Raw genomic sequence first — 115,343 nt, 5'->3', positions numbered from 1 at the left:
CCTTAAAAATTAATCAGAACATAGCCTCATGTCGCGATTCCAATTTATCTAACCTCTTAACTGTTTAATCGATTAATAAAGAACTTCTCATGAAACACTATCCTGTCGGATTCATCGTAATTTACCTGATTTTTATCGGTTGTCAGGAGGTCGATGATAGAGAACCACCGGAAACTGTCTCCGTTGTACTGAATGAGTTCGTCAGTTCTGCCCCGTATCAGTATATAAATCTTGATGAAGTTGAGCTGCAGGAAATTGTTTTAAGTGAGGAAGATATTATTTATCACCTCCATCGTGAAGTAAAAGAAGAGGAACCATTACTCGGTCATCTTACAATATTCACGTATAATGATGAACAGTTCTATGTCTATGATGCTGTGACTAATGCAATTTTTAAGATTGATAAGAACGGAACCATTGAAGGCCCGTTAACCAGGGAAGGACGTGGGCCCGGGGAACTCGGTTTGGTCAGAAATATAAAAGCCAATGATCAATACATCTGGGTTTCCGATGCAATAAATGCCCGTATTAATCGCTACACGCATGATTTAGTTTCGGTTGACTTTCCTGTTGAGATTTCCAGCTTTTTGGATTTGAATGATGAGTTTGTGTTTCTGGAAAATAACAAAAGCAGCGGTATATCCCCTGTAAAGCCTGATCAGGGACGAATTGCAGTACTTTCCATGGATTCGTTGACTGATACACTCACAACGATTTTGCCCCGAATTGTTCCCTCCGGTTATCAGCCGCAGCTATATAATACCCCGCGGGTGGTGATTAATCAGAATAATAGTACTGTTGCAAATTACTACTTCCTGCCGTGGTTAATCTTGTTTGATAAAGATTTTAATCACTCATCTACCATAATTGTAGAATATTCTAAATTTGAAGAGATGGATATTCCACCGATGGACTTTTTCAAACATCTGACTAACGAAGGTTTTGGTGGAGTCAGGCCAATTACGGAATACAAGTTGATGGATAATGGGGACATTTTCATATCCGTGCGCAGGGAGTTAATACGCCTTACTCCATTACAAAATGGGGACTATCAAGTAGCCGGAAGATACAGGTTTCACCACTACATGCAGGATGAACCATTATGGATATCAGATATTTTTCAAACAGATCGTAAGGATAGGATAACTATTGGAAGCTGGGAATATCTTTTTCGGGTTGAATTGCCTGATTGATAGATGACAAAACATACGTTTCATTTTTATTTATTGTTGTTTATCTATGCCAAACCGGGCTGCAGCAGGTGGTGAGATCCCGGATCAATATGGGAGATGAGTGAACATGTTGAACGATAAAAATTTCAATCAATACCGAATCTGACTTTTCATGCATAAATTCATTTTTCTTCTCTTACCCATCGTTTTTTATGGATGTTCTCAGCAAGAAACAGAACCCCTACCGGATTATCTTCAGGAATTGGAAAATCTCACCGTCTACTCGGCGGATAGGAAACCTAACGAAATCATATCCTTTCAAAAGGATGTCGAATACGGTGATACCGGCGAGGTATTGATTGGGCGAATGGGAGAAGTGGCTGTTAATGAGAATGGCCGGGTTTACATCGCTGATTCAGATCAGTTAAAAATCAAGGTATATGCGCCAGATGGACAGTTTTTAACCCGTTTGGGGCGCCGTGGTGAAGGGCCTGGTGAGTTTATTGAATTATCTGGTATTCAAACATCTCAAAACCGCCTGTTTACTTTTGATCGTAATCAGCAGCGGGCTGTTGTTTTTGATACTGAAACTCTCTCTTACAACCAGATGATTTCACTTGCCGGAAATAGAAACGAAATACAGGAACTGCGGGGATCTTATTTGAACAAGTTCTACCCCAGGAATGACGGTTCGTTCCTGATGCTGTTTTTAGCCTCGAATACAGCAGAAGGGGTCAATGACTGGGATAAAATTGAAACCCGGACTTTGTCGTATCTATTAGATGAGAGCGGGAATGTTGATTCAGAAAAACTGTTCGAGCGTACATCATCCTACCAGGTTATCCTGCCATTAGGAGGACGAAGTGTGGGAATGCCTGTGAAGTTTTACGGAGCTTTGCTGACGGATCAGTCAGATGATGATCATATCTATCTGGCCTGGTCTGAGGATTTTCTGATCAAAAAATATAGTCCGGCCGGAGAGTATATGGACGCATTTTATTATAATGTACCCCGTGTTTCACTGGATCCGGAGAACGCATTCCCGGAAGCGGGTCCGGAGCTCATTAGGGAAGCCGCTCGATCTGCAGAGATCCCTGAAACTGCACCGGTATTGGATGAAATGCACATTGACGACGAAAACCGACTGTGGATCTCGACTATTGTGGAGGATTTTGACGTCTACGAATGGTGGGTTTTAGAAGAGACCGGAGAACTCATCACCACATTCGAATGGCCGCGGGATGAACCGATTGAGGTTGTGAGAAACGGGATGATGTACACCCGCGAAACGGATGAGGAAACCGGTTTGCAGCAGGTGGTGAGGTATCAGATAGAGATGGAAGAAATGTAGAACGTGTTCACCCTATGAAAAAACTTCCTTTTTATGAACAGTACAACCTAATGGACTACGGTCCCGCCAACCTTCGTTTGTTTCAAATCATCAGTTGCGGGGTTCTTCTCGTATTACTTCTTTTCAGCGGTTCCTGTTCGCATCAGAATCAGGCTGATAACCTTCCCGAACATGCAAGAGATCTTGAAAACCTTATTGTATACGATTCAGAACCTGAGCCGGAATTCGATATTAACTTTCAACAGACGTTGAAATTTGGAGATTCTGAAGATGTATTAATAGGACAACCCGGAAGATTTGTGGTTGACGGACAGAACAAGGTATACCTCAGTGACTTAAAACAGAATCGTATTCATGTGTTTCGAGATGATGGGCATTACTTGAAAAGTATTGGAAGAGAAGGGGAAGGGCCTGGTGAATTTCGAAATATTTCCAGCCTGAAAACCTTTTCAAACATGCTATATGCAAGTGATGCCAATTTGCAACGAATTACTGTTTTTTCACTTGATTCACTTGCTCTCAACCGGACCATTCTACTCAGGCAGGATGAGAAACCCGATATCGAGGAAATGAAAGATTCATTTCTCAGGCATTTCTTTGTAAGGCAAGACGGCACCTTTCTGATGAGTTTTGGTCAGCCGTTCAGACTGGATAAACCAACAGGTAAAAAAATTCCCTTTTTTAATATAGACAGTGAAGGACGTTTCATAACGGATAAAATTTTTGAATTAGAAGATAGCAGGTACCTAATCAGTGAAGGACCGGGTCAGCCAACCATCGGAATGGCTTCACCATTTCATGGGAAACCTTTGGTAGCCGTTTCGGGGGACGACCACATTTTTTCAGCACGTACGGATGAGTTTTTAATTCAAACACATGACTCGGAAGGAAATTATTTGCAGGCATTTTATCACCCGTTTCAGAAAACCAGGCTTACAAGTAATGAAGCATTAGACCATCCCGAAAATCGATTTGACAGAGAAACGTTTGAAAATATGATTGAAAATACCGATTTACCAGAGACCTGGCCGGCTCTTTCGGGGATGTTTATGGATGATGAGGACCAGCTTTGGGTGTCTGCCATAGTTGAGGATTTTGACATCTACGAATGGTGGGTTTTGGAAGAAACCGGAGAACTCATCACCAAATTCGAATGGCCGCGGAATGAACCTATAGAAGTGGTAAAGAACGGCAAGATGTACACCCGCCAAATTGATGAAGAGACCGGTTTGGAGCAAGTGGTGCGGTATCGGGTGGAGATAGATTGAATTGACTTTTTTGGTTAGAAAAAATAAGTGTATCTCTTTTTTTTCAACGTCTGCTTTCAATAAGCGATTAGCTACATATATTTACTATAGAACTAAAGAAATGAAGATTTACATTGCATGTTTTTTCTTACTTATTGTTTTTATATCAAGTTGTAATGAAGTAGAAAGAACTCAACTTTCTGAATTTCAGGAAATGATAAATAATGGAGAGATCCCCGAACATTTACAGGGTTTGGAAAATTTGAAAATCTGGTCACCTGATTCCAAACCTTCCTTCTCATTGCGATTTATTGAACATGGGTACTTTGGCAGCTCCACAGAGGTTCATGTAACGGTGAGTGGCAACGGAGCAATTGGGGTAGATAATGAGGGAAGAGTATTCATTGCAGATCGAGAAAGTTTTTCAGTTCACGCTTTTCAATCAGATGGCGGTTATATAACATCAATCGGAAGAAGAGGCAGAGGGCCGGGGGAATTTCTCAGTATGGGTAATTTGAAAATCGATTCAAAAAATATCTATGTATACGATTCTTTACAGCTACGAATTATCATATTCTCATTAGAATCACTTTCTCATACTCAGAGTGTTGATTTGAATCCACAAAATTGGCGTCACATTGAAGAGCTGAGAACCAAAGGGCCAACTGATTACTATCCAGTAAATGGCGGTAATTTTTTGATAAAGTTTGCCAACTCAATTTTGGAAATAGAGAGCTCAAAAGGTGAAAACAACTCATTTTCATATTACCTGGTTAATCAAAGAGGTGAGATTATTTCTGATTTGATATTAAATCAGGAAGGCAGGCCTCATGAGTTTATTTCATTTCAAAACAACCGCTTTTCGGTTACATTACCATATATGGGAGAACCTTTAATTGAACTATCACATGAAGGATCTATTTTTTCTGCTAATTCTCATCTGTTTTTCATAAAAAAATACAGCCCTGGAGGCGATTATTCAGAAGCTTTTTTTTTATCCTTACGAAAAAATCACTTTGCGCAGAGAGGATTTAATTAAAGAGCATGACATCGGCTATGAGACGCCGGACCTGCGATTTGTTCGAAATGCAGATATTCCTGATACCTGGCCTGCACTAAACGACCTGCTTGCAGACGACGAAAACCGCCTGTGGATCTCGACTATAGTTGAGGATTTTGACGTCTACGAATGGTGGGTTTTGGAAGAAACCGGAGAACTCATCACCAAATTCGAATGGCCTCGGAATGAACCGATTGAGGTTGTCCGAAACGGCTACATGTACACCCACGAAACCGATGAAGAAACAGGTTTGGAGCAGGTGGTGCGATACCGGGTGGAGATGGAAGCTAATTAAAATGAAAAATTCAGAAATTGAGTTAGGGGTAGTTATGATGGATAGATCTCATAATGTATACGCATCAATATTGTATGTAGTTATTATTATAGCTATTGCAGGGTGTAGCGGAAATGAGATGCCATTTGATCAGAACCCGGAATTCAATCTGGAATTGACCTTTGAAGAGTCGTATACGATATCAGAAAAAGCAATAGAGTATAATGATTTTTTGATTCTGCCGGATTCAAGGGTTCGGGAAGATGGTAAAGGACAAATCCGAACGGATGATCAGGGGAATATTTACCTGCCGGATCGTTCAGCAATGACGATCAGGGTATTTGATGAAAATGGAAACTATCTCTATAACATTGGCAGACAAGGCAACGGACCGGGAGAGTTTACAAATATATTGTCATTAGATCTGTTTGATGATGAACTGTCGGTATTTGACAGAGGGAATAACCGGATTGTTCAGTTTTTAACATCGGGAGAATATCTTCGCACAATTGTAACGGATGGGAGTCAAATGATTCCTGCGGTTTCAATGCATAGATTAACTAATGAGCAATATCTGTTTTTACATAAAGCTTCCAGCCGTATACCTGTAGAGAATGGAGAAAAGAGTAGACAATCCTCGTTTTTTCACATTTTCGACCGACGGTTTTCAAGTCCTCGCCATTCATTTGGCCATGTTGATACCTTAATAGATGCAAACTCTGCATTCACAGATATGTATATCAGCGGGATGAACACAGGCAGGGTATGGATGGAGGATGATACTCTATGGTTTGTACCCGGCACATACAGCGGCCGGATTTTCAAGTATGCGTTAACCGATGGTGAATGGAAAAAGGCAGATCAGATCGAAGGACACCTTCTTTCTGATGAAGCCATTCTGGAAGGAAGTAATGAAGCCGGTCAAATATCCATTGTTGTCTATGCCCCAAGAGAGGAATCTTTTTCAGGAAAAGTGTTGAGTAAGAGTTTAGGGGTTTTCAGATTAAATGACGGACGTGTGCTGCATATCAGTTCCCAATATCGTGATGACGAACGACAAACAATTGTAGAAGTTTTCAATGAAGAGGATGAATTGGAGGGACTTGGGAGGTTGGATGAGTTCACGTTTGATGGAGATGATCGGGGCCCCGGAATCGGTCCGTTTTGGAAAGATCAAAATGATCGCTTTTATTTCCTGGATCATTCAGAAGATGCCCCGGTGTTGAGGGTTGGTATGATACGAGGCATATGATTTTTGAAAAAGCTCGAGTACCACATTGGTTGAAGATTTGAAATCTATGAATGGTGAATTATAGATGACACCGGAGAACTTATTAACAGATTTAAATGCCTCCCAAAGATTTAAAGATTCGTACGACTTCCATTAAAATTGAGCGGCGTAAATCCTTTTTAAACGATTAAGACTACATGACTAACAAATCACCTGTTCTATTTTTTAAAATCTCTTTATGCTTGGTTTTTCTTATCAGCGCATGCCAGCACGCTGACGCCGATGGCTATGAGACTGTATCGGCAATAGCGTTTCAAGAAGAACTCACTGCAAATCTGGTTTCTGTTGAAGGAGGGATTGAACTTTTGAATCCATTTCATATTCTGAATATGGATGATCAATATCTTGTCATTACAGAAGTGAGGGAGGATGATTTTTTGCACGTATTCACCCTGCCTGACCTTCAGTTTCAATACTCCTGGGGGCAACACGGGCGGGGCCCCGATGAGTTTATGTTTTTCCCCCGCTTCATCAATCAAAATGAGAAAGAACTGCACTTCTACGATGCAATGCTGCAGCAAATGAGGATTTTTGGGATCGGTGATTCAACACTGGTAAATCTGAAAGAGAATTCCCTTTTCTATGATGGTCAAATGGGGAGCCCGTTGAATGGAGTTCTTAGGTTAAATGACAGTCTCTATACTGCACATTATGAATTACCTGATGAGAATGTCACGAACGAGTTTGTTGCATTACAACCCGGTAGAAGTAATCCGGTTTTTACTTTTGGTTACTACCCGGAAACAGACTTAGAAGATCCAGATCGATATTTTAGTTTCAATAAGAGCAACATGGTAAAACCGGACGGATCAAAATTTGCAGCATCGTATTTTCGTTACAATATTTTGAAAATATTCAATAGTACAGGTGAAACATTAATAGCGATCAACGTCCAGGATTCTTTCATTGATGAGGATCCTAATAATGGTGAAGGTGATATTCTTTATCGAACGAAGGGCTGGGCATCCGATTCTTACCTGTATTATTTGGGCATCTACACCACAAGCGACGTTTTTGATGAAAACCCGGATTCAACATATAAACCTTTTTTGGAAATATGGAACTGGGAGGGGCAGCCACTCTATCGTGCAAATTTTGACAGGCACATCCATTCATTTACCGTGTCTGAAGAACATGGAAAACTGTATGGGTTTTCAACACATGACATTCATCATATCTATGAATATGATGTGTCGGAAATTATAAATTCAATAAGGAATGATTGATCTTGCGAATGGGAAAGGTTCAAATGAACTTTTTGGATTCATCTCCCAGGCTTAGGATTTTATCCGCGAATTAAACAGTACAAATTCCTGATAACCTGAGTTGTTGAATTATGGATTAAAAAGTCCTCCTTAGAAAAGGTGGATTGAGGGGAATGTCCATCAGATTTGTGAATAAACCGATGAACACCCCTTTTCCCGAAGGGATTCCTACTTGGGGAAAATCTCCCCCTGCCAGTGTTTTTCTGGTCCCGAGAGCATTTTCTCGGGAAGGGGAGACTTGATACTGAATAAATGAAATAGATTATTAATAGAACTCAGGTTATTAGGTATAATGAATATAAATTTAAATCAGGTACCCAAAATAATATTAATTCTATTTGTTATAACATTAGGATGTTCAGGCGGCGAACCTCTTGAAGAGGTGCCGGAAAATTTAGATCAAATAGAAAACCTTTTGATTTATGAAGGTGACCCAAAACCTTATAAGAAATTTTCATTCGTGCGAGAGATTACATTCGGTGAAAATGATGAGGTTTTATGGGGTGGATATATCAGCCAAATTGAAGTGGATACCAGGGGAAGAGTCTATATTACAGATAGGTTTGAAAATAAAATTCATATTTATAAGTCGGACGGGCAATTCCTTCAAAGCATTGGAAGGCAGGGTGAAGGGCCGGGAGAGTTTCAAATGTTGTGGTTCATGCATGCCGGGCAGAAAAGTCTCTATGTACTGGATTACATGCAAAACAAATTTTCAACCTTTGCTTTAGATGTTTTGAATGATATAGAGGATTTTTATATATCCATTTCTGACACAGAGGAAGAAAAACCCTCCTGGATAAATTGGACCCGGCATGAAGGCCTTTTTTATGGACCCACCCATCTGTATGAGAAGCCAGACGGTAATTTGCTGGTATTTTTTGGCGATTTAAATGTAGGTGCTATTGACAATAATGAAATCCGAACATTGGAAGCTTCTTCTTTCAGCCTCGATACCGGCAATTTTTCAGAGCATGATGTACTCTCATTACGCGCAGATGGAACAGCGCTTTATTCTGATTATTTGATTTTGTCGGATGTACCCTACAAGCCCAGGGCACATATTGACTATAATGGTAAAAATTTAGTTTATGGCTGGTCGAACCATTTGTTGTTTAAAGTCTACAATGAAAATGGAAGATATGAACATGCATTCTATTATCCTTTCATGAATGCAGAGATTGATGTAGAAGATTTTTTTTCTATGTATGAATCTATGTATGAAGTAGAAGTCGAAGAGAAAAACTTAATCCGGGATGATATATCTGATGCCTGGCCGGCTTTTCAATCTTTAAAATTGGACGACGAAAATCGCATATGGGTTTCCACTATAGTGGAAGATCTTGATGTAAACGAATGGTGGGTGCTGGATGTATCAGGGGAATTAATTGCTACGTTTGAATGGCCGAGCGACATACCTATCGAAGTAGTGAGAAATGGTTACATCTACACCCGTGAAATGGATGAAGAAACCGGCGTGCAGCAGGTGGTGCAATATCGGATAGAATCCGGGGAATCGCGATGAATCCAAACAGATACAAACTTGCTGCCGTACATTATTGGATGCGAAGTGAAACACGAAAAGTCACTGAGATTTCCTTGCACCACGGTGCTTTCCTGGCAGTACTCATTTTGGTAATATCAGCAATCTCCTGCAACCGGGAGTATCAACCCGTCACAGAATCGGAGCTTCCCGAACATATTCAAAATATCGAAAATGTAACACTTATTGATCCATTTGAAGGGGCAGTCCCGGATTCTATGGAACTGATTCAGGAAACGGTTTTTGAAAGCAGTGAGGACGTTTTTATGAGCGGTAACATTTCAAATTTTGCTGTGGATGACGCTGGCAGGGTCTTTGTCGTTTCAAGTGTGCCGGGTCATCTCGGTGTGTATGTTTTCAATTCTGACGGAACCTATCTGACAACGATTGGCAGATATGGTCAGGGTCCGGGTGAATTTGAAGCCCTCGGTGCCATAGATGTTCTGGAAGATGAACTGATCCTTTTTGACCCAAGACTTCAAAAATTTGCGGTTTACTCCCTGAACGACTTTGAAAAAACTGAGGAGAAGATCATTAATCTTTCAGAAGCAACCCGTATAAATCAAATGCCAGCGATTGCAAAAGGGACAGATTTAAAATTATTAAATAATGACGGAATGGTTTTGGAGGTAGGTATGTCCTCTTTAAATGAAGAGAGTGATGGTACCCAGATTTTCTATTATAAGCTTCAACGGGATGGCACTATAAACCCGGAAAGGCTTTTGGAGGTAGACAGGCATAAACGATATTTCCTCCCTGAACGGGAAGGCTGGGCAATTCCGATTACAAAGCCATTTAACCGAAGTTCTCTGGTGTCAATTACACAGTCGGGAACATTTTTTACTGCGTGGACAGAGGACTTTTTGATTAAAGAGTATGACACGAATGGGGATTATATCCAATCACTATACTACCCAATTACAAAAAGTGATCTTTCTTTGGATCAAATCAGTATTGCAGATCATGAACGAAGAATGCTCAGAGGAGAAGAGATTCCTGACACGTGGCCCGCCTTACACACCATGGAACTGGATGATGAAGGGAGGCTTTGGATAGCCACCATTACAGATAGCAAAACGCATTTCACCTGGCAAGTTCTTAATCAAAAGGGGGAATGGATCGCCCGCTTCCAAAAAGAGGGAGAACGATCAAGACGATTTGTACCGTCTAAGCCTCTGATCATCATCAAAAACGGATATTTTTATACCCATCAAAGAGAATTCCGTCAGGGTATCGACCGGATTATTAAGTATAAAATCCAACGAATTGAAAGATAGATGAGTAAATTCCGAATATACCGTCACATGACGGTTATGATATTTTTCTTTAGCTGCTTGCTGTTTTGATGTGTGGCAGAAAATGCAAGGTTTCAACCTATGGTTCGGTGTTTTTTTGAAATGGTATCCACTCCACAACATTATTTTCCCCGAAAAATTTGCTCCTCTCGTTAATTTAAACTACTCTTTTCGTAAAGAAAGGCTCAAATAAAACCATTATTGGATCAAGGTACGATCAATAAATATCATTCAATATGAGAAATCATTTTAACGAAGAGAGGAGAGAAAGAAAATATATTTTTGTAGTACTATTCCTCGTTGCAGTGGGCTGCGGCACAAATGAGAATGATGATTACGCTGCCGTACCGGGTCATGTACTTGAAATGGAACATATTAAGATCTTTTCTGAAGAGGATCATGAAAATGCAGATACCATCAAGCTCATAAAAGAACAGGAATTCAGAGATACGGAAGATGTATACTTTGCCAGCGTCAGAGGGTTTATTACGGATGAATCAGGCAGAGTTTATATTACAGATATTGCTCCGGGAATATTAACAATCCATGTGTTTTCTCCTGATGGAGAGTATTTAACAAGTCTTGGAAGAGTGGGAAACGGGCCAGGTGAGTTTAACAGTCTGTGTTGTTTAAACATACGTTCGAATCGGTTGTATGTAGTTGATAAAGCATTAGCACGGATTACGGTATACTCAACGGACTCATTGGACTTACTGGAAACAGTCAGCATGGATCGGAATAATTTAAACAGTAGCGGACAAATTGAAGGAAAACGATTATTAGGACACTATTTTTTTGATGACGAAACACGGCTTCTCGCTTATATAACTCCACAACGAGCCTTTGAAGATACTCCCGCAACAATTCACTACTTCACCGCAGATACAGCTTATCAGGAGTTGAGTTAAGAAGTTTTTAAACAGGATGATATGTTGGAAACCTGGGGAGATTCGAATGTTGGCAGCATAATGAAAAAGTTTCCTTTTCTGAAAAAACCGTTAATTACCGTTACCCCGTCCGGACGTATATTCTTTGCAGATTCGGATCAATTTTTAATCCGTGAGCTGAATAAAGAGGGGAATGTGATTGGTGGGTTTTATTATCCTGTCTCAAAAAATCCTGTAACAAGAGAGGATGCGCGAAATTCTTCAAATGAAATGACAAAAGATATAGCTGAAAAGGTAGAATTACCGGAATCCTGGGCAGTGATGCAATTCATGTGGCCTGATGATAATGGGCGATTATGGATTTCGACTTTTACAGAAAAAGAAGATGAACTCGAATGGTGGGTTCTTGAGCCTGATGGAGAACTAATTGGCAAATTTCGCTGGCCGGGAGATCGGGAAAACCCTCCTTATGTCACCGGAAGTACATTTAAACACATTCGAGGTGATTATTTTTACACCCGTGAAGAGGACGAAGAAACCGGTCTGCAGCAGGTGGTGCGGTATAGGATTGAGATGGAAGAAGAGTAGAATTTGTAAATTATATTTTGCCCAAGGAAACATCGAGAATGAACATTTAAGGCCATTCTTGTTCACTGGAATTCATAACAAATTGGATGTAAGTAAAGCAAGAACCTCACATATAATTTCGCTGGGAGAGCCTTCAAATTCTACTAAATATTTGACTATGAATCAATTATAGGTATTGCAGTTGATTCTTTTGTGATTTTTTACATTCTTATCAAAGAGCTGTAAAGAAACCAGCCGAAAGAGAGAGTTACAGACGGGGATTTCTATTCTTCTATTCATAATAAAGTTTAAAATTCATCATCATGAAACTGAGATTTCCGCTGATTTATACTCTGCTATTATTTGTCATGTTTGGGTGTTCAGGCTCCGGCGAGTTTGAGCCTAATCTTTCCCTGCCAGATAGCTATTTTGACATTCATCCGCAATTCACCGAGATCAATATTCCTGTAGAAGAAACAATACCACTGAGTATCGATGATATTGCAGATGAAATCACTCTTATATCTTTAGATAGCGATGATGAATCACTGTTCGGTCGTGTATCAAACATATCTGTTATGGACTCTTTAATTTTGATCGACACAGACAGTAACGTCAAGTATTTTACCCTTAATGGCGACTATGTCAATACATTTGAAAGTTTAGGACATGGACCGGGTGAATATATTACGATTTTCGGCTGGGACGTGGACAAAGAGGGAAATAAAATGGCAATTGCGGACCGGGCATCCATTCAATTATTTGACTTGGATGGGGAGTATCTGGAGAGATTGGAATTGCCATCTCATTTATTTTCAAGAACAAATAGTATTGCTTTCTTAAATAGTGAGAATTTACTGATAGAACAAGACAGGGTACAAAACCACTACGAAGATGGTTTCAGTCCCCTGTGGAACTTTGATCTTGAGAATGGTGAGGTTAGCCCGTTGTTTAGTACCTATGCAGATTCCATTTACAGGTTCAGGAAGATGTATGCTTTTATGGGATACCTGACCAAACCCAAAAATCAGGAGATTCATTACTTATCCTGGGTGGACTCGGATAATGTGTATGCTATTGATCAGGATAAAAATATCACGCTGCGATACCGTTTGAATTTTGGAGATTATACCATGCCGGCAGGAGCATTATATGAATCAGATCGCTATGATATTTTGACCCGGAATTTTGCTCGTGCCCATCCGATTATTGAAACCGAAAAATACCGGTTTATTGCTTATAACCTGGAAGGTAATGACGTTAATTATGCCATTTATGATATAGAAGAAATGGAAATCATTGCTCACCAGGCCAAAACCACAGGTTTAAGTTCTGATCAATATCCGGACCTGACGTTCTGGCCTATTTATGCAGACGATGACGGACGCCTGATTTGTGTCCATGAACCTGAAAATGAAGATGAAAATTATGTTCTCTCAGTAATTTCTTTGAAGTAGAGGGAGTGTTTTTTTTAAGCTCATTTCATTTAAACGGTGCCTTGCAGGACCCGCAAATATTGTTCATGTGGCATGTTCTGACCCTTCCCATTATACCCGTCATCATTCTATTTTATGTAAGAATTTAAATTCCAATTTCAGTAAAACGATCTTGCAGTTCCCGAAAACTTAAACTATAATGGTCGTGGGACAGAACACAAACGATTTGTCAGATCTCCTTTGAATTCAACGTTACTTATAAATAAAACTGTTCATTAATGCTGCTGAATCGCCCCATTACGGCTATTATTTTGATCCTGGCAGCGTTTATTTTCGGGAGCCTCGCACTGAACGAGCTTTCTGTGGATCTGCTGCCCGATGTGGACTCGCCCAACCTGGTGGTGCGGACCGACTGGCAGGGTGCCTCACCGCGCGAGGTGGAGACGCGCATTAACGAACGGCTGGAGGCGGTACTGAGCACAATCCCCGGAATTGCTGAGGTGCACGGGTTTGCACGTCAGGGACAAAGCGTGATCTACCTGAACTTTCGCTGGGGTCATAACATGGACCTGGCATTCCTGAATGTGCGCGAAAAGCTGGACCAGGCGCAGTATGCCATGCCCGAGCAAGCCTCACGTCCGCAGCTCATCTTCAACACCACGGCCGATGAACCGATCGCCGTTCTTGCCATCACCTCCAAAGATCGTCCGAACGATGAATTTGATACACGCCTCTCCCTTAAACGATGGGCGGAGCAGGTGCTTTCCCGGCGGCTGGAGCAGGCCGAGGGCATTGCACAGGTTGTGCCGGTCGGCGCGGTGGAGCCGGAAGTGCAGATCCGTTACCTGCCGAGGGAGGTCGACCGGTTCGGGCTCACGCTCGGCGAGGTGCAGTCTCTCATTCAGCAGGCCAATCTTTTTGCCACCAGCGGTGAACTGCGGGATGGCTGGTACCGGTACTCCATGAAAATTCAGAGCCGGATAAATGAGCTGGATGACCTGGAGAATGTGCCGCTCAAACGGCTGGGTGATGGTAAAGTTCTGCTGCTGAGCGATGTTGCAGAAGTTCGCCTCGATGAAACCGACCCCACATCATTTGCGATGCTTGAAGGCGAAAGGGTGCTCAATTTACTCGTAAAAAAAGAGTATGGCAGTAACACAGTAGAAGTGTTTGATACGCTTCTGCCGCTGCTCGATCAGATGCGGGAGCTGCACCCCAACATCGGCATAGAAATTCTCCGCGAAGATGCCACGTTTATCCGTAATGCAATATCCAACCTGCTGCAGACTCTGCTGATTGGCGGAATCCTCGCCTTTTTTGTCCTCTTTCTTTTCCTGAACGACATCCGCACACCGTTTACCATCGGGGTGGCGATTCCGGTCTCGATCTTCCTTACGTTTTTTGCGATGTACGGGTCCGGCATTCAGCTCAATATCGTGTCGCTTAGCGGACTCACACTTGGCATCGGCCTGCTGCTGGATAACGCCATTGTGGTGCTGGAAAATATCAACCGTCATATGCCAGCCGCTCCATCGGTAAAACGGGCTGCCGCGGTGGGGACGAAAGAGATCGCTCTTGCGGTGACGGCATCCACATTTACAACGATTTCCGTATTCCTTCCGCTGATCTTCCTGGGTGGATTTGAAGGCGCTTTTTTCCAGGATCAGGCTTATACGCTTTCCATTAGTCTCCTCGCCTCTCTGTTTGTTGCGCTCATCATTTTGCCGGTACTGGTGGTGCAGATCCTGGAGCGGCGAAAGAAAAAAGCGGAATCGGGTGAAACGGGGCAGCTCAATACGCGTAAATTTTTTGATAACATGCTCACCCGTTACGAATCGAGCCTGCAGGCTGTACTTCGCCGCCCGGTCTGGATGCTCACATTCGCCACTTTTCTGATCACAGCTGCGGGATACGCTTTTATGATGGTGCCCAAAACGATGCTTCCCGAGGATGAACCGTCAGTTGTGAATTACAGGGTTCAGCTTCCGGGAAATACATCCCTGAATTCGACGTCACAGGCGGCGGGCGCGCTGAAAATGCGCATTCAGTCGGCCGGTTTGGGTGCAGGTAATATTCAGATGGAGGGTGGTTTCACCGATCAAACCAACCTGGCCAATCTTGCGCGCGAAGGACTCAATAAATTTTCCGTCGCAATTCCCGTAAATGGTTCAGGCGAAGCAGAAAGAGCAGCATCGGTGATGAACCGGTTTCATGATGATTTCCCTGACTGGACCGTGGAGCCGGTCTCCGATACGCAAAGCTGGAGCGCTTTGATCGGGGCGGATCAGCCTCCCGTACTGTTCCGGATGGTAGGCATGGACCGGGAGCTGAGTGACCGGCAGTCTGCAGAGTTACAGCGAAAAATTTCCGAGGCTGGAATGCCGGTGCAATTTCGAAAACAGTATGAGCAGGAGGTGGATACCTGGAACCTGAGATTCAGATCCGACCGGATGCTGCAGCTTGGCATCAGCGAACAGGAGGTGATGCGCTATCTCGAATCGGTCACTCGCGGAAGTTTTGTAACCGACTGGAACCGCCAGGATGAACGAATTGGGATTCGGCTTTTGGGCGATCAGCAGAGAATTTATAATCCCGAAGAGATTATGCTTCGATTATCAAGCCGGGAGGTGCCGCTGCGCTACATCGCCGACATTGAACGGGCAAAAGAGCCGGAACAGCTCGAACGGGTGGATCAGACCCCGGTACTCAGTTTCGTGGCTGACTGGGATCTGACCGACTGGTGGTGGAACCGCTCGAAAACCGAGGATGCGGTGAACGATTTTATGAGAAGCACGGGAACAGAAGTGCAGATCGCTGGCAACGCGCTGATGGTGCAGAAACTGATGACCGATATGGGCAAACTGCTGGCACTCAGTATTCTGCTCATCTACATCATTCTCGCCATACAGTTTGAAAACCTGAAATATCCGCTGATCATTATCGCGGCGGTTCCGTTCGCCTGGGTGGGATCCCTGCTGGCGATGTATCTCACCGGCACCGGCCTTAACGCCATGTCGTTCATGGGGATTTTAATTCTGACCGGTATTGCCGTGAACGACTCCATACTAAAAGTAGATTTTATGCGCCGCTATCTAACCGATACCGGAAATTTGAAAAAAGCGATCGAACTGGCCGGAAAACACCGGTTTCGTCCCGTTGTGATGACCAGTGTAACCACCATTCTCGGCCTGGTCCCGATGCTGATACCATTTGGCGAAGGGTACGCTTTCCGTCAGTCACTCGCATTAGCCCTGATGGGCGGCATGATCACCAGTACGATATTGACGCTGTACATCATCCCGGTGATTTTTGGAAGGGTGGAGCGGAATCATACGTTTGAGGTGAAGGGGAGTGAAAAGTGAGAAGTGAAACGTGAAAATAGTTTAGAAAAGAAGGCTGTTATGAGATTAAAATTTTTGATGATCAATTGTAAAAAGTCCCCTTCCCGAAAAAATCGGGACCAAGTGTGGCCCGAGAGGGGATTAAAGGGTGTGTTAGAAAAGATGGTTAACAGCGGAATGCGACGGTCATGGGGTATTCTTTTTTTCTGTTTGTTTTTAATCCCCGCGTGCTCACCCGATGATGATCCCGAGAGGCCCGAGGCGGATGATAGTGTTGAAATTTTGCCTGATGTGATCTTCTCTGTGGCGGATGATCGCGATCTGCATATCTACATTGAAAGTCAGGGTTTAGTGGAGGCGAGCCGGGAAATTGTGATTCGTCCGAGAATCAGCGGGTTTGTGGAGCAGACGTTATTGGAAGATGGGGCGCGGATTCAACAGGGAAGTACCTTGCTCCAGTTTGATGACGAGGAGTGGCAGTATCAGCTTCAGCAGGCCGAAAATGAATTTGAAACCGCAACGGTGGCCTATGATATTGAATCCCGGCAGCGACAGGCCCGGAGCGGTAACAGCGGGGAGCCACGGGATGACCGGATGGTTCGTATCAGTACGGGACTTGCAGATGCAGAATCGGCTCTGAACCGTGCCAAACTGGATCTATCCTACACAACCGTGAAAGCCCCGTTCTCGGGACATATTTCGGTTCCTGAGCGAATTACTGAAGGAGCCTATCTACAGGCCGGTACGGAACTGGGTCGGCTGATTGATGATTCCACCGTTCTGGTCCGCCTCGATGTGCTGGAATCGGAACTGAACCGCCTGAGTGAAGGGATGGAAGCAGAACTTGTTTCACCTGCCGGTATTCGGAAAGAGGGGGTAGTCCGCGCGATATCACCTGTAGTGGATGCAGAAAGTAAAACCGGAAAAGTAGTGGTGGAAGTGGAGAATAACGACCGATCGCTGCGTCCCGGTATGACGGTCGAGGGGCGTATTCAGATTGAAGCTCATTCCGGAATTGCCCGGGTTCCGCGTTCTGCCATACTGGAGCGCGATGGCGGAAGAACCTTGCTTTTCAAGCTAAACGGTGAAACCGTGGAATGGGTGTATGTGGAGCCGGTCATCGCAACATCCGACTGGGCGATTTTGAATCATGAAGACGTAGCGCCCGGAGATACCCTGGCCGTAGACCGGCACTTTGCGCTGAGCCATCAGCAAAAAGTTCGTCCCCGCATGGCCGGGCAGATTGTGAGGGAGGATGTTGAGGAGTGAGGGAAAAGTGAAAAGTGAGAAGTGAAAAAAAATCAGTTTTGGATGGAGTTGGTAGTCATTTGCCTGATTAAAACCGACGATTTAAGTATGGTGAAATAGATTAAATTTTAAATTACAATCCGTCATCAGACAGGTAGGCTGACATCAAATAAATTGGGTATTTTGCCTCAGTATTTTTTGAATTGAGTACTGAATATAATCTGAATGAAATATGAACAATCACTATAACAACACTGATACATTTTTATCATGGTGGAGGCGAAAGGGGGGATTTTATTGCTGTCTGATGGTAATTTCGATCGGAATTTTTTCCGGTTGCGGAAGTTCCGGCTCGTTCAATTCTGAGGATGGATTTGTCCCTGAAAGTGAACTGACAGTAGAAGAATTGGAGGCTCTGCGCAGCCAGGTAGTTGACCGTGACTCTGTGGACACTTTACCTGTTGTTGCAGGCGGAAGGATGGGTTTGCTTGGAGGAATTGATTACCCTGAAAAAGCCAGAAATGCAGGAGCAGAAGGGACGGTGATCATCGATTTTATAGTGGATCTCGAAGGAAATGCCAGGGACCTGGTCGTACGTGAAAGTGTAGGGCACGGGCTGGATGAAGAGTCAATCCGTATGATTAAAGCCACAAGATTCAACCCGGCACGAAAAAACGGCGAACCGGTTGTGGTTCGTCATTCGATGCCTATTCAGTTTAGTTTGCCTTAGTGTGGAAAGGGGAAAAGTGAGAAGTGAGAAGTGAGAAGTGAGAAGTGAGAAGTGAGAAGTGAGAAGTGAAAAGTGAGAAGTGAAAAATTTGAAAAGTTTTGTAAGGGGTTGGTTGTAATAGGCTCATATGTATAACCAACAACAAAATAAACGATCTTATGCTAAAATTGAATCATAAAAAACTATCGGTTTGGAAGAAGAGTCTTGAACTCGTTAAAGAGATTTATCTGTTAACAAGAAAGTTTCCCATAGAAGAGAAATATGTACTTATGAGTCAGCTTCGGAGAGCGGCTATTTCAGTTCCATCGAATATTTCTGAAGGATCAGCACGTAAATCTAAAGTTGAGCGGGAGAGATTTTTTGAAATCGCAAGATCTTCTCTGGTTGAAATCGATACACAAATTGAAATCAGTCTCGATCTGGACTATCTGAATGAAAAGGATATAGAAAAGCTGGGCCTTCAGGCAAACGAAATATTTGCCATGTTATCCGCTATGCTATCGCCCAGATAAATTTTCACTTTTTACTTTTCCCCTTTCACTCCTATGCAAGAAATCTTCCGCCGAAAATATCTCATTTCACTCAGCTACATGGCGATTGCCATTGTGGGAGTGGTGGCGTGGATGAATATTCCGCTGGAGATGGCCCCTGATCTTCGTCTTCCTTCGGTGACGGTGAACTATAACTGGGGTACCACAAGTCCGGAAGTGGTGGAGCAGGAGATCACCCGGCGAGTGGAATCGGTGGCTACCCGGCTGAGAAATGTGGATCAGATACGTTCAGTCTCGAATGAAGGCCGTTCACAGGTTACCATCACATTTGAGAAAGATACGCCTGTAGAATTCAGAATTCTTGAGCTTCAGGAATACCTGTTTGGATTATCTAATGAACTGCCGCCGCAGGTTCGTCAGCCCCGCATCAACCGGTCGATCCCCCAGGAACTGCAGGAGCAGGAGACTTTTATGGCCTACTCCATCAGCGGGGATCGCAGTAAAAGGGAACTTTACAGGCTGGCTGAAGAACAAATCCGCCTCCGGCTGCTGGGATATCCCGGCCTGGCGGATGTAGAAATCCGGGGAGCAGAAGATCCGGCACTGACACTCCGCTTTAACTCACCGATGCTTGAGCGACACGGGTTGCGGTCGGAACAGATCATGCAGGAAGTGAGCGAACGGCTAAACTGGCGTTCCAGCGGTTTCATTGAGCAGAGCGGGTCGAGAATGAGCATGCTCATTCCGCCTGAATTCAACTCCGTTGAGGATATACGGGCGATGAAAATCCGGATTCCAAACAGTCACCGGCAGGTCAGCCTGGACGCACTGGCATATGTAAATATCGAAGATTACCCGGTGAAAAGCCTCAAACGGCTGAACGGAAACCCGGCGCTTAGCATGACCTTCGTACGCGAAAGCGGCTCCGATGCAATCCGTCTTGCCGAACGAATCCGGTCGGAAGTAGAACAGATTCAGGCGCTTCTTCCGGCGGACGTAACCCTGCAGCTCGAACGGGATTCCACCGAAGATCTGCGCCGTCAGTTTGGTGACCTGCAGTTTCAGTCCATGTTCAGCCTGCTTTCGGTTTTTTTGATCCTGCTGCTATTCATTCGACGGTTCCGCGCCCCGTTTGTAATTCTCGGCAGCATCATCTTTTCCCTGATGATGAGCCTCGGGTTTCTCTTTTTCATGAACTACACGCTGAACGTGCTCACCCTGGCAGGTCTCACCGTTGCCCTGGGAATGATCATCGATAATGCGGTCGTTGTTTTTGAGCAGCTCAATCCAAAACTGCCGCGCACGCTATCGGACCGGCTGCGGCATGTAAGAGAGGAACTTCCCTACACGCTCGTTCCGGTATTTGGCAGTACGTTAACTACGGTGGGAATATTCATCCCGCTCTTTTTCGCAATGGAGGAGCTGCAGCTTTTCCTGGTCCCGCTGGCCATCGCGCTTACCTCCACGCTGATCTCATCCGTAATCGTTGCCCTTACCTGGATTCCCTATTCACTCATCTGGCTGGTGCCATCATCAGCGGAAAAACAGGAGCGATCACTTAAGAGAAAGATGAGCCGTGCGCTCAACCGGCTCCTGGTTCGGCTGTTCTACTATCGCCACAAAGCGCGATGGATTTTCTACATATTGCTGATTGCGGTCTTTGGAATCCCGATTTTCACGATTGATGAACCTGACTGGGAGGATACATCCTGGCCGGAATTTACCCGCGCCTATTTCGATAACCGGAGTGATATCGACCCGAAAGTCGGCGGCCTGACCTATAAATTCTTCAACGAAACCTATTTTGGAACACCCTGGGGCCGTAGCCAGGGCGAGAGTATCTTCATCAACATCCGCACCCCGCAGGGGACTCCGATGGAGGAGATCGACAAGATGGCTCGAAATTTTGAGACGCTCGCCCGACCGTATGCGCACGCGTTTGAGTATTTTGAGACCAATATCTCAGAATTCTCTGGTGCGCAGATGCGATTCTATATCAAAGATGAGTACCTGTTTCAGGGTGAACCGTACGAATTCTACGGAGCTGCCCAGTTTCTCGCAGCGCGGACCGGAAATTCCGGTATTTCAGTGAGCGGACTTGGCGATGGGTATAGTTCCGGTTTTGGTGGAGGATCCATGGGCAGACGCGTAAGCCTGAGAGGTTTTTCGTATGATGAACTTCTGCTTCTGGCGGAAGATATCGCCGCGCGCATGAAGCGAAATCCCCGGGTTCAGGAGGTGGATATCCACGCTACAGGGGGATGGCAAAGGAGTGAGATGTTCCAGTATGTGCTCGATTTTGATGATGAAAAACTCACTCTTAGAGAGCTTGACCGCCGTGCCGTTATGGATGCCATTCAGCTTGATGCCAACCCGGAAAACATTCGCGGCCGCGTGGATATGAATGGTGAGAGGCTCTACCTGATGGGGCTCAGCCAGGCGCAAAGTAACTACGAGGAGGATTTTCTGAACCGTGCCCGTCGGAGCGATCAGATCTTTTTCACAGTAGATGATATCGCATCTCTTACCCGCGAAAGAACGATGTCGCAGATTATCAGGGAAGATCAATCGTATCAGCGCACGCTTTCTATCGATTTCCTCGGACCGCCCCGCCTGGCTACAAATTACATTGAATCAGTACTGGATGAAGTGCCGGTTCCCGTAGGCGCATCGATCCAGTTTGGAGGTGGTTTTTTCTCGTGGGGACAAAGTGATCAGCTTCACAACTATTTGCTTCTTCTGTTTTTAACCATCCTGAGCGTATGGATGATTGTATCGGCACTGCTTGAGAGCTGGCGTGATCCGCTGGTGGTGATCCTGGCCATTCCGCTCAGTTTTATTGGTGTGATGATGGGGGCGCTCTACCACGATATCAACTTTGACCAGGGAGCGATCGCCGGAACGTTGCTTGCGGTGGGTGTTGTGGTGAATAACTCCATTCTGCTGATACACGAAAAACAACGCTGCCGGTCGCTGAACATCCACGGCCTGAGAAGCTGGGTGCGGGTCTACCGAAACAAAATGCGCACGGTGATGATCACCTCACTTACCACGATCGGCGGACTCATCCCGCTGGTGGTCATCGGCACCAACGAATTCTGGAACGACCTGGCCACGGTAGTCATCTGGGGGCTTGGTGTGAGTTTGACGCTGATTATTCTGCTGATGGGGGTGTGGGAGAAGGTGGAGGAGAAAAGGTCAGAGATTTTAGGTGAGAGAGCGGAGGCAATCGATTCCTGACTATTACGCGGTGGTCAAATGAACGGTATGTTATTCTTTCTTGAACAACGGCAGTGTTTTCAAAATACCTTCTTCGGACGAGTTCATATGCCTCTTATCTCCTATTCAAAGGGATTAAGAAAGCCGATCAGATCTTGCATGAACGACTACCTTCATCTGCTCCCAATTTAAAACGAACGATACCACTCCGAAGGAGTGCAACGTGAATAACCCTCAGCGAAGCTGGGGGAATAGAACGCTGACTCCTAAACCTCAACCCCGACAGCGGGTTGAATTCCCCCGGTAGATTGAGGCAAACATCAATCACCACCAGGCGAGATCTTGTGAAAGAATTGAACTAAAATCCGATGGTTACCCAGAGAATTGAAATCAACGATTCACCGCTTCAATTAGCCGATCTCCACGGCTTTGCAATCAATGTAAGTTTAAAGAGCTGAATCGTTTAGGTCGAGCGCGAAATGTAAAAGAGTGTCAACGTTTTGCGATGTGTTCAACTTTTAACGAATCCGAATCGTTTTGCATTTACAGTTTACAATTGGCATCTCATTGGGAGTAAACGAAGGGAATGCAAAGCTGTCCATTGTAAAACGTTATTAAAATGGGGGGTGTTTTTGAAAGATGAAATTAAATGATGTAACAATGACGTTCACGATTCGATAGAAGTTCCTACTTTCATCCGAAGTGTAATTAACTTAAAACAGAATAAGACTTTGAAACTCTACAGATTTTACGGTGTACTGCTACTCATCACAGGACTTCTGCTTGCCGGCTGCGGTTCAGATTCATCAAACGGTGGCGGACCGCCGGATTTTTCACAGATGGGAGGCGGGGGACAGGCGACCAGCGTTGAGGTTATTCCCGTTGAAACATCATCCATCAGTGATCAGATACGATCGTTTGGAACCATTCGCGCCCAGGATGTTGTAAATATCAACCCACAGGTGAGTAACCGGGTACTTCGCATCCACGCTGATCTCGGGGATACGGTTTCACAGGGCGATCTTCTCGCAAAAATTTATGATGTTCCCTTCCGCGATGCATACGAGCAGGCCCAGGCGCAGTACAGGCAGAGCAGAATTGCTTTTGAAAGGGACAGTACACAATTTTCACGTCAGGAGCGTCTGTTCGAAACGGGGGCTATCAGCTCATCAGAATTTGAAGAAGCCCGGGCTACATTAAGTACCAGCCGCTCTCAGCTTGAAGCCGCTGAAGCATCACTCACCAATTCTCGTGAAGACCTCGCTAATACGGAAGTTCGCAGCCCGGTGAACGGTGTAGTGCTGAGCCGGTCAATTGCCGAAGGGGATATTGCATCCACCGGGGAAACAGCATTCGAAATTGCCAATTTAATTGGATATGAAACACGATTGCATCTCCCGATGCAGGATTGGGAAGATATTTCGGTAGGCCTTCCCGTTGAGCTTCGCATGAGCAACCGGCAGCAGACCATCGCTGAGGGAGTTATTTCAAGAATCAGTCCGCAGCTTAACCCCGAAACAGGTCTCGGCGAGGTGGTTGTCAGCCTTATAGATGCTTCATCATCTGTCCGCCAGGGAGTTTTAGCGGAATCCAGAATTACACTCGAGACCCGGGAAAATACCATCATCATTCCGCGATCAGCTATGATCGAAAATGTTGAAACCTACATCGAACCGGAAACCAACACAGTAGAACTGCGCAGAAATTACTCGGTATTTGTTGCCCAGGGCGATACGGTTGCAACCCGGAAAGAGCTGATATTAGGTCTGGAACAAGGAGAGCGTGTTGAGGTGCTTTCAGGACTTGAAGAGGGTGAAAGCCTGATCATTACCGGCCAGTCTGCATTGCGCGAGGGCGGAAGGGTTCGAATTGCGGGTCAGCAGCAATCCGGGCCAGACCGTAGTGGAGAAATCGAAATGATGGAGCAGGCTGAAGGCGGTGAACGCGGTCAGGGTCAGCGACAGACAAACAGCGATTCAAACAGCAACTAAAGCAAATGAAGAATTTATCCAAACTTGCTGTTGCCCGACCGATCACATTTTTGATGACCAGTCTGATTTTGATCGGTTTCGGAATTTTCGGCCTGTCCAATTTACGGCTGAATCTCTATCCTGATGTTTCTTTTCCCACGATCACGGTCTATACCACCTATGAAGGTGTTGCGCCTGAAGATATGGAGACACTGATCACCCGAACGATTGAGGAGTCGGTCGGTAGTGTGTCCGGTATTGAACGCGTTCGGTCAACCTCAAGCCAGGGTGCCTCTGTTGTGCGGCTGAATTTCAGCTGGGGAACCGATCTGTTTTTTGCGGAGACCGAAGTTCGTAAACAGCTCGATCAGGTCAGGCGTGGCTTACCCCAGGATGCCGATCAGCCGATTGTATTCTCCTACGATCCGAATGATGAGCCGATTGTGGTTCTTACGCTCACATCAGACACCCGAAGTTCTCGTGAACTCCGAACATTTTCAACTCAGCAGCTTGAACAGCGCCTGGAACGGATCTCCGGAGTTGCTTCAGCTGCTACGGCGGGCGGGCTCGATCGGCAGATCAACGTTCAGCTCAGCAATGCCCAGATGAGGGCGTATGATATTGACGTTGGGGAAGTTGCCAACCGGCTCCGGCAGGAAAATGTACAGGTTCCGGCCGGTGAGCTTTCTGAGGGCGAAACATCCTACTCACTCCGTACCATCGGTGAATTTCGGAATGTGGAGGAGATACGGAACAGCATTGTTGCAGTGCGTGACGGCAATCCGGTTTACTTGCAGGATATTGCATCGGTTGATGACGGAATATCCCAACCGATTGGAAATGTACGCGTTCAGGGTAATGACGGCGTGATTTTGAATATCTATAAATCGAGCGACAGCAATATTGTTACCGCAGCCGGCGGCGTGATGGAGGCCCTCGAGGAAATTCGGGGAATTTTACCCACCGGTGTTGAATTGAATGTGTTGACCAACCGGGCAGATTTTATTGAGCTCTCCATCCGAAACCTGGTACTAACCGCTTTCCAGGCCATTTTCCTGGTGATGATTATGCTGCTTCTGTTTTTGAGAAGCGGCCGCTCTTCCCTGATTGTAGCCGTATCGATCCCGGTTTCCATTATCACTACATTCAGCATCATGCACTGGGCAGATGTAAGCCTGAATATTATTTCACTTTCGGGTCTTACACTGGCTGTGGGACTTGTGGTGGATAATGCGGTTGTGGTGCTCGAAAATATATTCAGATTCAAAGAAGAGGGTAAAGACGGGGCATCAGCATCTGTTGCCGGGGCGCAGGAAGTGGCCGGACCGGTTGTGATGAGTACTCTTACTACACTTGTAGTGTTTTTACCCATTCTATTTGTGCCGGGAATTGCGGGGCTGCTCTTCAGGGATCTTGCTCTCACTATTTCATTTGCGCTGATCGTTTCTGTGCTGGTTGCGCTCACACTAATTCCTGTGATGAGTTCCCGGCTCTTTCAAAAAGAGCTGGAGGGTAAACGGGAGAATAAAACGGTTTTGCGTCGCCTGATAGAATGGAGTCGGCAGTCGGTTACGAACAGGATTTTATCACTGCCGCTGTTTTTGATTTTGATTCCACTCTACCCATTCATATTCCTCTTTCGAAAATCGAAAGAAGGAACCGGTAATCTATTTTCAAACCGTGTTGCTCCTGTACTTACGTCCGGTTTAGACCGGGTCGAACGAAGATATAACCGAATGGTAAATGGCGCCCTGAAGAAAAGCGGACTCGTTGTACTGGGCGCATTTATTCTTTTGATCGCATCACTCCCGATATTTTACCAGCTTGGCGGGGAATTTTTCCCTGAAGTGGACGAGAACAATATCGTCCTTGAAATTCAGCGTGAGCCGGGCGTGAACTTGTTTGAACTGGAGAGATCCATTGTTCGGGTGGAAGATATGATCCGGAATGAAGTACCTGAAGCTCGCCTGGTTGTCTCCGATTACGGGGATAAAACCGGAATTGAAGGTGCCGATAATCCCGGCGGGAACCAGGGTATGGTACGGATTGAGCTGGTACCGGTGGATGAAAGACAGCGCAGCCAGTTTGAAATTACTGCCAGTCTGCTTGAACGCCTGAGAGATGTTCCGGGTACCAATATTCGCGAAGTAAGGGAAGATCCGCTGAGTCCCGATGGTGAAACAGGCCTGATCGTACAGATTTACGGGTTTGATCCGGAAGTGCGAAACGAGCTTACCGCCATTGCCATGAGCGGACTGCGTGAAACAGAAGGCATCGCAAGTGTATTCAGCAGTGCCGACCAGGGACGTCCCGAATTACGCATTGAAATGGACCGCGAGAGAATTTCCCGGGTTGGGCTCAATACATCCCAGGTAGCAACGGCTGTAAGTAATGCCGTTCGTGGTGATGTTGCCACAACTTTTGTGGATCAGGGCGTTGAGTTTGAGGTTCTTGTTCAGCTTAGTGCGATCGATCGGGCACAATCCACAGCGCTTGAGGAAATTCAGATACAAACCGCAGGAGGCACATGGATGCCTCTTAAAAATCTGGCCCGTATTGAAAGATACACCGGACCTTCGAGCATTTTACGCGTGAACCAGGAGCGGATGGCGGAAATCGAAGCCGATCTGGCCGGTATTGATCTTAGGACGGCAACCGACCGGGCCAGAACCGTGCTCAACGAGATGAGCTGGCCGGAAGGGTACCGGTATGAAGTCGCCGGTTCCGCGGAAGACCAGCAGCGATCGTTCAGGTATTTGATCATCGCATTTCTCATTGCCGGTGTGCTCACCTACATGGTGATGGCATCACAATTTGAAAGCCTGGTTGAACCATTCATCATTATTGTAACCATTCCGCTTGCGCTTACCGGGGTTCTGCTTATGCTGTGGATAACATCCACGCCGGTTAGTGTTACGGCGATGGTTGGGCTGGTGCTGCTTACCGGTATTGTGGTGAACAACGGTATTGTAATGATTGATTATATTAAAATTCTGCAGGCCCGCGGGCAGGATCGAATCGAAGCGATTGCGAATGGTGCCACACGAAGACTGCGGCCGATATTGATGACGGCACTGACTACTATTCTGGCGATGGTTCCGTTAGCATTGCAGCTGGGTGCCGGATCCGAAACGTGGAGCCCGATGGCACGAACCGTGATCGGAGGGCTGGCGATGTCAACCCTGCTGATGCTTTTTGCCGTGCCTTGTATGTACAACATTGTGAATAGCTGGGTAGAAAAAGCTGGATTTAATGCTGTTCACAAAGAAGACCCGCTGGTGGATGAGAATGACTAAAAGCAGCGGAATATCAACAACTTCAATAGGTATATCAGGAAATGCGCACCTGCGAAACCCGGCAGGTGTGGATTTCTCAAGTAGTTCTGATAGACATAACCGGTACAGGATATGAAAAAAATTACGATTACAGAACGAATTCTGAAGCGCCCGGTAACGGTGTTTATGATGTCTCTTATCGTTGTTGGGTTTGGGCTGTTTTCACTGGCTAACCTGAAAGTTACCCTGATGCCGGCTTTCAATATTCCGGTGCTTGCCGTATCGGTAAATTACCAGAATGTGGCACCAGATGATATGTCGCGCCTGGTTGTGGAACCCATTGAGGGCGCCATCATGGGGGTTGAGGGAATCAATAGCCTGGAATCGAATGTGCGCCAGGGCGGGGCGTTTATCATTCTGAGGATGGATCCGCGCACCAATATTCAGCAGGCGGAAATGAAAATCCGTGAGGCAATCGACCGGATTCGTCCCCAGCTTCCCTCAGAAGCGAATGATCCCGTGATTTTTCAGTTTGATCCGGATAGTTCCCCCATCATGGAGCTTAGTGTGGAATCCAGCGCCATGGGTCTGGACGAACTGCGCCAGCTTTCTATCGACTTTATTGAACCACGCCTGGAGCGAATTCCGGGGGTTGCTGCGGCCGATACGAGAGGAGGATTGGAACGAAATTTCTATGTAACACTTGATCCCGACGCTATGGCCCGGCACAGGATCATTCCGTCACAGGTTGTCAGTGCTATTCAAAGCAATAATGTCAATCAGCCAATTGGAAACCTTGTGGCCGACAGGGTCAGCTATAGCATTCGTGCTGAGGCTATCTACTCATCGATAGAGGAGATTGCAGCCACCATCGTTACGATCTCTGAAAACGGGATCCCCGTTCGGGTATCCGATGTGGCCCGGGTTGAAAATACCTATGCCGATATCAATTCGCTCGAAGAGGTTAACGGCAGAAACAGCGTGAAGGTGGAGATTCAGAAACAGTCGGATGCCAACACTCTTGATGTAGCCGAGGAAGTGCTCTATCAAATCAGTGCGTTTCAGGATAACCTGCCTGGCAGCGTAACGCTGCAGGTACTGAGCAATGAGGGGCAATTCATCCAGGATTCAGTATCCAATCTGGCTCAGTCAGCACTGATTGCTCTCATCGTTGTGATTTTAATTTTATTGATTTTTATGGGGGGATGGCGCATCGCGTTTGTTGTAGCTATGAGTATCCCCGTTTCGCTGACGGCCACTTTTGCCGCGATGTATTTTCTCGATATCAGTCTGAATATCATCTCCATTACAGGATTGGCGCTTGCCATCGGTCTCCTGGTGGATAACTCCATTGTGGTATCAGAAAGTATCGCCAACAAACTGGAGAGCGGTCAGAAACGAATGCAGGCCGCCCTGGAAGGAACCAATGAAGTGGCGGGCGCACTGCTGGGCTCCACGCTCACCACCCTGGCAGTTTTTGTGCCAATTCTTGCCGTTAGCGGTGTTACGGGCACCATCACCCGTGATTTGGCTTTAACCATCTCCATTGCCATTACAAGCTCCTACCTGGCATCCATCATCCTTATCCCGGTATTGGCATCTCTGATGCTTAAGCGGGAAGAATTTAACCGCAAGAGTTTTATGTTTCGCGGAATTCATGCAGTGGAGCAAAATTATGGCCGAATTCTGTTCTGGATTTTGAACCGGAAGTATATGGTCGCACTATTTGTGGTGGGCATTATCATAGGGTCTGTATTTCTGTTCAGAACCATTCCGGGTGAATTTTTTCCTGAAAGCGACAGCGGGGAGTATACCGTTCGGGTAACATTTCCTGCCGGAAATCAACTCTATAACACGGCTACATCACTCCGGGATTACACGGATCAGCTGCTGGAGCTTGATGAGGTCCGAACTGTAATTACAAGTATCGGGCGGCAGCGCTGGAGCAGTGAGTCGAACCTCGGCGAAATGAAGGTGCTCCTGGTTGACCACAGGCAGCGAACACGCACTACTCAGGATATCATTGAGCAGACTCAGGAGATGCTGGAAACACCTGATGTAGACCTGGAGGTGCAGGAAAGTGGCGGCGGTGGTATCCCAACCGGACGAGGATGGGGTGGCCGGGGAGTCCGGTTGACGCTGATCGGGCCTGATGTAGATGTGCTTCAGGAATTTTCAGTTCGCATTGAAGAGCGACTGAAAGAGAATCCCAATGTGGTATCTGTTTCAACCAACCGAAATCGTCCAACTCCCGAACTTCACTATGCCCTGAACAGGGAACGGATCAACCGGATTGGCGGGGTTAGTGCGAACGAAATAGCGAATGCTTTCGGGACGCAGGCCAGGGGAACCCGTGCCGGATTTTTCAGGGAGGAAGGGAGAGAAATCCCGATACAGGTTAGAAATGACCGCGACCGATTTCAAAACAGGGAAGATCTTTTCGCGCTTGATGTGCTTCAGACCGACGATGTTCGTGTGCCAATTCTCGGTGTCGGTGATTTTCAGCTTACTCAAGGCTTGAGTCGAATATCGCGAAGAGACCGGGAAGTTTATATCGATCTTACTATCAATGTGAGGGGTGATTTTATGGAGCACCGGGCAGAAATTCAGGAAATTCTGCAGAATGATATTGTTATGCCGGATGGCTACCGGTACGATTTCACGGGATCTACGCAAAGTGCTGATGAAAGCTCTCGTGAAATGTTAATTGCATTTATGTTTTCCCTGCTGTTAACCTACATGGTGATGGCATCGCTTTTTGAGAATCTGCGAGATCCGTTTATCATTATGTTTACCGTTCCGCTGGCCTTTTTTGGATCGCTGTTGTTCCTGTTTATTACGAACACATCACTCAGTGTCCCGGCTTATATCGGAATTGTCATCCTGGTTGGTATTGTGGTGAATAATGGGATTGTACTTGTGGATTACATTCATCAATATACAGGTAAAATTGCCCGCGCAGATAAAGGGTACCTGGTTGCATTTCTGCAGGCGTGTAAGCGCAGGATGCGTCCTATTATACTCACCGCACTAACCACCATCTTTTCGATGATTCCCCTGGCTCTTGAAATCGGTGCCGGCGCGGAAACGTGGAGTCCGCTCGCCCGTTCGGTTATTGGCGGATTGACATTTGCGACTATACTTACCCTGTTCGTTGTTCCCGCCATTGTTGTCGGGATATCCAAACAGCGCCGCGAATGGGTGGAAAAAAGCCTTAATGAGATGAGTAAGTAACCCGCAGACCGAACAACCTGCAAGAGTACGAAGCGAAGCGGAGTACCTGGCAGAGTTGTGGATTTGGGGAATGAAACCCAATAAAGCCCTAGCAACCAGTCGCGACTCTGCCAGCAGCTCACTGTCGTTCGCGGTCTTGCAGGTCGCTGGTTTACTCTAAATAAAACTCATCACCCAACTTGTGTTTAAACTCACTGTGGGCTTCAATGAAATTGTTTATTCCACCAAAACGCTGTGTTAAATTCTTACTTTCAACAAAAGGATGGTCACCTGAAAGTATACGTTGGTATGATGAATGGGAATAATCTGAAAAGTTAGCTGAGATACCATGATGAATTGGATTTCGGTGGATATAGCAAGCAATGTGAAGAAAATGATCTTCGTCCTTAATTTTCTTTCTCTTGAATGTTCCCTCTATTAATGTTCCACTTCTATTTGTTTTCAAATTAATGGTTTTGGTGTAGCTATTGAACAAGTGGCTGAGCTGCTGAGAGACTAAGTAAGGTTTCGGTGAACTGAATTTATCTCCGTAAAATGATTTCTCAGGAAAGTGGGGTTTTAGTGTTTTAAATGTCTGAAATTGCTCCTCTGTTGTTCTAACACGAATGAGTAAATGAAAATGGTTTTTTAGTAAGCACCACGCAAATGTCTCTGCTGGCACATACAGGTAATAGAAATATTTTTCAATAAACAGATTGTAATCTTGGTCAGTAAAAAAGATTGAAGCTTTACCAGCGCCCCGATTGTAGATATGATAAAAGTGCCCCTCTTCAAGTGGTTCCACATTTCTCTCCATTTTATTTTCTCTTGTTGATGTGAAAATAAAATGATGGTGAAGTTAATTCAAATCAAAAATGAGTTAGGGAGGATTTTAGATATTTTAAGACTGCTTGAGACTCTGCCAGGAGGCTCTCTGCCGTTCGCCACTCTGCAGGTCGTATGGAATAAACAACCTGCAAGAGCACGAAGCATCGCGGAGTACCTGGCAGAGTTGTGAAATGGTGGATCTCCGGTGGAGGCGTTCATAATCTGATCGCGACTCTGCCAGCAGCTCACTACCGTTCGCGGTCTTGCAGGTCGCTAAGTGCTCACCCAATCACTTTATTCGCCGTAACCAGCTCAGGTTTCACATTCAGTGTCTGAAAAACCACGCAGTATCGTTCGGTAAGCTTAATCAGAGAGTCGATCTGATCCTGTTCCGCGTCGGTATCGAGATGAAAAGTTAGCCGGATCTCTTTAAACCCAACCGGTGCTTCTTTTGAGACACCAAGCGTTCCCCGGAAATCGAGATCGCCTTCAGCCGTAACGTGTGTTTTTTCGCCAAGCGAAACCCCAATTGCTGTTGCAACTGCATTAAGCGTCACACCCGCGCACGCAACAAGTGCGTCGAGAAGCATGTCCCCGGAGCAGGCAGCAAGGCCATCACCGCCGGTTGCCGGGTGAAGTCCCGCTTCTACCATCGCTTTTCCTGTGTCGACCTTGCAGGTTATCCCATCTCCGATTTTCCCCTCTGAAGAAAGGGTAATGATGGCAGATTCAGGAGAATCTTTATATTGTGATTTTAGCGGAGCCTGAAGTTCGCGAAGTTTATTGGAATCCATGGGTTATGATAAGTTTGTATGATTTCAATCTGTTTCGCTAAAGGTAGGGAGGATGAACCGAAAATCGGAATGCACAAGGTTGTTTATTGAATGATTTTTTTTGGTCATAAATGATCAGCTGCTTTTATTACTACATCTCTTCATCATCCATCCAAACATTTCGTTATCATTAAACGGAAAAAGCTTCATCAGTAATGAAAATAATCCAAAACAGAACATGGAAACGATAACAGCAGCAGCCATTCAGCTTAATAGTCAGCCCGATATTGCGGCCAGTATGCAGGCGGCCGAATCTTTGGTTAAGGAAGCCGCAGATGCGGGGGCAACTTTCATCTGCCTGCCTGAGAATTTTGCCTTTTTCGGTGATGAAAAAATGAAACTGAAACGTTCCGCAGAGATTGCCGAATCCGTTGAAACCTTGCTTCCGGAATGGTCATCATCCCTGAATGTAGCCATCCTTGGCGGAGGATATCCCGCTTCTGCAGGAGGAGGTAAAATTTACAACCGCAGTGCCCTTTTTCTGCCGGATGGATCTATAGCCGCCAGGTACGATAAGGTCCACCTTTTTGATGTCGAAGTTTCAAAAGATGAGATCTACCGGGAGTCGGATACGGTGCGCCCCGGGAAGAGTGAACCGGTGGTGTTCAAGAGTCAAAATCTGCCGGCAATCGGCTTTTCGATCTGTTATGACATCCGTTTTCCTGAACTTTACAGAAAACTGACAGAAAATGGTGCCGAAATCCTTACAGTCCCCGCTGCATTTACCCGGCCCACCGGCGATGCACACTGGGAGGTGCTTTTGAGAGCCCGTGCAATTGAAAATACCTGTTACGTGATCGCCCCGGCACAGGCCGGACTTCATGGAGAATCGAGGTGCACCTGGGGGCACTCTATAATCATCGACCCGTGGGGGAGAGTAATGGCTGAAGCGAACGAAAAACCGGGTTTCATCACTGCAGAAATACGAATGGACGATCTGCGGGAAGTACGGCGTAAACTCCCGTCATTGCAGCATCGAAGGGTTTGATCTTTGATCGATAAATTAATCGTGTGTTAACATAGAATCATCTATTTTCGGGTTGACTCCAAATCCAAAAGACTCAAAACATGCGAGCATTCCTAACCTTATTCGCTTTACTGATTTTTTCTGCCTGCACCATGGAAGAGATAACATACGATTACGATTTACAGGGGCACCGCGGGGCTCGCGGACTTCTTCCGGAAAACACCATCCCCAGTTTTCTGAAAGCGATCGATTATAGAGTGGACACCATCGAGTTCGATCTCGTCGTCACAGGAGATAACCGGATTCTAATCTCCCATGAGCCCTGGTTCGATCACAACATCAGTACTAAACCAGATGGAACATCGGTAACCGAAGAAGAACAGATGGAGTTAAATATTTATGAAATGACGTATGAAGAAACGCGTGAATATGATGTTGGTAAACGCGGACATGCCGGATTCCCAGAGCAGGAACCGATGGAAGCAACAAAACCGCTGATGAGGGACGCTATAATTGCCATTGAACAGTACGTGGAGGAAAATGGACTTGAACCGGTTTATTACAATATCGAGACAAAAAGCCGTCCCGAATGGTATGGCGTTTACGGGCCTCAGCCTCAAGATTTTTCCCGTCTTCTTTATGACGAACTTGCGGAACTTGAAATCCTTGACCGGGTGATTATCCAGTCATTCGATCCGGCAACACTCATCGCTATGCGGGAGATCGATCCGGATGTAGTACAGGCGATGCTGGTGTATGAGGAAGATCAGACCATAGATCGGTATGTGGAGATCCTGGGGTATCAGCCCGAAATCTGGAGTCCGCATTATGAACTGGTAACCCCTGATCTGGTGGCCGAAGTTCATGAGAAGGGCATGACCATCATTCCGTGGACCATCAACGAAACCGAGGAGATGATTCGTCTGCTTGAACTGGGAGTGGATGGTATCATCACCGATTATCCGAATAGGGCGCCGTGAAACCGGGTATATACCTTACTTACAATTACACATCATTTTGTGAATAATTTGATGTAAATCAAATCAACAACCAAGAGACTTTCTATTTCTGATATTCTTTTAGTATTCTGGAAAAGCGTTTCCATCGATTATTCTACCCTGAATTTTAAGCTTTAAAACGTATCCATCATGAATCATCACAGCAAAAACAGTGCAGAGAAAGAGATTGTAATTGTTGCCGCTAAACGTACAGCGTGCGGTAAAGCGAATAAAGGGTCATTACGGTTTACGCGTCCCGACAGCCTGATGGGGGAGGTGATTAAAGATCTTCTGAACCACTCATCCGGGGTGGAGCCGCACATGATTGATGATGTGATTGTGGGATGTGCCTTCCCCGAAGGTTCGCAGGGGATGAATATGGCCCGGCAAAGTGCGCTTCTGGGCGGGCTGCCGGATTCTGTTCCCGGCATGACCGTCAACCGATTCTGCTCATCCGGACTCCAGACGATCGCGATGGCGGCTGAACGAATACTTGCCGGAGGGGCGGAGATTATTATCGCGGGAGGTGCAGAAAGTATGAGCCTGGTTCCAATGGGAGGACTCTCATTTCAACCGAATCCAAAACTTGCCGAAGATCGCCCAGAGGTGTACATCACCATGGGACTGACGGCTGAAAATGTTGCGGAAAAATATGATGTGAGCCGCAATGATCAGGATCAGTTTGCTTTGAAGAGTCACGAGAAAGCGGTAAATGCTTGGGAAAACGGATATTTTGATGAGCAGATCACACCGGTTGAGGTGGAGCATAAATATGTCACCGCTTCCGGTGAAATGGAGAATGACAGATTTACATTTAACAAAGACGAAGGCCCGCGAAAGGATTCCAGTTTTGAAGCGCTGAGCGGACTTCGGGCAGTGTTTAAGCAGGGCGGCACGGTTACGGCCGGTAACGCATCACAAATGAACGATGCGGCAGCTGGGGTGATGGTGATGACCCGCTCGAAAGCAAATGACCTTGGATTGAAGCCGATTGCAAAATACCATGGATTTTCCGTCGCAGGAGTGGCTCCCGAACTGATGGGAATCGGGCCGGTAGAAGCGATCCCGAAAGTGTTAAAACAGACCGGGTTGGATCTGGAAAATATCGACCTGATTGAACTGAATGAGGCATTTTCCGCCCAGGCTCTTGCGGTGATTCGTCAGGCCGATCTGAATCCCGATAAAGTAAATATCAACGGCGGTGCGATCGCGATGGGACATCCGCTCGGCTGCACAGGTGCGAAACTCACAACGCAGATCCTGCACGACCTCAAGCGTCTGGATAAACAATACGGTATGGTGACGATGTGCGTGGGCGGAGGCATGGGGGCAGCCGGAATTTTTGAGAGGATGTAGTATTGAATCGTTAAAAATCCCCCTCTTATGAGGCTGTGAGCAAAAACTTAATCAAAGATATCGGCCATTTATTTTTACCACGAAGACGCAAAGCCACGAGGGTACACGAAGTTTAAAAATCATTGAATCCACTTCGTGAATCTTCGAGCCCTCGTGGCTTCGTGGTGAATTTCACTAATTCTTATCAAGTGTTGATACATTATTTTTTTACAGCCACTCAAAAGGGGATTTTTCCACGCCCATTTAACAATTTTAAATCGCTTAAGCCACAAACTATGTTTAAAGAAGACACCCTGAAAAACGAAACCATACTTGTAACCGGCGGCGGAAGCGGACTCGGCCTGGCGATGGCGCATAAATTTGCTGAACTGGGAGCATCGGTTGCCATCTGCGGTCGAACAGAGGATAAACTTGAGAAGGCAGTTGAAGAGCTTCGTAAACATGGAACAGAAATCAGGTATTCCGTTGCGGATGTAAGAAATTATGAAAAGGTCGGTGATATGTTCGATGAACTCACCTCGGAATTGGGACAGATTACTGGCCTTGTGAACAATGCGGCCGGTAATTTTTTGAGTGCTTCTGAGGATTTGTCACCCGGCGGATTTAAAGCCGTGGTGGATATTGTTCTGCACGGAACGTTTAACTGTACGCACCATTTTGCAAACCGGCTGATTGAAGAAAAGAAGAAAGGAAATATTCTGAATATTGTAACAACCTATGCGGAAGATGCCGGGTCCGCATTTGTGCTTCCATCTGCATGTGCCAAAGCGGGCGTTCTTGCCATGACCCGGTCGCTCGCATTCGAATGGGCGGAATACGGGATTCGCGTCAACGCAATTGCACCGGGACCGTTTCCCACGGAGGGAGCCTGGACACGCCTGTTCCCGGATAAATCATTCGAAGAGAAATATCTCAGTAAAATTCCGGCGGGACGGTATGGGGATCAGGAAGAGCTGGCCCACCTGGCTGCTTTTTTGATGAGTAGTTTGGCTCCATACATCACCGGGGAATCGGTGACAATTGATGGAGGTGAAAAACTTTCAGCTGGTCAGTTTAACTTTATTGACTCGATGATGGACCGCCAGCAGTTAAAATCGATTTTCAAGAAGATGAAAGGTTGAGTTCAAATCAGGGGAAACCACAATGACACTAAGGTACACGAAGTGTATTAAGTAGATTTTTACCGCAGAGGCGCGAAGGCGCTAAGATATAACGGCTCCAAAGCACAACAGATGAACTGAATACTCTTCGTGTTTTCTTGTCCTTCGTAGTTATAATTCTATATTTTTTAAGGAAGCTCCGTACTGCCCATCAGCCATCGGTCGCATTCGCGTGCTGCCCCGCGTCTTTCGTGGTAAATCATTGTACGGCTGATACACATGATTAAAAGCTTAATCAAATAAATCAGCCTTATATTTTACCGCAGTGGCGCGAAAGCGCTAAGATATGACAGTTCCAAAGCACAACAGAGGAACTGAATACTCTTCGTGTTTTCTTGTCCTTCGTAGTTATAATGCGATATTTTTTAAGGAAGCTCCGTACTGCCCATCAGCCATCGGTCGCATTCGCGTGCTGCCCCGCGGCCTTCGTTGATGGCCCAGACAATCAGGCTTTGGCCCCGGCGCATATCACCGGCAGCAAAGACGCCTTCCACGTTCGTGTCGTAAGCACCGTGCTCAGCTTTAGCGTTGCTTCGATCATCCCGTTCAACCTTAAGTTGTTCAAGAACCGGGTTCTCAGGACCTAAAAATCCCATCGCCAGTAGCACAAGGTCGGCTTTCCAGACTTTATGGCTGCCTTCAACTTCAACAGGTTTCATTCTGCCGTTGTTGCCTGTTTCCCATTTTACCTGTACGGTATGCAGTTCTTTTACATTTCCGTTTCCATCTTCTACGAATTTTTTGGTCATCACTTCATATTCACGGGGATCATCACCGTACTTTTTGCGCGCCTCTTCCTGCCCGTAATCCAGTTTATATACATTGGGCCATTCGGGCCACGGATTCCCCTCGGATCGCTCATTTGGCGGCTTTGGTAAGATTTCGAATTGCGTAAGTGATTTGCACTCATGACGGAGTGAGGTGCTCACACAGTCGGTTCCCGTATCTCCGCCTCCGATGACAATAACGTGCTTATCTTTTGCAGAGATGAAGTTTTCATCTTCGTGATTGGAATCGAGCAGGCTTTTGGTATCAGCGTGCAGAAATTCCATGGCAAAATGAATGCCGTTTAGTTCCCGGCCTTCAATAGGTAGATCCCGTGGATTTGTTGCACCGCCGGCCAGAACCAGGGCGTCATGTTTCATTTGAAGTTCTGTAGCCGGTATATCTTTTCCAATCTCGGTATTCACGACAAACTCAATTCCTTCCTCTTTAAGAATATCTACTCTGCGCTGAACGACAGATTTGTCGAGTTTCATATTCGGGATTCCATACGTCAACAATCCCCCGATTCTGTCGGCACGCTCATAGACCGTTACTTTATGACCCGCTTTATTGAGCTGAGCAGCTGCAGCGAGTCCGGCCGGCCCGGAGCCTACAATTCCTACGGTTTTACCCGTCCTCTGATCCGGCGGATTAGGCACAACCCATCCCTCTTCAAAACCGCGATCGATGATGGCCTGTTCAATACTTTTTATGGCTACGGGTGGATCGGTAATCCCTAAAACACATGAGCTTTCGCACGGAGCAGGGCAGGCACGTCCAGTAAATTCAGGGAAGTTGTTGGTTTTATGTAATCTCTGAAGGGCTTCTTTCCATTTACCGCGATAGACAAGGTCGTTCCACTCGGGAATTAGATTGTAGATGGGGCATCCGAGTGATTTTCCTCCCCAATCGCCGCCGGTCTGACAAAACGGAATACCACAATCCATGCACCGCGCGCCCTGTTCACGGAGATCTTCCTCGGGCATTTTCAGGTTTAATTCTTCCCAGTCATTTATCCGTTCCGTAGGTTCTCGGTAAGGAGTTGTTTTTCGGTCGAACTCCATGAATCCGGTGGGTTTACCCATAATGTTAGTTGCTTAAAAGGTTACTGTAAAATAATGTTGTTAAATACTCCAAGTATGAGTGTCTGAAAATCAGGCTAAAAATCCCTCTTTTCTCATAGGAATCCCTGTTGGGAATGGGGGACACTCTTTAAAAAACTCATTACATGTTGCTTATACGGCTTTATTTTCGAGAAATGCATCCATAGCTGCTTTTTCGTCATCAGCCCCGTTTTTCTTTGCTTTGGCGATCGAGATCTGCATCTGTTCAAAATCTTTCGGCATCACTTTCACAAATTTATCTTGCAACATTTCCCACTTGGCTAATACTTTCCAGGCCAGGTGGCTGTCAGTATATTCACCGTGATTAAGAATCATCTTTTTCACGTTTTGAATTTCATCTTCGTCACTGAGCCGCTGCAGGCTGACCATCTCCTTATTGCAGTTTTTCTCAAACCGATCGTGCAGATCCAGGACATAGGCAATACCGCCGGACATCCCGGCTGCAAAATTACGTCCTGTTGAGCCGAGAACAACCACACGTCCGCCTGTCATATATTCGCATGCGTGATCACCCACGGCTTCAACCACGGCGTTCACACCGCTGTTTCTCACACAAAAACGTTCACCGGCCATTCCACGAATGTAGGCTTCACCGCTGGTAGCTCCGTAAAACGAGACATTCCCAAGAATGATGTTCTCTTCCGGTTTGAACCGTATACCCTCATCGGGGTATAGAATGAGTTTACCGCCTGAAAGTCCTTTTCCGAAATAGTCGTTTGCATCGCCCTGCAGTTCCAGCGTCATCCCTTTAGGAACAAACGCACCGAAACTCTGTCCGGCAGATCCATTGAAATTCAGGTGGATGGTATCTTCCGGAAGTCCGGCGGGGCCGTACCGTTTTGTCACTTCACAACCGATGATGGTTCCTGCCACACGGTTAATGTTTTGAATCGGAAGCCGGGCACGCACCGGTTTCTTTTTAGAGAGTGCCGGTTCGCAGATGTCCATCAGTGTCTGGATATCCATTGCGTTGTCCAGCCCGTGATCCTGCTCAATCAAACGCCGGATACCCACACCCTCGGGAGCATCAGGTTTGAACAGAACCGGCGAGAGATCAAGGTGTTTTCCTTTCCAGTGCGTGATTTCCCGCTGTTTTAGCTTATCAGACTGGCCGATCATCTCATCGATCGTGCGAAACCCAAGTTTAGCCATATATTCCCGAACATCCTGCGCGATGAATTTCATGAAATTCACTACATACTGAGGATCTCCTTTAAATTTGTGGCGCAAGTCAGGATTTTGCGTCGCAATACCAACCGGGCATGTATTTAAATGACAAACACGCATCATAATACAGCCCAGGGTAATCAGTGCGCTGGTACCAAATCCATACTCTTCAGCACCCAGGAGGGCGGCAACTACGATGTCACGTCCGGTTTTGATCTGGCCATCCGCCTCGAGGGTAACCCGGCTGCGGAGGTCATTTAAGACGAGGGTTTGGTGCGTTTCCGCCAGGCCAAGTTCCCACGGCAAACCGGCATGTTTGATACTGGTTTGGGGTGATGCGCCTGTACCGCCATCGTGACCGCTGATCAGAATTACATCCGCATGGCCTTTGGAAACCCCGGCTGCGATCGTCCCGACCCCGACCAAGGAGACCAGTTTCACGTTGATTCGCGCCCTGCGATTAGAGTTTTTCAGATCGTGAATCAGCTGAGCCAAATCTTCAATGGAGTAGATATCATGATGGGGCGGAGGGGAAATCAAACCAACCCCCGGAGTTGAATATCGGACCTTCGCTATCCACGGGTAGACTTTTCGGCCCGGCAGTTCCCCGCCTTCGCCCGGCTTGGCTCCCTGTGCCATTTTAATCTGGATTTCGGTGCCGCTGTTCAGGTACTCGCTCGTTACACCAAATCGTCCCGATGCCACCTGTTTGATGGAACTGTTTCGCGAATCGCCATTGGTATCAGGTACATAGCGTTCTGACTCTTCGCCACCCTCACCACTATTGCTTTTTCCACCGAGACGGTTCATCGCAATCGCAAGGGCTTCATGCGTTTCCCGGCTGATGGAGCCGTACGACATCGCCCCGGTTTTAAATCGCTTACAGATTGATTCAACAGATTCAACCTCATCGATCGAAATCGGCTCTTGTTCAAAATTGAAATCGATCAGGTGGCGAAGTGTAGGTGGGGGATCAAACTGATCATCAAGCCGTTTTGCATACTCTTTGTAGAGTTGATAATCATTTGTTTTGCTGGCAAACTGCAAAAGATGAACCGTTTCGGGGTTATACATGTGATATTCCCCCTTTTTCCGCCACTTGTACTGGCCGCCTTCATCGAGAACCTGACCATTCACCTGGGTTTCCGGATAGGCGTGATCGTGACGCATTTGAGCTTCTTTTGCGATAATGTCCAGGTCGATTCCTTCAATTCTGGAATCGGTCCAGGTGAAATATTTGTCGATCACTTTCTGGCTGATTCCAAGCGCCTCAAAAATTTGCGCAGCGCGGTACGATTTGATGGTTGAGATTCCCATCTTGGACATCACCTTCACAATACCTTTCACAACCGCTTTGTTGTACCCCTTCACGGCTTTCTCAAACGAAATATCTTCAAGCAGTTCTTCCCGGATCAGGTCGTGAATACTTTCGTATGCCATATAGGGGTTCACCGCATCCACACCATATCCGAGCAGGGTACAGAAGTGGTGGGTTTCCCTTGGCTCGCCCGATTCGAGTACAATGCTGATTTCGGTGCGCTGGCCGGTACGTATCAGGTGATGGTGAAGCCCGGAAACGGCAAGAAGAGCGGGAATTGGAACCTGTTTGTCATCAAAATCCCGGTCACTCAATATCAGAATATTGGCGCCCTGTTCGATGGCTGCATCGGCTGCGGAAAACAGGTTATCCATCGCCTTTTCAAGACCGTTACCACCGCTGCCAGCTTTAAAGAGAATTGGCAGTACAGTTGTTTGAAACCCTGACAGATCAATATTTTTGAGTGTGTCGATCTCCTCATTTGTCAGCACCGGAGTTTCCAGCTCAATCTGGCGGCAGCTTTGTGGAGTTGGGTTTAAGATATTCCCCTGCGATCCTAAAAGAGTTTCAGTAGATGTAATCAACTCCTCCCGTATCGGGTCGATCGGAGGGTTCGTGACCTGCGCAAAAAGTTGTTTAAAGTAGTTATAGAGCAACTGAGGCTGGTTTGACAGTACGGCGATCGGGGCGTCATTCCCCATCGAACCGACCGGCTGCAGCATATTTTCTGCCATCGGACCCACATTGATCTTGAGATCTTCGTACGTATAGCCGAAAACTTTTTGCCGGTGCAGAACTTGCTCATGATTCACTTCCGGCGCTTTTGGATCCGGATCTTTAACAATGGTATCGAACTTCACCAGGTTTTCATCAAGCCACTTTCTGTAAGGTTGTTCAGTGGCGATCTTCTGTTTAATCTCCTCGTCACTAATGATTCGTCCCTGTTCCGTATCGATGAGGAGCATTCGTCCGGGCTGAAGCCGCTCTTTTTGCACAATGTCTTCGGGGGGGAAACTAAGGACTCCAACCTCTGATGCAAGAACAACGGTATCATCCTGGGTGACATAATATCGTGATGGCCTCAGTCCGTTTCGATCGAGTGTAGCACCCACAACCTTTCCGTCCGTAAATGCGATGGATGCGGGTCCGTCCCACGGCTCCATCAGGCAGCTGTGATATTCGTAGAAAGCGCTCAGATCGTCATCCATATCCTCGTGCTTCTCCCACGGTTCGGGGATCATCATCATCATGGCGTGGGGGAGGGACCGGCCGCTTAAGTACAAGAATTCAAGGCAGTTATCAAACCGCTCCGAATCACTCCCGCCTTCCTGCACGATGGGGAAGAGTTTCTCGAGCTCATCTCCGAAAAGTTCGGTTTCGAGGCGGGCCTGACGTGCGTGCATCCAGTTTTGGTTACCGCGCATCGTATTAATTTCGCCATTGTGAATCACATACCGATAGGGGTGTGCAAGTTCCCAGCTTGGAAACGTGTTGGTACTAAACCGGGAGTGGACCAGCGCGAGCGCGGTTTCCATGGTAGGTTCCCGCAGATCAGGGTAATATCCCTCGAGCTGCTTGGTCGTAAGCATCCCTTTATAAATAATCGTTCGGGAGGAGAGGCTTGCGATATAAAAAATCTCTTTTTCATTGATGAAATATTCAGTTTCGTCAATCTCTTTGGTAATTCTTCGACGAAGAATATACAGGCTGCGTTCAAAATCGAGATCCGTTGTATATTGTTCACCTCTTTTGATGAAAACCTGACGCACGCCGGGTTCATTGGCCCGGGCAGATTTCCCCAATTTGGAGTTATCGGTGGCAACTTTTCGCCAGCCGAGAATTTCATGACCTTCCTCTTTGATGATCTTTTCCATCAATCGTTCGCATTTGAGACGATCATCCCGTTCACCCGGCAGAAATACCATTCCTACACCATAATCCCCGGATTCAGGGAGTTCAATACCTAAACCCTGGCAGGATTGTTTGAGGAACTTGTGCGGGATTTGCAGTAAAATTCCTGCCCCGTCACCGCTGTTCGGCTCACTGCCGGTAGCACCACGGTGATCAAGATTGCTGAGAACCGTGATGGCTTGTCTGACAATCTTGTTAGACTTTTCGCCTTTCATGTTAACGACAAATCCCATACCACACGCATCGTGTTCGTGTACGGGATTGTAGAGACCTTGTTTTCCTGGAGCTTTACGTAAAGTCATCGATAGAAGAATATGTGCTTAAAAAAAATTAAATATAGCTTGGTATGGTAGATATCGGAGAAGCGTCACTGGTAAAAAAAACCTAAGTAAACAGTTTCCGCAAGCCATTAAAAAAGAGCTGTTTTTGTTAACAGATCTTCAAACGGAAATTATTTTTAGCATGAAGAATCGATCGAAACCGATTTTCATCCCGATCAGAAACAATACGTTACAATAAAATTTATATAAACTAAAATTTGTGTAGCTACTCCTTAAACGTCCAAAAGATGTCATTTGATTGCGATAGAGTTTTTATAAAAAAATTACTGCCTGATTATAGAAAAGCGCTTTTGAACGAACTAAAGATTGTGCCTTTAAGACACGGTTTTAGCGATTTTCTGCAGGGATTAAAAAAGTATCTTTAAAAAATGTAACAGAGAATTGAGAGATTTTGTGAGCGAGAGATCAATCCGGGCATCAAGGATTATAGTGATTAAAAGTGACAAGATGAGGCCCTCGTTATAATAAACCTATTCGTGTTACAGTCAGTTTTATGGTGGGATGGGTTTTGTAATGAGATGTTGGGAAGTGATCCGTAATTCAAAGATCCGGGACACACCCCTGATTCTCGAAAGACCACGGAGTCGGCGTGGCTTTCTCAAATCTGTCCCCTCTCGAGAGGGGATTAATTTAACCTCATCTATTTTCTAATTTAGGAAAAACTGTAAGGCAACACTGATTATTGGCTCATACTCATAGACAATGAATTAAATGAGCAAAACATGAAACGACCTATCATTCCTTATAACCCAAGATTGAAACAACGAGCCAGGGAGTTGCGAAATAACAGCACATTGAGTGAGGTTATACTCTGGAATCACCTGAAAGGAAAACAGATGTTGGGCTTTGATTTCCATCGTCAGCGGCCGGTCGGTAACTATTTAGTCGATTTCATCTGCAGTGAACTCTACCTGGTGATTGAGCTGGATGGGTATACGCATTTGCTTGATGAACAAGGTGAGAGAGACGAGCTCCGTGAGAAACAGCTTAAAGCGTTTGGACTCCATACCATCCGGTTCTGGGATGAGGAGGTGTATAATGAGATTGACAATGTACTCAGGGTTATAGAAGCCACGGTTATCAAGCAGAAAAAACAATTAGGACTCTAAAATCCCCTCTTTGAGAGGGGAAATGCACATCAAAAAGCGCGAAGTGCGATTTTGATGGCGAGGGGTGTGTGGATGGGGTAGGTGCTGGGAAAGTGTTTTGAGATTCTTTCAAAGCTCCGGGGACACACCCCTGATTTTCGAAAGGTTCGCTTCGCTCACTTTCTAAAATCTGTCCCCTCTCAAGAGGGGATTTGTAGATGCCTCAAGAAGATTTTTTTGCCCCTATAAAAACTAAGGTCACTAATAATCCCCTCTTTGAGAGGGTTCCTTTTTTTACCCGCGTAAGCGAAAATGGATCTGAAAACTGCGGCACGCAGATTTTCAGGCCGAGGGGTGTGTTGAGTGGGGCAGTTAGTTGAAAAACGATCCGTAATTCCTTCAAAGCTCCGGATCATACCCCTGATTTTCGATTTCCAATTTTCGATCTTGTTTCCTGCACCCTGCACCCTGCACCCTGCACCCTGCACCCTGCACCCTGCACCCTGCACCCTGCACCCTGCACCCTGCTAAAAAACTTTCCCCGGGGTGACAGATATTGTCACCGCTCACCATTATCTTGGCGGGTGTGTGTAACCGTTCATCTTATCAGAAACCGGATATGAAAATTCTTGCAAGCGCAGATCTTCACCTTGGAAAGCAGTCGTCAAATGTGTCAAAATCGCTGAGTGAAAGTTCCGTGAAGTTTACGTGGGAGCGGATTGTGGCATATGCCGTCGAGGAGCAGGTGGATGCATTGCTGCTGGCTGGTGATGTGGTGGATCGCGATAACCGGTTTTTTGAGGCGATCGGGCCGCTCCAGCAGGGGTTTGATACGCTGGATAATGCAGGAATTTCCGTGGTGATGGTATCGGGTAATCACGATTTTGATGTCCTGCCGGATATCATTCGGAACCGGGAGTATAATCACGTTCATCTGCTGGGTGAAAAAGGAGAGTGGGAAGCCAAAATGATCGAAACCCGGTCGGGTAAACTGCAGGTTCTGGGATGGTCATTTCCGAAGCAACATATCATGGAGGATCCGCTGCTGCAGCTCTCGATTCAAAATCTGGACCTTGACCCAAATCTTCCCACCGTTGGACTGCTGCATGGAGATCTGTACGACCGGAAAAGTCATTATGCACCCACAGATTTTACCGGGTTCCCGGCCGGAGTTCCGCATGCGTGGGTGATCGGCCACATCCATAAGCCGGATATTGTCCGGGCCCACGATCCGCTGGTTCTCTATCCCGGATCACCCCAGGCATTGAGTGCCAAAGAGCCGGGAATTCACGGTGCCAGCCTGCTTTCTTTCGATGGCAGAACGGTGAGGTCTGAACAGGTTCCGCTTTCCCCGGTGCGTTACGAGCCGCTTTCGGTGGATGTGACCGGCATTGAACATCAAACCGATTTCCGTAACCTTGTACTGGAGCAGATGAGAAATTATGTTCTGGCAAATGTGATGAAGCTTGAGAATGTATCACACATGATTTGTGATATTATGCTGACCGGCCGGCATCCAAGTGTGACCGATCTGGATAAATGGTCTCAGTTTGCTGATGAGCTGGAGCAGCAGGTGGAAGCGGAGACAGTGGTGAGTGTCCGCAAAATGATAAACCTGGCTGAACCGGTTGTTGATAACCTGGAAGAGCTGGCAAAACAACCCACGCCGCCCGGCATGATCGCAAAACTGATTTTAGACCTTGAATCGGGAGACTCAACTGAGTTTTCAGAGGAACTGATGATGGATCTGAAGGATCAGATCAGCAGTGCAAACCGTTCCGGCACCTACCAGCCGCTTTCCCGATTCGATGAACAGATCCCCGATTCTGATGAATCTGCCCGTGATATTTTACTCAAAGAGAGTCGTCAGCTCCTGGGAGAACTTCTTTCACAAAAGGAAAATGCATAACCCATGAATAACTCATCCAAAAAGCCGCTGCGAATCAAAGACCTTACGATTGGGACAATGCCCGGTTTCCCTTCAGGGATGAAACCTTTTGAAGATTTTTCGGACGGGATCAACATTATTGCCGGTCCGAATGCATCGGGGAAGAGCACGACTGCGAACGCAATCCAAAAGCTGATCTGGCAGAACGATACCAGCCGGATTAAACTAAGTGGCCACGCCGAGATGAATGGCGATCCCTGGACGCTTCGCGTTGATTCTGGTCACAAGCTGGTTCAGCGGAACGGGGTAGATGATGAGATTACCGGGGTGCCTGCGGCTGAGGAGCAGAACCGATATATGCTGGCACTTCATAAGCTACTGACGGCGGACGGAAAAGAGCTGGCGAAACAGATTATCCGGGAATCGGTGGGGGGATACGATCCGGAAAAAGCTGCGGAGAATTTGGAGTACAGTTCAAATATAAGTCCAAAGAATACTCGTGTTTTCAAAAGTTTTGATGATGCTGAGAAAGCAGTGCGAAAGAGCCAGCAGGCACAAAAAGAGATCAAAGAGGAAGAAGAAAAACTTACTGACCTGTACCTGAAGCGGGAGAAGGCGGAACAATCTCTTCGAAGGGCTGAATTTTATGAGCTGACCGTTGAGAAGATGAAGGCGGAGCAATCTTTTGAAGAACTTCGGGATCAAAAAGAGAGACTCCCGTCCGTGCTGGAAAATGCACACGGCGAAGAGCTGTCGAGAGTTGAAGGCATTGAATCGGAAATTTCGGATGCAGAGGAAAAAATCCGGTCAGCTAATCGTGTGATCAGTGATTGCCGGGACCGGCTCGGTAAACTGACCATCCCGGAATCAGGCGTGTCTGAAAAAGATCTGGATGAACTGGAGAATCGTGTCAAGCGAATCGGGGAGCTTGAAAAGGAGATTGCCAGTCTGGAAAAGGATCAGAAATCCCTTGAGAAAAAGCGGTCGGAAGCACTGAAACGAATTGGGGAAGATGCAGATCCTGAAAAGCTGCGGAAACTGGACTTGCAGGATGTTGGTGATCTGGATCGATTTCTTGAGGAAGCTCACCGGGTTGCAAGTGATAAGCGGGTGCTGGAACAGGAGAATAGCGAGTTTGAGAAGGAGAAGAGCGGTGAATTGGACGATCCTGAAGCGATCCGGGATGGAATCGGGGCGCTGGGCAATTGGCTGAAGGAAGTTCCGACCGGCCGATCGTTTCCATCGTGGGTGATTTTGTCGATCGTGGTTCTGGCGGTTCTGTCCGCTGTGGCCGGGTTCTTTATCCCGGAAGTTGGATTGGTCGGGCTGATTGCGATTTTACTGTTTTCAGTTTACGGATGGATGCAGCTTCGAAACAAGGGCGATAATCAAACCGAACGAGTGCGGGTCGGAGATTTTCAAAATACGGGACTGAATCCGCCTGCGGCATGGAATCCGGAGGAGGTCCGAACGCGGCTGGATGAACTGATATCGGAACTGCGGGATGCCCGGTGGCAGGAGCGAATCGCCGGGAAGCTGGAGAACAGCCGGTCAAGGCTGAATGAGCTGCAAAGCCGGATGGAAACTGTGGAAAAAAGAGGAGGTGAACTGAAAGAGCGTCTCTCAGTTATTCCCGAACTGCCATTTGAGGAGCCAGCTGGGTATAGTCAGCTTGCGTGGTATGTCACAGCTGTACAGAACTGGCAGACGGCGGATGCAGATCTAAAGGCGCTTGTTGAGGCGGGGACTGAGAAGAGAGATCAATACGGTGAGGAGATAGAGAAGGCGACGACCCTGATTAAACCGTATTCAGACCCTTCGATTGAAGATTCGGCGGAAGCGGATGCGGTTTTCAAAAATCTGAAAAAACAGGAAGAGAAGCGGAGCAGGGCAGTCGAAGAGATCGGGCGGCAGAAAACGGCCATTGAAACAGAGCAAGAACTGATCGACCGGAAGAAGCAGGATTTGAAAGCGATCTATAACAAGTTTGAGATTCCGGCCGGTGAGAAAGATCAGCTTCGGAAGCTGGTGGATCAGGTCGGTGAATACGATGAGATTGTGAATGATTACCAGGTTGCGGAGAGGGAGTATCAAAAAAAGCTGCGTTCACTCGTGGAGCACTCGCTATACGAAGAGGAACAGGATCGGCTGGCGAAGGTCACGGCTGATCAGGCCGAAGCCTATCGAAAAGAATTGCTGGAAGAAGGGGACAAAGTGGAGAATCTGCGGGAGGAGATCGCCCGAATTGAAGCACGGGTGGAGAACGTGAAATCGGGAAATTCGCTCGAAAGAGCACTTGCGGAACGGGATGAGGCAGTGGAGGGATTGAAGAACCTCTACGAGCAGAATCTGTCCAAACTGACCGGCCGGCTGCTGGTGGACAAGGTGAAAGAGCGAATGCGGGAGCAGAATCGTCCAAAGGTGTTTAAGGAGGCGAACCGGCTGTTCAACCGCATCACCAAAGGGCGGTATGAGTTGCGGATTGAGGAGAATGATGAGTCGGTGTTCCGCGCTTATGATACTGTAGACAAGGAGGGGCGCAGCCTGGATGAACTCTCCTCCGGTACGCGGATTCAGCTCCTGATGGCGGTCAGGCTGGCGTTTGTGGAGACGCAGGAGACTTCTATCAAGCTGCCGATCCTGGCGGATGAACTGCTGGCCAATAGTGATGACATCCGTGCAGAGGCGATCATCGAGGCGCTGACCGAAATCAGCCGTGACGGGCGACAGGTGTTCTATTTTACTGCCCAGGGTGATGAGGTGGCTAAGTGGGAGAATTATTTGAATCAAAACGGGATGAATGACCACAAGGTGTTTTACCTGACCGGGGAGAGGTCCGGTGCCACGTATAAAACCACTCAACCCGACTGGCAGCCAATCAGCCTTCTGCAGGATATACCCGGGCCAGGTTCATTGAGTTACAATGCGTACGGAGAAAAACTAAATGTACCGCCCTTCAATCCGCTGACGGACGAACCGGAACAGCTCCATCTCTGGTATTTGATGGACGATCCGGATTTACTTTATAACACGCTTTCATCCGGAATTAACTATTGGGGAGCCCTTAAAAACTACCTGAAAGAGGGCGGTATAATTGAAGGGTTAGATGAGCAAGAGATCAGGAAAATGGAGGAGAAAGCAGAACTTCTGGATCGTTATCTGAAACTCTATCGACAGGGACGGCCGCGGCCGATTGACCGGGGGGTGCTGGAAGAATCGGGAGCGGTATCGGACAGCTTTATCGATGCGGTATCAGAGAAGCTGGAAGAGCTGAACAGTGACCCGGCAAAATTGCTCGAAGCCCTGAGAAATGGTGAGATTTCGGGGTTCAGGACAAATAAAATGGATGAACTGGAGAACTATTTGTTGGAGCAGGGATATCTTGATACAAGAGAACCGCTACAAAGAGAGATGATCGAAAATGCGTTGAACGCGTTGATTTCGAATCTGTCGATATCCCGTAAGGAAGCCGATATATTTTTGAGGCGGTTCATCGGATAAGAAAGGTGAAGTTTATTCAACTCTTTAACCGGTAAGGCAAGAAGCCCGGAAGATTATCCTGAAGAATTTGACGTGAATAAATCAATAGCGAATCGATTGGCATAAATGGTCGAAGCCGTGGTTTTCCTTTCGTCCCGAATTACCGGGCATCAAGTTCAAAGGGTATAATCTCAGTTTCGTTTTTGATCACGAAACACCCCTAACCACGGTTTCGATTTATCACCTCTCCCAATTCGTCGTAAATCTTTACCGGTATAAATAAAATAGAACCGGAGCACAGTCCATAGGGTGTTCAGTTATGAAGCCTAAGGAATGCCGGCGGACGTTTTTCCCGGCAAATATATATCAGTACCGTAGTATCGATATCTACATGTGCTCTAAATTCTTTTATTCAGATTGTCAATAAACTCTCTGGGGTAAATATATTTTATTTATAAAATTAAACTGTAGGTATTTATTTAAAGCAACTGTAAGAAAATCTCGAATCAGTAAGTGAGGGTTAAAGTCGATATTAACCACTGGGCTGAAATGGAATATGATCTTATGAATAATATTGGTATTACATGCTCTGAATAGTGTTCAGGATCCTTTTAACCTGGTCCCAGTTGGTATAAACGAAATCTTTTGAAGTATCCATATCGCCACCGGCTCGTTTTGTGATCATCCTCATTAGAAAGCGTTTCAGAAAATTGTACTGAGTGTAAAGCAGTGCTCCGGCGACCTGTTCAATATGTGCGGGTTGCCAGCCGGTTACAGTTAGAAATTCCTTTGTCTGTTGTCGTAGCTCTTTCCATGATTCAGGTTCATCAGCGGCAGCGGTTAGACTCACGGATAGAAAAAGGCTCTTTTTTTCGTTTAGCAGCTTGTGGTGTTTCTGAACGTAATGCTGCAGTGCGTTTTGATACTTTCCTAAATGAACCGATCCTGCAATAATCACGGTGTCGAAATCATCTGAGGATGGTTGATTTATAGTCAAATCGTCTAGCTTTACGGTATACCCTATTTTTTCAGCTTCATGACGTAGGAATTCACAAATCGTGCGGGTGTGTCCTTCTGTAGTAGCATATAGAATCAACAGTTTCATAATCTGCACTTTAATCTATATTCCGCTTTATCCAGTTTTTATATGTTATCAAATAGATTATGCAGCTTAACCATTTGGATCTCAGGCTAATATCAAGTCCGTATTTACAGAAACTCAACGTAAAATGATGGAAATTGGCGAATCAGAGTGATAAAAATCGATTCAACTTTGCAGGAACAGTTTTAGGTTAGTGTTGCACAAGATCGGAAGTTAATTCCGTTACCCGTTCAATGTCTGCGAGTAGAAATAGCTCGTCATTTATCACATCTGTTTGACAAGTTAATACTTTAAAATACTCTCCCGGCCGGAATGGGATTTGATCAGCCGGAATCCACTCATCCCTAGAATTACAACCTATTGCCCCACCTTCATTCTCCCATTGTTCCCGCAAATAGTGGTATGCTATCGTATTTTTAGGAACATCCAATTTAACTTTAATATGTATATTTTTTGAGTCCATAGCAGTTCCATTTACTTAATCTGTATGTAAGATAAACGGTTTATACAGATTCATAGTGGGATCTGTTTGAGACTTTACATAAAGGAATCACTACTGTTGATTCAAGAACTTCAATACGAAAATAATTTGTGAGACTCCCAAATCATGAAAATCCGTATAAGTATTGAATGCGATTGATTACGTCTAATGTCGAACAGCGTTACAGCATGCAGTGAGGGTTCTAATGAACGTGAAATATAAAATATCCTATAAAAATATGATTTTGGAGTGTCAATGAGTGATTGAGTAGATAATTCTATCGTTTTTCATTCCAGGAGGGAAATTGAGATTGGGTGCGAGCGGGCGAACCATTTGCAGTGAGGTAAAAACTCAGATTCAGAAAATTAACATGGTAAGAGGAGTATATGTTATATTAGTATTTGATACTCCTGCTAAATGATTACAGTCGGTGGACTCAGTATGTTATTCCGGATTATAAAATGATCGGCAATAAAATATGATTGAATTTTCAATTTTACCAGCAGCATTTGTACCGGTCTTTATATTCTTTGCAAGGATAATTGATGTCAGTATTGGCACCATCCGAATAATGTTTGTAGCTAAGGGGTACAAACTTGAATCTGCACTTCTGGGCTTTATTGAGATATTGATCTGGATTATTGTGATCGCACAGATCTTTCAGAATCTGGATAACTGGCTGAATTACGTCGCCTATGCGGGAGGTTTTGCTTCGGGTGTTTATATCGGAATGTTCATTGAAGAGCGGATGAAAAAGGGTGTCCAGCTGTTCAGAATTATTCCTTTAAAGGATTCAGAAGTTCTTTTCGAAAAACTGAAAGAGTCAGGTTTCAGAGTGGTGGCTGTTGATGGTGTTGGGAGATCGGGACCGGTTAAAATAATTTTTACAATAGCTAAACGAAGTCGCTGGCAGGAACTGGCCGGTTTGATCGCATTACATGCCCCTGATTCATTCTATTCGGCAGAGGATGTACGATTTACATCCGAACTGGAAGAGAACCCTGTTATTAAGCAGGATATGGTGACCAGAATGCTCAAGCTTAAAAAGGGTATTTAACAAAGAGCGAAACTATGATCACATATGGAATGATAAGATAGTAATCATGGTCCGGTACAAAGGATGATTCTTTAGTTATTGGTGAGTACACTTGCTACTGTAAAAATATGTTTCCTGTAGAACCAAAAATATTTGATTCAATCAGCCTGTATTTCAACAATTCCTGTCATACAGAATAGTGATTTCATTACACATTCATTGTACACAGAGAGATAAATTGCAGTAACTATTTACATTCAATAATAAACGGGGGGAATATCATGAAGAAGTTAAATATTATCGTACTGTTCGCGGCTGTTATGTTAACGGGATGTTCTAATTCAGGAGCTTTTTTATCCGCCAATCAAACCATTGTGAACCTCAACGAAGGCAACTATTCAATAGCCGCAACGAATGTTACCGGTGAATCGGAGTCAGCCTATGTGTTCGGATTGAGTTATTCGACAGGGTTTACGGCTACATCATTTGCCTTAGCACGGGTGGCGGGCAGCGGCCAGATGTATGCGGATGCGCTGGAAAATCTCTGGTTGAATTATGAATCAGAAAATGGATCAGCTGCAAACCAAAGACTGGCACTGGCCAATGTTAGGTATGACACAGATATCCTGAACTTGATCGTATATTCAAAAGTACGGTTAACTGTAAGAGCGGATATAATCGAATTTGAATAATAATCCAATTTAATATATCTGAAATTGGAGTAGACAGAAAAATGCTGACTGATTTTACAGTATTGTAATAATTTTCTTTGAATGGCTAGATGAACACTTTGAAATATTATTACAGTTAAGTTTTAGAATCGAGCTTCTTTGACTCACAAGGGGTACTGAGCATTCGCTGCCGTTTCAAAACTAAACTTGTAGGGGTTTAATGAATAATCAATTTATTCACTTTTTTATTCTTTTTCCTGTTGTTCTCATAGTAGAAATTGAACAAATTTCGGCACAGGTTTCTGAACAGGAGTTGATTCGAATTGAAGCAAAACTTGACTCCATTTCAACCGCTTACAATATTCCGTCCATTGGTTATAGCGTTGTAACTTCCGATGGTATTCTGAAATCGGGTGCAGTTGGATTTGCAAACGTTGAAATGGAATTGCCTGCCGGCCCACAAACCGTCTACAGAGTTGGGTCAGTGACTAAATCTTTTATTGCACTTGGTATTTTGAGCCTGGTGGAAGAGGCATTGCTTTCACTGGATGATCCGTTGAGTGAACTGGTTCCTGAACTCGATATCAAAAACAGGTGGGAATCCCAATCACCTGTTCTGCTTAAGCACCTTCTCGAACATACCGCCGGATTCAGGGATATCTATCTGAAAGAATATGCAGTGGATGTTGATACCTATATCCCGCCGCTGGACGAAATTGTGCAACGGCACCCTGAATACTGGATATCCCGCTGGGAACCGGGAACGCGTCACGCTTATTCAAACTGCGGATACACCCTGCTCGGACTTATTATTGAGAAAACAACCGGAATGCCGTATGAAGATTATCTTAACCAGATCATTCTGGATCCGGTGGGAATGGTGAACAGCGACTTCCGGGGCCGTGACCATGCACATCTGGCCTACTCTTATGATGGAAACGGGAATCTTCAGACTCCGTTCCCGCTTATGGAACATCCTGCAGGATATCTGCACACCACACCGGAGGATATGGGAAAATTTGTGCAGTGGATGCTCAATAAAACGGTCATAAATGGTGAACCTCTCATCAGTGAAGAGCTGTTCAGGAAAATGGAACGACCATTAAGCATAATCGGTGCCGACGAGCGAATGGTGGGGTACGGCCTCGGTAAAATTACGATTTTTGCCAACGGGAACCGTGGGCTGGGACACACGGGAGGGCTTGATCATTACTTTTCCAACTACAATTATTTTGAAGAAGCAGGTGTCGGATTCTATTACACACTGACGCACATGTCGATGGACGCCTACAGGGAGATCAACACCCTTTTTTATGACTACTTATTACCTGATAAGGAATCATTGCCTCCCTATCAACTCTATGAATTTCCTGAAGAGCTTACCGGCTGGTACACAAAAGGAAGTTATCGAATTGAGTTGTTGAAGATCGTTGATGAACTATTCAATCCGATGAAGATTTACCTGGATGGTGATACTCTCAGGCTTTCAACTCTGACCGGGATTAGTAAAACGATTTCTCACGAAGGCGATAATTATTTCCGGTTAGTTGATGAACCGTTGCCGTCGATGTGGCTGGGAAAATATGGTGATAAAACCGTACTCTCATCAAGTCATCGCGGGCTGGATTGGTATTATGAACGCGGTGGCTTTTTGCAGGTCATGTGGAAAACGATACTTTTTGCAGTCAGTTTACTGTGGATTTTTGTCGCTTTAATCGGTTCAATCGGCATATATTCTTATAAACTGATACGCAGAAAAGAGAGAGGGTTTTTGCATACCGGGGCATTTATCTATCAGGTTCTCGCAGGATTTGTACTGTTGATAACAATGTACCTATCCATGCAGCTTCAGGATCTTCATGTTATTGCGTCTATGAATGCTACTACGGGACTTATAGCCATAAGCAGTGGCCTATTGCCCATTATGATTCTTCTGGGATTGATCAGCACGTTTAGGAATTCTACTCTCTTCTCACTGAAGGGACGTTGGATAATATATGGGACTTATGGTGCCTGGATAATTTTATTGATCATACTATTCAGCTACGGGTTAATTCCTCTTGTAACGTGGATTAATTGAGGTAATGGTATGAATCATGAACTATAATCCTCTCGGATGATCAGAATCTAAATATGGCGCAAAGATCATAAAATGAAAAAAATGATAGCACGCATTTCGACACATTTCACGTGTAGTGAAGCTGAATTATGGAAAAAAATTGAAAAGCCGAAGTCCTTGGAGTTTGTATCATCTCCGGTGTTAAAATTCATTCCCACTGAGAGTGATGCGTTTAACGAATCCTGGAAAATAAACCGGGACTATCATCTGAAGCTCTTTCTGTTCGGACTCATTCCACTGGGCAGGCATTGTATCCGGTTAGTAAAAGTTGACAAGCGAAGTAACAGAATAGAGAGTAGGGAAAAGGGCAGGCTAGCACGCGTATGGAACCATACGATAACATTTCATCAGTCCGGTGATAGAAAAGTTCAATACACGGATGAAATTGAGATTAAAGCCGGAATTCTGACTCCGGTCATTTTCGTTTTTGCACATCTGTTTTATCGCCATCGTCAGAGGCGATGGAAAACACTTCTTAAGAAGTCTGAATAATGGATTCGCCATAATGTTTATTGAGCTTTCGGGAGAGTTGAATGCTCAAATTTTGATTGATAGAACCATAACTGATCATTCATAAATAGAACATGGATGAATAATAAAAACAGTGAAATATCCGTAGTACGGCCCCCACTTGTGAGCGTCATCGTTATTGTAAATTCGATTGGATGGATTACAACATTAGGGATCTGGATATACTTTCATCTGACAGGTAAGATTCCTTCTGTCGATAGTATGAACTCCTATTGGGAAAGAGCCTATATAGGGATAGTACATGGATTTACTGTTGCCGATGCTATTTGGTCGAATATTTTACTTTTGGCAAGTGTAATTGGTTTATGGAAGATGAAATCATGGGGTTGGACAGCTGCGCTTATGGCCAATTCCATTTGGTTTTATTCAATGACCGTTACTTTTGTCAGGGACTTCCACACGATGTTTACAACAGGCACTTTCTTTTTCCTGTTTTTTGCATTTTTTGCCCTCTTCTCAACCGCCTATTTGTGGATAAAACGGGACCTTTTCTGGATGGAGTAGGAATTAAAAATACATTGAACCGAACATCAGATATGTAAAAGGAATCAACTGAATTCAGTTTCATGATAACCTGAGTTCTATTATTAATGTCTTATTTATAAAGATAAAAATCGATGTGTTGTATTGATAGTTGAAGTATTCTCAATCGGCCATAATTCGGAAATAATATAGTTATAGATGTCCAAATGGGAATAAGAAATGAAAAGATAGCGGCTTACCAAATAATTGAATAAAACTTCTACCGATTACAATCGCATAACGTCACTGGTGTAGTATAAAATCTTACTAAAAATTTGGGTTTTACCCTATTTCTCCAAACTTTTTTCCCAAATATTATTCAGTAATAATAAACTGTTATTTCACTGGAGAACGTGATGGGGATAATAAGAATATTCACTTTAGCTACTCTGATGGTTTTTACATCGTGTTATGTTCACTCTCAAAGTCCATTAACACAAACGGTAAGGGGTACAATCGTAGATGCCAATTCGAAATCACCTCTTATTGGTGCAGCCATTACGGTAGAAGGCAGTGAACCTTTGATGGGAACAGCTACAAACGCTGATGGAATTTTTCGTTTGGAAAGGGTACCTGTTGGCAGGCATAATTTTAAGGTTAGTTATTTTGGTTATGAACCATTTATAGTTTCTGAAATACTGGTTGGATCAGGAAAAGAGGTTGTATTGTCAATCGAACTGCAGGGAACTACTCTGGAACTGGAAGGAGTAGTAGTCACTGCCAATACAAACAAAGACCGGCCTTTAAATACGATGGCAACATTGAGTGCCCGTACGTTTAGTGTTGAAGAAACCAACCGTTATGCTGGTGGATTAGATGATCCCGCACGTTTGGCATCAGCTTTTGCCGGTGTAACCACAACTCAAACAACAAACAATGCCATTATCATAAGAGGGAACTCTCCCAGGGGTGTATTGTGGCGATTTGAAGGGGTTGATATTCCGGCAGCCTTTCATTTTCCCAATGTCGATTTTATTGGAGGTGGAGGTTTCACGGTTTTAAGTAACCAGATGTTACAAAATTCTGATTTTTATACAGGTGCATTTCCCGCCGAATACGGCAATGCCAGCTCAGGTGTGTTTGATATAAAAATGCGGACAGGAAATGCTGAAAGGCGTGAATATACAGCCGGAATTAGTTTGATCGGGATGGATTTGTCGGCTGAAGGGCCTATAGTGGCAGAGAAATCATCAACCTATCTGTTCAACTACCGTTATTCGACCCTCGGGCTTATCGGTACTTTGACGAACTTTCCAAACATACCAAAATTTCAGGATGTAAGTTATATGCTGAACTTCCCAACAGAAAATGCGGGAACTTTCTCTTTCTGGGGACTGGGTGCTCATGACATAAATACAAAAACAGCTGAATCGGATACACTGAAATGGGAAACCGATTATGATCGAACGGGTCAGGATTATTACAATCGTTTTGGAGCGATAGGACTTTCACACCGAATCACAATAGGTACCAATACATTCATCCACTCAACACTAAGCGCAGATGGAATGAGATATGGAATGGACAAAGAAGAATATACTTTTGACAGAAGGTTGCTTCCTACTGATAATATCAGAAGTACAGAAGGGAAATTTTCAGCCAGATCCACAATATTTCACAGGCATAGCAGCAGGGTTAGTTCACTAACCGGAATAACCCTGAACAGGTTATTTTTTGACAATCACATGCAATTGGCGTTTAGAGATAACCCTGAGGAGATGACAACATTTGTATATAACAGTGGTACTGGATTCTCTACGCAATCTTTTACTCAGGTTAGATTTAGCCTGTTGCCAAACCTGTCAACAAACGTTGGATTTCATTCCATGTATCTCGACGTGAATGACAAAATGACATTTGAACCTCGTGCGGGTATACGATGGAACGTCTCACCAAATGACGAATTAAGTTTCGCCTACGGATTGCATGCCCAAATGGAAGAATTGCGCACTTATTATTCACAAACTACCCGTAACGGCACTATTGAAACACCAAATAAACATCTGGATTTTATGAAATCGCATCATTTCGTTCTGGGATATAACCGAAAAGTGAGCGATGTAATGCGAGTTATTATAGAACCATATTATCAGATTTTGCAGGATATCCCGGTTTATCCAAACCATTCTTTTTCTATAATAAATCTTACTTCCAACTGGGCAATCAACCAACCATTAGAAAGCAGAGGTACCGGTACTAATTACGGAATTGATGTAACCGCAGAACGATTTCTCAAAGATGGATATTTTTACTTGGTTACAGCATCAATTTTTGATTCAAAGTATGTAGGCGGTGATGGAATTGAATACAATACCCGTTTCAACAGAGGTCATGTTGCAAATCTGCTTGTGGGAAAAGAATGGATGGTAAGAGGCCAAAATATTCTAAGTTTCAGTACAAAATTGACCTATATGGGTGGTTTGCGCTACACACCAGCTCTTTATGACGAATCGATAGAAGCGCAAATGTATATCCCCGACAACTCGAAAGCATTTGCCAGTCAGTTTCCCGCATCAACAGGAGTTGATTTTACAATCAACTATCGGATTAATAAAACTAACAGGAGTGGTGTATGGTCATTAATGGTAAAAAATGCCTTACTGCAACCTGATTATTCAGATCCATTCTATGATTTTATGACAAAGGAGGTAATCGTTGACAAGATGAGGCTACCTATTCCATCACTGGGATATAAAATTGAGTTCTAATTGACCCCTTAAAATCGCTAAATTATTACCTCTCTCATGTAGGGTAAAAACCTACTAATGATTCAGGTTTTCCCTTATTTCTTAAAGCTTCTTTTCCAAATATTTTTCAGTAATTAGATCACTGTAATATAACTGTAGATTGCCATGGGAAGGTCTACTTTGCTTCTACTATTTGATGCATTACTACTTGTTGGTTGTTCAATTTTAGGTGCCTTTCCATCGGCTAACCAAACCATAGTAATTCTGAATGAGTTCTTAAACTTTTGAAACCTGAGTAATCAGGGTTTAGCACAACTCTATTTCAGATACTCTGAATAATCAGAAAAGACATGAATCGATTGGAGAGTTTATACAAACCATTTTACTGCTCTCTTATGTGCACACTTTTTTTAATAGCAAATAATATCGACACACATGCTTTCCCGAATCAGTCAGCAATTAATGATTCTCTCAGAATTGGGTTGGTTCTCTCAGGTGGGGGAGCGAAAGGAATCGCACATATCGGCGTAATTGAAGCCATTGAAGAAGCCGGGATCCGTATTGACTACATTTCGGGTACAAGCATGGGGGCACTTGTTGGAGGGCTTTATGCTATGGGATACACTACAGAGCAATTGAGGGAAATCGTGGAGTCAAACAATTTCAATGAACTGTTTCTCGACAGAAGAAGGCGGGTCTATATTTCGAACTACGAAAAATTATCGGACGAAAGGGCACTTTTGTCAATTCCAATCAGTGGCAGGGGAATCAGTTTGCCATCGGGAGTGATTTCAGGTCAGAACATTTACACACTACTATCACGTCTTTCATGGAATATGGGGCATATCAGAGATTTTGATGATCTGCCGGTTCCGTTTACTGCCGTGGCAACGGATCTTGAAACCGGTAATGACGCAGTCCTCAGAAGCGGTTATTTACCGGACGCTTTGAGGGCAAGTATCTCTATTCCATCCATATTTACACCCATTGAAATCGAAGACAGAATTTATGTTGATGGAGGTTTAATAAGAAATTTACCGGTACAGGATGCTCTTGATATGGGCGCAAATTATACAATTGCAGTATATGTCGGTTCAAAGCTGGAGGACCGGTCAAGGCTCAATTCCCTCACATCAATTCTCAATCAAACCGTCTCGTTCAGAATAAATGAAAATGTGGAGCGTCAGCAAGATCTGGCTGACTATTTTGTAGAGGTTACAGGTCTGGAGGATTTTACAGCTGCTGATTTCGGGAGAGCGGATACACTGCTTAAAATTGGGCGTCATATCGGTCAGCAACATCTTGAAGCGTTCAGGGAAATAGCCGAAATGCAGAATACCAGTCCGGCTTACAGACCCGGGGCAGGCCCACCGGAACCTCTGCTGATCAGTCAGATCGTAATTGAGGGAAACACAATCTATGAAGATGCTGTGTTAATAAATCTTTTGGGCTTCGTTCCGGGATCAAAACTTGACCCTGATATCATTGAAGAGAGCATCAGCCAGTTATACAGTTCTACGTTCATCAAAAATGTTCACTACAGAGTTGAAGATATTGGGGGCGAATTTGTATTACATATTAGGGTCATTGAAGACCTGGAAAACAAGTTCAGATTAGGTGCACGATATGAAAATAAAACCAAAGCTTCGATTTTATTGAATGCAAGCTTTCAGAATTTAATTCATAGCGGATCACTCACGCAATTTGAAGCAAGGTTAGGTGAACAACTTAACTTCAGAGTGGAACACACATATTTCAGTATAATGGGTTCCAGAAGTGCATTTTTAAGCGCGTTTGAATTTGAGAATGAAGTGGTTGAGTGGTATGCAGGCAATGATATTGTGTCGAGACACGATAACACGATTCTGAGGGGAGAACTCTCCTGGGGAAACTATTTCAGCACAAATAATTTAATCGCTTTTGGTGTACGTAAAGGTTTCACCCAGCAGAGTAACCAGATCAATCAGGATCAGATACGCTCAACAGATCGTGATTATCATGCGCTTTTTGTCAGGTACATGAGAGATAAGCTGAATCGTAAATCATTTCCGGTAGGAGGAAGAAAGTTAAAATTCCAAAGCTTTGTAAGTGATCAGGTAATTTTCAGCCCCATTGATTTTTCTTCAACAAGTTTCAACTACCAGATCAATACATCAATAAGCAGCGGGCTGACTTTTCGAAATTCGATCTGGCTGGGTTATTCTACCGGCAGTGAACTGCCCTGGGGGTACTGGATTTCACCAAACCGTCATGATCCCTTTCTGGATGTTCTTCGTTTCGGTGGTGCAGACAGGTACCAGCTTTCTTCAAGAAATGCACAGGTGGTTTCAACCGGCATCCAGATTGAGCCGTTTTATCACTGGTTTATAGGTCTGGATGCGTTTGGGGGGAGGTTTTTAAATAACTGGGACACCGATCTGAATCAAAACGACATTGATTTCTCTTTTTCATTAAGTCTCGGGACACTTACGTTGCTGGGCCCTATTGAATTAATTCTCTCACGCTCAAGATTCTACAACTTCCACACCGAACTTCATGTGGGATTCAGATTTTAGGATGGTCCAAAGGTTAATGTTTATGGAAAACACGATTAAATAAGCTCAATCATAAGTGGTTTAATCCCCCGACCCTCAGGGTCGGAAAGGATGAAAGTCCCCCTTTGAAGGGGGAAGCGAACGGAGTGAGCAGGGGGATGACTTCCTGAGTTTGGAAGTGTCCATTTCTTGTTGTGAAGCTCAGTAGGTCATCCCCCATTGCCCCCTTCAAAGGGGGACACTCCAGAATAAACTCCATATCGACCAAAAAGGTATGGGACCCAATTTGATACCTCGCGGGCTCTGCCCCGAGGTAGTTCATTGATTACATATAGTTAATCAAATTATTCAACAACAAAATTGCTGAATCCGGTTATGAAAGTCATGAATCATTTCCTGTTCATAATTGCAGTGTCTTTTATGATAACAGGCTGTTTTGCAAGAACTTCGGACATCAATGAGCCGAACGCCATTTCAGATCTAATTGCAATTGAAATCGGAGGGATGGATCAATGGATCATGATTCGCGGAGAAGACAGATCAAACCCAATTCTGCTCTGGCTGCATGGCGGGCCGGGCGCAGCACAGATGCCGGTTCATCGGGCGTTCAATCGTGATCTGGAAAAAGAGTTTGTGGTGGTGCACTGGGATCAGCGCGGAGCGGGCAAGTCGAACCACAGAGGATTCGATGAAAACTCGATGTCTCTGAACCGCTTCATCGAAGATACTCATGAATTGACGGCCTATCTGAAAGAGCGCTTTGATCAGGAGAAAATCTTCCTGCTTGGTCACTCATGGGGTACCCAGCTGGGAATACTTACCGTTCAGCGTTACCCGGACGACTACCTTGGGTTTATTTCGGTTGCCCAGGTTGTGCATCCACAACGGGCCGAAGAAATTTCTTATGAGTGGCTGAGTAAGCAGGTGGAAGAACGTGGATCAAGCCGGCAAATGAGAAAGTTTGACGACCTTGGGCCGCCTCTATACGATGAACATGATCGCTATGTGACATTCGCAAAAATGAAGGATGCTTTTGGTGGCAGCATGGATGTCGGAATGGGACGGCTGGCCTGGATATCATTCGGAGCTATTGAATATACGATCGGTGATTATGTAAAATGGCTTCGCGGGGCAAATCGCGGCAGCGGGCCGATGTGGCAAGAGTTACGCGATTTTGACCTTTTCAGGGATGTTCCCTCCATCGGTGTGCCGGTATGGTTTATTGTGGGCGAAAACGACTACAACACTCCCGCCAAATTGGTCGAAGAGTTTTATCAATTTGTGGATGCCCCAGAAGGGAAAACGTTATTTGTGTTTGAAGGAGCGGCACATGCCCCGTTTATGGGAGATCCGGAGCGGTTTAACAGGGAAGTGATCAGGATTAAACAGTCGGTATTTAATGGGGAGGAGAAATAAAATGGCAAAAGTCATTCTATGGTGGATAACAGGCATATGTGTGATTTTGATACTCTGGATCTTTGTTGCATACCTGATGAGTATGAACCGGGCATATGAACGGATCAGCGGAAAGAGCTCCGTAATCTCCTCGCCCTTTGGCAATATCGAATACATGGAAGGTGGAAACGTCTCCGGTGATCCCGTTCTGGTCGTTCACGGAGCCGGCGGCGGATTCGATCAGGGTGAACTAATTGCAGAGACGGTACTGGATGATCAGTTTCGCTGGATCATCCCATCCCGTTTTGGATACCTGGGATCTTCACTTCCGGAAAATGCCACGTGGGATGACCAGGCCGATGCGTATGCCTATCTGCTCGATCATTTGGAGGTTGAAAAAGCTGCCGTTGTAGCCATGTCTCAGGGCGGTCCTTCGGCGCTGCTTTTTGCTGTAAACTATCCTGAACGGGTATCATCCCTGACCTGCATCTCGTGTGGGGTGGCAGCTTCAGAATCTGAGTTTCAGGCCGGGGCAAACAAAAAGGGCAATGCTCTGAAGGTGATTTTCACCTACAATTTTCCTTACTGGGCAATATCAAAACTGTTCAAAAAACAGTTTATGGGGATACTTGGAGTAGATGAAGAAGTCGTTGCCGGGCTCACTCCCGGGCAGTTTGAGATGGTGGAATACTTTATCGACTCTATGAATCCTGCTGCGCCGCGATCAACAGGGGCTGCCTTTGATAACGAAGCCACGCTGCCGGGCGGCCGGATTGCTTCCATCAAGGCACCGACCCTTATTATCCATGCAAAAGATGATCTGCTGCAGCTCTATCACAATGCCGAATTTACGGCTTCTGCCATTGCGGGATCTATGTTGATGAGTTATGAGTCTGGCGGTCATATTCTTATGGCTGTTGAGCAGGAGGCGATCAGACCGGCCGTATATAACCATATTATTGCTCCCGAAGAAAGCATGAATATTTCAATAGAATAAATGGAAAGGTTTATGGGAAATCCGGAACGGTTTAGCCGCTTGATAAATAAAAATAAAGTACGAAACGATTGGAGATTAACCATGAGAGTGATGATCTGTTCAATCAGTTTACTGAGTCTTGCTAATGTATTTTTCCCGATCAGCAGCTCCGCACAGGATCGCTTCTCAGAACCCGATTCTCTCTACAAGAATAAAATTCTGTTTCTGCCGGCACTTGGCTCAACACCGGAAACCGGGTTCATGTTTGGTGCCGTTGTGGTTCCGCAATTCAAATTATCAGGTTCCGGTACGGATACTCGCTCTTCGAGTCTACTTTTTTCGGGAATCTACACAACAAAAAAGCAGATTTTGCTGGGGTTGTTATCGGATATCAACTTTCCGGGAGATAGATGGGTGTTGAACGGAAACTATTTTGCAAACTACTTCCCGGACAGCTATTGGGGGATCGGCCCAAATACCAGGAATAGTGATGAGAGTACAATACTTTTCACTGAGATTAATCTTGAACAAACCGTTTTGAAAAAAGTTAGCCCGGGCCTGTTTACGGGGCCATTTGTTCGATGGAGCAAAGTTTATAACCTAACGTTCGAAGATCAGGAAGGTAATGAAATACCGGCTCCGGATGTTCAGGGTGCGGATGGACACACATCATCAGGAGTTGGCTGGATGGGTCGCTGGGATCTGCGGAACAGCAATATGACACCCACCGAAAATCACTATGTTCAGTTTTCATTTTTGGTTAACTCTTCGTTTCTCGGCAGTACTGCCCCCCATACATCCTATCTGTTAGATGCCAGGAAATATGTTGACTTAAACCAAAATGGCAGATCCGTTTTGGCGTTTCAGGGACTCTACAGAACAGTTTCCGGAAACCCGCCGGTTCTTGGTATGTCGGAACTGGGCGGTGACAGAATCGGAAGAGGTTACCACAGGGGAAGATACCGTGATTATAATGCGGCACAATTTCAATCCGAATTGCGTCAGGCAGTTAAAGGCAGATTTGGGTTTACGGTTTTTGGGGCGCTGGGAGAGGTTTGGCACCGATATGAAGATTTCAATTTGTCAACACCAAAGTGGAGTGCTGGAGCCGGTCTGCGATTCAATATCAACAAGCATGACCCTACAAATATTCGGATTGACTATGGGATTGGCAGAGGTACCAGCGGATTCTACATCCAGTTTGGGGAGGCATTTTGATTACTTTGAGACATTAAAAGCACAGATATGAAAAAACTTAAAGACATTCATTTAGCTGCTTTCTTTTTACTTTTAGTAATGATAATAAGCTGTGATTTTAATAATCATGAGACGTCTCTTTCAGAAGATGATTTCAGGGAACAGCTGGATCAAAGTATTCCCATCTGGATGGATAGGTATGAAGTTCCCGGTGTATCCATCGCCCTGATAAATAATGGAGAGATAAGCTGGTCTGATGCATATGGTTTTGCAGATCTTGGAAAACAAATTCGTATGACTGCAGAAACGGTATGCCGAGTGGAATCGATCTCTAAATCAGTGACTGCCCGGGGTGTGATGAAGCTTGTGGAAATGGAAAAAATCGGATTGGATGACCCGGTTTATATACACCTTAAAAGCTGGGAGTTTCCTGAATCCGAATATGACATTGAAAGAGTTACAATCCGGCACCTGCTCTGCCACAGTTCAGGACTTTCTTTGGGAACAATCGGACTGGAATATGCACCGGATGAAGAAAAACCATCATTAAGAGAAAGCCTCTCCAGAGAAGTTCGTTTTGAACGTGAGCCCGGCAGCAAATTCAACTATTCAAATGTTGGCTTTCATCTTCTGGAACTGCTTATTGAAGATGTTACGGGAAAGGATTTCTCAGAATTTATGGAGGAAGAAATTTTGATTCCTCTGGAGATGGTACATGCAAGTTTCGAATGGAGCGAGGATTTCATCACACCTGTACCCAATGGTCACAACCTTAAAGGTGAACCGATTCAGGTCTACGTCTATTCGGAAAAAGGAGCCGGCGGACTTTTTGCCAGTGCAGTAGATATCGCCCGCTTTGTGGAAACAGGTATGGTAAATGAATTTTATTCAGGTGAGAACATACTGTCGGAAGATAGCATCAGAGAACTCAATTCTACGGTGATTGAAGTTTCAGATATCTACGCGCTTGTTTCGGAACATTATGGGCTTGGACATTTTATCGAAACACTGCCCAATGGTCAGAGAGCCGTTTTCAGCGGCGGGCAGGGAAATGGATGGATGACTCATTTCCATCTCGTTCCGGAAACCGGAGACGGCATCGTAATCCTGACAAACAGTTCAAGAAGCTGGCCGCTGATATCACACATCCTGAGTGACTGGGCGGAATGGAATGGTTTTGGTTCTGTGGGGATGGGGATTATTACAAAAGCGATTACAGGTCTTTGGATGCTGATTGGGTTGATTCTGGCTGTTTCACTTTGGCAGATGATCAGGATTATTGGGGATTCAATGCAAGGAAAGCGAAAGTTTGATGTACAGATTAAGAATTATTCTGGAGTTCAATTCGTACAACTTGGTCTATTTTTAATTTTAATTTCTGTTTTAATCTGGAGTCTTACTCGTGAGTACCTGATAATTACATCAGTCTTTCCGGGAGCATCAGGATGGTTTTTGTCAGCTATATTAATTTTTGCTGTGGTGATGTTGATATCAGCTTTGATCACCAGGGTCGACAATACCCTGCCAAAGACTTAAAAAAATGAATGATACTAAATGAGTATTACAACCTGATACTTTCAGGGTTATGGTAAATTTTTCACAATGATATTTCCTAAAACAGTAAAACTATTTAACAATATTTTAGTATTCAGCGATCAATATGAAGTTTCTGGCTGAATATGGGAAAATATTTTTCGTATACATTCTAATATTAGAAAATCAATCTGACTCCTAAAAAAGATGAAAAATAAACTTGGTTCATGGATCTGTTGGGGAGCTGTATTTACAGTCATCCCCCTTTGGTTGATCTCTTTTCCTGAAACAACCATACGACATAATCTGAAACCTTTCTATGTTTACGGAAGTCAGGTTGCGGCATTAGCCGGATTTGCACTCTTCGCTCTGACTTTCGTGTTGTCAGCACGATTTAAATGGCTGGAGGATTACTTTGGTGGGCTCGATAAGATGTATCATGTACATCACACGATGGGTAAAGCCGCCTTGTTGCTCCTCTTAATACATCCCATAATGCTGGCTTTACGTTGGATACCCGAGGATACCGGGCGGTTATTATGGTACCTTTTTCCCGTTCACAGGCAGTTTGAAATCAACATTGGCAGCTGGGCATTGTGGGGTCTTATTCTATTGATGATTTTCACACTCGTGATTCGTCTCCCATACGATAAATGGAAAATATCACACAAGTTGATGGGGATCTTTTTTATTCTTGGGGTGGCACATATCTATTACCTTGACCTTTCATTTAGTAGCAATCCCGCATTGATGATCTACCTTTCGGCTTTTTCTATAGCAGGCATAGCAGCATGGGTCTATAAGTCGATACTTTTTGATTTCGTTGTGACAAAATATCGTTTCCAGGTGGTTAAAGTCGACCGCCTGAACGACAAAGTAATTGAGATCGTGTTAAAACCGATGGATGAAGTACTTAGCTTTATACCGGGTCAGTTCTATTTTTTTAGTTTTCGTTTATCAGGTATTTCTCGTGAATCACATCCTTATACGGTCTGCGATATGACAAAAGATGGTGAAATAACCATAATGGTGAAATCACTGGGCGATTACACAAAACAGCTTTACAGTGAATTGAAAACCGGCGCAACAGCTCTGCTGGAAGGCCCTTACGGACGATTTGATTATCGCCGTGGAATACGGAACCAGGTTTGGATTGGCGGTGGTGTGGGTATTGCTCCTTTTATAAGCTGGGCCAATGATCTGAAACGAAAGAATAGAACTGATTTAAATATCAATCTTTATTACTGTGTTAATACCGAAAAAGAAGCGACTCATCTTCATATTTTCAAGGAATTGGAAATTCAGATGGAATCTTTCAGAGTGAATCTGATCAGAGCTGATGTTGAAGGATTTTTTGTTCCCGGGGATATCCACGGCATCAGTGATAAGGATGTTTATATTTGCGGCCCTAAGGAGATGCGAAAATCTTTGTTGCCGGAATTAACAAAACTGGGTGTACCAAAAAAATCCATTCATTTTGAGGATTTCGATTTTTCCTGATTAAAAGTATGCCACCGAAAAAATGCCGGAAAAAGACAATGGATAGAGAAATAAATCAAATTTCGGAGAAACATAGCCACCTATGAAAAGTCAAAATCATCAAAATTTTACAGTTTATACTTTCTGATGGGATTGATGCTTTTCCAGGGAATAAGCGGCCTGTATGGCGGGATTACTCTGGTTATAGATCCGTCCGGTGATCTGCTTCAAATACCGATATCCATTCTTGAAAATTCTACATTTGAAAACTTCATGGTACCCGGGCTTATCCTGCTGACAATCCTGGGCTTCTTTCCCATAATCGTATTGTACGGCCTTTGGAAGCGCAGGCTTTGGTCATGGAAAGGGGCACTCGCAGTGAGCTTTGCACTCATTATCTGGATCGGCGTGCAAATATGGATGGTCGGTTATTACCCGGACCCGCCGCTGCAGCTTACATTCGGATTGCTCGGTCTTGTTCTGCTGGGTCTGGTCATGTCGCCATCTGTTCGCAGGTCTCTTGAACCTTCATGCAATCAGGAACCGGAAGAATGAACAAGATGACACAACTAACCAAACTTCGAATAATCAAACTCACGCACACCATTACTGGGCCCTCTTCGCCGGTTCAATCGTAGCCATTCCCATACTTGCCTGGCTCGAAATGTGGACCATTGCAGGAATTTTGATTCTGATTGTTCTATTGGAGTGTCTGGTTTTGCTGTTCAACGGAATGCGATGTCCGCTCACCGATATCGCTGCCCGCTACACCGACGATCGCGCCGATAACTTTGATATATTTCTGCCCCTATGACTGGCTCGTCACAACAAAACAATTTTTGGGTTACTTTTTATAGCAGGTTTAATCTTTACCAAACTTCGATGGGCGGATTTATAGAATTTAAACCGAAAGATTTGCAACAGCCAGAATCAGCCACCCGACAGTGATCGTGGCCATCATCTGTTCGGTGTTTAAGGGCTTGCCAAACAACCGGTATACAATCCATGGAACCAGTGCAATCCCGACCGCGAAAGCAAGATGTCCCGCCATGCTTGTGAGCATTCCTGCCGGGGTAATTTGATAGGAAGTCACTGCCGAAACGACTGCCGTAGCCACAATCAGCAGAATCCACCACAGGATGTGATCGGTTATTATTTTCATCGGGTGTTGGTTTATATGTTTTTCAAAACTCAGGTAATCAGTTATTACAAATTGTACCAATATTGATTTATTACTTCCCGTGCATCAATTCCGGTATCCCGATTCGATCATCGTTTAATGCTGAGTTAGAATATTTATTCTGGCATTGAGTGAAGGAATATTCTCGTTCTTTATATCCCGGATGATGATCTCAAATTTCCTTTTCAATACTTTGTTTAAGCTTGAGAGTGCGTACAGTGCCTGTAACGAATTCACTCTGACGATTTTACTTTCCGATTTGTCTCTTACCCAAGCTTCAAGTTTATTCCACACACGTTCCAATTCATTTTCAGAAAGATCAATCCTTGAAACCATTAAAGCCAGATGCCACTTAAGTTCCTTGTCTTTGGCATGATAGAGTAATTCAATGATCTCTGATTTGTGAGAATCGAGATAAGAGGGATCTGTTTTTGTGATTTTTTCAGCGGCATCGGCAGCCCGCATAACAACCAGCCTGTCTTTCGATGACAAAAACCGAAATAGTTCATCGAAATTCTTTTGGTTTTTAATCAAAGGGATTAATTGCTCAACGTCCGCAATGGATCTTAAATCTCCGCCTTGCAGGTATTTTATAAATTCTTCCATTGATTCAGATCTATTTCATCAATCTTGTTTCTTTCTCTCCCAGTAGAAAAACATGGCTGAAAATACCATCATCTGGCTGAAAATTTCTGGAATGCCTATGAGGAATCCCTCGAAGAATTCAGCCAATGAACCTTCAAAAACCAGGAATTCAGGAATAAAAATAGGAGATCCGAGTGCTGTTAAACCGAACAACAGCAGAAATAAATATAACCAGCCGTGCTTTTTTCTCATATATGTTTGATAAAACGGATACAAGAGCAGGGCAAGGAGAGTGCCCCGGAAAAGTTGTCCGAATAGAACCAGTAATACGGTTGATACGGTTTCAAGTGGCCTCCATAACTCAAATATTTCCATCGATTCTAATGCCTCCTCGTAACCGGCAAACTGGTAAAACAGGACCCCGATGGCCCAGTATGTAATAAGATGGACTAAAGTAAATCGATACGTATATCCACGGATGTTAACATGCTGAATATAACTTCTGTATTCTGGCACATCTGAAACTCTATTCTCTCCGGATCTCAATATCCATTTGAAGAATAGCCAAATAAAAACAGTCATTTGAATGGCTACCGCAAGCATCACTATACTGTGCTCGATGAATGTAATTTCCGTATAAATGATTCCTTCGATCGATCCAGGCTGGGGTTCCACGGACCCGAAAAGGGCAACTCCCCATAAAGCACCAAATAAAATCAACCTGCCTCCTGAGTAATTTAAAATCGTATTCTTGAATGGATGAATGACCAGAGCGATGAGAATTCCCCGAAGGAACTGGGTTAAGATCGTCATCAGATTTAGAGGCCGGAATGGCTCATATAAATCCAGGGCTACTCGTTGTGACTCGGGGAGCAAATCCTGAATGTAAAGAAACGGTACGGCGATAACAGAATATGTAACGACAAAAAGGAGGGAGAACTTTGCAATAAATATCTGGAAGTTTCGATTTTGCATGGTCAGATAATCAGTTTTGAGTGCTCCTGTGTAAGCTCATTGCAAACATTCCAAACTTTCTCCGATGCTTCCTCATTCATTGCATAGGCAGGATACACATCTGCTCCCGCTCCCTGCTTAATATCCGTAATAATTCCTGCATCTGTTTTTGCCGGCTGCATCACGTCCAGTTTATGATTGAAGTGAACACCGGACATTTCCCTGAACTTCTCAGAGATGCAAATTTCATAATAGAGGTTAGCAGTAAACTCCGGCGGACGAAAGAAGAGATTCTGAATTCTTGCAATGATGCGCCAGTGTGGCTTCACTTTCATCAGGGCTTCTTTCGACATGGTGGCACCGTTTATCTGAAGGGAATACGTCTTGATCCCATCACCGGCAAACTCCTTTGCCATCCTGAACGACAGCATCAGCAGTGCCATCTTCGAATTGCGGTAGTTGATGTATACGCTGTGATTGCGCGGGTTCTCCGGTTCTTTCTGAAGATGATCAAAATCTATCTCTTTCTTCGGATTCAGAAAGTGCTTGATAATGTTGCTGCCTGCGTGAAGGATCCTGGCATCATCCGATGCAGCCAGCAGATCCCGCAGCAGCATGGTCATCAGAAAAGGTCCGGCTACATTGGTGGCAAAGGTGATTTCTATGCCGTCGGGACTCTGTTTGTATGGCGAACCGTGATTGAAGTAGGCAGCGTTGTGGATCAGGATGTCGAGTTTCTGATGTTTTTCCTGGTAGGTACTGCAAAAATCCCGGATCGATTCGAAAGAGCTCATATCAACCTGCTCCAGGAGGACTCGACCATTACCGGTTTTCGTGGCTATTTGATCCCGAACAGGACGGCTCTTTTCCAGGTTGCGGCAGGCCATGATTACCGTATGTCCTTCCCCGGCAAATTTCCTGGCGGCGGCTTTTCCGATTCCCGAATTGGCTCCTGTGATGATGACGGTTTTTTGATTCATGATGACTTTGTATAAAGTTTACCTGAATTAGCAGATTTAATTATGCTGATCATCGCCTTATAAGCAGCACTATGCCCAAATCCGCTTAACTGGTTGACTGTCCCTGTAAAGTATAAATCCGTATCGGGGTGATGAAACGCAAACGCACCTGATTGACCCCAGCAGCCGATGATCTCCCGGATCGGTTTGAGAGGTGAAATAAACCGGGGGGTCCAGAGTTTTTCCAGGCCGATTCCGAAATAAAACTGACCCGGAAACCAGATCAGGTTCCATTCTTTTAACTCCTCCAGATCTTCTTTTGGGAAAAATCGCCCGTTGAAGAAAGCCTTTAGAAATACCATCAGCTCCGAAGCGGTCGAGACCACTCCGCCTTCAGCGGTAACAGAGGCGATGAAGTTGGGCAGATGGAGCTTTCTGTTCTTGTAGTACATTTGAGCCGGGGAGTCGTCGTTTACATCCCGGTAGGCGTAGGTGTTGGTCAGATCGAGCTCGTCAAAAATTCTCTTTTTGAATACATCTGCCAGATCATTGCCTGTGACTTTTTCGATAATCCGGCCCAGAAGCTGAAAGTTTGTATCGGAATAGCGCGCTTTGCCTTTTTGTCCCGGCCTGAAATTTGGGGTCATATTTTTCACATGCTCCAGGGTTTTTTCCAGCGGCCACGGCTCATCCTTTCCGCCGAAGAGATCATCAGCCGCTTTTTTTCCCGAACCTTGTTTGCCTGAAAAGTAATCCGGAATGCCGGAGGTGTTTGACAACAGGTGCGTGATGGTAATCTGATCTGTATAGTCTGTACCTTTCAATACGTGCAGCCCGTCCAGATAGCCTTCCGGGAAGTATTGAGTGATTTTATCATCCAGTTTCAGTTGCCCCTCATTCCTGAGCATCAATATCATGGTAGTGATGCAGAGCTTCGTAACACTGGCGATGAAATACCGATTTTCTCTGTTCAGATCACCTGCAGCCCCGCTCCACGAAATGGAACCGTCACCGTTTTCAACACAGAGGATGGCGCCATAAACGTTTCTGTTTTTTGTCATATTCTGAACAATGCTCTCCAATAGTGATATGTCTATGGTTTCATTCATGATTGTGTTTTTTTAGAAAGTTATACTGATTGGATCCAGGCTCTCTCTTCTTTATCTATCGGTAATTTTGTAACTCTGCTCAGCTTCCTCGGCCCGAACACAGCAGTAATGATGATGGCTGCAATCACAAAAACTGTGGCAAGAATCGAAAATGCTTCGTTCTCAATCATGTTTACCGAAACGTTCAGAAAGAGATGAAAAAGGGTGGCTATGAGCAGGCTTCCGCCGGAACTGTTGCAGGCGGCCGTTACCAAAATAGAAAACGAAACCCCGATTAGCATATAGGCCCAAAAGGGTATGGTTTCAAAACCCAAACCGGCAAACCAAAGCGGCAGATGCCAGAGTGCCCAGATTATGCCCAGCAGGATACTTGCACTTAGAGCATTCATCCGAAGCTGAAGCCCGGGCAGAGCAAATCCCCTCCAGCCGAGCTCTTCACCCATCGCCCCGGTAATAGTAATCAGCACCAGCAGGCCAATGAAGGCGACGGGGTCTGCAAAAAGTTCTGTGGAAGGAGAGTATCCGTAGATCCATTGAAAAATAAATATGGTAACAAACCCAAAAAGGACCGGTGATAATGCCAGCAGGTACCATCCGGGATGCATTTTCCACTTCATCCAGCCTTTCAGAAGGGCTTTAATCCCGCCTTTTCGTTTGATGATAAAACCGATCACAATAAAAGCCGCAATATTGGGCATCCATGATCCCAAAATGAGAAGGATTTCAAACGGCAGCTGATCCGGAAGGAGTCCAAAATTTTGGGCAATCGGCAGGGCCATTACCGTCCATGCAAGTGCAAACGCGATGAGGAAGAAATAGATCAGAGGTTTATCAGGTTTGTTCATCTCTGCCTCACAATTTTAAACCAATTAACAGTTGTGGTACAAAAATGGGACTTTTGATGCCTTCATTGAAGTCTGGCGGCTCGTTGGTTCTGAGTATTCCGAAACCAATACCCGGAGAGGGCTGAATAAACAGATTCCGGTAGAAACTTATTTTGTAACCAATCTTGATTTCACCCCAGATCTCCACACCGCGATAGGTTGATTCCGTTAGATCCGAATACATCGGGTTATATGCTGGCCAAAGCTCCGCTTCCAGATGCAGATCCCTCCACACATAATACCGGTACCCAAGAATCAGAGTCATAGCATGTGATGTAATGCTGCCGCTTTTAAAGTTCTGATAGGCGGGCCCGAAGAAATACTCATGATTTCCTCCCGGATTATAACTGATTTGAACCTGGTAAATCCGAACAATGGGATAGGTCAGGCTGGTCGCAACGCTCCACTCGGAGCTGTTATCGGTATCCTGTGCCAGAGGAGAATCGTGAACAATCAACATCAGTCCAAATACAAGAAGCACAGAAAAATGAAAACCCGGTTTTAAGATCTTTTTTTCCATATGTGTGTTATTCTTTTTCATTGGTCTGAATTCTCTCCCAGTTTGATCTCATTCTGAACCCGGATTCATGATCCCTCTCCAATTCAGCTTTCCACTGGTACGTTTTTGGCCACTCCTTAAACATCGGCTGTACCCGGTAGAGAAACCGAAGGGAGAGTTTGTCTGCGATGGGGATCCATCCGCCTGATGGAATCATCTCAATCGTCAGCAGATCGCCGGAGCGAACCACACTGTATTCCCCACGGATAAGTCCGGTGGACGGATTTCCGGAGATTTCAAACTGCCCTTTTGTTGAGTCTCCCATAAACGCACTGAGGTTTGGGAAAGCCGGGTCAAAAACCAGCGACAGGGTATGCTCTTTGTGGCTCCGTGAAATGCTTCGGATTTCCGGCAAGTCCCGGTTATAATCCAGCTCAATGGTGTGATTATCATTTAGTATTGAGAGATCATCTTCGAATGAAATGGCCGAAAGTGCACCATCAAATGCCGGGTTCAGTTTTGCAATGAGCGGATCGGGACAGTACCGGGCGAAGGTCATCCGGGAAAAGTCGATCGGCAGCGGCAGGTTGTCGGGCTGATGATGTCGTCCGCCTATCTTCACACTCAGTTCAGTACCCGCCCTACGCACAAAGTAGAAGTCGTGCAGCAGAATGAGCGGCATGGCTGACGGATTCTCGGCCGCAACACCCATCGGTGCCAAAAGCCCAAACGGTTTGCGGGTCCGCGTACTCTGCTCCGAAAGATTCAGCTCGATCAGCCTGCCTTCGATATCCTCAAACGAAACCGATGCCTGTGCGCCACGCTCGTTCACTTCAAAAAAGGCATCGTGTAACTCACGGGAAACCATATTTTCCAGCCCCTTCCCGGCGATATCGTATCCGGCGGGATCAAGCGAGAGGGAAGGCTGATGGTACACATCCACTTTCCCGTCAACCCGCCAGGCGATCACCAGCATACCGGTGCCGGTTTTCTCATCATCAAACACCTGCGGCTCAAAGCCGGTATAAAGGCTGTCTGGATCGTTTTCGATGTTGATAAGCAGGAGCCTATCCATCGATTCGATTGCAATGTTGAATGGGTTGATGATTTCCCGGAAATCACCCGGTCCGGCGGCACTGTATCTCTCTTCAAAAGGTGCGGTAGTCAATCCATCCGCCATCATTGAAACCGGGGGAGTGTATCGTACAAAACCTGAAACAATAAATATCAGAATGATCAAATTCGGGATGCTTCCAAAGCGCGCATCCTGCCAGAATGTAAACACAAGGATCTGGGAGAGAATAATGCCGATTATTGCGGGAATCCACCAGGTACTCACATTCAGCATCCATAATCCGCCGGAAAGGATCAGGGTGAGGGCTGTTAAAAACCAGAGGAGCCCCCAGCCGCGACTGATGGGGAGTGTCAGTTCGCTGATTTCAGCGAGTTCGAATGCTTTTACAAAGCCCATCAGGTGGATGAGTCCGTGAAGCAGAATGATGAAGATGAGTGCTGTTTTCATTTGATTTGATAGAAGTATTGAAAACGTTTCTGTGCATTTTATCAGGAGATTTCTCGACTCACACCCGATGGATAAACACCATCGGGGATTCGCTCGAAATGACAAAGACAACTGGGAGTAGGGAAGGCCGGGGCAGCCAGCGGCTGCCCCGGCCTTCCCTAAAAGTATTACGGATATTTGTCATTTCGAGCGGAGTTTCGGTGTTTTTCCGGAACGGAGTCGAGAAATCTCCACATAAAAGGCAACTAAAAAAATGTACTTGTAATCTGATAGAAGTAATACAAAGAATGTATTCAAAGAGTAGAATCAAAAGAGTGTCACTCCTTGAAATATTCATAATCAAACTCATAGCTTTACATTTCTTCTCAACCCCGTAATTTTTCCATCCCAGTATATAAAATCCCCATCTTCAAGATGCCAGGTTGCATATACCCGTCCGGCAATTTTCAGGCCATCAGCCTCATGATATTCTTCCAGATCGATACTGAACGGTTTTGGTTCATACACGCCGCTGCTTATTTCATAAGGACGATCACTGCTTTCGAACCGGATAAATTCTCCCGCCTCGTTAAAGCGGAAGATGCCGCTTACGGTGATGTCACCATGATGCAGCGTAGCCCCGGCAGTATGTTCATCAATGGGTTCCCATGTGATGTACTCCTGAAGGGCAATGGACGGCTCCAGGAGTGCCTCTGCAAGCAGAATCACTGCCCCGCCGAGGGTTACTTCCCGGCTGTGATTATCGAATACTTTTATCAGCCGACCCAGCGTACCGAGCATATGTCCCTGCCCGTTGTGATATTTGTCCCGTCCCTCAAAAGGGATCACCCCGGCCATCCGCGCATTCATGTATGCCAGCCTTGATCCGCTCTCCGTGAAGTTATACTGACGGGTCTCAAGATCTCTCCACGCCTGATCCGGCCCGAGTTTTATTTTGGTGTCGGCCCAGAGAATTTCTGTGATGCCGGATAATGGCTGATTGAGAAATCCTGAGTAGTAGAAATAATGCTGCACCGGTTCGGGCAGCTCAGCAAGTTTGTCCTCTGATATAAACTCATTTTCCAAAGCCTCAGCGGACATGAACTGGGCAACCTCATTTTCAAAAATCTCTGCGGGTGAGGTGCAGGCAGCAAGAAAACCAATTGCGAAAATGGTGTAGAAAATGACTTTCTTCATCATAGAAATGATAAAAGGTGTCTGGTATGAAGCTTAATAAAACTACGGAATCTGCTGCGTTTGGGTGGTAGTAGAATGGATAAATTTGATGTAGGGAAATACCTGATATTGAGACCTTCGTGGTTTAACCACTACGGACACAAAGGGTAGCACAACGGGTCACGATGTAGGATGAATGAATTTTTCCATACTCAACTCCTTGTGGCCTTAGTGAATCCCTTCGATTCCTTCGTGGTTTAACCACTATGGACACAAAGGGTAGCACAACGGGTCACGATGTAGGATGAATGAATTTTTCCATACTCAACTCCTTGTGACCTTAGTGAATCCCTTCGATTCCTTCGTGGTTTAACCACTATGGACACAAAGGGTAGCACAACGGGTCACGATGAAGAATAAATGAAATTTTCCATACTCAACTCCTTATGACCTTAGTGAAAACCTTCGTGACCTTTGCGGTTACCCGTCATCGTTACCCGCTAAAATCGAAATGATCACATAATAAACCGGGTAGTAAAACGAAGTCAGCGTGAGCCAAAGAGGGGTTTCTCTCAGGTAGTAGAGCATGAGGAATATCATAATGGCAAACGGGATGGAGAGTACGATGGTCGTTTTCCGCCATTCCCGGGTCCGGCTCGGATAGATAAATTCTACCGGAACCAGGACCAGAACAGCGAAAAAAAGCATGACGGTCAGAGAGATCCAGGCATTAGCACCGAGGATGTAGAGGTAGAGGATTACTAAATTCCAGTAGGAGGGGAATCCCCTGAAAAAGTTGTCGTCGGTTTTGGCCTGTTTGTGACTGAAGCCAAAAAGGCTTGATATCAAAACTATTGCACCCGCCAGGAAATGGAGATCAAGAAACGAATAGGCCCAGAAAACGGGTAAGAACACCCAGTTCAGGTAATCGGTGATATTATCCATCAGTGCACCGTCGATATCTGGTGTATGAGTGGTTACACCAGCTTGCCTGGCGAGAGTACCATCGAGCGAATCCACGATAACGGCAAGTGCCATTACAAAAAGGGAGTACCGGAGCTCACCCCGGACGATCAATAGAAGTGCCCAGAATGCCAGCACGGCACCAATGGCTGTGAAAAGATGAACGGATAGCGCGATGATTTTCTTTTTCATAGTAATTCTAAAATAAGGATCAAAATGCTATCAGAAACCACGCAGATAACAAGTTTTACTCTTTTGATTTCATGTTGACAGAGAGCATAACTCCAATGGATCGCAGTAAGAGTTACAGATCTTAAAGTATCTTCCAAAAATTTTAAACATATGCTTTCCGATGATATCTCATCTCTACAAAAAATTGTAAGGTTTTCCCTGCACCTGTTGTCAAGAAAACTTTAACAGATAAGTCATTCTTGTTTGAGATATTAAAGTAGATTATCCCATAACTTTTATAATTGAAATCAGATGAGAGAAAATCCCGGGGTTTCATTTAATATCGGTTTTTTAAAGAAGAGTGCCGATAAACTGGCTGAAAATCATCTTTCCCTGGAAAATGGGAACCAACACAGGCCGATAAAGCCGGTTTTGGAAGAATCCAGGCAGGTACTTGAAGAATCGTACAGGGAACTGTCAAAACTGGCAAAATCAAATAAAGAGATCTCACCTGCTGCCGAATGGTTGATTGACAATTTCTATATCATACAGGAGCAGATTGTTCAAATCGGAATCGATTTTCCCAAAGAGTATCAAAAGAGCATTCCGCTGTTTAAGGATGGGGAGTTTAAAGGTCTGCCGAAGGTGTATGAGCTGGTTTTGAACCTGATGAATCATACCGACAATATTGTCGATATGGATGTGCTGACTCACTATGTGCAAAAGTACCAGGAAGGCCGGACACTTATGCAGGGAGAATTATGGGCGATTCCGATTATGATTCGTTTTATCCTGATTGAAAAACTGGCCCAAAAAGCTTCCCGGATTCTCTATCGTAAAAGTGTCAGAACGGAAGTAAATGATCTTCTCTCTAACCTTGATGAAGAGCGGCAGGAAGAACCGGGTGTTTTCTCAAATGTAGTATCGGAGTGGCTTTCCGCAAACTCAGGTAACGGCGAACCGTTGCAGCTGGTCGAGATCTATAATCAGCTTCAAAACAGAGGCCGTTTGTGGGATGAGCAGAAGCGATGGTTAACTTTCAGATTTCGTCAGTACGATATGACCCTCGAGGAGGCGATGCGAATTGAGGCTCAAAAGCAATCGAGGCTGCAGGTCAGTATCCAGAATGCGGTCAATTCACTGAGACAATCTTCAGAAACGGACTGGTCGGATTTTGTTGAAGAGTGCTCCGTAGTAGACAAAATCCTGCGTCTTGATCCGGCAGCGATCTATTCAGAGATGGATTTTCAGACACGCGACAGTTATCGGCGGGTGGTTGAGGGGCTCAGCCGAAGGACGGATTACGGTGAGCGGGAGATTGCCGAGCAGGTACTGCTGATGGTGGAGGAAGCGGATGATGAGCAAAAAGATGATGATCCGCTTGGTAACACCTCGTTTGCCCGCCAGCATGTAGGCTTTTACCTGAAAGGTGAAGGTTACCCGGAACTGGCTAAAAAACTTGGATACCGCATGTCGTTCCGTGAGAAAGTACGCGGACTGCTGGAGAGAAATACAGCGTGGTACGTTATGATGGTTTTTCTCTCAACAATTATTTTGATGATGATTCTGTGGGTGGCCACCGGCTCGATGAGTAATTCAACACTGATCGCAGCGCTCGTGCTTGCAGTTGCCCTTTTTCCCGCCTTGGATTTGTCTGTATCGGGTGTAAACCGGTTTCTTGCATTCCTTCTGCCTCCAAGAATTTTACCAAAAATGGATTACAAAGAGGGAATTCCGGAAGAATCCAGAACACTTGTAGTGGTTCCAACACTGTTTACATCTCCGCAGGATGTACACCGGCAGATTGAAAACCTTGAAATACGATCGCTGGCCAATCCCGATCCGGCCTTTCAGTTTATCCTTTTATCTGATTTTATCGACTCTCCGAAAAAAGAAATGGAATCCGACAAAGCGATTCTGAATGCTGCATATGAAGCAATAGAGGCGCTAAATAAAAAATACCGCTCGAATTATGGAGATAAGTTCTTTTTTCTGCACAGAGAAAGGCTTTGGAATGAACAGGAGGGCGCGTGGATGGGCTGGGAGCGAAAACGCGGCAAACTTGAGGAGTTTAATCGCCTGCTCTTCGATCCTGCTGCAGAAACCACGTATACACATATAGGCGGGGATTTTAAAGAGTCGATTGGCATGCTTCCGGTAAAGTTTGTCATCACCCTCGATTCGGATACCAAGCTTCCGCCTGACAGCGCCCGGAACCTGGTCCGCACCATTGCACACCCGCTAAACCGTGCACGGTACGATTCAGAAGAAAAGCGGATCACGAATGGGTACGGAATCATTCAGCCCCGAATATCGATCCCGCCGGAGTCGTCAAGGAAAACATGGTTTTCAAGGATTTTTTCCGGCAACGTTGGGCTGGACCCTTATTCCACTGCCGTTTCTGATATCTACCAGGATCTGGCCGGAGAGGCGATTTTTACCGGAAAAGGAATTTACGATGTGGAAGCTTTTCATGCGGTTCTGGATGGCCGGTTTCCCGAGAACCGGATACTTTCCCACGATCTGATTGAGAGCACATACCTTAGAACCGGCCTTGCCACAGATATTGAGCTGTTTGACGAATATCCATCCACGTATGTAAGCTTCAGTAAACGAAATCACAGGTGGATCCGGGGCGACTGGCAGATTGCCGCATGGCTTTTTCCGCAAGTTCCGCTTAAGGGAGGAAAAGAGAACAATACGATCAACCTGCTTTCAAAATGGAAGATTTTCGACAATCTTCGCCGATCCCTGAATCCTTTTTTTTTAACAATCTTTTTTATTGCCGGATGGTTCTTGCTACCGGGTGCCGCCTGGATCTGGACAGCCGCAGCATTTGGTATCCTCGCTTTTCCGATCTACATCAGCCTCTATAGTGATATTTTGAACCGGCCCGCCCGGGTGAAATGGAAACTCTATGTTGATAAAGTCAGAGCCAATTTAAAAATCAACTCCCTGCAGGCACTATGTGTTTTGATGATTCTTCCGCACCAGGCGGTTGTTCAACTCGATGCGGTTATTCGAACGCTCTATCGCCTGAAATTCAGCAGGAAATCTCTGCTTGAGTGGACAACTGCATCACATGCCGAATCAACAACTCCGAACTCTTTTATTGCCTACATCCGCGGGCAGTTCTTTTCGGTTATTGTTGGATTCTCCGTTCTTTTAGCATCGATATTTACGGCACCTCAATATCTTTGGATTGTGTTTCCGTTTTTTGTGATTTGGGCAGGCGCTCCTTTCTGGCTCTGGTTCATCAGCAAACCGGTCCAAAAAAAGGAATATACACTATCAGAAAAAGAGAAAATGGAGCTGCGGAAATATGCCCGGCGAACATGGTTCTATTTTGAGCGTTTTGTGAATGAAGAGCATTTCTGGCTACCTCCCGATAACTACCAGGAAAAGCCGAACACACCCATTGCCGAACGAACATCGCCCACAAATATCGGACTTGCCCTGGTTTCAACTCAGGTGGCCTACAACAGGGGATATATTACTCTGAGCGAACTTCTCGAAAGAGTTTGGTTTACTCTGAATTCCATGGAACAGCTGGAGCGGTATGAAGGACATTTCTACAACTGGTACGAAACTCGCCTGGGAGAGGTACTTCATCCGAAATATATCTCAACTGTGGATTCCGGAAACCTTGCTGCGGGACTGATATCCATTCGGGAGTCAATAAGCAAAACGATGAGAAGCAGAGGTGTTAATCAGAATATATGGGATGGGTTGACAGACACTGTCATCACGGTTCAGGATGTTTTGAATGGATCCTGGGATGAAGATTTGCTGCCAGTCCATTTTAAAGAACAAGTGAACCTGAAATGCGATTTAATGCTGAAGGAGCTGAAAAATCGTAAAAATGAGAACCCCGCTCAATCTCTTGAATGTCTGAAAACGTTGAAAAGCCTGGCAGCTGATCTGTCGGCAATAGACCTGCTGCCGCTTGGCAGTAAACTGGATGACGCGATGATGCAGGATCTTCTGTTTTGGCAGGATCGGCCCTTGCGACTTATTGAACAAGCGATTTATGAACAGAAAGCATTAATCGAATTTGGGGAAATTGATACGGAGAAATATTCACCGGATGAGCTTATTGAACTTGAGAAAAATGGCTCATTGAAGCCACAGGTTTCTGCACTTGTCAATAAGTGGAAATACCTTTCCTGGGATATTGTAGAAAAATCCGGCAGGTTTGTTGATGAGATGGATTTTTCATTTTTATATCTGAAAAAGCGGGGGCTCTTCACAATTGGATACAATGTTGAAAAAGCTCAGCTCGATCTGGGTACGTATGACCTTCTTGCCAGCGAGGCCCGGATTGCATCCTATATTGCTATTGCCAAGGGAGATATTACCGTGGAACATTGGTTCAGGCTTAGCCGCAGGCTCACAAGCCTTAGCAGCAATGAAATTCTTCTCTCCTGGGGCGGAACGATGTTTGAATACCTGATGCCGTTGCTATTTATGAAAACCTATCCGGATACGCTGCTCAACCATACAGGCGAGAATGTAATTCGCTGGCAGAAAGAGTATGGGGTAAAGAGAAACCGGCCGTGGGGACAATCTGAGAGCGCATACTATTTTTTGAATATGGATATGCACTACCAGTACCGCGCTTTCGGCGCCCCTGGGCTGGGGCTGCGGCGCGGTCTTGCCGAGGAGTATGTTGTGGCGCCCTATGCCTCGATGCTTTCTCTGATGGTAGATCCGGCTTCATCTCTTGAGAATCTCAAAAGACTTGAAAAACTTGGGGGATTTGGTTTACATGGTTTTTATGATGCGGTGGATTATACTCCCAGCCGGATGGGTGAAAAGGATACGTTCAAGTGGGTGAAAACGTATATGGTTCATCATCATGGAATGAGTCTTCTTGCCATTGAAAATGTTTTAAATGACTGGGAAGTCCAGAACTGGTTTCATGAAGATCCCCGTATCCAAGGTTGTGAGCTGATCCTACAAGAAAAAATTCCGAGAGGCGTGCCGATCAAAGAACCGCATCCGATTGATGTGGAGTTAGAACCGGGAGAACAGCAGGTGGTGGAGCATGTTGTGGAACATGCGGGTTTAAACGAACTGGATATTTCCCCGCCAAGGGTTCACCTGTTGTCGAATGGTGAATATTCTTCGTGCCTGACTCATGCGGGCACCGGAACATCAAAAGCTCACGGAATTTCGCTTACCGGATGGGATGCCGATCCTACAATGGACCCACTTGGCTTCTTTTTCTATATCAGGGATCCCCAGAGCGGAAAGTTCTGGTCGTCCATGCATCAACCCGTAAAGAGAAAACCCGACCGGTACGATACCTGGTTTCACAATGGCAAAATTGTTACATCAAGGGTGGATGACTGGATTGAGACAACCACTACAGTGGCTGTTTCGCCAGATGATCCCATGGAACTGAGGAAACTGACCCTCACCAACTATAGCCGGGAAGAACGGACTCTCGAACTGACCAGCTATGCAGAGGTGGTGCTGAATAGAGCTGAAGATCACAACTCCCATCCGGCTTTTTCAAAACTCTTTGTGCAGACCGATTATCTTGCCGAGCATCATTCCATTCTGGTAAAACGTAGGCCAAGAAGTGAGGAGGAAAAATCACTCTGGATGATCCATACATTCGCGGGAGATGAACAGGACAATCTCACAGAACCGCTTCAGTTCGAAACAGACCGGTCCGTTTTTATCGGTCGGGGAAGGTCGCTCAGTAATCCGGCGGCAATGGATCCCGGAAGTAGTTTATCCGGGTCACTTGGAAATATATCCGACCCGATTGTGAGTCTTCACAAAACCGTGAAACTGGGTCCCGGTGAAAAGAAAGAGCTGATTTTTGGTCTTGGTTACGCAGATACGAGAGAGGAAGCTGAGCGGCTGGCTGATACCTATGACAACCTGCATGCGGCTGATCGTGCTTTCGACCTGGCACTGGTATACAGCTCCGTGGAACTGAATCACCTGGGGCTTACATCAAAAGAGGCACACAACTATCAAAAACTCGCTTCTTATGTTCTCTACTCAGATAAAGGCTTCAGGTCTGGTGAGCACAAACTAAGGGAAAACCGTGGGAAGCAGCACGAGCTTTGGGCTTACGGAATCTCCGGTGATTTTCCGCTGATTGTGTTCAGAATTCAGGAGATGGATCAGATTAAAAGTGTGAAAACTCTGCTGAAAGCACACAATTTCTGGCGGCTGAAAGGCGTGGAAACAGAACTTCTGGTTATTAACGATCATGCTCCGGGCTATATCGATGAGATTCAGGAGGCAATTATGCAGGCGATTCAAAATTCACCTGAACGGGATATGATCCACAAGAGGGCAGGAGTTTTCCTTCATCGGTCTGATAAAATGCCGTCTGAGGATCTTACCCTGATCCTGACTGTAGCTCACGCCGTATTCGAAAACACACTTCCGGATCTCTCCAGGTTAAGGCGAGAAAAAGAGACCGAATCGTGGCTGTTAAACGGCGAATCAGATCGGTACAGGTTGCCTGAAACGATAAAAAATCAATCAGAAAAAGAGGGCTGGGATAAACCGGAGAACCTGCAATTTTTTAACGGTTACGGAGGGTTTTCGGAGTCTGGTGATGAGTATCACATATTGATAAATCCAAACCCTGAAACGGGCAATCTGATGTTCCCGCCGGCGCCATGGATCAACGTAATATCCAATCCCAGCGTAGGATTCATCGCCACGGAGAAAGGAGCGGGGTACACGTGGAGTGAAAACAGCAGGGAAAATAAACTTACGGGTTGGTCAAACGATCCTGTTTCCGACTCTCATTCAGAAGCGTTCTATATCCGGGATGAAGAAAACAAACTGTTCTGGTCTCCCACGCCCGGCCCGGCTCCCGGAAGCACGCCATACAAGATCGTGCATGGATTTGGGTTTACTCAATATGATCACGCATTTGACGGGCTGGACCATGAATTGATTCAGTTCGTGGATGAAAACGATCCGGTTAAAATTTCTATCATCAGAATTCATAATAGCGGTGGTACTGAGAGGAACCTGTCGGTATTCAGGTATACGGAACGGGTACTTGGCGTGAGCAGAAACCGGGCATCCCGCACCGTGATACAGGATGTACTGGATGGCGGGTCGACAATTTTAGCCCGGAATCATTACAATAATGAATTTGCAGGACGAGTTTCCTTTTCAGCAGTGGCTGGGATTGAAGAATCGGATGAGCTTAATTTTACAACAAACAGGAAGGAATTCATCGGACGTAATCGGTCCCTGACTGAACCCGGCGCAGTTGCCATGAGTACAAAACTGGCTGTTGAAACCGATCCGGGTACTGATCCATGTGCGGCTTTCCAGGTCACACTGACTCTTGAGCCGGGTGAAAGCAGGGAACTTATTTTTATTGAAGGGGAAACGGAAACGGATAATGAAGCTCAGGCCCTGATCCGGAAATACGGAGATCAAAAATCTGCGCGGAACAGCCTGGACAATATTCAGCAGTTCTGGAAGTCAAAACTGGGCAAAATCACCATCACCACACCCGACAAATCGCTTGACCTGCTGATGAACGGCTGGCTGATGTATCAGAATTTATCCTGCAGAATGTGGGCCAGAACAGCATACTACCAGGCCGGCGGGGCATACGGCTACAGAGATCAGTTACAGGATTCTGCTGCAGCACTTTACGTGGATCCTGAGATCACAAAAAAACAGATTTTGCTGCATGCCGAAAAACAGTTCAAAGAGGGCGACGTGCTGCATTGGTGGCATCCTCCAACCGGACGCGGAATTCGTTCCAAAATATCTGACGACCGGCTCTGGCTGGCGTATGTGACCGATTTTTATATTCGGTCTACCGGTGATAAATCTATTTTTGATGAAAAAGCCCCCTGGATTACAGCCCGTAAACTGGAGGATTATGAACATGAAGTATACCTGAACCCGGAAAAGCTTAATGAGTTTGATACAGTGTATGAGCATTGCTGCCGGGCAATCGACATTTCGTTGAAATTCGGGAAAAACGGTCTGCCACTGATCGGCGCGGGTGACTGGAATGACGGTATGAATCGGGTGGGCGAGCAAGGGAAAGGGGAAAGTGTCTGGCTTGGATTCTTTATTTATGGAATTCTGAACCGGTTTACGGAGTATGCCCGGAAGCGTAACGATTCTGAAAGAGCCGATCGATACAAGCAAACAGCAGAAAAACTCAGGACGCAGTTAAACACCAAAGGGTGGGATGGCGAATGGTATCTGCGTGCATTTTATGATGACGGTACTACGCTGGGATCGTTTGAAAATGAAGAGTGCCGGATTGATGCGATCTCCCAGGCCTGGGCGGTCATTACCGGGGCGGCTGAATCATCCAAAGCAGAAACGGCACTTTTGTCAGCAGAAAAATATCTTGTATCGGAACAGGATCGCATTATCCGTCTGCTCACACCTCCGTTTGATGCAACTGAGAAAAATCCAGGGTATATCAAAGGGTACATTCCCGGTGTGAGGGAAAATGGCGGGCAGTATACACACGCGGCGCTCTGGCTGATAAAAGCGATGGCGGAAAAGGGAATGGGCGAAAAAGCCGTGCGGTATCTGAACATGATCAATCCTGTAAATCATACCTCAAACCCGGAAGGGGTTCAGAGATTCAAGGTTGAGCCGTACGTAATTTCCGCTGATGTATACGGTGAACCGCCGCTGACCGGAATGGGAGGCTGGAGCTGGTATACCGGGTCAGGTGCCTGGTTCTACCGGATTGGCCTGGAATCAATTCTGGGTTTTAGCTATGAAGATGATTCGATCATTCTGAAGCCCTCTGTCTCCTCTGAATGGAAAGAGTTTGAAATTCATCTGAAGGTTGATGATGGCAAGACGGAATACCGAATTCGTGTCAAAAATCCGGATGGACTCGAAACCGGTTTGTTGGTTGGGGAAGTTGATGGGAAGAAGCTGGTTTCAGGTGATAATAAAGGGACGATTCCAATCAAAGAAGATGGGTTAAATCATTTTGCAGATCTTCAAATAAAGAAAATGAATGATTCGAATTCCTGAATAAATAAGTGATTTATGTAACGTTTTTCAAAATTTATGTAATGTTTTTCATTACATATGAAATCATGAATAGATTACTTCATGTAAGGAACAAAGTATACTAGTAATGGCTGCGAATTTAAATATATTATATAACAGTTCTCCATTCTCATATACCGGACAAAAAAAGTGGAAAAGAGATCACAAAATATCACAGCACTCATTATAGATTCCAACGTGTTGATGCGACGCATTTTGTCGAGCATGCTGCAAAAGGAAAAGGGAGTTATGGTATCAGACTCAACCGGTAATTCCAGTTTTGAATGGGTGGAATCGAAAATTAAAGATAACCAACCCGACCTTTTATTTCTTGGAGTGGATCGCACAGATTCTGATAAAATGAAACTCTTTTATCAACTCCGAAATGCATTTCCTGATCTTCATATCGTTCTGTTGACATTACTCAATGAAGATGGAGCCAAAGTTGCGCTGCAGGGATTGAAAAACGGGGCGATTGATTACATCACGAAACCAGAAAAGAACAGGGGATTAATTCTGGCAGACAGGCACTTTCATAAACGTGTAATTTCCCTGCTGAAATCCATTCCGAAATTTAATGGAAAAAACGGCAGTGTTTTAACAAATATCTCTGATCGAAAGGTTTCGAAAGAGTTTTTCAAAGACGTGGGACACATGAATCCGGTTAGTATCGAATTGGTTGTGATCGGAAGTTGTATGGGCGGTGTTTCGTCGATTTACCAAATCCTTGCGGCATTACCGGAGAACCTTTCCGTACCTGTCATCATTGTTCAGCATATGCCAAAGATTTATACACAGTGCTTTTCAAATGATCTGAATGGAATTACCAGGCTCACAGTAGAAGAGGCAAAAAATGACGTTGTATTGGAACCCGGTACTGTTTATGTAGCCCCGGGTGGTTTTCACACCGTGATTAAAAATGAAGGTGGTCGAAAACGTATCATGTTACACAAAGGCCCAAGGGAACATAAATGCAGGCCGTCAATTGATGTTCTGCTTCGTTCCGCAGTTCAGGAATATGGAGACAGGGTACTGGGTATATTTTTGTCAGGTGGCGGCAATGATGGTGTGTTAGGTGCATTAAAAATTTTGGAACATGGGGGAGTCGTATTACTGGAGAGCCGGGAAAGCGCGTTGATATCCGACCTGGCGATGAAGGTGAAATATCTGAATAGCGAAATCCGGGAAGTATCTGCAGATAAGATGTCTAAGGAGATCATGAAATGTATCAAATCGGCTGATCAGAAGAATACCCACCGTTTCACAATGCAGGATCTTAACACTTCAAACAGGTATTACGAACAGTTCAAACAGATTTTCGGGAACCATTGAATTCTGAATGTCTGAACAATATAGATTAACTGGTTTTAAAAAAAAGGGAGTAATACAATGATTAAGCGAATTTTGGTTGCACTTGACCCTGATGGGGATACACCGGTTGCCACACGATTTGCAATCCGTCTTGCAAAAAAATTTGATGCAAGCGTTACCGGTCTGGCTGTAGTGGATACATCAAACCTTCAATCCGCTATGGGAGTGGGAGGATACGGCACACAAATATCCGGGCAAACAATTTGGGCTGAAATGGCTGAAGAAACGCGCAAAGTTGCAGAAGAGCTGCTGAACGATTTCAAAAATGCTGTTGAAAAAGCAGGTGTTCGTCATCGTGACGTGCAAATGCATGGTGCTTCTACGGAACTGATTATTGAAGAGATGAAGTATCACGATCTTTTGATTGTGGGTAAGGACTCTCGCTTTTTCTACAATCAACCTGAAAAGGACACTGGGACACTGGCGAAAGTCGTGAAAAAAGGCCATGCTCCGACATTAATTGTAACAGATGAATACCGTGATGTGGAACGGATTATGATCGCGTTCGACGGAAGTGGACCGGCTGCAAGAACACTAAAAGGATTTGTCCATCTATTGCCTTATGGCAAGGATATAGAGATAGAGTTGATTATTGTCTCAGAAGGAGACTCTATTGAAGAGATGGACCGGGCATCAAGGATACTGAGCCAGGCAGAAGCCTATTTGAAAGAGCATGGTTTCTATTACATCTCCAAAAAAGTTATGGAAAAAGGAAAGCCCGGTGAACGATTTCTTAACCTTCAGATGGGACGGAATCCGGACTTGCTGCTACTAGGCGCACATTCCGTTTCTGCTATTCGTCGGGCAGCCTTTGGTTCTACAACCCAATATATGGTTGAAAATAGCCAGGGGCCTCTCTTTTTGAGTCCGTAATTACATTTTCACGAATGAATTAAAGGGCATAAAAATCCCCTCTTTGAGAGGGGGAATGCACATCAAAACGAGCCAAGCTCGATTTTGATGGCGAGGGGTGTGTAGAATAGGGCAATGAACTGAGTTGAAGTCCCGTATCTAAATAAAGACTCACGGACGCACCTCTGAACTTCGAAAGGCCACGTCCTCAGCGTGGCTTTCCTCATTCTGTTCTCTCTTTCGAGTCGAACTTTGTCCCCCATCAATGTCTCCCGCAATACCCATCTGAGATCAGGATTTTGTATATTCTATTATAGAGGGGGGATATCATGTCAATTTTTTTTACGGATCAAACGATACATATTCTGGAGAATATTCTTCATGGCGTTATTGTGACCGATTTGAGAGGGCATATTCTGTTCTGGAACAGTGCAAATGAAGAGATTTTTGGTTTTACAAAGGAAGAGGTTTTAAACCGGCCGATCAATGTTTTGTTTGACAATAAAAGTGAACTTCCGCTGCGTGAACTCTTTCGTAAATGCTCCCAATCTGAACCGGTATATGGTCACTGGCACGGTGTTCACAAAAGCGGGTCAAGGGTATGGCTTGAAATTCGGGCTAAACTTCTAAAAGACCAGGAAAAGACACCACTCAACTGCATCATCACATTGGGTGAGATCGATAAGCTGAAAGAGGCTGAGAGCCGTTTGAACCAGAGCCAGGCCATTGCTGAAGCAATTTTATCCACAAGCTCCGATGCAATCATCACAGCGAATTCGAAGGGGACAATACTGTCGGTAAATAAATCAGTTTCGAGAATGTTTGGGTATAAAAATGACGAATTGATCGGAGAAAATTTGAAAATATTGATGCCTTTCCCATATAACGATAATCATGATAAATACATGAATAATTACCTGGAGACCGGGGAAAAAAAGGTTATTGGGATAGGCAGAGAAACCCAGGGATTAAGAAAAGATGGCAGTGTGTTTCCGATTGAACTTGCTGTGAGTGAAATCATGTGCGAAAAGAGCAGAATCTTTGCAGGAATCATACGGGATCTGAGCTCACGGCGGGAGCTGGAGCGACAGCTTATTGAGATTGGCAATGAGGAGCGGAGGCGTATTGGCAGAGATCTTCACGACGGGTTAGGGCAGATGCTTACCGGCATTCGAATGCTATCGGAAAGCCTGGCAAGAAAACTGAATGCCAATGCACTGCCTGGGGCGGATGAAGTGGATGAAATAGCCGGAATGATCAAAGAAGCAGATGAGATGGCCCGGTCAATAGCAAGGGATATGGTTCAGGTTGAAATTGAGAAAAAAGGACTCATACTGGCGATTAAAGACCTGTGCAAGAAAACGAAGAGAATGACGGGAATAACCTGCAATCTGGTAGCTGATGATAACATTGAGATCGAAAATCACACCATGGCCCTTCATTTGTACAGGATTGTACAGGAAGCCGTTAACAACGGGGTAAAACATGGAAGGGCTAAACACATTGAAATCAGACTTTCAAAAAATAAACACCATCTGGCGCTGTTGGTTGATGATGATGGGGTAGGATTTGGCGATAAAATAAAGAAGCATGAAGGGAAAGGAATTCAGATCATGAAGCACAGGGCTGGAATTATGGGCGGAATACTGGAGCTTAAACGGACAGAGGATGATTTAACCAGGCTCCGGTGCCTGATTCCAAACAATGTGGAATATTTTGTATAATCAGTATCAATGCCATTTGGGAGAACTTTAAATCACAAATAATTATGGCAAATTCATTTAAAAAAAGGGTTGTAATTGTCGACGATCATCCCATCATGAGAAAAGGACTGGTCAGTACTATTGAAGCCGAACCGGGATATGAAGTGGTGGCACAATTTGAAAGAGCAGAAGACGCATTGGAAAGGTTTGAAGGGTTAGATGCCAATCTGGCTATTGTGGATGTGTCACTGCCGGGGATGAGTGGCATTGAACTTGTAAAAAACCTCCTTTTTCAATATCCAGACCTTTTGAGCCTTGTCGTATCCCGACATGATGTTTCACTTTACGCTGAACGGGCGCTTCGGGCAGGAGCCAAAGGGTATGTGATGAAATTTGAACCGAGTGATGTTCTGCTTAAAGCTGTCAGAAAAGTGCTGAACGGAGGAATGTTTCTCAGTGAAGAGATTGGTGAAAAACTTCTGTTAAATGCTTTAAGTGGGAAATCAGGGACGTTAGAGTCCCCGGTTGATGTGCTGAGTGATCGCGAGCTGGAAGTCTTTGAGTTGACCGGCCGGGGGAAGAGCAGCGCAGAAATTGCTGAACAGCTTCATCTGGCAGTAAAAACAATCGAAACCTATCGGTTCAGAATTAAGGAAAAGCTAAATTTCAAAAACTCAACAGAGTTTATTTTTTACGCCGTAAAGTGGGTGGACAGTGAAAAATTTGTTTGATCCTGAGTTCAATGCATAAATCTGATTAAATAAAGTTCCTGTTTGTCAATGTTGTTTAATCTGCTGCACTGTTGTCGATGACAATTTGATGGGAAAATCTAATCTTTTGTCTGGTAAATCATTGGTTCAAAATTTCACTTTATAGATACACAAATCTTCGAATCTGTGAGACAGGGTTGAACAGAGTATTAAACTGGGATAATTTCAGTTTCTTTTAAGAAAAAAGGTTACTACCCATCTAAGCAAGTTAAGAGTTTTACCTACCTCAAAGAAAGTAATTCACCTACGAAGGGTCTCATCATTGTTTTATATGTTGAAGTAATTAGCCAAAAACCCAGGGAAAATGGAAGCTCATCTGTATCTCGAAGCACGACTCCAGATGGTGGGTTCGGCAACGGACTTTACCTACAAATGGTGTGTGAATATGGGATTTGATCCGCCCGACGCGGCCTGTATGGCACTGGCGGTGGATGAAATTCTGACAGATATCGTACTTTATGCATTTAAAGAAGAAACCGGTTATATAGAAGTTTGGTTTCAATATACTTTTTCAGAGATTGAAATCATCATACAGGAAAAGGGAGAACCGTTTGATCCTGAACGATATACATACGATGCAGAAAAGGCAGTCGGGGAAAATAATTTTAAGGGCGCAAGCCTGGTAACGGTGCGCAGTATGACTGATCACTTTATTTTTCTGAACCGTGGTAAAGACGGAAAAGAGTTCAGATTGGTCAAGCGGTTTAATTCTACAGATATTCGCGACCGTCTTCCGAAACACTACCCGGAAAAGCCGGAAGAGGATGAGTTTACACCTAATGGTGATTACCTTTTAACTCCGGTGACCAGCGAAGATGCCGAGGATATTGCCAAGCTGGTCTATAGATCTTACGGTTACAGTTATTCGAAGGAGGATCTCTATTTTCCCAGGCGAATTGAGATGGCAATTCTGCATGAATATAAATTTGGCACAATTGTCAGAACCCCCTCCGGCGGACCGATCGGCTATTTCGCTGTCATCAAAAGCACCGATTCCATGATCGGTGAAGTGGGTGAAGCCGTGGTTTCTCCCCAATACAGAAAAAGAGGACTGATGAAGAGTATGCTGAATACCCTTATAAAAATGAGCCGTCAAAGGGGTTTAAAAGGATTATTTGGCGAGGCCCTGACGATTCATACGTACAGCCAAAAAGTCAATCAAAAGTTCAACTTCAAAACTACAGCCCTGGTTGTAGCCAAATCACCCAAGCGGATATTCAAAGGGATGAATTTTCAGTCAACAGACAATGTGGGTGTAGTAATCGATTTCTTACCCCTCACCCGCCGATGGATGAAGCCGTTTCACTTACCGGAGCAGTATGCTGATTTATTGAATACAATTTATGACCAGTTTCAGGCACATCTGTATATCCCTTCACGGAAAAGCAGAATTGCGGATGTACATGGCAAAACAAAAATGGAACTCATAATCCATCACGAAAAAAACTCAGCGCTGATTATTGTCAGGGAGATCGGCTCAACATTTGAACTAAGCTGTAAAAGAATGTTCAGAAGTATTGAAGAGTTAACCCTGACAATGATTTATATCGATCTGCCATTAGGCAGTGACAAAATCAATTCTTCAGTAGACTTTTTAAAAAAAAGCGGTTTTGTGCTGGCCGGACTGATGCCGCTTTTTCATGAGGAATCAGACTATCTGAGAATGCAAAAGATTATGGTGATTATTGATTTTGATCTTATGCAAACCCACTCCGAAATAGCCGGTTTGATCAAAGAAAGAGTAAAAAAGGAGTATGATGAAAGTAGAAAAGAGCAGGCAAAAGCTTGACGTGGTTTTACAGAGTGATTTTAATCTGAATGCGGTTCGTCGAATTAGTGAATTACTGAACGGCAGAAAAGAGCTATCGATCGATCTTTCAAACTCCAGGTTTGTGAATAGTAAAGCAATAATTTACCTGCACCATTTAATGTATGCCGAATCACCGGTAGATGTACAGCTCAGGAATCCTCCCAAAATTTTTTTTGAACTGTTGAAAACACTGGGCCTGCATAAGGTGTGGAAACTTGAAGAAATTGTTCAACCCTGAATACAAAGTCATGAATACTCAAGAACCCGTACTTACCTCACTGAACTTGAAATTCCCCGTCTGGGAACAGATTTTCACCGTCCATCCTCTGGTGGTCATTGGGACGGTAAACTCGGATTCATCACCCAATTTTGCTCCCAAGCACATGGTCTTTCCGCTTGGATGGGAAAACTATTTTGGATTTGTCTGCACGCCAAGGCACACAACCTATCAAAATATAAAAAATAGGGAGGAGTTTACGGTAACATACCCCAAACCTGACCAGATTGTTGTTACAAGCATGACAGCATCCCCGCGCAACGATGAAAATAAGAAAACGAACCTGGACACATTGCAAACATTTGAAGCATCCGACATTGATGGATTATTTCTGCAAAACGGGTATGCATTTCTGGAGTGCAAGCTGATGAAGATTGTTGATGGGTTTGGTGAAAACAGCCTTATACTGGCAAAAATCGTAGCTGCACAGGCCTGGAGTGACGTCATTAAAAATCCGTCACACACCGATGATGAATCCATATATAATCATCCCCGGATTGCGTATATCTCACCGGGTCGTTATGCAATTATTGATGAAACATATGCTTTTCCTTTCCCGGCAAATTTCAAAAAATGAGTCATGATCGAAGCCTCAGATATTGTGGATGTTCTGGATGAGTGTGTTTCAATGGAGAGGGAGTTTCTATCTCTGTTAAAAAAACTGGTTCGGACCGAAACTCCACCCGGAGATAAAAAGTCGCATAAAAAACTATTTTCCATTCTTGAACCCGAGCTTGCCGCGCTCGATTTCGATACCCAAATTTTTCCGGGTAAAGAAAGTGGTGGCCAGTTTTATGCACGTCCGGTTAAAATGAACAAAAATGGCTATCAACTGTTATTGGGCCATGCCGATACCGTTTGGCCGAGAGGGACCCTGAACAAAATGCCGTTTGAAAAAAATGAAAACATTATAACGGGCCCGGGTATATACGACATGAAAGCGGGGCTTGCGATGATCGTGTTTGCGCTTCAACTCATCGATAAGCAAGGACTTAAGCCTGAACTTGCGCCTGTTTTATTTATCAACTCGGATGAAGAAACAGGAAGTACCGATTCCGTTTCAAAAATAAAAAAACTTGCCAAAGCGATGGACAGAGTATACGTATTGGAACCTTCGCTCGACCCTGATGGTAAGTTAAAAACACGCAGAAAGGGGGTTGGGCATTTTAAGGTAAAAATTGAGGGAACATCATCGCATGCAGGCATTGAACCGGAAAAGGGAAGGAGTGCAATCGTTGAACTCTCCTACATCATCCAAAAACTTTATGCGCTGAATGATCCGGTAAATGGGATCTCGATTAATGTTGGGAAAATTGAAGGAGGTATCAGTACAAATGTTGTCGCTCCTCAAAGTAGTGCTTCTGTGGACGTGAGAGTACTCACAAAAAAAGATGCAGAACAAATTGACCGTGAAATAAAAAAGATTGAACCTACGATACCGGATGTTAAGATTAAAATTACCGGCGGCTTCAACCGGCCTCCCATGGTTCAAAACAATAGAAACCGTGCACTTTGGAATGCCGCTACCCATATTGGCAGCGAACTTGGTATAGAACTGTCTGAAGGGATTTCCGGGGGCGGGTCTGACGGCAGCTATACAAGCCTGTACACAGCTACACTTGATGGCCTTGGGGCGGTTGGGGACGGAGCTCACAGTCCAACGGAAAGAATATTTTTGGAGCAAACTCTTCAGCGTATTGCTGTTCTTGTAAATCTACTTCTGCTTCCACCGATTTCAGAATAGTTCTTTTTCAGAAATTTGATGGTACGGTTCTATGTACATAAGTCTTTTTAAATGTACAGGCTTATGTTAATCACGTTATAAACCTTCGGATCCAGTTTTAGGGATCACACAATACACATTTCAAAATTTATGCGGGAATTTCACTGCCTGTAAGGATTTCTTGATATAAAGCCACTCCCCTGTATTACAAATAGTTTCAGACAGTGATTTCAAACAGAGAGCCAAATTCTGCCTTAATTATTATCAGTAACCTGAACAAATAACCGGTTGCTGTTTTTCCAACAAAAATGAAATCAAAAAGGGGTTATGATATGAAGCTTACAAAGAAAAGAAACGGACCAAATACGATTGATACTCTGCGACGTGAGATGGATCATTTTTTTGATGATTTAGTGCCATTCTCCTGGAGTCGGGAGCAAAACGAAAAAGCGCTGGGCACCTGGGCACCAAGTGCAGATATCACAGAGAATGAGAAACGGTATGAAATAATGATGGATATACCGGGAATGGATAAAAATGACATTAAGGTCAATATCCAGGATGACAGAGTAACCATCACAGGAGAACGAAAAACGGAAGAGAAAGAGGAGAATGATGATTTTATTCGCCAGGAGAGGTATTACGGCAGCTTTTTCCGGTCTTTCAAACTCCCCGAAAAAGTCAAGGATGATGATATCAAGGCCACGTTCAAAGATGGAGTTCTGAAAGTAGTGATTCCCAAGGCAGAGGTAATAAAACCGAAATCAATTAAGGTTAGTTAGAGACTGAATTATCCCATGTACCGAATATTGAAACATTCGGTACTTATTTATCTGAGGCAAATCAATTCAGAAGATTATGAAATCAAATCAGACATCATATATTATTCCATTTTCGGATTTGACCATTAAGGATGTTCCAAAGGTTGGCGGAAAAAATGCCTCTCTGGGCGAAATGGTCAAGCACCTTCAACCACTCGGCGTAAACATACCGGATGGGTTTGCAACGACTTCGGATGCCTATCGTTATTTTCTGAAATCAAACAGGCTTGAAGATGACATCAAAAAAATCCTCGATGAGTACAACTCGGGGAAAATTGAACTGGATGAAGCCGGCCGAACAATTCGACAGCTTTTTCAAAAAAGCACCTTTCCAATCGCGCTTGCAGAGAGTATCCAGCAGGCGTACCGTGAACTGAGTTTAAAGTTTTTTCCCGATTCGCATGAGAATCCCGAAACGTTCTGCGTGGACGTAGCGGTTCGGAGCAGCGCTACGGCAGAAGATCTTCCCCATGCAAGTTTCGCCGGGCAGCAGGAAACCTACCTGAATGTTCATGGAAGGGAAGCTCTGATGAAGGCGTGTAAAAGTTGTTTCGCATCCCTGTTCACTAATCGCGCGATGGTCTATCGTGAAAAGATGGGGTTCGATCACATGAAAGTGGCACTGTCTATTGGCGTACAAAAAATGGTGCGCGCCGACAAGAGCTCCTCCGGAGTGATGTTTACCGTGGATACGGAAACTGGTTTTCCCAATGCGCTGATCATTAATGGTTCCTGGGGGCTGGGTGAAAATGTGGTGAAAGGAACCGTTAACCCGGACCAGTTTTATGTATTTAAACCGAAACTTGGAGATTCGGAGAAAACCCCTCTGTTGGATCGAATGCTTGGTTCAAAAGAGATGAAGATGATCTACGCATCGGATGACGGCGGCACTACAGAAAATATTCCGACAACGATTGCAGAACGTCAATCTTTTGTGCTGAACAATGATGAAGTGCTGAAACTGGCGAGATGGGGCGTAACCATTGAGAACCATTATGGGCGGGCAATGGACATCGAATGGGTAAAAGACGATCTGACCGGAGACCTTTTTATCGTCCAGGCACGGCCTGAAACCATTCACTCCATGCACGCAAACGGAACATTTAAAAACTACTCACTCAAAGAGGAATCCCCTGAGCTTTTAATGACAGGACTGAGTGTTGGGAATACGATTGTAAGCGGTAAAGTGAAGATTGTACACGATACAACGGATCTGTCGGGCATCGATTCGGATACGATACTTGTAACAGAAATGACGGAACCCGATTGGGTGCCTGCCCTGCGTAACTCAGCGGGTATCGTAACAGATTTCGGAGGCAGAACCTGTCATGCGGCGATCGTGAGCCGTGAACTGGGAATTCCGGCTGTGGTGGGAACAGAGAAAGCTACCAAAACTCTGAAGGAGGGAGATCATATTACCATATCAAGTGCGGAGGGAGATGAGGGCAAGATTTACAAAGGCAGGCTACGGTTTGATGTTGAAGAGACCGACCTTGGAATATTGCCTGAACCCGCAACATCGGTGATGCTAAATCTGGCCACACCGGAATCAGCGTTTAAATGGTGGGAACTGCCGGTCAAAGGTGTAGGGCTTGCCCGGATGGAGTTCATCATCAGCAACCATATTCGAATTCACCCGATGGCCCTTGTCCACCCCGACAGAATTAACGACGAAGATGAATTTCGGAAAATCAGGAAACTGACGACCGGTTATAGTGATCTGAAAGAGTATTTTGTTGATCGTCTGGCAAGTGGAATTTCCAAAATTGCGGCATCACAGTATCCCCACCCGGTGATTGTTCGAAGCAGTGACTTTAAAACCAATGAATATGCCGGGCTGATCGGGGGAAGATATTTTGAACCGCGTGAAGAAAACCCAATGCTTGGGTGGCGGGGTGCATCGCGATACTACAGTGAAAATTACCGGGAAGGTTTCGAGCTTGAATGCCGGGCACTGAAAAAAGTGAGGGAGGTGATCGGCCTTGATAATGTGATCGTGATGATTCCTTTCTGCCGTACACTTACTGAAGCAGATAAAGTGTTGGCGGTGATGGCTGAATATGGATTAAAAAAAGGGGAAAACGGACTGCAAATTTACATGATGTGTGAAATTCCGTCTAACTATATTCTGGCTGAACAGTTTGCCAAAAAATTTAATGGCTTTTCAATCGGTTCGAACGACCTGACACAGCTTATTCTCGGTGTAGACAGAGATTCAGGCTCTATGGCGCATCTGTTTGACGAAAGTGACCCTGCGGTAAAAACGGCAATCCGAGAAGTGATTGAAAGAACACACAAAGCCGGTATAAAGGTGGGATTTTGCGGGCAGGCACCAAGCAATGACACCGAATATGCAAAATTCCTGGTTGATTGTGGAATTGACTCTATATCCGTTGTTCCGGATAGTGTTGTAGGCGTTATTCAAAAAGTTGCTGAAGCGGAGGCAAAGAAAGGTGAGCTGGTCGTTTGATGGGCCAGGTAAGCATGCGATCTAACGTGGAAGATTACTGCATCCACATCCCGTTTGAGAGACTGATTCTCAAATAAATTCGAAATCACGCAAAAAAAGAATTTAGGAAATCGGATCATTTCGAATTATTGAATAAGATTTAATAACACTATAGTAGTATAATGATAAATGTTAATTATACATTGCTTACACATTATAAATAAGATTTGTTCTGAATAAGAAATTCGTCGTACATTTATGACAGTTGAAAAAAATTAGCCCTTCTAATTCAACTGACCCAATAATATTTTCTTTGCAGTGTTGTCACTCCGCAACTTCAGAATCACTATACCATCGCAATGTTCAATACGTAGTTGTGGTACTTCTAATTCAGAGAAAAAGTGAATTATTTGTAACAATGCCCTTCCAATGTTCAACGAAAATTAGAAAAAAGAAGGTTTTATACTGCCCTGATTTTCTGTGAATTGTAAATAATCCTCTATTTATCTCTGATTGATCAGAGATTGAATAAAGATAACAGACACCAACATGTTACATACTGACGGTTGTCGTGTTTAAAATTCGGACAATCCCGTCCAGTCCATGAGCAGCCTAAAATTCAGTTTGTGTTTTGAGCGTAAACCTTCGTTTATTTGAATCGAAAAAGACGCACTTAGCCTTAGGAATAGGTTCTTTATGCTTGCACAATTACTAAAACCTGAAATAGATGAATTGATCCAGAATAAAGACTGGATCACGATAAAGGAAATATTGATTGATGTGCCGGCGGTGGATGTTGCTGAGCTGCTTGAAGATCTGGAACCGGAAGTAGCTGTAGTGGTATTCAGGCTTCTGAAGAAGAGCAAGGCAGCTGATGTATTTTCCTATTTGAGTTCAGGAAAGGGTGTTGAGCTTCTGGAAGTCTTCTCCAAACGGCAGTTGAGTGATGTAATGAATAATCTTGAGCCTGATGAGCGCGTTTCACTCATGGAGGAGCTTCCCGGTCACCTTACTCAAAGAGTGCTCAGCTCAATGGATCCCGAGAACATTGTCCAGGTTAGGAGACTTCTGGGTTACCCTCCTGAAAGTGTGGGTCGTTTAATGACCACCAACTATGTTAAAGTAAAAGAACACTGGACCATTGATGAGAGTTTTAATCACATCCGCAGGTATGCCCGGAGTGCTGAAACGGTGAACGTTATTTATGTTGTAAATGAACAGGAAAAGCTGATTGACGATTTAAAGCTTAACCAGTTGATTGTTGCAAATCCCGATTCTCATATTGAAGATATCATGGATAAATCATTTGAAGCGCTCAGTGCTTTTGATGATCAGGAAGAAGCTGTTCGAATGCTCAGTAAATATGACCGGGTTGCCCTGCCGGTTGTAGACAGCGACGGTATTCTGGTTGGTATTGTAACGGTTGATGATGTTCTGGATGTAGCTGAAGAGGAGACAACGGAGGATATGCATCTGATGGCCGGTATGAGTGCATTGGATAACTACTATTCCCAAACCAATATTCCGGAAATGGTTCGGAAAAGAGCAGGCTGGCTCATTTTACTGTTCCTGGGACAAATGTTTACGGTTACGGCAATGGCAGGTTTTGAGGATACACTGGCCGCCGCTGCGGTTTTGGCACTTTTTATTCCAATGATAATATCAAGCGGCGGAAACTCCGGGGCACAAGCCGCAACATTGATCATCAGGGCTATTTCCACAGATGATATAAAACTAAGTGATTGGCTGAGTGTTTTAAAAAGGGAGTTGCTCTCCGGCCTGCTTCTGGGTTCAATACTGGGAATTATGGGAACCATAGTGATTGCTTCCTGGATGGTATTGAGAGGGGAGCCCTTTACGTATGCGGTGTTCTTACAAGCCTTAACGGTTGGATCAAGCCTGGTTGGCGTTGTTCTGTTCGGTAATTTTAGCGGATCGATGCTGCCTTTTATCATGTCAAAGGTTGGACTTGATCCGGCAGTTACTTCTGCTCCATTCGTAGCAACTCTTGTTGATGTAACAGGGATTATAATCTATTTCTCCATTGCGGTGTTTTTGTTAACCGGTGTTGTGCTTTAAAGCCTTTCAATACGTATGGAGACAACGTCCTGATATGTTTTAAAGCTTTTTGCTAAAGGTGTGAGCAAAGAAAACAGAACCGCTGCAGAGCCTATCTCCAATTACGCAGGATTTTATCAGGTTGACCTTCCTGCATTCATAATAAGTCCGAAATAAAGCAGAAAAAATTTCAAACACTCGAATTTCTAAGAGATATTAATTGATGTTTAATTGAGTGATGATATCATAAAGACATAACTTAATCTAACATTACTTATACATTATAAATTAGATTTGTCCTGAATAGGGTATTCGCCGTATCATAATAACAGTTGATTAAAAAACCAGCCCATCTTAATAAATCAACTGCTTCAAATCACTTCCTGCCTAAAGTTTTTTTCTGTAATCATCGCATCGGCAAACTATACACACGATTTTCTATACAGGAACGGTTTTTATGAATTCAGGAAGGAAAGGGGGCCATTTTATAAAACCCTCCCTGTTGTTCAACGAGAATGTGTACCCGGAAGGGCTTGTTCTGTCTTGCTCTAAACCAGCGACTCAATTCCCCTGTTCATCAGAAATGTACCGGCCGGCTCTGTGTATATATGCCCAATACGGCCACCGAATGGATCATGCCGAGGAAATTATTTTATGCCCCGTTTACTTTTCTGGCGTATATCAATCCATAAAACATGATGGAGACGGCAACAGTGAGTATTCCGAGTATGGCCAATCGTTCGCCCGTGATGGGAATAATCCAGATTGTACTGATGACTTCAATTGCGATTAGAAACAGCAGAAACCAGATCAGCTGATCGCGACCGATTTTACTACAGACCCACGCTCCCAGCGGGGCACCGAATATGACGATCGGGATGCAGCTCATTAAATAACGCCAGATATCGGGATTCACACTGCCTGAAATTCCTGCGTGCCAGATAAATCCGGCAACGGACAGCAGCCCCATCAAAACTACTGTTGTGGGTGTGCTGATTTTTTCGTTGATCCCGTAAAGAAGAGTCAGTACAATAAAAATAAGCATATCAATACCTACACCGATAATTGAGGCAACAAGACCGCCGAGAAATCCGGTGGTGAGAATCACAAACAGATCGCTCTTATTTTCAAACCTGAAATGGCTGACGGGATTATCCGGGATTCCCCATCGGTTGTATATCAGGAAAAAGGCGAAAATTCCGGCGATAAACGTGAAGATGAGCTTCGGGTAAGGATCTGGGATCACAAGGAGTAATTCGCCCGAAATCAACCCGGCAACTCCGGCTGCAAGTGCTGTGAAAATGACGTTCCAGAGAACCGGAATTTTCTTCAAATAGATGAAAAGTCCAGCCATGGTCATGCCGAACGACTGTATAAAAAAAGCGAAAATTTTGGCGTCCTGCGGGGCAATATCGAATAGTTTGGTGAAGACAGGAAATGCAACAGCACCGCCTCCTTCCGATGTGGCCCCGGCGATGAAAGAACCCAGGACCATGGTCAGTGATATAGGCCAGGTCTCAGAAAGCATATCCCACCACTCAAGATGATTCATCACAATCACCCATCCGGCAAGGATGACGAGCGCAGTTCCCCAATAAATAAGCAGCGAATATCTTCTGTTAGCCGTCACTTATTGATAGTCGTTGTTTTCACCGGTCAGAAATTCTCTTAACCGCGTTTGGTAGATTGAAAAAGAAGGGAGATCATTATGAGTACCGCCCGCGATTTTCACGAGATCTTTCTGATCGGATGCAGATGCCTCATAAATCTCATCAGCCATCCATGATTGAGTGATCATATCATTCGAGCCGGTAAATATCAGTAGGGGTGAATCTGTAGACGCTGCCCGCTCAAGATTGCTTTGCGAATCGATAGACCGTTCAATATCAAACCGGACAAACGGCCTCAGAATCCACGGCAGCATTCTGCGGGTCCAGTTGTTCACTTCGGTTATTGGATTTTCAAGGATGTAGCCATCTACCGTCTCATGGTCAGCCATAAATGCAGCAATGAAGGTACCCATAGACTGGCCATGAACAAAAATAGGGTGATTGGCATCATTGCTTCTGAAATGTGCGGCAGTTTCATTAAAAACGGCAATCGCATCAGTTTGTACACCCTGAACCGATGGAGAACCGGAACTTTTTCCATATCCCCTGTAATCAAATAGTACAAGATTGACCGGGATCTCGGAATAGACGTCAAGCAGTGGCGGCGATTTCACCATCAGGTAGGCATTTCCTCCAAAATAGATGACGGTAGCTTGTGCGTTTTCATGTTCAATAAACCAGCTGCTTATGGTTTCACCATCATCGGTTTCAATATCTTTTTCATGCAGTGTATATGATTGGAAATCGAATGTTTCGGGCGTAACCGTGCGGTGGTTTTCAAAGGCATCCTGCTCTGTGATTTCAATGGTAGTACAGGCTGTGAACAGCAGGATAAACAGAATGGATGTGATGGGTCTCATTCAAAGATGATTTGATTTATCATTGGAGTTGGAACTATTAATCAATGTAATGAATACGTCGTTCGATTTATGTGGAATTATAAATAATTGTGTCTCTGTAGTGAAGCAGGTTTTTGTGAGGAATTTGAAAAACACTTCAGAATTTAAAAAATAATAATTATTGGAGGGTACACATTCTAACTGATTTTTAGTACAATAGGGAATGCTTAATCCAAACCAATATTGAAAAACTTTGCTGGCTGAAAGAAGAGTACTCAGAGATATTTCGAGTAAAAGTTACACGATAAAAATTGCTAAAACCAAAGAGGAGGAAGAAGCTGCTTTCAGACTCAGGTATAACGTGTTTATTGAGGAGCTGAACAGAGATTTTAATTATGAAGAAGAGAAAGACAAAGATACGTACGATGAACAATCACACCATTTGATTGTTATTGAAAATAAAACCGGCTCAGTGGTGGGTACATATCGTTTGCAGCATTATGAACAGGCAATTCAGGGCAATGGATTTGTAACGGACAATAGATTTCATCTGGATCAGTTTCCAGATGAGATTTTGAAAAAAGGTGTGGAAGTCGGGCGGGCATGCATCAGCAAAGAACATAGAAATGGCAGGGTGTTATACCTGCTATGGAAAGGATTTGCAGGTTATCTCACCCATTTCGGAAAACGGTACTTGTTTGGGTACTCTGCCTTTGATACATCTGATCCGGCAGTTTTGCGGAATACGTTTAATCACTTTAAAGAAAAAGGTCTCATTCATCCGAAATATTATTTAGATGTTCGTGAAGCGTATCGTTTGCCGCAAAATATTGAAATAAACGGCACTACTGAGATCGATATTCCAACTTTGATGCAAAATTATTTTGATGTTGGATGTCTTGTTAGCGGAGGACCATCCTATGACGAAAAAAAATTAGCACACTGTGTGATACTGCTGGATATAGAGACAATTTCTGACCGTACACGCAAATTGTTTTTTGGCTGAGAGATCGTCTGATATCACAAAAGGAGCTATCGGATGAGTTTTTCGAAATTCGAGTCGGGCCGCATCAAACTAAGATTGATGAATGACTCATCCGATGACTGACTTTAGTAGCTCACCATTACCATGATACTACAGCGTAAATAATTATCGGCTCAGGATTGATTTTCGGATCGCAATAAATAAAAATATAAATATTGTATATACAATTAAGAGGGGAATAATCCAGTTGATTAAGCCGAATGCAAGCATCACGGAAATAATCAGAAGCTGAAAGCCAAGTCCATAAATGGATAACAACGTCATAAACCATTTTGGAAATGGATCTGATTGGGGTGCATGGGGTTCGATCCTGTAAATCAGCCTGTCAAATAACGAATAGAACAAAGAGTAGATTCGAAAGAGTAAGGCAACGGTTTTCTGATTTTCTCCCGGATACGCAGTTGGAACCTCGGTTTCAAATATTTTACTGGTCGTATCCCCGTTGCTGGTCTGGTGCCGCTGGATTACATAATAATAGTTGTAGAGTGTGCCCTGCAGCTGTAAACAGAAGAATGCGAGAAATGCCGTCGTAAAAGCGTGCTCTGTAACGATCCAGATGGCAGTTATGACCAGGAAATTCAGAATAAAATCGAAAATCGAATCGAGATATCTGCCTGTATACGATGGTGATTTTTTAACCCTTGCGAGTTCACCGTCTGCAGCGTCAATAATGGATTTCAGGATCAGAAAGATTGCTGCAGTTACAAAAAACTCTATCAGAATAGCATAAACAGCAATTAGGCCGCAAACACCAAAAACAAGCGTGATGTGAACAGGAGTTGCTGAAGTATGTTTCAGAAGGGCTGCCAGCCGGGTTGCAAACGGACGTCCGTAATCTGATATATCGATAAATTTGTCTTGTAAAGAGAGTTTAGACATCCAATAAAAGTTGCTTCTTTATTTTTTAGCCAATCGTTGAGTTGATCTATCGCAGGGTAGATCTGCAGATGAAATTTCTGAGGGTACAACTATTGTGAAATACAAAACGTTTGGTTTTTTTCAGTTATTCCCACTTTCATGTCTGAAAATCAACTGGCATAAAATCGCTACTTTCTTTGTATTTTGTGAATTCATTGCAGATCTAATTTAATAGTAAGTCCATTGAGTGATAAAAAGATAATTTTTTCGATGGTTGGGGTCAGTAAAGTTTATAAACCCAACAAACGTGTACTGAATGATATTTACCTCTCTTTTTTTTACGGAGCAAAAATTGGTGTTCTTGGCCTGAATGGGTCCGGAAAAAGTACGCTCCTCAGAATTATCGCCGGAGAGGATGAGAATTACATCGGTGATATCAGCCGCCAGAAGGGAACAACGTTTGGATACCTGGAGCAGGAACCGGAACTCGATCCCTCCAAAACGGTGCGGGATATTGTTGAAGAGGGTGTTCAGGAGACGATGGACCTTTTAAAAGCGTATGAAGAGATCAATGAAAAATTCAGTGATCCGGATGCCGATTTTGATGCTCTGATTGCCAAACAATCTAAACTTCAGGAAAAAATTGACCAGATTGGTGCGTGGGATATTGATAGCAAGCTGAAGCAGGCGATGGAGGCACTGCGTTGTCCGCCCGAAGATGCGTCGGTAGAACATCTGTCGGGAGGTGAACGGCGCCGAGTGGCACTTTGCCGGCTTCTGTTGAAGAAACCCGATGTACTTCTGCTTGATGAACCTACCAACCACCTGGATGCCGAATCAGTGGGTTGGCTGGAGCAGCACCTTGCGCGATATGAGGGAACGGTAATTGCCGTTACGCATGATCGTTATTTTCTGGATAATGTTGCCGGATGGATCCTGGAACTCGATCGCGGAGAAGGGATTCCGTTTGAGGGGAATTATACATCATGGCTGGAGCAGAAAAAAGACCGGCTCTCGCAGGAGGAAAAAGAGGAATCCAAACGTCAAAAAACGCTGCAACAGGAGCTGGAATGGATACGGGAGAATCCGAAAGGACGCCGCAAGAAGAGCAAAGCGCGGATCAATCAATACGAGGAACTGCTTTCCGAAGATCGCAAAAAGCGCCGCGAGGAGATGGAGATTTTCATACCGGCCGGGCCCCGATTGGGTGACAAAGTGATTGAAGCGAAAGGCGTGAAAAAGGGATATGACGACAAACTGCTTGTTGAAGATATGGAGTTCAGTTTGCCGCCGGGCGGAATTGTGGGTGTGATCGGCCCGAACGGAGCCGGAAAAACCACGCTATTCAAGATGATAAACGGTGAAGAGAAACCGGATGAAGGGACCCTTGAGATCGGGGATACGGTGGAGCTTGGGTATGTAGACCAAAAGCGTCCGCTGGACCCGTCAAAATCAATCTGGGAAGAGATTTCGGGCGGACAGGATTTTGTAAAGCTGGGTGATCGCGAAGTGAACTCACGCGCCTACGTTGCGCGTTTCAATTTCAGCGGGAGCGATCAGCAGAAGAAAGTATCTGAGATATCCGGCGGCGAGCGTAATCGCGTGCACCTGGCCAAGATGCTGAAGGAGGGAAGCAACGTACTCCTTCTTGATGAGCCGACGAACGATCTGGACGTTAACACACTGCGTGCCCTCGAAGAGGCAATACTCGATTTTGCCGGCTGTGTAGTTGTAATATCCCACGACAGGTGGTTTTTAGATCGTGTGGCTACCCATATCCTGGCTTTCGAAGGCAACAGCCAGGTGAAGTGGTTCGAAGGCAATTACCAGGAATATGAAGAGAACCGCCGTGAACGGCTGGGTATTTCTGAGGATCAGCCTGAGAGGATTCAGTATAAGAAACTGATGCGGGAGTAATGCATTCCACCATTTCCTCTACAGCATGTTGGCAGATATTAGAAGGTGATGCGTTTTGATGATTGATGGGTGATTAACCAAAATCAGGGGCTTCACGGCTCCACCCCTGAATCCCGAAAGTCCAGCTTTGCGTGGTTTCGTTATTCTGTCCCCTCGGCGGGAGGGGAGGTCTCAAATCTCAAATTGCGACAGATGACAGGCTGAGGAAAAGGTTAACAGTCCAGACTAAATGGTTTCGTCGATATATCTCTCCTTCCCGGAGGAGACAGCCTTCCAAGGGTCTGCCGCAGGCAGGATAGCGACAAGGCAGAGGTGGGATGATTGAGGCGGATGTTTACCCAAGGTCAATATGCCCCAGGATCCACCACTGAACGCCGAAAGTTCCGCTTTGTGTGAGTTTCGTTATTTTTGAGGATGTATAAAAAGTAAATCCTATTAACTAGAGCCTAATTAATTTAAGTCTATCAGTTAAATTTGAGCTGGAATTTCTACACTTGACACCCTCTCCACTTGCCACTTCTGCTGAAAGTTGTACAATCTACTATGTCGCAAACAGACTCCATATGGAGGGGGCATAATAAAACAATCATAGCCTGCATAAGCCCTTTAGGTTCTATGAATTTAGTATATGCTTTTTGGACAACCCAGGGAGTTTCGTGTTTTACTCTGGAGTATTAAAAAAAATATTATATGTCACAGTATCCCTCATCTCGTGTGTATTAGCTTTTAGGAACACTAAAAAACTGTATAAAGTTGAATTCGAATAACGAAATGATTTGGGGAAAACTATTTCAATATTTTTTCCGGAAAGTTGAACAGGGAGGGGATTTGTATCAAAAACCTTCCTGTAAGAGATGAAGTCAGAGTAGTGTCATGTAAATCCTAAACCTGACAGGTTTTACCCTACATTTTATTGATGACACGACAGCAGGTTATAGCTTAAATATTCTCCGTTTTGTTGAAGGAATATCATTACAACAAAATCCAATTTTAGCAAATGAATAAGTAATTGCTATGCTATGCAGAAATAGCATGAATTGTATTATGTTAGCAAATACTTTAAAATACAAACAATCCAAAAAAACATTACATATCTGTTGAGATGCCATGGTGAAAATTTTATTTGTAGGGCTGATTTTATTGATTACTGGAATTCATTCTACCCTCACAGGTCAGTCTAATGGATTATCTTATGAGGTGATAGATCTGAGCAATCTGGAGGACTTTCAGGAAACAACCGAAAACTGGAAAATCGGTGGAACTGTCTTTATGGATCTGTATGAACGCCATGCCGTAGAACTTTCATCAGGTGAGGGCGTTTTGATCAATGATAGTGCGGGTGACAATCCTCAGGATATTTTCACATCCTGGGAACATGGTGATCTGGATCTGGAACTGCAATTTATGATGGCTAAAGAGTCCAATTCCGGTATTTATTTCCAGGGTAGGTATGAACTTCAGATGTTAGACAGCTGGGGTGAAAAAAATCCAATATTCAGTGATATGGGTGGAGTCTACCAGTGGTCGGAGAATGGCAGAGGTGTAGGCGGAATTGCTCCCCTAACAAATGCAAGCAGAGCTCCGGGGCTTTGGCAGCATCTTGAAGTCAGGTTCAGAGCACCGCGATTTGATGAAAACGGTGAAAAAATTTCACATGCAAAATTGGAAGAGGTAAAACTAAATGGTGTGCTGATTCACAGGAATGTGAACCTCGTTCATCCCACTGGTGGAGCAATTAGTAATGAGGAAACAGCAAAAGGACCCCTGCGATTCCAGGGGGATCACGGCCCGGTTGCATTTCGAAATATTCGGTACAAAATGTATGATTATTCACCATTAAAACTGGACAATCTCACCTATAAGCTCTACGAGGGCAACTTTGAAACTGCAGATGATGTTGGAGATTCCCGGTCAACGGAAGAAGGATCGCTGGAAAAAATCGATCTTGAGATGCTGAGTGCTTCCGGTGAGTTTGCGGTGGTTTACCATGGTGAAATCCATGTTGATCAACCTGGAGAATATTTCTTTGATGTGCGTTCTGATGGTGGTCATAGAGTAACGATTGGCAACGAGCTTCTTTCGGAACGGGGAGACGATGCACGCCGGGGGGATTCAAATACAGAAACGATTACCCTTACTGAAGGCACCCATTCTTTCGAACTGATCTATTTTCGCGGGGCAAGGGGCGGGCAGCCGGCCGTTGGATTAATGGCTGAAGGGCCGGGAATTCGAATGCATTCACTACATAGGGAAAATGCGTTACCAATCAATCAACAGCGTCCGCCGAGTTTGCTGAAGCCTGAGGATAATAAACCGATCGTGTTTCACGGTTTTATGAGGATGGAAGATAAGGTTCACACACATACAGCGGCTGTTGGATTTCCATCAGGCGCACATTTTGCACTCGATCAGAACAATGGAAGCCTGATGAGATTCTGGAAGGGTGATTTTTTAGATATCTCCACGATGTGGATTGGACGAGGTGGCGGGAATCTCTCACTCAACGAGCAGGCAGCACTAACACTCTCTGGTGCTCCGTCAATGGCGTACTTGAGCAGCGAATCAGAAGCATGGCCCGACTCACTACAGAATGGGATCGAGTATCGTCTTAAAGGCTATCAGTTTGATGCAAACAATGCCCCCATATTTCATTACACGTTTGATCACGCAGAAATTAAAGATTCCATCATCCCGCATAATGATGGAAAGGAGTTGAAGCGAACAATCTATTTTGATATGAATGGTGCGGACAGGAACCTGTTGTATCGAATCGTTAATGGCGAGTCAATTTCTCAGCTGCCAAATGGTCTTTATCAGGTAAATAATAAAAGCTTCTTCCTGCAGCTCAATAACGATTCTGATAATAATGCCTGGATCCGTGATACAAGCCATGGCCAGGAATTGCTTATCAGGGTAGACGATCTGAATGATCATTCTCTCTCTTATACACTCATCTGGTAGATCAATGGAAAAAGCTATTACAAATGAGAATAATATGAAAGAAAATTACTTTAAAAGCACACTCAGAATGTCCAGCCATTTATTAAATAGATTAGGTAAGCTAAAGATCCTGTTTTTAACGTTTTTATTGTCTTGTTTTTCTGCGCTTACCTTTGTTCCTGCAAGTCAGGCATTTTATCAGCAGGTCATATCTGACGATCCCCCTATTACAGAGCCAAATGAAGAGGACTACTATCAGATCCGGGATGTGGTAGTTCCAGACGACATTGTATTGGAAGTTGGAGGCATCGCCTTGCTGCCAAGTGGCCAGCTGGCCGTGGCAACCCGCCGCGGTGAGATATGGACGATCAGCAATCCGGCAATGGAAAATGGCAGCGCACCACACTTTACGAAATTTGCTGAAGGTATGTATGAAACACTTGGACTTGTTTATCAGGACGGTTCACTTTACACCTCTCAGCGGGGAGAATTGACCCGACTGACAGATACAAACGGTGATGGGAGAGCCGATCTGTATGAAAGGGTTTATGCCTGGCCGATATCAGGACACTATCACGAGTACTCTTTTGGGCCGGCATTTTTGCCAAATGGCAATATGGTGGTGACTGGAAATGTCGCGTTCGGTAACCCCAGGTGGTGGGAAGCTGAAAGCAGGGTCCCCTGGAGAGGATGGTCTATGATTATCACTCCTGAGGGAGATATGAAACCGTTTTCGTCAGGTATGCGGTCACCTGCTGGAATTGCTGTTAATAGCCGGGGTGAAATTCTCTACACCGAAAACGAAGGAGACTGGATTGGGTCAGGTTTTCTGGCTCATGTGGAAGAGGGCGATTTTCATGGAAATCCTGCCGGTTTACGATGGGCTGACAGGCCAGAATCACCAGTTGATGTGCGAAGAGAGGATATCGTTGATAGTGAACGTCCGATGTATGAATCAGCGGAACGCGTGCCAGGTATTAAACTGCCGGCGGTTTGGATCCCTCATACCCTGATGGGGATTTCTACATCAGATATACTTGAAGCTACGGATAATTCATTTGGCCCTTATGAAGGTCATTACTTTATAGGTGATCAGGGACATGCTTTAATTAATCGTATTGTGATGGAAAAAGTAAACGGCCAGTACCAGGGTGTTGTATTTCCATTTAGAAGAGGATTTGCATCCGGAGTTCTCAGGATGGAGTGGGGTGAAGATGGGGCCATGTATGTTGGTATGACAGACCGGGGATGGTCTTCAACCGGTGAAAGAGGGTACGGCCTGCAGCGCCTGGAATGGAATGGTGAGGTGCCTTTTGAAATGAGAAATATTGAAGCGAGGCCGGACGGTTTTGAAATCGAATTCACGAAACCTGTTGACCAGGAGCGGGCAGCTAATTTAGCTCACTACAATGTGACCAACTTCACGTATATGTATAGGTACGATTACGGCAGTCCGATCATTCGTCAGGAAGAGGCTCCAGTGCGGGGTTTGAAGATATCAGACGATGGGCTGAGAGTACGAATTGTTGTAGATAATTTGCGTGAGAAGTACGTTCATGAAGTTCGGCTTGGAGAAATTCATTCAGAAGATGGAATACCCCTTTTGCACAATACAGGGTATTATACATTGAATTACATTCCGGCGGGTGATGCATTGATGGATGATGAACTGACTGCCATAATTGATCCTGCTCAACCTCGTGATGTGGTGAGTCCGGCAACCGATTTAGTACAGGAAGAGAGTAATGCTGAGGAAATCCGGGAAGAATCGGATGATTTACCCGTTGCTAAGCGGGTCACTGAGCTGCCAGAATCCTGGGTCGACGGTCCTGACAGAACAATCAGATTAGGCACAAAACCCGGCCTGCAATTCGATATGGAAACTATTGAAGTAAACTCAGGCAGCAAAATCAGATTGGAATTCATCAATGACGATGATATGCAGCACAATGTAGTCATTGTTCAACCGGGAACAGCTGATGAGGTCGGAGAAGAAGCCATGTTGCTTGGTTTGCAGGGTCCTGAGATGCAGTATGTGCCAGATAATGATAATGTACTATTTTATACCGCAATACTTCGTCCCGGTATGTCAGAATCAATATACTTTACAGCTCCCGATATACCGGGCGAGTATACGTATGTTTGCACATTCCCCGGTCACCATATTGTGATGAGGGGAAGATTGATTGTAAATTAAAATTATCATCAGTCTGAAATAATCAATTTGAAACAGGTCTTTTCATCATTTATGATAAATTAAAAAATTGCAGAAGTAATGTTAAAGTCGAATGGTGGTTAATCTATCAAAAAGTCGGGATGAATTTGAAGAATCTGATGAACATTGCTATGGCCGATTGTTACATTTATACTATTTAAGTGGTATCTACTCAGGAACGTAAATGCAATTCAAAAAATCAATGGAATCAAGCCTGTTTTCATTATCTGGTAAAACGGCAGTAGTTACCGGCGCTTCCAAAGGAATCGGACGAAGTATAGCCGAAATCTTTTCCCAACAAGGTGCTGAAGTACATATACTGGATTTAGATGACGAAGCCGGAGAAGAGGTTATGAATGGTATCAATAACAATAATGGAAGAGCTTCATATCATCATCTGGATGTAAGCAAACAGTCTGTGGTCAGGGAAGTGATCGGTCAGATCTATCAGCAAAGCGGTCGACTGGATATCCTTGTAAACAATGCTGGCATCGCTCAAATCGGGAATCTTGAAAATACAAGTGAAGAAGCCTTCGACAATGTGTATAAAGTCAACGTAAAAGGGGTATACAACTGTGCTTATGCTGTAATTGACAAAATGAAAAAAAACGGAACCGGAGTGATTCTCAATATGGCATCTGTTGTGGCTTCGGTTGGGATCGAGGACCGTTTCGCTTATACGATGAGTAAAGGTGCCGTACTGACGATGACCTATTCAATTGCCAGGGATTACATCAAAGATAATATACGGTGTAATGCCATCTCTCCCGCCAGGGTGCACACTCCATTTGTGGATGGGTATCTGAAGCAGAATTACCCCGGCCGTGAAAAAGAGATGTTTGATAAACTTTCCGCTACCCAACCCATTGGGCGGATGGCAAAACCAGATGAAATTGCCTATCTGGCACTTTATTTGTGTTCCGATGAAGCATCATTTATCACCGGGTCCAATTTTCCCATCGACGGCGGTTTTACTACATTAAACTCATGAGTGCTGCCGGATGGGATTACTTTAGCTTTAAACCTGAGGTCGATTCTTAAATAATGAATATAAAAGTCCGAGTCTGCCCAAAAAGGGAGTCATCCCGTACTTTTCCGCGGAGATCCCTTCGGGGAATGCGGGATCTCTTATCCTTGATGTAGACAGGAGATGCCGTATCGGGGTCCGGCATGACGGTACAGATATGAGGTACGCATGATTCACATTACATAGATATCAGATTGTTTTTCAGAACACTAACTCAAAACTTCAACATTAAAATTCTGTTTAACTCATGAAACTAATCAGATTCGGCAACCCGGGAAACGAGAAACCTGGCATTATAGACGAGAATGGAAATTGGCTTCATACAAGTTCAGTTACAAATGACTATACGCCTGCATTTTTTGCTGATGGTGGATTGAATAAGTTAGAAGCCTGGCTGAAAGACACAACAACTTCAAAATCCGCGGTGGATTCTTCGCAGCGGCTGGGACCTCCGGTAACAGGATCAGGTAAAATAGTATGTGTGGGCTTAAATTATGCTGATCACGCCAGGGAAGGCGGAATGGATATACCTGAGGAGCCTATTCTGTTTTTTAAAGCTACGTCGGCTATCGTTGGACCGAATGACGATATGATCATTCCGAAAAACAGCAAAAAAACGGACTGGGAAGTTGAACTGGCGGTTGTAATCGGAAAGAAAGCTACCTATGTACCGGAAGAGGAAGCTCTCGATTATATCGCCGGATATTGTGTACACAACGACTATAGCGAGAGGGAGTTTCAGCTCGAAAGGGGAGGTCAGTGGGTGAAGGGTAAAAGCTGTGATACATTTGCCCCCATCGGTCCTTACCTGGCAACACAGGATGAGGTGAATGATGTACATAATCTGAAACTTTGGCTGAAGGTAAACGGAGAGATGAAACAGGACGGTTCTACCCGTGATTTTATCTTTGGTATACCCTACCTGGTCAGTTATATCTCGAAATTCATGACCCTGCATCCGGGCGATATTATATCAACGGGAACACCTGCAGGGGTTGGGCTGGGTTTTAAACCTCCTCAATTTCTGAAACCGGGTGATATTGTGGAACTCGGTATCGATGGGCTGGGGACGTCAAAACAACAAGTTAAGAGTTGGGATTTATAGCACAGACATCATTAAATAAATCACTGCAGAATATGTCATTCACAGATAAAGCCATCATCATAACCGGAGGTGCAAAAGGCATAGGGGAAGGTTGTGCCCGTATTTTTCATCGTGATAACGGTAATGTTGCAATTTTTGATGTAGACGAAAAAGCAGGTACCGGGCTTGCCCGGGATCTGGGTGATCGATGCCGGTTTTACCGGTGTGATGTATCCAGTGAGAAACAGGTACAACAAGCAGTTAGCGATGTAATAAAGGACTATGGCAGAGTGGATGTGCTTGTCAACAATGCCGGAATTCTGAAATATTCAGGCGTGACGGATACCAGCGAGGAGGAATGGGAACATGTGATGGAAGTGAATGTGAAAGGTGCTTTTTTGTGTGCCAAACACACCATCCCTTACATGCAGAAGCAAGGTAAAGGAGTTGTGGTGAACATGTCGAGCGTTCAGGCTTTTGTAGCCCAGAAAAATGTAGCCGCGTATATTGCCTCAAAATCGGCGTTAATCGGCCTAACCAGAAGTATTGCCGTAGACTATGCTCCGGAAATCCGGTCTGTGGCAATATGTCCTGGAGG

Annotated in this window: 80 protein-coding genes, 1 pseudogene and 1 riboswitch (1 of these 82 running past the window's edge); of the genes and pseudogenes, 61 read left to right on the top strand and 20 right to left on the bottom strand. The window is 44.8% G+C overall.

Annotated elements, in window-relative coordinates; translation table 11 throughout:
* The first annotated feature begins 89 nt into the window (after window positions 1-89).
* From DYD21_RS08375 to DYD21_RS08285, 20 genes are all read left to right on the top strand, one after another.
* On the top strand, window positions 90-1,193 hold the full coding sequence (locus DYD21_RS08375; RefSeq protein ID WP_116035191.1) for a 6-bladed beta-propeller: 1,104 nt from the start codon (window positions 90-92) through the stop codon (window positions 1,191-1,193).
* A gap of 151 nt (window positions 1,194-1,344) precedes the next feature.
* Window positions 1,345-2,523 carry a 6-bladed beta-propeller gene (locus DYD21_RS08370; RefSeq protein WP_116035188.1) on the top strand — a complete coding sequence of 393 codons (1,179 nt, stop codon included), beginning with the start codon at window positions 1,345-1,347 and terminating at the stop codon, window positions 2,521-2,523.
* 14 nt (window positions 2,524-2,537) lie between these two features.
* Entirely contained in the window at window positions 2,538-3,791 is a 1,254-nt protein-coding gene (locus DYD21_RS08365) for a 6-bladed beta-propeller (RefSeq protein WP_116035186.1), read from the top strand.
* 100 nt (window positions 3,792-3,891) lie between these two features.
* Window positions 3,892-4,809, top strand: a complete 918-nt coding sequence (locus tag DYD21_RS08360) for a BF3164 family lipoprotein (protein ID WP_116035184.1) — start codon at window positions 3,892-3,894, stop codon at window positions 4,807-4,809.
* Complete coding sequence (locus DYD21_RS20880) at window positions 4,787-5,125, top strand: hypothetical protein (RefSeq protein WP_147303534.1); 339 nt, start codon at window positions 4,787-4,789, stop codon at window positions 5,123-5,125. Before DYD21_RS08360 ends, DYD21_RS20880 begins: the two co-directional genes overlap by 23 nt.
* 34 nt (window positions 5,126-5,159) lie before the next feature.
* Window positions 5,160-6,356: a 6-bladed beta-propeller gene (locus tag DYD21_RS08355; protein WP_158551463.1), complete on the top strand. Its 1,197-nt coding sequence runs from the start codon at window positions 5,160-5,162 to the stop codon at window positions 6,354-6,356.
* A 176-nt stretch (window positions 6,357-6,532) separates the two neighbouring features.
* Window positions 6,533-7,621, top strand: coding sequence for a BF3164 family lipoprotein (locus DYD21_RS08350; protein WP_116035179.1), 1,089 nt, complete (start codon window positions 6,533-6,535; stop codon window positions 7,619-7,621).
* 331 nt (window positions 7,622-7,952) lie between these two features.
* Entirely contained in the window at window positions 7,953-9,185 is a 1,233-nt protein-coding gene (locus DYD21_RS08345) for a 6-bladed beta-propeller (RefSeq protein ID WP_116035177.1), read from the top strand.
* A complete protein-coding gene (locus tag DYD21_RS08340) occupies window positions 9,182-10,480 on the top strand; it encodes a 6-bladed beta-propeller (protein ID WP_116035174.1) in 1,299 nt (432 codons plus the stop codon). Before DYD21_RS08345 ends, DYD21_RS08340 begins: the two co-directional genes overlap by 4 nt.
* Window positions 10,481-10,734: 254 nt before the next feature.
* Window positions 10,735-11,406 (top strand): 6-bladed beta-propeller, encoded by a 672-nt coding sequence (locus DYD21_RS08335; RefSeq protein ID WP_116035172.1) that lies wholly within the window; start codon window positions 10,735-10,737, stop codon window positions 11,404-11,406.
* A gap of 21 nt (window positions 11,407-11,427) precedes the next feature.
* Window positions 11,428-11,973 carry a hypothetical protein gene (locus tag DYD21_RS08330; protein ID WP_116035169.1) on the top strand — a complete coding sequence of 182 codons (546 nt, stop codon included), beginning with the start codon at window positions 11,428-11,430 and terminating at the stop codon, window positions 11,971-11,973.
* Between the two features lie 302 nt (window positions 11,974-12,275).
* On the top strand, window positions 12,276-13,409 hold the full coding sequence (locus DYD21_RS08325) for a 6-bladed beta-propeller (RefSeq protein WP_116035166.1): 1,134 nt from the start codon (window positions 12,276-12,278) through the stop codon (window positions 13,407-13,409).
* A gap of 257 nt (window positions 13,410-13,666) precedes the next feature.
* Entirely contained in the window at window positions 13,667-16,750 is a 3,084-nt protein-coding gene (locus DYD21_RS08320) for an efflux RND transporter permease subunit (RefSeq protein ID WP_116035164.1), read from the top strand.
* 189 nt (window positions 16,751-16,939) lie between these two features.
* Window positions 16,940-17,998, top strand: a complete 1,059-nt coding sequence (locus tag DYD21_RS08315) for an efflux RND transporter periplasmic adaptor subunit (RefSeq protein ID WP_158551462.1) — start codon at window positions 16,940-16,942, stop codon at window positions 17,996-17,998.
* Between the two features lie 286 nt (window positions 17,999-18,284).
* Window positions 18,285-18,707 carry an energy transducer TonB gene (locus DYD21_RS08310; protein WP_158551461.1) on the top strand — a complete coding sequence of 141 codons (423 nt, stop codon included), beginning with the start codon at window positions 18,285-18,287 and terminating at the stop codon, window positions 18,705-18,707.
* A 158-nt stretch (window positions 18,708-18,865) separates the two neighbouring features.
* Entirely contained in the window at window positions 18,866-19,219 is a 354-nt protein-coding gene (locus DYD21_RS08305; RefSeq protein WP_116035157.1) for a four helix bundle protein, read from the top strand.
* Window positions 19,220-19,252: 33 nt separating this feature from the next.
* A complete protein-coding gene (locus DYD21_RS08300; RefSeq protein ID WP_116035156.1) occupies window positions 19,253-22,438 on the top strand; it encodes an efflux RND transporter permease subunit in 3,186 nt (1,061 codons plus the stop codon).
* A gap of 710 nt (window positions 22,439-23,148) precedes the next feature.
* Complete coding sequence (locus DYD21_RS08295; RefSeq protein ID WP_116035155.1) at window positions 23,149-24,408, top strand: efflux RND transporter periplasmic adaptor subunit; 1,260 nt, start codon at window positions 23,149-23,151, stop codon at window positions 24,406-24,408.
* 5 nt (window positions 24,409-24,413) lie between these two features.
* A complete protein-coding gene (locus DYD21_RS21300) occupies window positions 24,414-27,683 on the top strand; it encodes an efflux RND transporter permease subunit (protein WP_233505501.1) in 3,270 nt (1,089 codons plus the stop codon).
* A 111-nt stretch (window positions 27,684-27,794) separates the two neighbouring features.
* Window positions 27,795-30,896: an efflux RND transporter permease subunit gene (locus DYD21_RS08285; RefSeq protein WP_116035153.1), complete on the top strand. Its 3,102-nt coding sequence runs from the start codon at window positions 27,795-27,797 to the stop codon at window positions 30,894-30,896.
* A 151-nt stretch (window positions 30,897-31,047) separates the two neighbouring features.
* Here the strand turns inward: DYD21_RS08285 and DYD21_RS08280 are convergent, their stop codons facing one another.
* A complete protein-coding gene (locus tag DYD21_RS08280) occupies window positions 31,048-31,680 on the bottom strand; it encodes a hypothetical protein (protein ID WP_147303533.1) in 633 nt (210 codons plus the stop codon).
* A gap of 42 nt (window positions 31,681-31,722) precedes the next feature.
* On the opposite strand from DYD21_RS08280, the gene DYD21_RS21005 reads away from it, so the two are divergent.
* Window positions 31,723-31,893: a hypothetical protein gene (locus DYD21_RS21005; RefSeq protein ID WP_158551460.1), complete on the top strand. Its 171-nt coding sequence runs from the start codon at window positions 31,723-31,725 to the stop codon at window positions 31,891-31,893.
* A 91-nt stretch (window positions 31,894-31,984) separates the two neighbouring features.
* On the opposite strand, the gene DYD21_RS08275 is transcribed toward DYD21_RS21005, so the two are convergent.
* Window positions 31,985-32,497 (bottom strand): OsmC family protein, encoded by a 513-nt coding sequence (locus tag DYD21_RS08275; protein WP_116035150.1) that lies wholly within the window; start codon window positions 32,495-32,497, stop codon window positions 31,985-31,987.
* 217 nt (window positions 32,498-32,714) lie between these two features.
* Here DYD21_RS08275 and DYD21_RS08270 point away from each other — a divergent pair, with 217 nt between their 5' ends.
* The 4 genes from DYD21_RS08270 (at window position 32,715) to DYD21_RS08255 (ending at window position 36,978) form a co-directional block, all read left to right on the top strand.
* Window positions 32,715-33,524 carry a carbon-nitrogen hydrolase family protein gene (locus DYD21_RS08270; protein ID WP_116035149.1) on the top strand — a complete coding sequence of 270 codons (810 nt, stop codon included), beginning with the start codon at window positions 32,715-32,717 and terminating at the stop codon, window positions 33,522-33,524.
* 80 nt (window positions 33,525-33,604) lie between these two features.
* On the top strand, window positions 33,605-34,483 hold the full coding sequence (locus tag DYD21_RS08265) for a glycerophosphodiester phosphodiesterase family protein (RefSeq protein ID WP_116035147.1): 879 nt from the start codon (window positions 33,605-33,607) through the stop codon (window positions 34,481-34,483).
* A gap of 168 nt (window positions 34,484-34,651) precedes the next feature.
* Window positions 34,652-35,857 carry an acetyl-CoA C-acyltransferase gene (locus DYD21_RS08260; RefSeq protein ID WP_116035146.1) on the top strand — a complete coding sequence of 402 codons (1,206 nt, stop codon included), beginning with the start codon at window positions 34,652-34,654 and terminating at the stop codon, window positions 35,855-35,857.
* 275 nt (window positions 35,858-36,132) lie between these two features.
* Window positions 36,133-36,978: an SDR family oxidoreductase gene (locus DYD21_RS08255; protein WP_116035144.1), complete on the top strand. Its 846-nt coding sequence runs from the start codon at window positions 36,133-36,135 to the stop codon at window positions 36,976-36,978.
* 404 nt (window positions 36,979-37,382) lie between these two features.
* Here the strand turns inward: DYD21_RS08255 and DYD21_RS08250 are convergent, their stop codons facing one another.
* Complete coding sequence (locus DYD21_RS08250) at window positions 37,383-38,867, bottom strand: glutamate synthase subunit beta (RefSeq protein ID WP_116035142.1); 1,485 nt, start codon at window positions 38,865-38,867, stop codon at window positions 37,383-37,385.
* Between the two features lie 150 nt (window positions 38,868-39,017).
* Window positions 39,018-43,604, bottom strand: coding sequence for a glutamate synthase large subunit (gene gltB / locus DYD21_RS08245; protein ID WP_116035139.1), 4,587 nt, complete (start codon window positions 43,602-43,604; stop codon window positions 39,018-39,020).
* 761 nt (window positions 43,605-44,365) lie between these two features.
* Between gltB and DYD21_RS08240 the strand changes: the two genes are divergently transcribed.
* A complete protein-coding gene (locus DYD21_RS08240) occupies window positions 44,366-44,752 on the top strand; it encodes an endonuclease domain-containing protein (protein WP_116035137.1) in 387 nt (128 codons plus the stop codon).
* Between the two features lie 378 nt (window positions 44,753-45,130).
* Here DYD21_RS08240 and DYD21_RS21000 read toward each other — a convergent pair whose 3' ends face one another.
* Window positions 45,131-45,304 carry a hypothetical protein gene (locus DYD21_RS21000; RefSeq protein WP_158551459.1) on the bottom strand — a complete coding sequence of 58 codons (174 nt, stop codon included), beginning with the start codon at window positions 45,302-45,304 and terminating at the stop codon, window positions 45,131-45,133.
* A 46-nt stretch (window positions 45,305-45,350) separates the two neighbouring features.
* Here DYD21_RS21000 and DYD21_RS08235 point away from each other — a divergent pair, with 46 nt between their 5' ends.
* Together DYD21_RS08235 and DYD21_RS08230 are read left to right on the top strand one after the other, a co-directional pair.
* Window positions 45,351-46,640, top strand: a complete 1,290-nt coding sequence (locus DYD21_RS08235; RefSeq protein ID WP_116035134.1) for a DNA repair exonuclease — start codon at window positions 45,351-45,353, stop codon at window positions 46,638-46,640.
* Window positions 46,641-46,643: 3 nt separating this feature from the next.
* Window positions 46,644-50,120, top strand: coding sequence for an ATP-binding protein (locus DYD21_RS08230; protein WP_116035131.1), 3,477 nt, complete (start codon window positions 46,644-46,646; stop codon window positions 50,118-50,120).
* Window positions 50,121-50,226: 106 nt separating this feature from the next.
* Window positions 50,227-50,331: riboswitch (TPP riboswitch) on the bottom strand.
* Window positions 50,332-50,679: 348 nt separating this feature from the next.
* On the opposite strand, the gene hemG is transcribed toward DYD21_RS08230, so the two are convergent.
* Window positions 50,680-51,204 carry a menaquinone-dependent protoporphyrinogen IX dehydrogenase gene (hemG, locus tag DYD21_RS08225; protein ID WP_116035128.1) on the bottom strand — a complete coding sequence of 175 codons (525 nt, stop codon included), beginning with the start codon at window positions 51,202-51,204 and terminating at the stop codon, window positions 50,680-50,682.
* 187 nt (window positions 51,205-51,391) lie between these two features.
* A complete protein-coding gene (locus DYD21_RS08220) occupies window positions 51,392-51,664 on the bottom strand; it encodes a hypothetical protein (protein ID WP_116035126.1) in 273 nt (90 codons plus the stop codon).
* 496 nt (window positions 51,665-52,160) lie between these two features.
* Here DYD21_RS08220 and DYD21_RS08215 point away from each other — a divergent pair, with 496 nt between their 5' ends.
* From DYD21_RS08215 to DYD21_RS08145, 14 genes and pseudogenes are all read left to right on the top strand, one after another.
* The gene (locus tag DYD21_RS08215) at window positions 52,161-52,739 is read left to right on the top strand and encodes a DUF2179 domain-containing protein (RefSeq protein ID WP_116035123.1); all 579 of its coding nucleotides are present in this window, start codon (window positions 52,161-52,163) and stop codon (window positions 52,737-52,739) included.
* Between the two features lie 260 nt (window positions 52,740-52,999).
* Window positions 53,000-53,410: a DUF6567 family protein gene (locus DYD21_RS08210; RefSeq protein ID WP_116035121.1), complete on the top strand. Its 411-nt coding sequence runs from the start codon at window positions 53,000-53,002 to the stop codon at window positions 53,408-53,410.
* A 199-nt stretch (window positions 53,411-53,609) separates the two neighbouring features.
* The gene (locus DYD21_RS08205; protein ID WP_116035118.1) at window positions 53,610-55,469 is read left to right on the top strand and encodes a serine hydrolase; all 1,860 of its coding nucleotides are present in this window, start codon (window positions 53,610-53,612) and stop codon (window positions 55,467-55,469) included.
* A gap of 72 nt (window positions 55,470-55,541) precedes the next feature.
* On the top strand, window positions 55,542-56,000 hold the full coding sequence (locus DYD21_RS08200; protein ID WP_116035116.1) for a hypothetical protein: 459 nt from the start codon (window positions 55,542-55,544) through the stop codon (window positions 55,998-56,000).
* 96 nt (window positions 56,001-56,096) lie between these two features.
* Window positions 56,097-56,543, top strand: a complete 447-nt coding sequence (locus DYD21_RS08195; protein ID WP_116035113.1) for a hypothetical protein — start codon at window positions 56,097-56,099, stop codon at window positions 56,541-56,543.
* Between the two features lie 374 nt (window positions 56,544-56,917).
* Window positions 56,918-57,265: pseudogene (locus DYD21_RS21480) on the top strand (carboxypeptidase-like regulatory domain-containing protein); the annotation flags it as partial.
* 2,378 nt (window positions 57,266-59,643) lie between these two features.
* On the top strand, window positions 59,644-61,803 hold the full coding sequence (locus DYD21_RS08185; protein WP_158551457.1) for a patatin-like phospholipase family protein: 2,160 nt from the start codon (window positions 59,644-59,646) through the stop codon (window positions 61,801-61,803).
* A 363-nt stretch (window positions 61,804-62,166) separates the two neighbouring features.
* The gene (locus tag DYD21_RS08175; RefSeq protein ID WP_158551456.1) at window positions 62,167-63,198 is read left to right on the top strand and encodes an alpha/beta fold hydrolase; all 1,032 of its coding nucleotides are present in this window, start codon (window positions 62,167-62,169) and stop codon (window positions 63,196-63,198) included.
* A gap of 1 nt (window position 63,199) precedes the next feature.
* Complete coding sequence (locus DYD21_RS08170) at window positions 63,200-64,174, top strand: alpha/beta fold hydrolase (RefSeq protein WP_158551455.1); 975 nt, start codon at window positions 63,200-63,202, stop codon at window positions 64,172-64,174.
* Between the two features lie 12 nt (window positions 64,175-64,186).
* Window positions 64,187-65,371 (top strand): BamA/TamA family outer membrane protein, encoded by a 1,185-nt coding sequence (locus tag DYD21_RS08165; protein ID WP_158551454.1) that lies wholly within the window; start codon window positions 64,187-64,189, stop codon window positions 65,369-65,371.
* A 27-nt stretch (window positions 65,372-65,398) separates the two neighbouring features.
* Window positions 65,399-66,886, top strand: a complete 1,488-nt coding sequence (locus tag DYD21_RS08160) for a serine hydrolase (protein WP_116035096.1) — start codon at window positions 65,399-65,401, stop codon at window positions 66,884-66,886.
* A gap of 204 nt (window positions 66,887-67,090) precedes the next feature.
* Window positions 67,091-68,383, top strand: a complete 1,293-nt coding sequence (locus DYD21_RS08155; RefSeq protein WP_116035094.1) for a ferric reductase-like transmembrane domain-containing protein — start codon at window positions 67,091-67,093, stop codon at window positions 68,381-68,383.
* Window positions 68,384-68,509: 126 nt separating this feature from the next.
* A complete protein-coding gene (locus DYD21_RS08150; RefSeq protein WP_116035091.1) occupies window positions 68,510-68,917 on the top strand; it encodes a hypothetical protein in 408 nt (135 codons plus the stop codon).
* Window positions 68,883-69,176, top strand: a complete 294-nt coding sequence (locus DYD21_RS08145; RefSeq protein ID WP_199535491.1) for a hypothetical protein — start codon at window positions 68,883-68,885, stop codon at window positions 69,174-69,176. Before DYD21_RS08150 ends, DYD21_RS08145 begins: the two co-directional genes overlap by 35 nt.
* An 87-nt stretch (window positions 69,177-69,263) precedes the next feature.
* Here DYD21_RS08145 and DYD21_RS08140 read toward each other — a convergent pair whose 3' ends face one another.
* The 10 genes from DYD21_RS08140 to DYD21_RS08095 all read right to left on the bottom strand — a co-directional run bounded on the left by DYD21_RS08140 (window position 69,264) and on the right by DYD21_RS08095 (window position 78,364).
* Window positions 69,264-69,524 (bottom strand): hypothetical protein, encoded by a 261-nt coding sequence (locus DYD21_RS08140; RefSeq protein WP_147303531.1) that lies wholly within the window; start codon window positions 69,522-69,524, stop codon window positions 69,264-69,266.
* Window positions 69,525-69,638: 114 nt separating this feature from the next.
* Entirely contained in the window at window positions 69,639-70,148 is a 510-nt protein-coding gene (locus DYD21_RS08135; protein WP_116035086.1) for a hypothetical protein, read from the bottom strand.
* 18 nt (window positions 70,149-70,166) lie between these two features.
* Window positions 70,167-71,102 (bottom strand): hypothetical protein, encoded by a 936-nt coding sequence (locus DYD21_RS08130; protein ID WP_116035083.1) that lies wholly within the window; start codon window positions 71,100-71,102, stop codon window positions 70,167-70,169.
* Between the two features lie 2 nt (window positions 71,103-71,104).
* Window positions 71,105-72,061, bottom strand: a complete 957-nt coding sequence (locus DYD21_RS08125; RefSeq protein WP_116035081.1) for an SDR family NAD(P)-dependent oxidoreductase — start codon at window positions 72,059-72,061, stop codon at window positions 71,105-71,107.
* On the bottom strand, window positions 72,058-73,149 hold the full coding sequence (locus DYD21_RS08120; RefSeq protein WP_116035078.1) for a serine hydrolase: 1,092 nt from the start codon (window positions 73,147-73,149) through the stop codon (window positions 72,058-72,060). The genes DYD21_RS08125 and DYD21_RS08120 overlap by 4 nt, the downstream gene beginning before the upstream one ends.
* Window positions 73,150-73,169: 20 nt before the next feature.
* The gene (locus tag DYD21_RS08115; protein ID WP_116035076.1) at window positions 73,170-73,994 is read right to left on the bottom strand and encodes a type II CAAX endopeptidase family protein; all 825 of its coding nucleotides are present in this window, start codon (window positions 73,992-73,994) and stop codon (window positions 73,170-73,172) included.
* A 7-nt stretch (window positions 73,995-74,001) separates the two neighbouring features.
* The gene (locus DYD21_RS08110) at window positions 74,002-74,553 is read right to left on the bottom strand and encodes a hypothetical protein (RefSeq protein WP_147303530.1); all 552 of its coding nucleotides are present in this window, start codon (window positions 74,551-74,553) and stop codon (window positions 74,002-74,004) included.
* 7 nt (window positions 74,554-74,560) lie between these two features.
* A complete protein-coding gene (locus DYD21_RS08105) occupies window positions 74,561-76,054 on the bottom strand; it encodes a hypothetical protein (RefSeq protein ID WP_116035071.1) in 1,494 nt (497 codons plus the stop codon).
* 345 nt (window positions 76,055-76,399) lie between these two features.
* Entirely contained in the window at window positions 76,400-77,233 is an 834-nt protein-coding gene (locus DYD21_RS08100; RefSeq protein WP_116035068.1) for a DUF6544 family protein, read from the bottom strand.
* 456 nt (window positions 77,234-77,689) lie between these two features.
* The gene (locus tag DYD21_RS08095) at window positions 77,690-78,364 is read right to left on the bottom strand and encodes a phosphatidylcholine/phosphatidylserine synthase (protein WP_116035066.1); all 675 of its coding nucleotides are present in this window, start codon (window positions 78,362-78,364) and stop codon (window positions 77,690-77,692) included.
* A gap of 291 nt (window positions 78,365-78,655) precedes the next feature.
* Here DYD21_RS08095 and DYD21_RS08090 point away from each other — a divergent pair, with 291 nt between their 5' ends.
* From DYD21_RS08090 to mgtE, 12 genes are all read left to right on the top strand, one after another.
* Entirely contained in the window at window positions 78,656-87,358 is an 8,703-nt protein-coding gene (locus DYD21_RS08090) for a GH36-type glycosyl hydrolase domain-containing protein (RefSeq protein WP_116035063.1), read from the top strand.
* Window positions 87,359-87,526: 168 nt separating this feature from the next.
* Window positions 87,527-88,708, top strand: a complete 1,182-nt coding sequence (locus DYD21_RS08085; RefSeq protein ID WP_147303529.1) for a chemotaxis protein CheB — start codon at window positions 87,527-87,529, stop codon at window positions 88,706-88,708.
* Between the two features lie 57 nt (window positions 88,709-88,765).
* Window positions 88,766-89,620, top strand: coding sequence for a universal stress protein (locus DYD21_RS08080; protein WP_116035058.1), 855 nt, complete (start codon window positions 88,766-88,768; stop codon window positions 89,618-89,620).
* 308 nt (window positions 89,621-89,928) lie between these two features.
* Window positions 89,929-91,323, top strand: coding sequence for a PAS domain S-box protein (locus DYD21_RS08075; protein WP_116035052.1), 1,395 nt, complete (start codon window positions 89,929-89,931; stop codon window positions 91,321-91,323).
* Window positions 91,324-91,367: 44 nt separating this feature from the next.
* The gene (locus tag DYD21_RS08070) at window positions 91,368-92,033 is read left to right on the top strand and encodes a response regulator transcription factor (RefSeq protein ID WP_116035050.1); all 666 of its coding nucleotides are present in this window, start codon (window positions 91,368-91,370) and stop codon (window positions 92,031-92,033) included.
* Window positions 92,034-92,376: 343 nt separating this feature from the next.
* A complete protein-coding gene (locus DYD21_RS08065) occupies window positions 92,377-93,861 on the top strand; it encodes a GNAT family N-acetyltransferase (protein WP_116035048.1) in 1,485 nt (494 codons plus the stop codon).
* A complete protein-coding gene (locus DYD21_RS08060) occupies window positions 93,830-94,120 on the top strand; it encodes a hypothetical protein (protein WP_116035045.1) in 291 nt (96 codons plus the stop codon). Before DYD21_RS08065 ends, DYD21_RS08060 begins: the two co-directional genes overlap by 32 nt.
* A 10-nt stretch (window positions 94,121-94,130) precedes the next feature.
* On the top strand, window positions 94,131-94,736 hold the full coding sequence (locus DYD21_RS08055) for a flavin reductase (protein WP_116035043.1): 606 nt from the start codon (window positions 94,131-94,133) through the stop codon (window positions 94,734-94,736).
* Between the two features lie 3 nt (window positions 94,737-94,739).
* Entirely contained in the window at window positions 94,740-95,903 is a 1,164-nt protein-coding gene (locus DYD21_RS08050) for a M20 family metallopeptidase (RefSeq protein WP_116035040.1), read from the top strand.
* A 311-nt stretch (window positions 95,904-96,214) separates the two neighbouring features.
* Complete coding sequence (locus DYD21_RS08045; RefSeq protein WP_158551453.1) at window positions 96,215-96,664, top strand: Hsp20/alpha crystallin family protein; 450 nt, start codon at window positions 96,215-96,217, stop codon at window positions 96,662-96,664.
* Between the two features lie 76 nt (window positions 96,665-96,740).
* Complete coding sequence (gene ppsA, locus DYD21_RS08040; RefSeq protein ID WP_116035036.1) at window positions 96,741-99,173, top strand: phosphoenolpyruvate synthase; 2,433 nt, start codon at window positions 96,741-96,743, stop codon at window positions 99,171-99,173.
* Window positions 99,174-99,848: 675 nt separating this feature from the next.
* On the top strand, window positions 99,849-101,231 hold the full coding sequence (gene mgtE, locus DYD21_RS08035; RefSeq protein ID WP_116035034.1) for a magnesium transporter: 1,383 nt from the start codon (window positions 99,849-99,851) through the stop codon (window positions 101,229-101,231).
* Between the two features lie 631 nt (window positions 101,232-101,862).
* Here the strand turns inward: mgtE and DYD21_RS08030 are convergent.
* Entirely contained in the window at window positions 101,863-102,840 is a 978-nt protein-coding gene (locus tag DYD21_RS08030; RefSeq protein ID WP_116035031.1) for a sulfite exporter TauE/SafE family protein, read from the bottom strand.
* On the bottom strand, window positions 102,841-103,680 hold the full coding sequence (locus DYD21_RS08025; protein WP_116035029.1) for an alpha/beta hydrolase: 840 nt from the start codon (window positions 103,678-103,680) through the stop codon (window positions 102,841-102,843).
* 232 nt (window positions 103,681-103,912) lie between these two features.
* Between DYD21_RS08025 and DYD21_RS08020 the strand changes: the two genes are divergently transcribed.
* Window positions 103,913-104,665 (top strand): GNAT family N-acetyltransferase, encoded by a 753-nt coding sequence (locus DYD21_RS08020; protein ID WP_116035027.1) that lies wholly within the window; start codon window positions 103,913-103,915, stop codon window positions 104,663-104,665.
* A 144-nt stretch (window positions 104,666-104,809) separates the two neighbouring features.
* Here the strand turns inward: DYD21_RS08020 and DYD21_RS08015 are convergent, their stop codons facing one another.
* Window positions 104,810-105,583, bottom strand: a complete 774-nt coding sequence (locus tag DYD21_RS08015; RefSeq protein WP_116035024.1) for a CDP-alcohol phosphatidyltransferase family protein — start codon at window positions 105,581-105,583, stop codon at window positions 104,810-104,812.
* A 249-nt stretch (window positions 105,584-105,832) separates the two neighbouring features.
* On the opposite strand from DYD21_RS08015, the gene ettA reads away from it, so the two are divergent.
* The 6 genes from ettA to DYD21_RS07985 form a co-directional block, all read left to right on the top strand.
* Window positions 105,833-107,479 carry an energy-dependent translational throttle protein EttA gene (gene ettA, locus DYD21_RS08010; protein WP_199535496.1) on the top strand — a complete coding sequence of 549 codons (1,647 nt, stop codon included), beginning with the start codon at window positions 105,833-105,835 and terminating at the stop codon, window positions 107,477-107,479.
* 1,107 nt (window positions 107,480-108,586) lie between these two features.
* Window positions 108,587-110,440 carry a family 16 glycoside hydrolase gene (locus tag DYD21_RS08005; protein ID WP_116035018.1) on the top strand — a complete coding sequence of 618 codons (1,854 nt, stop codon included), beginning with the start codon at window positions 108,587-108,589 and terminating at the stop codon, window positions 110,438-110,440.
* A gap of 34 nt (window positions 110,441-110,474) precedes the next feature.
* Window positions 110,475-112,616 carry a plastocyanin/azurin family copper-binding protein gene (locus DYD21_RS08000; protein ID WP_199535490.1) on the top strand — a complete coding sequence of 714 codons (2,142 nt, stop codon included), beginning with the start codon at window positions 110,475-110,477 and terminating at the stop codon, window positions 112,614-112,616.
* Between the two features lie 202 nt (window positions 112,617-112,818).
* Window positions 112,819-113,625, top strand: coding sequence for an SDR family NAD(P)-dependent oxidoreductase (locus DYD21_RS07995; protein ID WP_199535489.1), 807 nt, complete (start codon window positions 112,819-112,821; stop codon window positions 113,623-113,625).
* 283 nt (window positions 113,626-113,908) lie between these two features.
* A complete protein-coding gene (locus DYD21_RS07990; protein ID WP_116035016.1) occupies window positions 113,909-114,766 on the top strand; it encodes a fumarylacetoacetate hydrolase family protein in 858 nt (285 codons plus the stop codon).
* A gap of 32 nt (window positions 114,767-114,798) precedes the next feature.
* Window positions 114,799-115,343: the 5' portion of an SDR family NAD(P)-dependent oxidoreductase gene (locus tag DYD21_RS07985; RefSeq protein ID WP_147303527.1), read on the top strand. The gene runs 220 nt beyond the window's last position; the window shows 545 of its 765 coding nt (coding positions 1-545); its start codon is at window positions 114,799-114,801; its stop codon lies off the right edge, out of view.

The sequence above is a fragment of the Rhodohalobacter sp. SW132 genome (assembly GCF_003390325.1).
Taxonomy (GTDB): domain Bacteria; phylum Bacteroidota; class Rhodothermia; order Balneolales; family Balneolaceae; genus SW132.
Note: the sequence above shows the minus strand (reverse complement) of the source record. Positions and strands in the feature narration are given on the sequence as shown.

Bases quoted from the DNA above. Each gene is read 5' to 3' on its own strand.
- DYD21_RS08375 (WP_116035191.1), top strand. From the start codon at position 90: ATGAAACACTATCCTGTCGGATTCATCGTAATTTACCTGATTTTTATC.
- DYD21_RS08370 (WP_116035188.1), top strand. From the start codon at position 1,345: ATGCATAAATTCATTTTTCTTCTCTTACCCATCGTTTTTTATGGATGT.
- DYD21_RS08365 (WP_116035186.1), top strand. From the start codon at position 2,538: ATGAAAAAACTTCCTTTTTATGAACAGTACAACCTAATGGACTACGGT.
- DYD21_RS08360 (WP_116035184.1), top strand. From the start codon at position 3,892: ATGAAGATTTACATTGCATGTTTTTTCTTACTTATTGTTTTTATATCA.
- DYD21_RS08355 (WP_158551463.1), top strand. From the start codon at position 5,160: ATGATGGATAGATCTCATAATGTATACGCATCAATATTGTATGTAGTT.
- DYD21_RS08350 (WP_116035179.1), top strand. From the start codon at position 6,533: ATGACTAACAAATCACCTGTTCTATTTTTTAAAATCTCTTTATGCTTG.
- DYD21_RS08345 (WP_116035177.1), top strand. From the start codon at position 7,953: ATGAATATAAATTTAAATCAGGTACCCAAAATAATATTAATTCTATTT.
- DYD21_RS08340 (WP_116035174.1), top strand. From the start codon at position 9,182: ATGAATCCAAACAGATACAAACTTGCTGCCGTACATTATTGGATGCGA.
- DYD21_RS08335 (WP_116035172.1), top strand. From the start codon at position 10,735: ATGAGAAATCATTTTAACGAAGAGAGGAGAGAAAGAAAATATATTTTT.
- DYD21_RS08330 (WP_116035169.1), top strand. From the start codon at position 11,428: ATGTTGGAAACCTGGGGAGATTCGAATGTTGGCAGCATAATGAAAAAG.
- DYD21_RS08325 (WP_116035166.1), top strand. From the start codon at position 12,276: ATGAAACTGAGATTTCCGCTGATTTATACTCTGCTATTATTTGTCATG.
- DYD21_RS08320 (WP_116035164.1), top strand. From the start codon at position 13,667: ATGCTGCTGAATCGCCCCATTACGGCTATTATTTTGATCCTGGCAGCG.
- DYD21_RS08310 (WP_158551461.1), top strand. From the start codon at position 18,285: ATGGTAATTTCGATCGGAATTTTTTCCGGTTGCGGAAGTTCCGGCTCG.
- DYD21_RS08305 (WP_116035157.1), top strand. From the start codon at position 18,866: ATGCTAAAATTGAATCATAAAAAACTATCGGTTTGGAAGAAGAGTCTT.
- DYD21_RS08300 (WP_116035156.1), top strand. From the start codon at position 19,253: ATGCAAGAAATCTTCCGCCGAAAATATCTCATTTCACTCAGCTACATG.
- DYD21_RS21300 (WP_233505501.1), top strand. From the start codon at position 24,414: ATGAAGAATTTATCCAAACTTGCTGTTGCCCGACCGATCACATTTTTG.
- DYD21_RS08285 (WP_116035153.1), top strand. From the start codon at position 27,795: ATGAAAAAAATTACGATTACAGAACGAATTCTGAAGCGCCCGGTAACG.
- DYD21_RS21005 (WP_158551460.1), top strand. From the start codon at position 31,723: ATGATGGTGAAGTTAATTCAAATCAAAAATGAGTTAGGGAGGATTTTA.
- DYD21_RS08275 (WP_116035150.1), bottom strand. From the start codon at position 32,497: ATGGATTCCAATAAACTTCGCGAACTTCAGGCTCCGCTAAAATCACAA.
- DYD21_RS08270 (WP_116035149.1), top strand. From the start codon at position 32,715: ATGGAAACGATAACAGCAGCAGCCATTCAGCTTAATAGTCAGCCCGAT.
- DYD21_RS08265 (WP_116035147.1), top strand. From the start codon at position 33,605: ATGCGAGCATTCCTAACCTTATTCGCTTTACTGATTTTTTCTGCCTGC.
- DYD21_RS08260 (WP_116035146.1), top strand. From the start codon at position 34,652: ATGAATCATCACAGCAAAAACAGTGCAGAGAAAGAGATTGTAATTGTT.
- DYD21_RS08255 (WP_116035144.1), top strand. From the start codon at position 36,133: ATGTTTAAAGAAGACACCCTGAAAAACGAAACCATACTTGTAACCGGC.
- DYD21_RS08250 (WP_116035142.1), bottom strand. From the start codon at position 38,867: ATGGGTAAACCCACCGGATTCATGGAGTTCGACCGAAAAACAACTCCT.
- gltB (WP_116035139.1), bottom strand. From the start codon at position 43,604: ATGACTTTACGTAAAGCTCCAGGAAAACAAGGTCTCTACAATCCCGTA.
- DYD21_RS08240 (WP_116035137.1), top strand. From the start codon at position 44,366: ATGAAACGACCTATCATTCCTTATAACCCAAGATTGAAACAACGAGCC.
- DYD21_RS21000 (WP_158551459.1), bottom strand. From the start codon at position 45,304: ATGGTGAGCGGTGACAATATCTGTCACCCCGGGGAAAGTTTTTTAGCA.
- DYD21_RS08235 (WP_116035134.1), top strand. From the start codon at position 45,351: ATGAAAATTCTTGCAAGCGCAGATCTTCACCTTGGAAAGCAGTCGTCA.
- DYD21_RS08230 (WP_116035131.1), top strand. From the start codon at position 46,644: ATGAATAACTCATCCAAAAAGCCGCTGCGAATCAAAGACCTTACGATT.
- hemG (WP_116035128.1), bottom strand. From the start codon at position 51,204: ATGAAACTGTTGATTCTATATGCTACTACAGAAGGACACACCCGCACG.
- DYD21_RS08220 (WP_116035126.1), bottom strand. From the start codon at position 51,664: ATGGACTCAAAAAATATACATATTAAAGTTAAATTGGATGTTCCTAAA.
- DYD21_RS08215 (WP_116035123.1), top strand. From the start codon at position 52,161: ATGATTGAATTTTCAATTTTACCAGCAGCATTTGTACCGGTCTTTATA.
- DYD21_RS08210 (WP_116035121.1), top strand. From the start codon at position 53,000: ATGAAGAAGTTAAATATTATCGTACTGTTCGCGGCTGTTATGTTAACG.
- DYD21_RS08205 (WP_116035118.1), top strand. From the start codon at position 53,610: ATGAATAATCAATTTATTCACTTTTTTATTCTTTTTCCTGTTGTTCTC.
- DYD21_RS08200 (WP_116035116.1), top strand. From the start codon at position 55,542: ATGAAAAAAATGATAGCACGCATTTCGACACATTTCACGTGTAGTGAA.
- DYD21_RS08195 (WP_116035113.1), top strand. From the start codon at position 56,097: ATGAATAATAAAAACAGTGAAATATCCGTAGTACGGCCCCCACTTGTG.
- DYD21_RS08185 (WP_158551457.1), top strand. From the start codon at position 59,644: ATGTGCACACTTTTTTTAATAGCAAATAATATCGACACACATGCTTTC.
- DYD21_RS08175 (WP_158551456.1), top strand. From the start codon at position 62,167: ATGAATCATTTCCTGTTCATAATTGCAGTGTCTTTTATGATAACAGGC.
- DYD21_RS08170 (WP_158551455.1), top strand. From the start codon at position 63,200: ATGGCAAAAGTCATTCTATGGTGGATAACAGGCATATGTGTGATTTTG.
- DYD21_RS08165 (WP_158551454.1), top strand. From the start codon at position 64,187: ATGGGAAATCCGGAACGGTTTAGCCGCTTGATAAATAAAAATAAAGTA.
- DYD21_RS08160 (WP_116035096.1), top strand. From the start codon at position 65,399: ATGAAAAAACTTAAAGACATTCATTTAGCTGCTTTCTTTTTACTTTTA.
- DYD21_RS08155 (WP_116035094.1), top strand. From the start codon at position 67,091: ATGAAAAATAAACTTGGTTCATGGATCTGTTGGGGAGCTGTATTTACA.
- DYD21_RS08150 (WP_116035091.1), top strand. From the start codon at position 68,510: ATGGGATTGATGCTTTTCCAGGGAATAAGCGGCCTGTATGGCGGGATT.
- DYD21_RS08140 (WP_147303531.1), bottom strand. From the start codon at position 69,524: ATGAAAATAATAACCGATCACATCCTGTGGTGGATTCTGCTGATTGTG.
- DYD21_RS08135 (WP_116035086.1), bottom strand. From the start codon at position 70,148: ATGGAAGAATTTATAAAATACCTGCAAGGCGGAGATTTAAGATCCATT.
- DYD21_RS08130 (WP_116035083.1), bottom strand. From the start codon at position 71,102: ATGCAAAATCGAAACTTCCAGATATTTATTGCAAAGTTCTCCCTCCTT.
- DYD21_RS08125 (WP_116035081.1), bottom strand. From the start codon at position 72,061: ATGAATCAAAAAACCGTCATCATCACAGGAGCCAATTCGGGAATCGGA.
- DYD21_RS08120 (WP_116035078.1), bottom strand. From the start codon at position 73,149: ATGAATGAAACCATAGACATATCACTATTGGAGAGCATTGTTCAGAAT.
- DYD21_RS08115 (WP_116035076.1), bottom strand. From the start codon at position 73,994: ATGAACAAACCTGATAAACCTCTGATCTATTTCTTCCTCATCGCGTTT.
- DYD21_RS08110 (WP_147303530.1), bottom strand. From the start codon at position 74,553: ATGGAAAAAAAGATCTTAAAACCGGGTTTTCATTTTTCTGTGCTTCTT.
- DYD21_RS08105 (WP_116035071.1), bottom strand. From the start codon at position 76,054: ATGAAAACAGCACTCATCTTCATCATTCTGCTTCACGGACTCATCCAC.
- DYD21_RS08100 (WP_116035068.1), bottom strand. From the start codon at position 77,233: ATGATGAAGAAAGTCATTTTCTACACCATTTTCGCAATTGGTTTTCTT.
- DYD21_RS08095 (WP_116035066.1), bottom strand. From the start codon at position 78,364: ATGAAAAAGAAAATCATCGCGCTATCCGTTCATCTTTTCACAGCCATT.
- DYD21_RS08090 (WP_116035063.1), top strand. From the start codon at position 78,656: ATGAGAGAAAATCCCGGGGTTTCATTTAATATCGGTTTTTTAAAGAAG.
- DYD21_RS08080 (WP_116035058.1), top strand. From the start codon at position 88,766: ATGATTAAGCGAATTTTGGTTGCACTTGACCCTGATGGGGATACACCG.
- DYD21_RS08075 (WP_116035052.1), top strand. From the start codon at position 89,929: ATGTCAATTTTTTTTACGGATCAAACGATACATATTCTGGAGAATATT.
- DYD21_RS08070 (WP_116035050.1), top strand. From the start codon at position 91,368: ATGGCAAATTCATTTAAAAAAAGGGTTGTAATTGTCGACGATCATCCC.
- DYD21_RS08065 (WP_116035048.1), top strand. From the start codon at position 92,377: ATGGAAGCTCATCTGTATCTCGAAGCACGACTCCAGATGGTGGGTTCG.
- DYD21_RS08060 (WP_116035045.1), top strand. From the start codon at position 93,830: ATGAAAGTAGAAAAGAGCAGGCAAAAGCTTGACGTGGTTTTACAGAGT.
- DYD21_RS08055 (WP_116035043.1), top strand. From the start codon at position 94,131: ATGAATACTCAAGAACCCGTACTTACCTCACTGAACTTGAAATTCCCC.
- DYD21_RS08050 (WP_116035040.1), top strand. From the start codon at position 94,740: ATGATCGAAGCCTCAGATATTGTGGATGTTCTGGATGAGTGTGTTTCA.
- DYD21_RS08045 (WP_158551453.1), top strand. From the start codon at position 96,215: ATGAAGCTTACAAAGAAAAGAAACGGACCAAATACGATTGATACTCTG.
- ppsA (WP_116035036.1), top strand. From the start codon at position 96,741: ATGAAATCAAATCAGACATCATATATTATTCCATTTTCGGATTTGACC.
- mgtE (WP_116035034.1), top strand. From the start codon at position 99,849: ATGCTTGCACAATTACTAAAACCTGAAATAGATGAATTGATCCAGAAT.
- DYD21_RS08025 (WP_116035029.1), bottom strand. From the start codon at position 103,680: ATGAGACCCATCACATCCATTCTGTTTATCCTGCTGTTCACAGCCTGT.
- DYD21_RS08015 (WP_116035024.1), bottom strand. From the start codon at position 105,583: ATGTCTAAACTCTCTTTACAAGACAAATTTATCGATATATCAGATTAC.
- ettA (WP_199535496.1), top strand. From the start codon at position 105,833: ATGGTTGGGGTCAGTAAAGTTTATAAACCCAACAAACGTGTACTGAAT.
- DYD21_RS08005 (WP_116035018.1), top strand. From the start codon at position 108,587: ATGGTGAAAATTTTATTTGTAGGGCTGATTTTATTGATTACTGGAATT.
- DYD21_RS08000 (WP_199535490.1), top strand. From the start codon at position 110,475: ATGAAAGAAAATTACTTTAAAAGCACACTCAGAATGTCCAGCCATTTA.
- DYD21_RS07995 (WP_199535489.1), top strand. From the start codon at position 112,819: ATGCAATTCAAAAAATCAATGGAATCAAGCCTGTTTTCATTATCTGGT.
- DYD21_RS07990 (WP_116035016.1), top strand. From the start codon at position 113,909: ATGAAACTAATCAGATTCGGCAACCCGGGAAACGAGAAACCTGGCATT.